Annotated in this window: 102 protein-coding genes (2 of these 102 running past the window's edge); 48 read left to right on the top strand and 54 right to left on the bottom strand. The window is 58.9% G+C overall.

Annotation, left to right across the window (positions count from 1 at the left end):
* A protein-coding gene (locus ACR0DJ_RS11905) for a helix-turn-helix domain-containing protein (protein WP_480685081.1) crosses the window boundary here: on the top strand, positions 1-308 show its 3' portion. 301 nt of this gene lie to the left of the window's left edge; only the last 308 of its 609 coding nucleotides appear in the window; its start codon lies off the left edge, out of view; the stop codon is at positions 306-308.
* Positions 309-361: 53 nt separating this feature from the next.
* On the opposite strand, the gene ACR0DJ_RS11900 is transcribed toward ACR0DJ_RS11905, so the two are convergent.
* Positions 362-1132, bottom strand: a complete 771-nt coding sequence (locus ACR0DJ_RS11900) for a transporter substrate-binding domain-containing protein (protein WP_170345137.1) — start codon at positions 1130-1132, stop codon at positions 362-364.
* 121 nt (positions 1133-1253) lie between these two features.
* Here ACR0DJ_RS11900 and ACR0DJ_RS11895 point away from each other — a divergent pair, with 121 nt between their 5' ends.
* The 4 genes from ACR0DJ_RS11895 to ACR0DJ_RS11880 are packed head-to-tail and all read left to right on the top strand — an operon-like array spanning position 1254 to position 4164.
* Complete coding sequence (locus ACR0DJ_RS11895; protein ID WP_480685080.1) at positions 1254-1994, top strand: amino acid ABC transporter ATP-binding protein; 741 nt, start codon at positions 1254-1256, stop codon at positions 1992-1994.
* 9 nt (positions 1995-2003) lie between these two features.
* Positions 2004-2762: an amino acid ABC transporter permease gene (locus ACR0DJ_RS11890; protein ID WP_171205884.1), complete on the top strand. Its 759-nt coding sequence runs from the start codon at positions 2004-2006 to the stop codon at positions 2760-2762.
* Positions 2763-2773: 11 nt separating this feature from the next.
* A complete protein-coding gene (locus ACR0DJ_RS11885) occupies positions 2774-3109 on the top strand; it encodes a carboxymuconolactone decarboxylase family protein (protein WP_170345140.1) in 336 nt (111 codons plus the stop codon).
* A gap of 5 nt (positions 3110-3114) precedes the next feature.
* Positions 3115-4164 carry an aromatic ring-hydroxylating dioxygenase subunit alpha gene (locus ACR0DJ_RS11880; RefSeq protein WP_480685079.1) on the top strand — a complete coding sequence of 350 codons (1050 nt, stop codon included), beginning with the start codon at positions 3115-3117 and terminating at the stop codon, positions 4162-4164.
* 3 nt (positions 4165-4167) lie between these two features.
* Here the strand turns inward: ACR0DJ_RS11880 and ACR0DJ_RS11875 are convergent, their stop codons facing one another.
* Positions 4168-5271 carry a hypothetical protein gene (locus tag ACR0DJ_RS11875; protein ID WP_480685078.1) on the bottom strand — a complete coding sequence of 368 codons (1104 nt, stop codon included), beginning with the start codon at positions 5269-5271 and terminating at the stop codon, positions 4168-4170.
* Positions 5272-5424: 153 nt separating this feature from the next.
* Between ACR0DJ_RS11875 and ACR0DJ_RS11870 the strand changes: the two genes are divergently transcribed.
* Positions 5425-6006, top strand: a complete 582-nt coding sequence (locus tag ACR0DJ_RS11870; protein ID WP_425079183.1) for a carboxymuconolactone decarboxylase family protein — start codon at positions 5425-5427, stop codon at positions 6004-6006.
* 51 nt (positions 6007-6057) lie between these two features.
* Here ACR0DJ_RS11870 and ACR0DJ_RS11865 read toward each other — a convergent pair whose 3' ends face one another.
* Entirely contained in the window at positions 6058-6990 is a 933-nt protein-coding gene (locus ACR0DJ_RS11865) for a hydrogen peroxide-inducible genes activator (protein WP_425079184.1), read from the bottom strand.
* Between the two features lie 107 nt (positions 6991-7097).
* On the opposite strand from ACR0DJ_RS11865, the gene katG reads away from it, so the two are divergent.
* Positions 7098-9278, top strand: a complete 2181-nt coding sequence (gene katG, locus ACR0DJ_RS11860; protein ID WP_480685076.1) for a catalase/peroxidase HPI — start codon at positions 7098-7100, stop codon at positions 9276-9278.
* Positions 9279-9364: 86 nt separating this feature from the next.
* Here katG and ACR0DJ_RS11855 read toward each other — a convergent pair whose 3' ends face one another.
* From ACR0DJ_RS11855 to ACR0DJ_RS11755, 21 genes are all read right to left on the bottom strand, one after another.
* Positions 9365-10879: a malonate--CoA ligase gene (locus ACR0DJ_RS11855; protein ID WP_480685075.1), complete on the bottom strand. Its 1515-nt coding sequence runs from the start codon at positions 10877-10879 to the stop codon at positions 9365-9367.
* Positions 10880-10884: 5 nt separating this feature from the next.
* Positions 10885-11118 carry a hypothetical protein gene (locus ACR0DJ_RS11850; RefSeq protein WP_170345147.1) on the bottom strand — a complete coding sequence of 78 codons (234 nt, stop codon included), beginning with the start codon at positions 11116-11118 and terminating at the stop codon, positions 10885-10887.
* A gap of 93 nt (positions 11119-11211) precedes the next feature.
* Positions 11212-12726 carry an aldehyde dehydrogenase (NADP(+)) gene (locus tag ACR0DJ_RS11845; RefSeq protein WP_480685073.1) on the bottom strand — a complete coding sequence of 505 codons (1515 nt, stop codon included), beginning with the start codon at positions 12724-12726 and terminating at the stop codon, positions 11212-11214.
* 72 nt (positions 12727-12798) lie between these two features.
* The gene (locus ACR0DJ_RS11840; protein ID WP_480685071.1) at positions 12799-13479 is read right to left on the bottom strand and encodes a GntR family transcriptional regulator; all 681 of its coding nucleotides are present in this window, start codon (positions 13477-13479) and stop codon (positions 12799-12801) included.
* A 189-nt stretch (positions 13480-13668) separates the two neighbouring features.
* On the bottom strand, positions 13669-14694 hold the full coding sequence (locus ACR0DJ_RS11835) for a trans-3-hydroxy-L-proline dehydratase (protein WP_480685069.1): 1026 nt from the start codon (positions 14692-14694) through the stop codon (positions 13669-13671).
* Positions 14695-14701: 7 nt separating this feature from the next.
* Positions 14702-15805 carry a cis-3-hydroxy-L-proline dehydratase gene (locus tag ACR0DJ_RS11830; protein WP_425079190.1) on the bottom strand — a complete coding sequence of 368 codons (1104 nt, stop codon included), beginning with the start codon at positions 15803-15805 and terminating at the stop codon, positions 14702-14704.
* Positions 15806-15820: 15 nt separating this feature from the next.
* A complete protein-coding gene (locus ACR0DJ_RS11825; RefSeq protein ID WP_480685068.1) occupies positions 15821-17071 on the bottom strand; it encodes an NAD(P)/FAD-dependent oxidoreductase in 1251 nt (416 codons plus the stop codon).
* Positions 17072-17137: 66 nt separating this feature from the next.
* The gene (locus ACR0DJ_RS11820) at positions 17138-18070 is read right to left on the bottom strand and encodes a 4-hydroxyproline epimerase (protein WP_480685067.1); all 933 of its coding nucleotides are present in this window, start codon (positions 18068-18070) and stop codon (positions 17138-17140) included.
* Complete coding sequence (locus tag ACR0DJ_RS11815) at positions 18061-19020, bottom strand: dihydrodipicolinate synthase family protein (protein WP_170345154.1); 960 nt, start codon at positions 19018-19020, stop codon at positions 18061-18063. Before ACR0DJ_RS11815 ends, ACR0DJ_RS11820 begins: the two co-directional genes overlap by 10 nt.
* Before the next feature lie 39 nt (positions 19021-19059).
* Positions 19060-19782 (bottom strand): amino acid ABC transporter ATP-binding protein, encoded by a 723-nt coding sequence (locus ACR0DJ_RS11810; RefSeq protein ID WP_170345155.1) that lies wholly within the window; start codon positions 19780-19782, stop codon positions 19060-19062.
* The gene (locus ACR0DJ_RS11805) at positions 19779-20441 is read right to left on the bottom strand and encodes an amino acid ABC transporter permease (RefSeq protein ID WP_152460596.1); all 663 of its coding nucleotides are present in this window, start codon (positions 20439-20441) and stop codon (positions 19779-19781) included. Before ACR0DJ_RS11805 ends, ACR0DJ_RS11810 begins: the two co-directional genes overlap by 4 nt.
* Before the next feature lie 11 nt (positions 20442-20452).
* Positions 20453-21115: an amino acid ABC transporter permease gene (locus ACR0DJ_RS11800; RefSeq protein ID WP_425079193.1), complete on the bottom strand. Its 663-nt coding sequence runs from the start codon at positions 21113-21115 to the stop codon at positions 20453-20455.
* A 69-nt stretch (positions 21116-21184) separates the two neighbouring features.
* Positions 21185-21985 carry a transporter substrate-binding domain-containing protein gene (locus tag ACR0DJ_RS11795; RefSeq protein ID WP_170345158.1) on the bottom strand — a complete coding sequence of 267 codons (801 nt, stop codon included), beginning with the start codon at positions 21983-21985 and terminating at the stop codon, positions 21185-21187.
* Positions 21986-22000: 15 nt separating this feature from the next.
* Positions 22001-22162 (bottom strand): hypothetical protein, encoded by a 162-nt coding sequence (locus ACR0DJ_RS11790; protein ID WP_480686263.1) that lies wholly within the window; start codon positions 22160-22162, stop codon positions 22001-22003.
* 252 nt (positions 22163-22414) lie between these two features.
* Positions 22415-23650, bottom strand: a complete 1236-nt coding sequence (locus tag ACR0DJ_RS11785; RefSeq protein ID WP_480685064.1) for a Tm-1-like ATP-binding domain-containing protein — start codon at positions 23648-23650, stop codon at positions 22415-22417.
* 13 nt (positions 23651-23663) lie between these two features.
* The gene (locus tag ACR0DJ_RS11780; protein WP_480685063.1) at positions 23664-24605 is read right to left on the bottom strand and encodes a phosphotransferase enzyme family protein; all 942 of its coding nucleotides are present in this window, start codon (positions 24603-24605) and stop codon (positions 23664-23666) included.
* On the bottom strand, positions 24602-25897 hold the full coding sequence (locus ACR0DJ_RS11775) for an aspartate aminotransferase family protein (protein ID WP_480685062.1): 1296 nt from the start codon (positions 25895-25897) through the stop codon (positions 24602-24604). The genes ACR0DJ_RS11780 and ACR0DJ_RS11775 overlap by 4 nt, the downstream gene beginning before the upstream one ends.
* A 15-nt stretch (positions 25898-25912) precedes the next feature.
* Positions 25913-27397, bottom strand: coding sequence for an aldehyde dehydrogenase (locus ACR0DJ_RS11770; RefSeq protein WP_480685061.1), 1485 nt, complete (start codon positions 27395-27397; stop codon positions 25913-25915).
* Between the two features lie 5 nt (positions 27398-27402).
* Positions 27403-28923, bottom strand: a complete 1521-nt coding sequence (locus ACR0DJ_RS11765) for a tripartite tricarboxylate transporter permease (RefSeq protein ID WP_425079200.1) — start codon at positions 28921-28923, stop codon at positions 27403-27405.
* Between the two features lie 7 nt (positions 28924-28930).
* Positions 28931-29467 (bottom strand): tripartite tricarboxylate transporter TctB family protein, encoded by a 537-nt coding sequence (locus ACR0DJ_RS11760; protein WP_480685060.1) that lies wholly within the window; start codon positions 29465-29467, stop codon positions 28931-28933.
* A 62-nt stretch (positions 29468-29529) separates the two neighbouring features.
* Positions 29530-30459 carry a tripartite tricarboxylate transporter substrate binding protein gene (locus ACR0DJ_RS11755; RefSeq protein ID WP_480685058.1) on the bottom strand — a complete coding sequence of 310 codons (930 nt, stop codon included), beginning with the start codon at positions 30457-30459 and terminating at the stop codon, positions 29530-29532.
* A 108-nt stretch (positions 30460-30567) separates the two neighbouring features.
* On the opposite strand from ACR0DJ_RS11755, the gene ACR0DJ_RS11750 reads away from it, so the two are divergent.
* Both ACR0DJ_RS11750 and ACR0DJ_RS11745 read left to right on the top strand, forming a co-directional pair.
* Positions 30568-31347, top strand: coding sequence for an IclR family transcriptional regulator (locus tag ACR0DJ_RS11750; RefSeq protein WP_480685057.1), 780 nt, complete (start codon positions 30568-30570; stop codon positions 31345-31347).
* 34 nt (positions 31348-31381) lie between these two features.
* Positions 31382-32734: an aminotransferase class III-fold pyridoxal phosphate-dependent enzyme gene (locus ACR0DJ_RS11745; protein ID WP_480685056.1), complete on the top strand. Its 1353-nt coding sequence runs from the start codon at positions 31382-31384 to the stop codon at positions 32732-32734.
* A gap of 33 nt (positions 32735-32767) precedes the next feature.
* On the opposite strand, the gene hpaR is transcribed toward ACR0DJ_RS11745, so the two are convergent.
* Complete coding sequence (gene hpaR / locus ACR0DJ_RS11740) at positions 32768-33208, bottom strand: homoprotocatechuate degradation operon regulator HpaR (protein WP_224856382.1); 441 nt, start codon at positions 33206-33208, stop codon at positions 32768-32770.
* Between the two features lie 105 nt (positions 33209-33313).
* Between hpaR and ACR0DJ_RS11735 the strand changes: the two genes are divergently transcribed.
* Genes ACR0DJ_RS11735 through ACR0DJ_RS11705 form a run of 7 tightly spaced genes read left to right on the top strand, consistent with a single transcriptional unit; the run spans position 33314 to position 40292 of the window.
* Positions 33314-33712 (top strand): 5-carboxymethyl-2-hydroxymuconate Delta-isomerase, encoded by a 399-nt coding sequence (locus ACR0DJ_RS11735; RefSeq protein ID WP_425079204.1) that lies wholly within the window; start codon positions 33314-33316, stop codon positions 33710-33712.
* Between the two features lie 3 nt (positions 33713-33715).
* Positions 33716-35224: a 5-carboxymethyl-2-hydroxymuconate semialdehyde dehydrogenase gene (hpaE, locus tag ACR0DJ_RS11730; RefSeq protein ID WP_480685055.1), complete on the top strand. Its 1509-nt coding sequence runs from the start codon at positions 33716-33718 to the stop codon at positions 35222-35224.
* A 54-nt stretch (positions 35225-35278) separates the two neighbouring features.
* Positions 35279-36121 (top strand): 3,4-dihydroxyphenylacetate 2,3-dioxygenase, encoded by an 843-nt coding sequence (hpaD, locus tag ACR0DJ_RS11725; RefSeq protein ID WP_480685054.1) that lies wholly within the window; start codon positions 35279-35281, stop codon positions 36119-36121.
* 58 nt (positions 36122-36179) lie between these two features.
* Positions 36180-37577, top strand: coding sequence for a pyridoxal phosphate-dependent decarboxylase family protein (locus ACR0DJ_RS11720; RefSeq protein ID WP_480685053.1), 1398 nt, complete (start codon positions 36180-36182; stop codon positions 37575-37577).
* Positions 37574-38428 carry a fumarylacetoacetate hydrolase family protein gene (locus ACR0DJ_RS11715; protein WP_480685052.1) on the top strand — a complete coding sequence of 285 codons (855 nt, stop codon included), beginning with the start codon at positions 37574-37576 and terminating at the stop codon, positions 38426-38428. The genes ACR0DJ_RS11720 and ACR0DJ_RS11715 overlap by 4 nt, the downstream gene beginning before the upstream one ends.
* On the top strand, positions 38425-39225 hold the full coding sequence (gene hpaH / locus ACR0DJ_RS11710; RefSeq protein ID WP_480685051.1) for a 2-oxo-hept-4-ene-1,7-dioate hydratase: 801 nt from the start codon (positions 38425-38427) through the stop codon (positions 39223-39225). Before ACR0DJ_RS11715 ends, hpaH begins: the two co-directional genes overlap by 4 nt.
* An 11-nt stretch (positions 39226-39236) precedes the next feature.
* Positions 39237-40292, top strand: coding sequence for an aldolase/citrate lyase family protein (locus ACR0DJ_RS11705; RefSeq protein WP_480685050.1), 1056 nt, complete (start codon positions 39237-39239; stop codon positions 40290-40292).
* A 99-nt stretch (positions 40293-40391) separates the two neighbouring features.
* Here the strand turns inward: ACR0DJ_RS11705 and ACR0DJ_RS11700 are convergent, their stop codons facing one another.
* Genes ACR0DJ_RS11700 through paaG form a run of 4 tightly spaced genes read right to left on the bottom strand, consistent with a single transcriptional unit; the run spans position 40392 to position 43540 of the window.
* Positions 40392-40988, bottom strand: coding sequence for a TetR/AcrR family transcriptional regulator (locus ACR0DJ_RS11700; protein WP_480685049.1), 597 nt, complete (start codon positions 40986-40988; stop codon positions 40392-40394).
* Positions 40989-40991: 3 nt separating this feature from the next.
* Entirely contained in the window at positions 40992-42302 is a 1311-nt protein-coding gene (paaK, locus tag ACR0DJ_RS11695) for a phenylacetate--CoA ligase PaaK (RefSeq protein ID WP_480685048.1), read from the bottom strand.
* A 24-nt stretch (positions 42303-42326) separates the two neighbouring features.
* On the bottom strand, positions 42327-42752 hold the full coding sequence (gene paaI / locus ACR0DJ_RS11690) for a hydroxyphenylacetyl-CoA thioesterase PaaI (RefSeq protein ID WP_480685237.1): 426 nt from the start codon (positions 42750-42752) through the stop codon (positions 42327-42329).
* Between the two features lie 2 nt (positions 42753-42754).
* Positions 42755-43540 (bottom strand): 2-(1,2-epoxy-1,2-dihydrophenyl)acetyl-CoA isomerase PaaG, encoded by a 786-nt coding sequence (gene paaG, locus ACR0DJ_RS11685; protein WP_480685046.1) that lies wholly within the window; start codon positions 43538-43540, stop codon positions 42755-42757.
* A 121-nt stretch (positions 43541-43661) separates the two neighbouring features.
* Between paaG and ACR0DJ_RS11680 the strand changes: the two genes are divergently transcribed.
* From ACR0DJ_RS11680 to paaZ, 6 genes are all read left to right on the top strand, one after another.
* Positions 43662-45677 (top strand): FAD-dependent oxidoreductase, encoded by a 2016-nt coding sequence (locus ACR0DJ_RS11680; protein ID WP_480686262.1) that lies wholly within the window; start codon positions 43662-43664, stop codon positions 45675-45677.
* Between the two features lie 70 nt (positions 45678-45747).
* On the top strand, positions 45748-46767 hold the full coding sequence (locus ACR0DJ_RS11675; protein WP_480685044.1) for a TRAP transporter substrate-binding protein: 1020 nt from the start codon (positions 45748-45750) through the stop codon (positions 46765-46767).
* Positions 46768-46824: 57 nt separating this feature from the next.
* On the top strand, positions 46825-47328 hold the full coding sequence (locus tag ACR0DJ_RS11670; protein WP_170345182.1) for a TRAP transporter small permease: 504 nt from the start codon (positions 46825-46827) through the stop codon (positions 47326-47328).
* Positions 47328-48680: a TRAP transporter large permease gene (locus ACR0DJ_RS11665; RefSeq protein WP_425079215.1), complete on the top strand. Its 1353-nt coding sequence runs from the start codon at positions 47328-47330 to the stop codon at positions 48678-48680. The genes ACR0DJ_RS11670 and ACR0DJ_RS11665 overlap by 1 nt, the downstream gene beginning before the upstream one ends.
* Entirely contained in the window at positions 48680-49867 is a 1188-nt protein-coding gene (locus tag ACR0DJ_RS11660) for a cytochrome P450 (RefSeq protein WP_480685042.1), read from the top strand. Before ACR0DJ_RS11665 ends, ACR0DJ_RS11660 begins: the two co-directional genes overlap by 1 nt.
* Before the next feature lie 119 nt (positions 49868-49986).
* The gene (paaZ, locus tag ACR0DJ_RS11655) at positions 49987-52017 is read left to right on the top strand and encodes a phenylacetic acid degradation bifunctional protein PaaZ (protein ID WP_480685041.1); all 2031 of its coding nucleotides are present in this window, start codon (positions 49987-49989) and stop codon (positions 52015-52017) included.
* 128 nt (positions 52018-52145) lie between these two features.
* Here paaZ and ACR0DJ_RS11650 read toward each other — a convergent pair whose 3' ends face one another.
* The gene (locus ACR0DJ_RS11650; protein WP_480685040.1) at positions 52146-52598 is read right to left on the bottom strand and encodes an Lrp/AsnC family transcriptional regulator; all 453 of its coding nucleotides are present in this window, start codon (positions 52596-52598) and stop codon (positions 52146-52148) included.
* 115 nt (positions 52599-52713) lie between these two features.
* Here ACR0DJ_RS11650 and ACR0DJ_RS11645 point away from each other — a divergent pair, with 115 nt between their 5' ends.
* The 10 genes from ACR0DJ_RS11645 to ACR0DJ_RS11600 all read left to right on the top strand — a co-directional run bounded on the left by ACR0DJ_RS11645 (position 52714) and on the right by ACR0DJ_RS11600 (position 67803).
* Positions 52714-53913 (top strand): methionine gamma-lyase, encoded by a 1200-nt coding sequence (locus ACR0DJ_RS11645; RefSeq protein ID WP_480685039.1) that lies wholly within the window; start codon positions 52714-52716, stop codon positions 53911-53913.
* A gap of 14 nt (positions 53914-53927) precedes the next feature.
* Entirely contained in the window at positions 53928-56309 is a 2382-nt protein-coding gene (locus tag ACR0DJ_RS11640; RefSeq protein ID WP_480685038.1) for a 1-deoxy-D-xylulose-5-phosphate synthase N-terminal domain-containing protein, read from the top strand.
* A 388-nt stretch (positions 56310-56697) separates the two neighbouring features.
* Positions 56698-58674, top strand: a complete 1977-nt coding sequence (locus ACR0DJ_RS11635) for a DEAD/DEAH box helicase (protein ID WP_480685037.1) — start codon at positions 56698-56700, stop codon at positions 58672-58674.
* 185 nt (positions 58675-58859) lie between these two features.
* Positions 58860-60917 carry an adenylate/guanylate cyclase domain-containing protein gene (locus ACR0DJ_RS11630; RefSeq protein WP_480685036.1) on the top strand — a complete coding sequence of 686 codons (2058 nt, stop codon included), beginning with the start codon at positions 58860-58862 and terminating at the stop codon, positions 60915-60917.
* Between the two features lie 298 nt (positions 60918-61215).
* Positions 61216-62799, top strand: coding sequence for an ABC transporter substrate-binding protein (locus ACR0DJ_RS11625; RefSeq protein WP_425079222.1), 1584 nt, complete (start codon positions 61216-61218; stop codon positions 62797-62799).
* A gap of 68 nt (positions 62800-62867) precedes the next feature.
* Complete coding sequence (locus ACR0DJ_RS11620; protein WP_480685034.1) at positions 62868-63962, top strand: M24 family metallopeptidase; 1095 nt, start codon at positions 62868-62870, stop codon at positions 63960-63962.
* Complete coding sequence (locus tag ACR0DJ_RS11615; protein ID WP_170345192.1) at positions 63962-64969, top strand: ABC transporter permease subunit; 1008 nt, start codon at positions 63962-63964, stop codon at positions 64967-64969. The genes ACR0DJ_RS11620 and ACR0DJ_RS11615 overlap by 1 nt, the downstream gene beginning before the upstream one ends.
* Entirely contained in the window at positions 64969-65871 is a 903-nt protein-coding gene (locus tag ACR0DJ_RS11610) for an ABC transporter permease subunit (protein ID WP_480685033.1), read from the top strand. The genes ACR0DJ_RS11615 and ACR0DJ_RS11610 overlap by 1 nt, the downstream gene beginning before the upstream one ends.
* A gap of 4 nt (positions 65872-65875) precedes the next feature.
* Positions 65876-66853, top strand: coding sequence for an ABC transporter ATP-binding protein (locus tag ACR0DJ_RS11605; RefSeq protein WP_257601119.1), 978 nt, complete (start codon positions 65876-65878; stop codon positions 66851-66853).
* Complete coding sequence (locus ACR0DJ_RS11600) at positions 66850-67803, top strand: ABC transporter ATP-binding protein (protein ID WP_480685032.1); 954 nt, start codon at positions 66850-66852, stop codon at positions 67801-67803. The genes ACR0DJ_RS11605 and ACR0DJ_RS11600 overlap by 4 nt, the downstream gene beginning before the upstream one ends.
* Before the next feature lie 308 nt (positions 67804-68111).
* Here the strand turns inward: ACR0DJ_RS11600 and ACR0DJ_RS11595 are convergent, their stop codons facing one another.
* Both ACR0DJ_RS11595 and ACR0DJ_RS11590 read right to left on the bottom strand, forming a co-directional pair.
* Positions 68112-69896: an ABC transporter ATP-binding protein gene (locus ACR0DJ_RS11595; RefSeq protein ID WP_257601117.1), complete on the bottom strand. Its 1785-nt coding sequence runs from the start codon at positions 69894-69896 to the stop codon at positions 68112-68114.
* 445 nt (positions 69897-70341) lie between these two features.
* Positions 70342-71280, bottom strand: coding sequence for a c-type cytochrome (locus tag ACR0DJ_RS11590; RefSeq protein WP_480685030.1), 939 nt, complete (start codon positions 71278-71280; stop codon positions 70342-70344).
* A gap of 18 nt (positions 71281-71298) precedes the next feature.
* Here ACR0DJ_RS11590 and ACR0DJ_RS11585 point away from each other — a divergent pair, with 18 nt between their 5' ends.
* Genes ACR0DJ_RS11585 through ACR0DJ_RS11575 form a run of 3 tightly spaced genes read left to right on the top strand, consistent with a single transcriptional unit; the run spans position 71299 to position 73762 of the window.
* Complete coding sequence (locus ACR0DJ_RS11585) at positions 71299-71901, top strand: RNA polymerase sigma factor (protein ID WP_480686261.1); 603 nt, start codon at positions 71299-71301, stop codon at positions 71899-71901.
* A complete protein-coding gene (locus ACR0DJ_RS11580) occupies positions 71898-72635 on the top strand; it encodes a hypothetical protein (RefSeq protein WP_425079229.1) in 738 nt (245 codons plus the stop codon). Before ACR0DJ_RS11585 ends, ACR0DJ_RS11580 begins: the two co-directional genes overlap by 4 nt.
* A gap of 38 nt (positions 72636-72673) precedes the next feature.
* Complete coding sequence (locus tag ACR0DJ_RS11575; protein WP_480685028.1) at positions 72674-73762, top strand: helix-turn-helix domain-containing protein; 1089 nt, start codon at positions 72674-72676, stop codon at positions 73760-73762.
* On the opposite strand, the gene ACR0DJ_RS11570 is transcribed toward ACR0DJ_RS11575, so the two are convergent.
* The gene (locus ACR0DJ_RS11570; RefSeq protein WP_425079231.1) at positions 73735-74625 is read right to left on the bottom strand and encodes a LysR substrate-binding domain-containing protein; all 891 of its coding nucleotides are present in this window, start codon (positions 74623-74625) and stop codon (positions 73735-73737) included. The genes ACR0DJ_RS11575 and ACR0DJ_RS11570 overlap by 28 nt on opposite strands.
* Before the next feature lie 107 nt (positions 74626-74732).
* On the opposite strand from ACR0DJ_RS11570, the gene ACR0DJ_RS11565 reads away from it, so the two are divergent.
* Positions 74733-75734 (top strand): sterol desaturase family protein, encoded by a 1002-nt coding sequence (locus ACR0DJ_RS11565; RefSeq protein ID WP_425079232.1) that lies wholly within the window; start codon positions 74733-74735, stop codon positions 75732-75734.
* A 72-nt stretch (positions 75735-75806) separates the two neighbouring features.
* On the opposite strand, the gene ACR0DJ_RS11560 is transcribed toward ACR0DJ_RS11565, so the two are convergent.
* Together ACR0DJ_RS11560 and ACR0DJ_RS11555 are read right to left on the bottom strand one after the other, a co-directional pair.
* Positions 75807-77111: a UDP-glucose dehydrogenase family protein gene (locus ACR0DJ_RS11560; protein WP_170345202.1), complete on the bottom strand. Its 1305-nt coding sequence runs from the start codon at positions 77109-77111 to the stop codon at positions 75807-75809.
* Between the two features lie 383 nt (positions 77112-77494).
* Positions 77495-78382 carry a LysR substrate-binding domain-containing protein gene (locus ACR0DJ_RS11555; protein WP_480685026.1) on the bottom strand — a complete coding sequence of 296 codons (888 nt, stop codon included), beginning with the start codon at positions 78380-78382 and terminating at the stop codon, positions 77495-77497.
* Between the two features lie 229 nt (positions 78383-78611).
* On the opposite strand from ACR0DJ_RS11555, the gene ACR0DJ_RS11550 reads away from it, so the two are divergent.
* Positions 78612-79967 (top strand): MmgE/PrpD family protein, encoded by a 1356-nt coding sequence (locus tag ACR0DJ_RS11550; RefSeq protein WP_480685024.1) that lies wholly within the window; start codon positions 78612-78614, stop codon positions 79965-79967.
* Between the two features lie 191 nt (positions 79968-80158).
* Here ACR0DJ_RS11550 and ACR0DJ_RS11545 read toward each other — a convergent pair whose 3' ends face one another.
* The 8 genes from ACR0DJ_RS11545 to xdhA form a co-directional block, all read right to left on the bottom strand.
* Complete coding sequence (locus ACR0DJ_RS11545) at positions 80159-80896, bottom strand: maleate cis-trans isomerase family protein (RefSeq protein ID WP_480685023.1); 738 nt, start codon at positions 80894-80896, stop codon at positions 80159-80161.
* Entirely contained in the window at positions 80893-81960 is a 1068-nt protein-coding gene (locus ACR0DJ_RS11540; protein ID WP_480685022.1) for a pyridoxal phosphate-dependent aminotransferase, read from the bottom strand. The genes ACR0DJ_RS11545 and ACR0DJ_RS11540 overlap by 4 nt, the downstream gene beginning before the upstream one ends.
* Positions 81957-83609 carry a hydantoinase B/oxoprolinase family protein gene (locus ACR0DJ_RS11535; RefSeq protein ID WP_480685021.1) on the bottom strand — a complete coding sequence of 551 codons (1653 nt, stop codon included), beginning with the start codon at positions 83607-83609 and terminating at the stop codon, positions 81957-81959. The genes ACR0DJ_RS11540 and ACR0DJ_RS11535 overlap by 4 nt, the downstream gene beginning before the upstream one ends.
* Positions 83609-85705 carry a hydantoinase/oxoprolinase family protein gene (locus tag ACR0DJ_RS11530; RefSeq protein ID WP_480685020.1) on the bottom strand — a complete coding sequence of 699 codons (2097 nt, stop codon included), beginning with the start codon at positions 85703-85705 and terminating at the stop codon, positions 83609-83611. The genes ACR0DJ_RS11535 and ACR0DJ_RS11530 overlap by 1 nt, the downstream gene beginning before the upstream one ends.
* Positions 85706-86232: 527 nt before the next feature.
* A complete protein-coding gene (locus tag ACR0DJ_RS11525) occupies positions 86233-87834 on the bottom strand; it encodes a xanthine/uracil/vitamin C permease (RefSeq protein WP_170345209.1) in 1602 nt (533 codons plus the stop codon).
* A 43-nt stretch (positions 87835-87877) separates the two neighbouring features.
* Positions 87878-88759 carry a xanthine dehydrogenase accessory protein XdhC gene (gene xdhC, locus ACR0DJ_RS11520; protein WP_480685019.1) on the bottom strand — a complete coding sequence of 294 codons (882 nt, stop codon included), beginning with the start codon at positions 88757-88759 and terminating at the stop codon, positions 87878-87880.
* Positions 88760-88762: 3 nt separating this feature from the next.
* The gene (xdhB, locus tag ACR0DJ_RS11515; RefSeq protein WP_480685018.1) at positions 88763-91081 is read right to left on the bottom strand and encodes a xanthine dehydrogenase molybdopterin binding subunit; all 2319 of its coding nucleotides are present in this window, start codon (positions 91079-91081) and stop codon (positions 88763-88765) included.
* Positions 91082-91096: 15 nt separating this feature from the next.
* Positions 91097-92560 carry a xanthine dehydrogenase small subunit gene (xdhA, locus tag ACR0DJ_RS11510; protein ID WP_480685017.1) on the bottom strand — a complete coding sequence of 488 codons (1464 nt, stop codon included), beginning with the start codon at positions 92558-92560 and terminating at the stop codon, positions 91097-91099.
* A 153-nt stretch (positions 92561-92713) separates the two neighbouring features.
* Here xdhA and ACR0DJ_RS11505 point away from each other — a divergent pair, with 153 nt between their 5' ends.
* Complete coding sequence (locus tag ACR0DJ_RS11505) at positions 92714-93616, top strand: LysR family transcriptional regulator (RefSeq protein WP_480685016.1); 903 nt, start codon at positions 92714-92716, stop codon at positions 93614-93616.
* Positions 93617-93670: 54 nt separating this feature from the next.
* On the opposite strand, the gene ACR0DJ_RS11500 is transcribed toward ACR0DJ_RS11505, so the two are convergent.
* Positions 93671-94903, bottom strand: coding sequence for a urate hydroxylase PuuD (locus ACR0DJ_RS11500; RefSeq protein WP_480685015.1), 1233 nt, complete (start codon positions 94901-94903; stop codon positions 93671-93673).
* Between the two features lie 101 nt (positions 94904-95004).
* Between ACR0DJ_RS11500 and ACR0DJ_RS11495 the strand changes: the two genes are divergently transcribed.
* Entirely contained in the window at positions 95005-95925 is a 921-nt protein-coding gene (locus ACR0DJ_RS11495; RefSeq protein ID WP_170345215.1) for a LysR family transcriptional regulator, read from the top strand.
* Positions 95926-95930: 5 nt separating this feature from the next.
* Here the strand turns inward: ACR0DJ_RS11495 and uraH are convergent, their stop codons facing one another.
* A complete protein-coding gene (gene uraH, locus ACR0DJ_RS11490; protein ID WP_480685013.1) occupies positions 95931-96284 on the bottom strand; it encodes a hydroxyisourate hydrolase in 354 nt (117 codons plus the stop codon).
* Between the two features lie 146 nt (positions 96285-96430).
* Here uraH and puuE point away from each other — a divergent pair, with 146 nt between their 5' ends.
* From puuE to ACR0DJ_RS11475, 3 genes are read left to right on the top strand one after another with little or no spacing between them, the layout of a single operon-like run.
* Complete coding sequence (gene puuE / locus ACR0DJ_RS11485) at positions 96431-97843, top strand: allantoinase PuuE (RefSeq protein ID WP_480685012.1); 1413 nt, start codon at positions 96431-96433, stop codon at positions 97841-97843.
* Positions 97840-98325, top strand: a complete 486-nt coding sequence (locus tag ACR0DJ_RS11480) for an ureidoglycolate lyase (RefSeq protein WP_257601096.1) — start codon at positions 97840-97842, stop codon at positions 98323-98325. The genes puuE and ACR0DJ_RS11480 overlap by 4 nt, the downstream gene beginning before the upstream one ends.
* A 53-nt stretch (positions 98326-98378) precedes the next feature.
* Positions 98379-99803, top strand: coding sequence for a uracil-xanthine permease family protein (locus ACR0DJ_RS11475; protein WP_480685011.1), 1425 nt, complete (start codon positions 98379-98381; stop codon positions 99801-99803).
* 165 nt (positions 99804-99968) lie between these two features.
* On the opposite strand, the gene bhcD is transcribed toward ACR0DJ_RS11475, so the two are convergent.
* From bhcD to bhcA, 4 genes are all read right to left on the bottom strand, one after another.
* Positions 99969-100934, bottom strand: coding sequence for an iminosuccinate reductase BhcD (gene bhcD / locus ACR0DJ_RS11470; protein WP_480685010.1), 966 nt, complete (start codon positions 100932-100934; stop codon positions 99969-99971).
* A gap of 116 nt (positions 100935-101050) precedes the next feature.
* Entirely contained in the window at positions 101051-102214 is a 1164-nt protein-coding gene (bhcC, locus tag ACR0DJ_RS11465) for a 3-hydroxy-D-aspartate aldolase BhcC (RefSeq protein ID WP_480685009.1), read from the bottom strand.
* Positions 102215-102241: 27 nt separating this feature from the next.
* Positions 102242-103210 (bottom strand): beta-hydroxyaspartate dehydratase BhcB, encoded by a 969-nt coding sequence (gene bhcB, locus ACR0DJ_RS11460; RefSeq protein WP_480685008.1) that lies wholly within the window; start codon positions 103208-103210, stop codon positions 102242-102244.
* Positions 103210-104400, bottom strand: a complete 1191-nt coding sequence (gene bhcA, locus ACR0DJ_RS11455) for an L-aspartate--glyoxylate aminotransferase BhcA (RefSeq protein ID WP_257601092.1) — start codon at positions 104398-104400, stop codon at positions 103210-103212. The genes bhcB and bhcA overlap by 1 nt, the downstream gene beginning before the upstream one ends.
* A gap of 169 nt (positions 104401-104569) precedes the next feature.
* On the opposite strand from bhcA, the gene bhcR reads away from it, so the two are divergent.
* Positions 104570-105418: an HTH-type transcriptional regulator BhcR gene (gene bhcR / locus ACR0DJ_RS11450; RefSeq protein WP_480685006.1), complete on the top strand. Its 849-nt coding sequence runs from the start codon at positions 104570-104572 to the stop codon at positions 105416-105418.
* Here the strand turns inward: bhcR and ACR0DJ_RS11445 are convergent.
* The 5 genes from ACR0DJ_RS11445 to ACR0DJ_RS11425 form a co-directional block, all read right to left on the bottom strand.
* Positions 105396-106268, bottom strand: a complete 873-nt coding sequence (locus ACR0DJ_RS11445) for a bifunctional allantoicase/(S)-ureidoglycine aminohydrolase (protein WP_170345223.1) — start codon at positions 106266-106268, stop codon at positions 105396-105398. The two genes, bhcR and ACR0DJ_RS11445, sit on opposite strands and share 23 nt — an antisense overlap.
* A gap of 181 nt (positions 106269-106449) precedes the next feature.
* Positions 106450-107583, bottom strand: a complete 1134-nt coding sequence (nagA, locus tag ACR0DJ_RS11440; protein ID WP_480685004.1) for an N-acetylglucosamine-6-phosphate deacetylase — start codon at positions 107581-107583, stop codon at positions 106450-106452.
* Positions 107580-108608, bottom strand: a complete 1029-nt coding sequence (locus ACR0DJ_RS11435) for an SIS domain-containing protein (RefSeq protein WP_170345225.1) — start codon at positions 108606-108608, stop codon at positions 107580-107582. Before ACR0DJ_RS11435 ends, nagA begins: the two co-directional genes overlap by 4 nt.
* 12 nt (positions 108609-108620) lie before the next feature.
* Positions 108621-109376 carry a GntR family transcriptional regulator gene (locus ACR0DJ_RS11430; protein ID WP_170345226.1) on the bottom strand — a complete coding sequence of 252 codons (756 nt, stop codon included), beginning with the start codon at positions 109374-109376 and terminating at the stop codon, positions 108621-108623.
* Positions 109363-110250, bottom strand: a complete 888-nt coding sequence (locus tag ACR0DJ_RS11425; protein WP_425079252.1) for a glucosamine kinase nucleotide-binding domain-containing protein — start codon at positions 110248-110250, stop codon at positions 109363-109365. Before ACR0DJ_RS11425 ends, ACR0DJ_RS11430 begins: the two co-directional genes overlap by 14 nt.
* Positions 110251-110408: 158 nt before the next feature.
* On the opposite strand from ACR0DJ_RS11425, the gene ACR0DJ_RS11420 reads away from it, so the two are divergent.
* The 5 genes from ACR0DJ_RS11420 to ACR0DJ_RS11400 all read left to right on the top strand — a co-directional run.
* Positions 110409-111332 carry an N-acetylmuramic acid 6-phosphate etherase gene (locus tag ACR0DJ_RS11420; protein WP_425079253.1) on the top strand — a complete coding sequence of 308 codons (924 nt, stop codon included), beginning with the start codon at positions 110409-110411 and terminating at the stop codon, positions 111330-111332.
* On the top strand, positions 111329-112579 hold the full coding sequence (locus tag ACR0DJ_RS11415; RefSeq protein WP_170345229.1) for an ABC transporter substrate-binding protein: 1251 nt from the start codon (positions 111329-111331) through the stop codon (positions 112577-112579). The genes ACR0DJ_RS11420 and ACR0DJ_RS11415 overlap by 4 nt, the downstream gene beginning before the upstream one ends.
* Positions 112580-112646: 67 nt before the next feature.
* Positions 112647-113561: a carbohydrate ABC transporter permease gene (locus tag ACR0DJ_RS11410; protein WP_171640900.1), complete on the top strand. Its 915-nt coding sequence runs from the start codon at positions 112647-112649 to the stop codon at positions 113559-113561.
* A gap of 10 nt (positions 113562-113571) precedes the next feature.
* On the top strand, positions 113572-114411 hold the full coding sequence (locus ACR0DJ_RS11405; RefSeq protein WP_170345231.1) for a carbohydrate ABC transporter permease: 840 nt from the start codon (positions 113572-113574) through the stop codon (positions 114409-114411).
* Positions 114408-115343, top strand: partial view of a Gfo/Idh/MocA family protein gene (locus ACR0DJ_RS11400; RefSeq protein WP_480685001.1) — the 5' portion only. Its footprint extends 99 nt past the window's final position; 936 of the gene's 1035 nt are visible here — the first part of the coding sequence; the start codon lies at positions 114408-114410; its stop codon lies off the right edge, out of view. Before ACR0DJ_RS11405 ends, ACR0DJ_RS11400 begins: the two co-directional genes overlap by 4 nt.

The following is a 115343-nucleotide window of genomic DNA, read 5'->3' as shown; positions in this document are numbered from 1 at the left end:
GCACCGGTTTCGGGCACAGTTACAAGCTGATCGGTCGGGCCGAAGCGAAACATGTCAGTTTCGAGAGTTTCAGCGTTACTTTGGAAGGTCCCTTGGACGAACGCCCGCTTTACCAACATCAGGGTGTCGAATTCATCCACGTCACCGCCGGCGAGATGGTCTATGGCTGCGGTGAAGCCGCTTATCACATGCGGCCGGGCGACAGTCTGAGTTTTGATTCAAACGCCACTCATGGGCCGTTGGAGTTGAAAACTGACACGGTCAGCTTTGTCACCGTGGTTGCCAAAGCCGTTTCGGGCGACAATTGAAAACGCCCGGCGACCGGGCCGGGCGTTTGGGAATCAAGGTGATCCGAGACGAGTCAGAGACCCCATTTCTTGCGGTTTTCCTCGAAGAACCCTTGCGCCTTTTTGACTTCGATCCAGTTGTTCACGTAGTTGATCCAAACCTGATCGGCCTGTGGCAGGATCATCGCGATAGGTGACGGCGAACGCGGGCCTGCATTCTTCACGCGTACCACCGGAAACTTCGCCTCGAGGGTTGAGCCTTCGATGTTCGACGTGATGAAGACATCCGCGCGTCCTGCGATTACTTCCTGAAAACCGCGGGCCGGGGCCTCGACCACTTTGATATCTGCGTTCGGGAACCATTCGCGGACGCGTTTTTCGAACGTTGTGCCCAGGGTGGTCGCGACTTTTACTCCGGGCTGGTTGATCGAGTCATAACCGTCGAATTTGTCGGCCTTGTCCTTGGTGGTATAGGGGAAGAGCTCCACCGAAATATAGCTGTCGGAAAAGCCCGCGACCTTCATGCGCGGCGGTGAAATCGATGCCGATCCGGTCAGGTGATACTTGCCTGCCACCACACCGTTGACCAGTGTTTTCCAGTCGGTGGGGACATATTCGACCTCGACCCCCAGATCGGCGGCCAGCTCGTTCATGATGTCGATATCATACCCTTTGTAGCTGTTGGTCGCTGGGTCGCGGAGCGACATGGGGTTCCAATCGCCCGTGGTGCCAACCTTGAGCACGCCGGAATCCAGCACCTCGTTCAGTGCAGATTGCGCCTGCGCTGCGCCTGACAATACAAGCCCAAGCGCAGCGGCTGCCGCAGCTTTCCAAAAAGTGTTCATAGGTTTCTCCCGTTGGTGGCGTTTCGACCTTGTGGCCGTATTCTTCATTGATTTAAGCCCAAAGGGAAAGATAACCTCAAGAAAATATTATACTGGGACTAAAACAGGGGCAGTTCATCTTATGCCAGACGCCGCAATCGAACTTGTGGGCGTGAACAAGTGGTTCGACACGTTTCACGTTCTCAAGGACATCAATCTGACGGTCGACAGCGGCGAAAAGGTGGTGATTTGCGGGCCTTCCGGGTCAGGAAAATCCACTGTTGTGCGATGTATCAACCAGTTAGAGAAGCACCAGAAAGGCACCATCCGCGTAGATGGGATCGAGTTGACGGATGACGCAAAATCCGTGGCCAGGATCCGATCCGAGGTCGGCATGGTGTTTCAGCAGTTCAACCTGTTCCCGCATCTGACCGTGTTGGAGAACCTGACTTTGGGCCCGGTCAAGGCCCGCGGTCTCGGCCGCAAAGAGGCAGAGGAAAAAGCGCGTCACTATCTGGATCGGGTGCACATTCCCGATCAGGCCGACAAAAAGCCCATTCAGTTGTCGGGCGGTCAGCAGCAACGCGTCGCCATAGCGCGATCCCTGTGCATGGAGCCGCGCGTTCTGCTGTTTGACGAACCCACTTCGGCACTGGACCCCGAGATGATTTCGGAAGTGTTGGACGTGATGGTCGAACTGGCGAATGAGGGCATGACCATGGTGGTCGTCACGCACGAGATGGGATTTGCCCGCAAGGTGGCGGACAAGATGATCTTCATGGATGCAGGCGAAATTGTCGAGGAAGGCAACCCCGAACATTTCTTCACCGCACCTCAATCCGAACGGTGTCGCCAATTCCTCAGCCAGATTTTGCAGCACTGAGCGGAGCCGATGAAAAAACTTCTTCTCATATTGCCTCTTCTTCTGCTGGCAGGTTGTTCGTCGTCGCAGACCTGGGGCTGGTACGTTATCGATCCGACCACGGCCACGGGTTGGACCAATGTTAAATTCCTGATCTCGGGGATGGGTGCCACGATCCAGATTTCCCTGATCGCCGCCGTCCTGTCGATCGTCATCGGGCTGCTGGTCGCCTTGCCGGGGTTGTCCGAGAAACGCGGCTGGCGGATGCTTAACCGGATTTACGTGGAGTTCATCCGCGCCATCCCTCTGCTGCCGATGTTGTTTTGGGTGTTTTATGGCTTGCCGATCGTGTTTCAGTCAATGGGGATGAACATCCCCATTGACCCCTTTTGGGGTGCGATCCTTACGTTGGCGATTTCTGACAGTGCCTTTACTGCCGAAATCTACCGCGCGGGGATTCAGTCCATTGCCCGAGGCCAGCGCGAGGCGGCGCAAACCATTGGGCTGAACTATGTGCAGACCATGCGCTATGTGATCCTGCCACAGGCGATCCGGCGCATTCTGCCGCCGCTGGCGAACCAGTTCATCTACATCGTCAAGATGAGCGCCTTTGCCAGCGTCATCGGAATGCAGGAACTGACCCGCCGCGCGAATGAACTGGTGGTGACGGAATACCGCCCGCTGGAAATCTATACCCTGCTGATTTTCGAATACCTGATCCTGGTTTTGATCATCTCAGCCGGGGTGCGCTGGCTGGAGCGTCGCATGGGCGCGGACGAGCGCGGATAAGGAGTGAAAAAATGAACTGGAAAGATTTCATGGCCGAAACCGAGGCCAATATCGGGGCCTTTTCAAAGGAGGTGCCGGAAACCGTGCGCGGCTTTGGCATCATGGGCAAGGCGGCCAAGACTGATGGGGCGCTGAGCGAGAAGACCAAAGAGTTCATGGCGCTCGGCATTGCGATCGCGACACGCTGCGACAGCTGCATCGGATTCCACGTGCGTTCGCTGGTTCGGCTGGGCGCCACCCGCGCTCAGATGTGCGAGGCGTTGGCCATGGCCACCTATATGGGCGGCGGGCCGTCCTATGCCTATAGCGCCAAGGCGCTCAGGGCTTTTGACGAGTTTTCGGAGTAAGAAACATGCGTCCTGATCTGGCCGGAGCAGAGGGGTTCATTCGCAACAGCTGGTACGTCGCCGGACGGTCCGAGGATTTTGGCCGCAGCCTGAACGCCGTGCAAATGCTGGGCGAGGACATCGTGGTCTATCGTGACACAGCGGGCAAAGCGATCGCGTTGGAGGACGCTTGCCCGCATAGAAAGCTGCCGCTGTCTCGGGGCACCATTGAAGGGGACCATGTGGTTTGCGGCTATCACGGTCTGACATTCGGCTGCGGCGGTGAATGTGTCAGCGCCCCGACGCAGTTGGACAATCCTCCGCGCCGCGCCGCCGTGCATGCGTACCCGGCCGAAGACCGCTGGGGGTTTCTGTGGCTGTGGACGGGGGACCCGGACAAAGCCAGCACGGACGATATCATCGACATCCCCAATTTCGACAACCCGTCCTGGGGCAAGACCCGGACCGGCGCGATGGAGATGGCGTGCCACTACCTTTACATTATCGACAACCTGCTGGATCCAAGCCATGTGGCCTGGGTGCATCTGACCTCGTTTGCCGGGGCAGGGACCGACACCCGCCCGCTGGATATCGAAGAAACAGAAACAGGCGTCATTGTTTCGCGCTGGATCGCGGACGAACCCGCGCCGCCCTACTATGCGCCGATCCTGCCGTTTGGGCCAAGTTGCGACCGCAAGCAACATTACGAATGCCGTCTGCCATCCACTGCGATCAACATGTCCGTTTACACTCCGGCCGGAGAAGGCGGGGCGGATCGGCCGATGTCGCCCAATGCCTTTGTCAATATTTCGTACAACTTCATCACGCCGGTCGATGCGGAAATTTCTCGGTATTTCTGGTTCCAGCACCGCAACATGCACGCGGATGACGCAGCCATGTCGCAGCGCATGTTCGAAGGCGCGGTCATGGCTTTCAACGAGGACAAAGAGGTTCTGGAACACGTTCAAACCGGCATGGCGCGGCGCAAGACCGGCTATATCAACCTCGGGCTGGACGCGGGCGCGATGCGGTTCCGCGCGCGGGTTGCAAAGCTGATCGCGCAGCAGGCCGGCTGATCATCAGGCCGACAAGCGCCCGTTCGCGCCCTGGCCCACGTGTCGGGCCGGGTCGTCGAACACCGCTTTGATGCAGGGATACCGGTCGAGAATTTCGGCCCCACCGGGCAACAGATCGGCCCGGAGCACGCCGGCATCCCAGATCGCGACATCATCCACCCGGATCGTGGGATCCAGCACGTTCAGCGAAATCTCACCCGGCGCATAATGTCCGCAAGTGTGAAAGTGCAGCAGGCGCGGATTGCCAAAGGCAGATCCGCTCCAACGTTCGAAGTTGCTTCGGGCCGGGGTGGTGTAGGCGCAGCCCGGATGGATGCCTGCGTGCCAGGAATGCATGGTCAGGGGATCAAGACCGAACATCCGACCGACCTTTTCGTAATGCATCTGCGCGCAATGCACATCCATGGGATGGCCGTCAAAACCGGTCAGGCGGTTGTTTTCGAACCGGATGATCAGCGGTTCTCGCAGGTCACAGCCGTATGGTTCATAGAACTTCGATCCGGTGCCGACCAGAAACCCGTCCTGAACCAGCACACCGGAAAATCCCTGCGCGGGAACCGGGGCAAAGACCGACATCGGAAAACGCGTGATGCTGACATCCGTGGCACCTGATGGGGGGAAGGCGGCGCCCGGTCCACTAAAGTCGGTGCCAAGCGGGCAGGTTACGTGGATGCGCCCGGCATTGGCCAACAGCCGGTTGACCGCGTTTTTCAGTTCAACGAACCCGGTGTAGTTGGCGCGCCCGAAACCCGAGGCCAGCATTCCGGCGTCCAGCGCATACGACATGATGGTCCGAACGTCCCTCATTCCTGCGTCGAACCGTATCTGATCGCCGGTGCGGGACAGAAACAGGGTGCAGTCCGCCGACTTCATCGCCGATTTCAGCTCTTCAGGTACCAAGGGACCCATAGGATCGAATGGGAGAGTTCGAACTGCGGTTTTGATCCGGTTCTGTCGGGCACAGTCGACGATAGCCCCTGTGATCTCGGCATCGTAATAACCGTTGGGCGCATCTTCGCAGACCACAAGCAACTGGTCGCCCGCCGTCAGACCACCACATCTGAACAACAGGTTTTCAGCGCCCGCCATGAGCTCTGGACTGTGCATTTCCGCTGATCCTCAACAAATCCCCCGCGTTGGCATTTTACATCTTTCACGTTTCCGTGATCCAGAAAAAATTTCACCTTAAGAAAAAAATTAACTGACACGCCTGTGGGCTTTGTTCATAAGCTGAGCCCGAACAGGACAGGAGACACAGCAATGAGTGCTTGGATCGAGATGATCTCGGACGACAAGGCCGACGGCCGCCTGAAAGAGCTGCTGGACAAGGCCCGCACCCCTCATGGCACCGTAGACACGGTCATGCGTGTGCATTCATTGCGCCCCGAAACGATGAACGGGCATGTGACGCTGTACCGTTCGGTCCTGCATTCCGATGACAACCAGTTGCCGTTTTGGTTTCTCGAGGTTGTCGCCAGCTATACCTCGATCCTGAACGATTGCACCTATTCCCTGACCCATCACTTCATGAACGTGCGCAACCTGCTGAAGGACCAGCCGCGCAGCGACCGGATTTTCGTCGCGCTCAAGGCGCATCGGCCCGAGGACGAATTCGAAGGCAGGGAACTGGCGCTGCTGCGCTATGCCGCCAAGCTGACGACGGATGTCGGCAAAATGGTCAAGTCCGACTTCGAAGCGCTCAAGATTGCAGGCTGTGAGGATGGCGAGATCCTGGAGGTCAATCAGGTCTGCGCCTATTTCAATTATTCAAACCGGTTGCTGAACGGGTTGGGGGCAACGACCGAGAATGATGTGATCGGCTATTACACCGGTGACGCCTGACGGGTTGCGCCGGGTCTGGCCCCCGTGCCGTGGAACATCGTTTCAGGTGGGTCAGCCGGTTTTTTCGGGCTGTGGCGGCTTCACGCCCCACGTGTTTTCTTCGGCCGTTTTGCGGATGATCGCGCCGATCTTCAATAGGTTTTCGCTGAGCGGGTTGGTCTTTCGCCAGATCAGACCAATCGTCCGTGTCGGCGGCGTGTCCTGAAACCGGGCAATGGACACATCCGCGGATCGGGTTTCCAGCCCGACCGCCATTTCCGGTATCAGGGTCACACCGATGCCGGCGCCGACCATCTGAACCAGTGTGGAAAGCGAACTGCCCTCCATGATGTGCTGCGGTTCGATATTGCGGATCGAACAGAAGGACAGGGCCTGATCCCTGAAACAATGCCCCTCTTCCAGCAACAGCAGGCGCATGGTTCTGAGCTGCGAGGAACTTGGCATCGGCAGGTTGGCATCCTGCGCCGGGCGAACCAGCAGAAAATCTTCGTTGAACAGCGAGAACTCTCGGAGGTTGGGTTCCGAGACGGGCAGGGCAACGACGCCGAAATCCAGTTTCGAATCCAGAATTTCACCGATCAACGTCTTGGTTATCGTTTCCTTGGGTTCAATGGTCAGTTGTGGGAATCGCTGCGACAACGCTTTGATGATCGAGGGCAGCAGATAAGGTGCAACCGTGGGAATGACCCCGATTCTGATGCGGCCCGACAGGGGGCCTGAGGGGGATTGCACCAATTTCCCCAAATCCTCGACCCGGGTCAGGATTTCGCGGCCATGTTTCAGCACGTCCTCGCCAAGTGCTGTCAGGCGGGTTTGCCGGGCCGCGCGTTCGACCAGCGGCCCACCCATGATTGCTTCCAGCTCTTTGATTTGTATGGAAAGCGCGGGCTGCGATATCGCACTGGCCGCAGCCGCTTTGCCAAAGTGGCCATGCGTGGCGAGCGCCTCGAAATAGCGCAGGTGTTTGAGGGTCAGTGTTTTCATATGAAAAACTAATCGCAACGATAGTAATTACAAATTTCCAATTATCGAAGCTGTGCGGTACGAGTCAAGATATCTGAACCCCTAGGTAAATACTCAGGAGATTTACAATGGACGGTACCCCCCACAATCATCAATCCGGCGGCTGCCCCGTCATGCATGGCGGCAATACTGGAACGGGCAATTCCGTCACCAAGTGGTGGCCGGACTCGCTGAACCTGGACATTCTGAGCCAGCACGACACGCGCACCAACCCGATGGATGCGGATTACAATCACCGAGAAGCGGTCAAGGGCCTGGACTTCAAGGCGGTTCGTGCCGATGTCGAGGCGCTGCTGACCGACAGTCAGGACTGGTGGCCGGCAGACTGGGGTCACTACGGTGGGCTGATGATCCGTCTGGCGTGGCACTCGGCCGGGTCTTACCGTCTGGGGGATGGTCGAGGTGGCGCCGGTTCGGGCAACATCCGGTTTGCGCCGCTGAATTCATGGCCGGACAATGCAAGCCTGGACAAAGCCCGGCGTCTGTTGTGGCCGGTGAAAAAGAAATACGGCAACGCGCTGTCCTGGGCTGACCTGATCGTTCTGTCGGGCACGGTGGCCTATGAAGCCATGGGGCTGAAGACCTTTGGCTTTGGGTTTGGTCGCGAAGATATCTGGGGGCCCGAGAAAGATGTTTACTGGGGGTCGGAAAACCAGTGGCTGGCCCCGTCCGAGAATCGCTATGGCGATCTGGAAACCCCCGGCACGCTGGAAAACCCTCTGGGTGCGGTGCATATGGGCCTGATCTATGTGAACCCCGAAGGCGTGAACGGCAATCCGGATCCGGCCAAAACCGCGCTGCATATCCGTGAGACCTTTGCCCGTATGGCGATGGATGACGAAGAGACCGCGGCGTTGACCTGCGGTGGTCATACGGTCGGCAAGGCCCATGGTGCGATGCCAGGCGACAATATCGGCGCCGAGCCCGAAGCCTGCCCCGTGTCCAGCCAGGGTCTGGGATGGGAGAACCCTGATCAGAACGGTAAAGCGGCCAATGCCTTTACCTCGGGGATTGAAGGGGCGTGGACGAAAGAGCCCCTGAAATTTGACATGGGCTATTTCGACTATCTGTTCGGCTATGAATGGGAGCTGGGCAAATCACCCGCCGGTGCCCATCAGTGGCAGCCCGTCAACATGCCCGAAGACGAAAAGCCGATCGACCCGACCGACCCCACTGTTCGTCGCATGCCGATGATGACCGATGCGGACATGGCGATGAAGGTCGACCCGACCTACAACGCGATCTGTCAGAAATTCATGGCGGATCCGGATTATTTTGCCGATACATTCGCACGTGCCTGGTTCAAGTTGACTCACCGCGACATGGGTCCGCGCGTCAACTATTATGGCCCGGATGTGCCGTCAGAAGACCTGATCTGGCAGGATCCGATCCCGGCTGGTTCGACAGATTATGACATTGATGCCGTCAAGGCCAAGATCGCAGACAGCGGCCTGACCGCGGTCGAGATGATCACCACCGCCTGGGACAGTGCCCGCACCTTCCGTGGCTCGGACAAGCGCGGTGGCGCAAATGGCGCGCGCATCCGACTGGCGCCGCAAAAGGACTGGGCAGGCAACGAGCCAGAGCGTCTGGCAAAAGTGCTGGGTGTGCTGGAACCGATCGCGGCTGAAACCGGTGCCTCGATTGCCGACGTGATCGTTCTGGCGGGCAATGTCGGGCTGGAGCAGGCGATCAAGGCCGCAGGCTTTGACGTGGCGGTTCCGTTCTCGGCCGGTCGCGGCGACGCGTCGGACGAGCAGACCGATGTGGACAGTTTCTCGGTACTTGAGCCGCTGGCGGACGGGTTCCGCAACTGGCAGCTGAAGGAATACGCGGTCTCGCCAGAGGCAATGATGCTGGATCGTGCGCAACTGCTGGGTCTGACCGCGGCCGAGATGACCGTTCTGGTCGGTGGTCTGCGTGTGCTGGGTGCCAACCATGGCGGATCGCCGCATGGTGTCTTCACTGACCGGGTGGGCCAGCTGACAACCGACTTTTTCGTCAACCTGACGGATATGTCGCTGAGCTGGCATCCGGTTGACGGAGGCACCTATGAGCTGCGCGACCGCGCCTCGGGTGAGGTCAAGTTCACCGCAACCAGCGCAGATCTGGTCTTCGGTTCGAACTCGATCCTGCGCAGCTATGCTGAGGTCTACGCTCAGGACGACAATGCCGAGAAGTTCGTGCGCGACTTTGTGGCGGCATGGACCAAGATCATGAACAACGACCGGTTCGATCTGGTTGCCTGACTCATGAATAAATCAGGCGGGGACACCCTCGCCTGGTTTTCTTTTCAGGGGCTGCATCCGCTGATCCCCGCTGTGCCGAGACCCACTCATACGGTCATGAAGAGGTCTTTGTATCGGTCACGCAGAATGTTCTTTTGAACCTTGCCCATCGTGTTGCGGGGCAGCTCATCCAGAACGATCAGCTTGCGCGGATGCTTGAACCGGGCCAGACTTTCGTGGACCGCGCCCGTTATCGCATCCGGATCAGGGGTCTGGCCGGGCTCTGCCACGATGACACCAACAACCGTTTCACCGAAATCGGGATGCGGCACGCCGATCACGGCGCTTTCCAGAACACCGGGTTGATCATCGAGAACCAGCTCGATCTCTTTTGGGTAGATGTTGTAACCGCCCGAGATGATCAGATCCTTGTTGCGACCAACGATATGGACGTAGCCATCCTCGTCGATGCGGCCCAGATCACCGGTGATGAAAAAGCCGTTGTCGCGCAGTTCGGCAGCGGTTTTTTCAGGCATCTGCCAATACCCTTTGAAGACGTTGGGCCCGCGCACTTCAATTGTGCCGATCTCGCCCGCAGGCAGGGTATTGCCGTCTGAATCACAGATCTTCAGTTCGACCCCGGGCAGCGGGTGCCCGACCGTTCCGGCGCGCCGCTCGCCGTCATACGGGTTTGACGTGTTCATGTTGGTTTCAGTCATGCCATAGCGTTCAAGGATGCGATGCCCCGTTCGTTTTTCGAACTGCACATGGGTTTCCGCCCGCAGCGGTGCCGATCCCGATACGAACAGGCGCATATGGGTGGCCAGTTCCCTGGTAAAACGCGGGTCGTCCAACAGGCGCGTATAGAAGGTTGGGACGCCCATCATCGACGTGGCACAAGGCAAATTGTCGATGATCTGGTCCAGATCGAACTTGGGCAGCCAGATCATGCATCCACCCGCGGCCAGCATGATATTGGTCGCGACGAACAGCCCGTGGGTGTGGAAGATCGGCAGGGCATGCAGCAGTACATCCTGCGAGTTGAAGCGCCATTCCCTGACCAGTGTCCGGGCGTTCGACAGCAGATTGTTCTGGGTCAGCATGGCCCCCTTGGACCGGCCTGTGGTTCCCGATGTATAGAGGAACGCAGCCAGGTCCTCGCCATCGCGGGGGACGGTTTCGAAACGTGTCGGCATGGTCGCGGCCAGATCTGACAGAGACCCGCTGCCATCCGCGTTCAGCGTCTCTACCCGGGCGCCCAGCTGCGCGCCGACAGGGGTGAGTTTTTCCTCACTTTCGGTGTCGCATATAATCAGCGCGGCCCCGCTGTTTTCAATGAAATAGGTCAATTCATCGACCGTGTAGGCGGTATTCAGGGGCAGGAACACCAGGCCGGCTTGGGCGCAGGCAGCATAAAGCGCCAGCGCCTCGGGTGACTTCTCAACCTGCGCCGCAACACGATCACCGGGATTCAGGCCCAGATGCTTGGCCACATGTGCAATCTGCGCCGCTTTGCCTAGAAAGTCCTGATGGGAAATCGTTGTCCCGCCCAGCAGCCGCAAAAAAGGTGTGCCTTTGCCAGCATGAATGCCGAACAGGCCGTCATAGAGGGGGTTGGCCATCAGGTTTACCTTTCTTGAAGTATGGCGAGAGAGGTGGATGCAGCGAGGAAATGGATCTCGAATGAGGCGATCATCTCATGGGTATTGGCGAATTGTTCATGGTATTGGGCAACACGGGTCAATTCATACAGGTAGTTGACCATGGTGCCAACGGATCGGGCCGTGATTGCGTTGCCATGAACCGATTGATCAAAAGCACTGTTACCCAAATGAAACTGTGCAATTGGATCCGGGGGCATGTGCCTCCGTCCCCTGTCGCTTGGCAGTTACAACCGCCGACACCCTGCTGCGCATCGTGCTTTCAGAGTATCGGCGGGTGTCGACTGATTTCCCTATGAGAAGTGTTCCGGCAGCAAGGCATCCGGCAGGTTCTGATAGCAGACAGGACGCAGGAAACGTCGGATCGACAATGTGCCCACGGATGTTGCGCCGAAATTGGTCGAAGCCGGGTAGGGGCCGCCATGGACCATGCTGTCACATACCTCGACCCCCGTGGGGAAGCCGTTGGCCAACACGCGTCCGGCCTTGCGTTCAAGGATCGGCAGCAGGGATCGCGCCATGCCCATGTCGGCCTCGTCCATATGCAGGGTGCAGGTCAGCTGCCCGTGCAATCCGCGCGCGACGTCGTGCATTTCGTCGGGTGTCTCGGCGGTAACGATGATGCCCAGCGGGCCAAACACCTCTTCCGCGAGGGTTTCGTTGGCCAGCCATGTCGCGGCGCTTGTTTGGTAAAGGAAGGGGGTTGCGTTGCGCTGATCGCATGTCGAAGCCAAAACCTCGTGAACGCCAGCGGTTTCAGCAACACGGGCCTGACCGTTGCGATAGGCGTCGGCGATGCCGTCGGTCAGCATGGTCTGCGCCGGTACTTCGGTCAATGCGGCCTGTGCGATCTCGGCGAAACGGTCCGTTGCTTCACCTGCCGCCATCACGACGACGCCCGGGTTGGTGCAGAACTGACCTGCGCCCATCGTCAGCGAGCCGGCCCAGCCTTTGGCGATGTCTTCACCCCGGTTTGCCAGTGCCGCATCCAGAATGAACATGGGGTTGACCGATCCAAGCTCACCAAAAAACGGAATCGGTTCGGCGCGTGCGGCGCACAGATCGAACAGGGCGCGACCGCCCGCAAGCGATCCGGTGAACCCGACCGCCTTGATCAGAGGGTGTTGCACCAAGGCTGAACCCACAGCCGGGCCGCCGTCCTGGATCAGGCTGAAAACACCGGGATGAATGTTGCACCGGCGGGTGGCTGCGAGGATTGCTTCGGCGATGATTTCGCCGGTGCCCGGGTGGGCGCCGTGGCCTTTGACGACAACCGGGCAGCCGGCAGCCAATGCGGCGGCGGTGTCCCCCCCGGCGGTGGAAAATGCCAGCGGGAAATTTGATGCGCCGAACACCGCGACCGGGCCGATCGGGCGCTGGATCATCTTCAGATCGGGCCGGGGCAGGGGCGCACGGTTCGGCAGCGCGCTGTCGTGGCGCCGGTCCAGATAATCGCCGCTGAGGATATGCGTTGCAAACAGCCTCAGCTGCCCCGACGTGCGGCCCCGCTCACCTTGCAGCCGAGCCTCGGGCAGGCCGGTTTCCTGAGTGCCAATCTCGGTGATTGCATCGGCGCGCGCTTCGATCTCGTCGGCAATGGCGTTCAGAAAGGCGGCGCGTTCTTCCCGAGAGGAATAACCATAACTCCAAAACGCCTCTTCTGCGGCCTGCGCAGCGGCGTCGACGTCTGAAATCCGACCTTTCGAAAAGTCATGCGATGGCCCATGTGCGGGTTGTGACGCAAAGAAATCGTCACCAGCAAGCCAGTTGCCGGCGATCAGGTGCTTGCCATGCGGAGTAAAGGTCATTTGGGCCTCGTATTTCGGGATGTCCAGATTTATGGATAATGTATCCAAAATAACGGGACATGCAAGACCGCCCTAGGGTTCGTCTGTCCCGCGCTTCGAGGCGATCATTTCCAGAAGCTGTTCCTTGGTCCGGCGAATATGCTGCGTCAAGACCTCGCAGGCTTTGTCCACATTGCCTTCCTGCGCCAGCCGCAACAGATCACGATGTTCCTTTTTTGCGGGTTCGCGCTGTTTCATCACGCTCAGGTGCATCCTTACATAACGATCCGATTGCAGGTTGACGCGGTCCAGCAATTCATTGGTCAGCTTCCGCTGTGACGCCGCATAAAGCGCCGAGTGATATTGATAGTTCAATATCCCCCACTTGCCGACGTCATTTTCGTCATATGACGCTTCCATCTGGCTGAGAATCTCGTCGCAACGCGCAAATTCCCTCGGGCCCATATTCGGGATGGCCCGGCGAAACAGATCCACTTCGATCAGGATGCGAAGATCGAAAATTTCACCGATTTCGTCGAGGGAGTGCTTGGTCACCGAGCCGCCGCGATTGTTAGCCCATTGCACCAGACCTTCGGCATTCAGGCGCTTCAGCGCCTCGCGGATCGGCATGCGCGAGACATCATATTCCTCGGCCAGAGCTTCCTGCCGGATCGTCTCACCTTCGGCAAGTTCGCCGCTCAGGATACGTTCACGCAGATCATTTGCGATGACGTCCGGTAGGCTTTGTTTCGTGATCGCGCGTTTCCCTGCCATGTCCAATATCCCGCCACGGTTTTTTGGATACAATTACCCGTAATCATCGACTTTTCCAAGCCGAACTTGGATTTCGACCCATGTTCGACCCATGCCCGAGATCTGGAAAAGCCTGAATCTGCTTATGAATCCGTAACCAGCCCGCGTATCTTCAGACTTTTCCGTCTCTGAATAATGTGTTTCCCGACATCAAACACCCCAGGTGTCAGACAGGCGATACCCACCGGGCCACGGGTCGTCAGGGTCCAGCATGTGCTGATGTATTCCGGTGATCCAACCGCGACCGCTGATTTCAGGAACGATTGCCGGGCGGCCACCTATCTGCACAGTGTCAAGGATCCGACCGGTAAATCGTGATCCGATGATCGAAACCGCGTCGAAGGTCTGGCCGGGTTTCATCACCCCCTTGGCCGCCATCAGCGCCATGCGGGCAGACACCGCGGTACCCGTTGGTGAACGGTCAACCTTACCCGGCTGGATCGCCACGGCGGACTTGCCGCTTAGAGCGGTTTCCGTCTCGCTCAGCGGGCCGCAAAAGGCGCAGAACGATATATGATCCCAGTCCGGGTTCTCGGGATGAGAGAACCCAAGCTGTTCATTGGCGGCGTTTGTGATCTTTACCCCCAACCGGGCTATGTCGCGGGCCTCATTATCGACGATTGCAAACCCAAGCGTCTGCGCATCGACGACCACGAAGCTGTCGCCGCCATAAGCGGTATCTACCGTGATCGTGCCCAGTCCGGATACCTCAAGCGGGACCGACAGCTTGTCGGCAAAGCTGGGCAGGTTCTGGACGAAGATGCGCCGCGCCTTGCCATCGCGGCATTCCGCACGCACCCGGACCAGCCCGCCCGGTGCCTCAAGCACCATATGAGTTTCCGGCTCTTTCATCGGAATGATCCCGCCATCCAGCAACACGGTTGAGACACAGATCGAGTTGGACCCCGACATGGGCGGCGTGTCTTCGGGTTCCATGATGATCCAGGCGGCGTCCGCCTCGGGGTGTTTTGGCGGAACCAGAAGGTTGACATGCCGGAACACACCGCCGCGCGGCTCGTTGAGAACAAAGTTGCGCAGTGTCTGGTCCTGCGCAATGAAGCTTCGCTGATCCCAGAGAGTGTCGCCCGGCGGTGGGGCGACACCTCCGACGATGACATCTCCAACCTCACCTTCGGCATGGGCCGAGATCACATGTATGGTTTTGCTGCTGCGCATGTTTACCTCAGCCGTACTGCGCGACAGGAGCACCCAGCGCGTCGAAGATCGGTGTCACGCCCAGACCGGGACGATCTGCTGCGGTCATCCGGCCATTGATACGCTTCGGTGCGCCTTCGGCGATGTCCACGGTACCATAGGAATTGAAATCGGTGGCCGAGAACGTGAACTCGGACGGTGTTGACCGTGCCAGATGGGCGATGGTGGCTGTGGTGATGTCGCCGCCCCATGTGTCCTCGATGGTCATGGGAATACCGTGCGCCACGCACAGATCCCGCATCAGTTTTGCCTTGGTCAGACCTCCTACCTTGGAGATTTTCAGATTGATCACGTCCATGGCGTCATCGGCGATGCCGCGGACCAATGTGTTGGGCGTGTCGATGACCTCATCCATCACGAAGGGCAGCGCGGTGCGGCGGCGGATCGACACGCATTCCTCATAGGTCAAACAGGGTTGTTCCACATAGACATCCAGACCCGAGACCGCGCCCACGACACGGGCGGCCTCGTGCCGGGTCCAGCCGGTGTTGGCATCTGCCACCAGCAGGTCGGTCTTTTTCAGAACCGCGCGGGTGGCATGAATGCGGTCGATGTCGTCATTGGCTTCACCGCCCACCTTGAGTTGGAACTTCGTGTAGCCTTCGGCCGCATAGCCTTCGATCTTTTGCGCCATGATGTCCGGCGCTTCCTGGCTGATCGCGCGATACAGCACCACGTCCTTTTGTGCCGCGCCGCCCAACAGGGTGTAAAGGGGTTGCCCGGTCGCCTTGCCCAGCAGATCCCAGCAGGCGATATCGACAGGCGCCTTGGCATAGGGGTGGCCACGCAGGGCAGCATCCATGGTGCGATTGATCTGGCCGATATTCAGCGGATCCTGCCCGATCAGATGTGGCGACAATTCGGCCAGCCCGGCCCTGACGCCAAGGGCGAAGGACGGAAGATAAGCTGATCCCAGCGGGCAGCATTCGGCATACCCCTTCAGACCTTCATCCGTGATGATCTCGAGAACGGTGCTGTCGAAGACTTCGACATAGTTGCCATTGGACCAGCTGTAGCGGCCTTCCTTCAGCGGAAGATCCACCTGATATACGTTCAGTGCGGTGATTTTCATGAGGTGTTCTCCTGATCAGAAGCGTGTGGATGCGTAAGGCTTCATGTCGAGCGCGGGCTTGGCGTTCGTGACCAGATCCGCGACCAGTTCCGCCGTGCCTGCGGATTGCGTCAAGCCCAGATGGCCATGTCCGAAGGCGTAGAACACCTGTGACGCACGGGCCGAGCGGTCGATCACCGGCAAACTGTCGGGAAGCGATGGCCGGAAGCCCATCCATTGCGTGCCGCCTTCCAAATTCAGGCCAGGCATGAAGCGACCCGCCTTTGCCAGCAACGTGTCGGCGCGTTTGTAATTGGGTGGCAGTTCCAGCCCGCCCAACTCGACCGCGCCTCCGATGCGCACGCCGCCGTTGATCCGAGTCACCACGAACCCATGTCCCCCGAATGTCAGATGGGTGCGCAGGTCAAAGGCCCCTTCGGGCAGGGTGGTGTTGTATCCGCGCTCGGTTTCCAGAGGGATGCGATCACCCAGGGTTTTCGCCAGGTGATGAGACCAGGCCCCGGCGGCCACGATCACCTGTCTTGCTTCAATTTCACCGATCGAAGTCGTCAGGCGAACGGCTGAATCCATCGGTGTGAGCGCATTGATTGCCGCGATTTCAACCTGGCCGCCGCGGGCGGTGAACCGGGTGGCCAAATGTCTTGCCCAGCTGGCCGGATCGACCGTGTTCATCCAGGTGGGCGTAAAACCCGCATGGGTAAATCGTCGGTCAAGCCCGGGCTGGATTTCCGCAATCGCGTCGGGGCTGTCCAGCAGGTCAAAGGGGATGCCGTGATCCTTGCGCATATCCCATGTGGGAAGACTGGCGCGGAATTCGCCTTCACTTTCGAACAACTGCAACTGGCCTTCGCGTTGCATCAGCGCTTCGCCGTCGACATCCGCGATCTGGCGTTCCAGCGCCGCGCGGCTGTGATCCATCAAAGCAGCCTGTGCAGACAAGGCCGCAGCATAGCGATCCTGCCAACTGGCCCGCCAGAACCGCAGCATCCACGGTGCGATGTTCAAAGCGTAAGAGGGGGGGATTGAAAGCGGACCCAATGGATCAAACAGCCATTTCGGAGCTTTGCGCATGATCCCGGGGGTGGCCAACGGCACGATGTCGGTAAAGGCAAAAGCTCCGGCATTCCCTTTCGAGGCACCGGCTCCTACGCCTTCGCGATCCAAAACCAGAACCCGTTTGCCGCGCTTTTGCAATTCCAGTGCCGTGCTGATCCCAATGATACCGGCACCGATCACAACAATATCCGTCGGGTTGTCTTGCAGCATGGCCAGATCTTTTCAAACTGTGGTTCGGTACCGGGGGCCGGATTGCGCCAGTCCCCGATGGTTTTGTCAAAGAAGGATCCCGCCGCGGAACGGATCGTTTTGCGCGAAAATCAATGTGCCCTCGGCCATGATATGCGCCTGCCCGGTCAGGGTTGGAATGACGCCGCCATTGGGGCCGGGCTGATAGCTCAGCCGGTAGGAACTGCCGATCACGCTTTCCTGCACGATCTCAACCCCCGGAGCCAGAACCCCATCCGCCGCCAGACAGGCCAGACGCGCCGAACTGCCGGTCCCGCACGGGGATCGGTCATATTGATCGTCCGGGCACAGGACGAAATTCCGGCTGTGAACGTCTTTGTCCGGGGATTTGTCCTGCAAGATCACGTGGTCCACCGGTTCCCCGTTTTCACCACGCACATTCTGGTCGGTGCAGGCTTTGCGAATTGCAATGGTCAGATCGGTGAGGGCACGGATGTTGCCGGGATTCACGTCCATCGGACTGGGATCGACAATGAAGAACCAGTTACCACCATAGGCCAGATCGCCGGTCACTTTTCCATGGCCTTCGACCTCAACCGACACCGAAGCCCTGACCCGGCGGCTTTCGATATTGGTGACGCGCACCGTATTGGCGTCCAACAGCTCAACCGAGATGACGCCGGCCGGCGTTTCGACCCTGTGCGTTCCCGGACCGATCCGGCCCAGATGCGCCAGAGTAACCCCAAGGCCGATGGTGCCGTGACCGCACATGCCCAGAACGGCGTCGGCATCGAAATAAATCACGCCGGTTTCGCAGCCAGACGTTTCCGGGGCGACCAGAAGCGCCCCGACCATGCCGGGTTGGCCTCGCGGCTCCAGAAGGACCGATTTGTAGAAAGCCTTGTGCTCGGTGGCCAGACGTTGTGCGCGCTCGGCCAGCGGGCCCGACCCCAGATCGGGGCCGCCGTTCAGGATGACCCGCGTGGGCATGCCTCCGGTATGGCTGTCGATCACATGCATTCAGCGATGACTCCGCCCTGGCTGGACCAGTCGGCAAACCATGTGCGGAACAGTCTGTATTGCTGTTCGCAGTAGTTGCGCTGGGCATCCGTCAGTTCGTCGGTTTCGTTGAAGTGCAAGCGGTATTCCTCTTCACCGTTCAGAACCAGCAGGTGCTTATAATACAGCACCAGATCGGTGCCTTCGTCAAAGCTGGCCAGCACGCCAAAGGCTTCTTCAAGCTCGCGCGCGCGCAGGCGCGCTTCGGCATGGCCCGCCGCCGCTTTCTGGCACAGGGCGGCCAGCAGCAGTGCCTCTTTGGGCAAGGCAGTACCAATACCGGTAATAGATCCGGTAGCGCCGCAGTTGACGAAGCCATGGTAAACCTCGGTATCCACACCAACCATCAGTGTCACCTGATCATCTTTCGAGGTGATGTGTTCCGCGGCGTAGCGCAGGTCGCTTTTGCCGCCGAATTCCTTGAACCCAACCAGGTTCGGATGATCTGCACGCAATTCCAGGAACAAATCGGCGCGGGTGGCGAAGCCGTAAACGGGGCTGTTGTAAATGATGGCCGGGATATCCGGCGCGGCTGACAGGATTGCCTTGAAGTGGTTGCGCTGTGCCGGGATGGACGATCCGCGCGACAGCACACGTGGGATGACCATAAGCCCTGCCGCTCCGACCTTTTGCGCATGTGCAGCCAGCGCCACGGCAGATTTCGAGTTTATCGCACCGGTGCCGACGACGACGGGCAGGCCTGCCTCGATCAGGCGTTCGACACCTTGCATGCGTTCGGCATCCGACAGCAACGGCCAGTCGCCCATCGAACCGCAATACACCACGGCCGACATGCCTGCCTGGATCATTTCCTTGCCCTTTTTGACCAGAGCATCGAAATCCGGTGTCCGGTCGGTTTTGCAGGGGGTCATCAGGGCTGGCATGGTGCCGGTGAAGATATTCTTGGACATGAAGGTGATCTTCCTCGTTGTTTCAGGGGGCCGGCGCACTCAGCGCACGTTGGCCAGGAATTTACGGGTGTTTTCGGATTGCGCATCACCGAATATCTGCCCGGGCGGGCCGATCTCTTCCATCATGCCCTGATGGAAATAAGCAACCCGGTCCGACACATCGCGTGCGAAACCCATCTCGTGCGTGACACAGATCATGGTCATCCCTTCTTCGGCCAAAAGGCGCATCGTGTCGAGAACCTCGCCCACCAGTTCGGGGTCCAGCGCTGACGTCGCCTCATCAAACAGCATGTATTCCGGTTCCATCGCCAGCGCGCGGGCGATGGCCAGACGCTGTTGCTGGCCACCCGAAAGGGCCGAGGGGTAGACGCCCAGCTTTTCGCCCAGGCCAACATGGGTCAGTTGGCGGGCGGCGATATCGCGGGCTTCTGATTTTGACAGTCCCTTGACGATCTTGGGGGCGAGCGCGACGTTTTCCAGCGCTGTCAGATGGGGAAAGCTGTTCCATTGCTGAAATACCATCCCCAGCTTCGTGCGCAGCTTGTTGATATCGGTGCCTTTGGCATGAACATCGGTGCCATCGACCCTGACCGAGCCTTGCTGGATCGGCTCCAGCCCGTTGATGCAATACAGCAGGGTCGATTTGCCGGAGCCCGATGCGCCGATCACCGACAGGACCTCTCCTTTCTGCACATCCAGATCGATGCCTTTCAGCACATGCAGGGCGCCGAAATACTTGTGCAGGTCGCGAATTTCGATCATTGGGCCCACCTTTTTTCAAGAGACGCGGAATAGCGCGAAATCGGATAGCTGAGCGCGAAATAGAACGCGCCCGCGATTGTCAGGATCAGGAAAGGTTCCTGCGTGCGGGTGATCAGGATCTGGCTGGCCTTGAGCAGTTCGACATAGCCCAGCACCGAAACCAACGCGCTGTCCTTCATCACTCCCAGTGCGACACCGACCCAGGCGGGGAACACCGCGCGTCCGCCGATTGGGAAGACGACATAGCGCAGGTCCTGCCAATAGGTCATGCCCAGGCTGCGTGCCGCACGGCGCATCGGCGCACCGACGGCCTCGATCCCGCCGCGCGCGACATTTGCAACCAAAGCGGCCGTGTAGATCGACAGGATCACCACGCCCGAGGCGAACGGGTCCAGATTGAGCCCGACAATGGGCGCAAAGTTGTAGAACAGCACCAGTTGGATGATCAGCGGGACGGACCGGAAAACATCCAGAAACGGGGCCACTGTCAGGGCGGCGGCCAGCTTGCCCTCGTACAGGATCCACCCGCACACCACGCCAAGAAGTGTTCCGATGGATATCGACAGAACCGAAATCCAGAGTGTCCGCAGGGCCGCTTCGCCCAGAAACCACAGATCATTGATGGTGAAGCCGCTGAAAAAGCTGACAGTGGGTTCCATCCGAGCGTCCTTCAGTAGCGAAAGAGCCGGGTCGCCAGCAGGCGTGAGGCTCCGAGAATGATTTTGACGATCACGTAGTAGATGACCGCTGTGACGGCGAAATATTCAAAGATGCGGAAGGTGCGCGAGGCAAAGAACTGCGTTTCACCTGACAGTTCCCGGAAGCCGACCAGCATGCCCAGCGAGGACATGAGCACGGCCCAGACCATCTGATTGGTGATCGGGTGATAGACGATGCGAAACACCTGCGGGATCACCACGCGTGTGTAAGCCTGCCACGCGGTCATGCCCAGGGAACGAGAGGCCCGCAACTGCGTCTCGGGGACGGCCTGAAAACCTCCGCGAAAGTTTTCGGCCAGATAACCGGCGCAATTGAAGGTCAAACCCGCCAGCACGATGAAGTAAGGCGACAGGTGCAGGCCGAACGCGCCAAGCCCGAAGCCGAAAAAGAACAGCTGAAACAGGGCGGGCGTGTTTCGGGCCAGTTCAACCCAGGCTGAGGCGAACCAGTACAGCGGCCCCTTCAGGTGCAGCCGCGTCAGCGCAAGACACAGGCCGATGATGATGCCCAGGATCATCGCCAGAACCGCGACTTGCAAGGTCAGCAGTGATGCCTCAAGCAAGTCCGGCAGGCTTTTCATGACCGGTCGCCAGTGGAAGTTGTAATCGAACACAGGTTTTTTCCGAATTGACCGGCTCTTTCGCCAGGCCGAAACCCGACGAAAGAGCACTGGGGAGTGAAATCAGTACATCACGCCGGGGATGCGCAGCTCGGGTGCTTCGCCTCCGACATATTTGCCCCACAGTTCCTGATACCGGCCCGAACGCACCTGATGCGTGACAAACAGGTTCAGGAAGTTCAGCCAGGTGACGTCCTGTCTTTTGCCCACGACCGAGGTGTAGTCGGTGGTCCAGGGCATACGCGGACCGGCCAGCACGGTTTCATATTGCTGGGTGATCGGCAGAACGGCGGTGTTGGTGGTGATGCCGATATCGGCCTTGCCCTGCGCGACCGCCAGAAACACCTCGTTTTCCGACTGATAGCCCTGATAATTGCCTTCCTCACCCCATTCGGCGGCAATCTTCAGCCATTCCTGTTCCGGCACGGTGCCAATCGCGGCGGCGACGCGTTTGCCGCGGATGTCTTCGAAGGTTTCGATCCCGCTGTCCGCGTTCACGACGCCCTGCGCATAGTAGATCGCATAAGGAATGGTAAAGCCCACGGTCCGCGCCCGTTCAAGGCTGTCCGAGGTCGCGCCGAACACGACATCTGCGCGCCCGGTTACGATGACCGGCAGGCGCTCGGCCCAGGTCAAAGGCAGGATTTCCGCCTCAACTTCAAGCGCCGCAGCCAGATCATTGCAGTATTCCACGTCAAATCCCGCCGGTTCGTTGTTGGCGTCGCGATACCCGATCGGCGGAAAGTCCAGAACAACGCCACAGCGAAGAGTGCCGCGATCCACGACATCGTCGAGCGTGTCCGCCATCGCAGGACCTGTTGTGAACGTGGTGAGGGCCGCCAAAGCGACGAGTTTCTTGAGCATGTGATCCTCCCTGAATCAAAAGATGCGGTCACGAATAACGGATATTGGATACAACATCCACATAAATTTGCCATCGGCAACCGACACGCGCCCGTATCCGGCTTCCGGGTGGATCAAATGTTCAAGAAACGCCCTTCGCTGATTGATCGTCTTGGGGGTGGGGGGCAGGCCGATCATCAAAACGTAGGGGAAACGCTTTTTGCGCAACATCCCAAGAAGAACCGGTCATTCTGACCCGGTCCGCGTGGTGCAGCCTGCACCGGGCCGGGATGGACCAAGACAACACCAACACGTTCTGGAACCGTCCGTCTGAAGACTGGGTGCCCGAGGTTTACGGAACCGACCCGCACAAATCCGGCCAGGTGCCACAATTCGCTGTCAGACAACGCGCAGGGTTGTTTTGCCCTTTCCCACTCCTTCCAATGGCGTTCAGTCTGTACTGATGACGCCGGTTTCCACCCACGTGTCAAATCGTGACAGAACAGCCTGACAGAAAGCCGCGTCGTTGATGTGAACATCCAGCTCGGTCATCGGCACCCGGCCGGGCATGACCTTGCGCGCCTCGTCCACCATTTCGGCCAGAGCCTCTGGATCATGCGCCTCTTCGCCTTCCCTGTCCCAGGCCTCGACACCCTGAACGGGCAAAAAGAAATGCACGGGCCCGGTTGCGGCTTCCAGACGGTTGGCGAGTTCCCGAATCCACGCGCGCCGTTCAGCCCCGTTGAAGACCGAGCTTTTGATCAGGCGGTTGTGTTCGTGGAACGGGCGATCGGCATATTGCTCGGGGATGTCCTGCCAACCCGCGAAATCCAATAGGTCCAACGCACCGGGGGCCACCATCTGTGGCGTTCCAACGCGCCCGGCATTGGTGACCCGGTCATCGCCGCTGGAGACAACGGAACCCGCCATCAGGTTGCCGAATTCCTGCATGCAGAAGTCCATCACGCAGGCAAACGCGCCTTCGCCCGCCAGTTTTTCATAAGCCATGCCGCCCATGCCGGTAGAGTGGAACACGGCCACTTCAAACCCGCGGTCTTCCAGTGCCGGTTTCAGAATTTTCATGTAACGCAGGCAGGACGAACCAAGGCTGGTCATCCCGATCAGAGGTTTGCTGCGATCGGGGGCGGTCGCTGCCCTGGCTGCGCCCACGACGGCCCCGGCAGCCTGGCTGAGCGACGATTTGCAGATCGAATTCATGCCATACAGGCCGCCGGCCCAGAGGATCATCTGAACATCCGGCGCCAACCGGTGCGGAGGGATCAGAGGCGAGAAGCTGACCGTTGACACGATGTATTTGGGAACGCCCATCGGCAGCGCCTGCGCACAATCCAGCGCAAGGTCCGTGCCCATGGTCCCGCCCGTGGCCAGCATCCCGTCAAACCGACCTTCTGAATAAGCCTTTGCAACGGTTTTTGCGGCACCTGCCGACATTATGCGAAAGGCCTTGTTCTCGTCTCCTTGCGCGATGACTTCTTCAATGGTCATGCCAACGGCTGCGGCCACGTCGTGCTTTGAGATATCAGTCGGATCGGACGCATCACCCAGAACCGAGACATCCATGGTCAGCACGTCAGCGCCCTGCGCTCTGACTGCCTTTTCGATGAACCGCATTTCGGGCTCTTTGGTGTCATACGTACCAATCAGCAGGATTGTCTTTTTGGCCATTGGTGCCTCCTGTCTAAGTGTGCTGTTGAAGGTATTTGGTCATCAACCCTCGGGCGGTTTCAATGAACCGCACGTTGCGTATGTCCGATCCATCTTCGTTCAGGCGGGATGCAACCCATCCCACGTAGGTTACGGCGCGCAGTGCCATGAACAGGTCGAGTTGCGTGGTGCAGATCGGTCGTTCCGATCGGTACCCCGCCAGCAAAGCACCGCGCAGCCGGTTGAAATCCGGTTCGTGCAGGTTCTTGAGAAGTGTTGTTGCGATATCAAACAGGCGAAAACCGAACCCGGCATCGTCGAAGTCGATCAGCCACAGTTTGTCACCATCAACCATGACGTTTTCGCGGACAAGATCGGCGTGGATCAGCCCGTAATCTAACTGATTTTCGACGCGCCGAAGGTCACGATCTGCGATATCCCGGAACGTCAGGAAAAGGGCCCGGTCCGTTTCTCGAAGCGTTGGGTTTTCCCAGAAACGCCCCCAGAGAGGGGTGTCTCCAAGCAGCCCGCCCCGGTCCCATGACCAACGCGCGAAGTCGTGCGGACGAGTCCATTGGTCACTGATGTCATGCAGTCGCGCCATTTCCTGGCCAATTGTGTGGAAGACGCCGGTCCTGTCGCGCTGCTCCAAGGCTGATCCGGTCGCACCCAACGGCCGGCCCGGCAACCAGTTGAGCATGTCGACCTGAATGCCGTCCACCAGATGCAGATAGCGTCCATCTGCGGCCGGGACAGGCGTTGGAACCCGGACCCCGTTTTTGCCGAGAACGGCCATCCATTGTAGCTCTGAACGGAGTTCGGCATCGGTTCGCAAGCCTTTGCGATGCAGTCGCAGAGCATAGGCGGTCTGGCCGGCCTGAACGCGATAGACGCGGTTTTCCCGAGCAGCCACAAGAGACCATTCGCTATCGACCAGTTCCCAAAGGGTCAGCGCCTGTTCCACGATCTGCTTCATGCGACCAGTGGCGTTTCCGCCAACACGTCGTCCAGCGTGTCGAAAAGAAGATCCGCGTTTTCGACAGAGAATGGCATGGGAGGGCGAATTTTCAGAGTGTTCTTATGGCGTCCAAGCTTGGAGTGAATGATCCCGCGCTGGCGCATGGTGTTGATGATACGGTCGGTGAATTCACTGGCGGGTTCCTTGCTGTCGCGATCAAGGACCATTTCGGCCCCGAATATCAGCCCCGAGCCGCGTATGTCTCCGATGACGGTATACTTTTCTTTCAAAAGCTTCAGTCGTTTTCGCGCGTGGTCGCCTACGGATCTGGCATGTGCGACCAGGCTGTGGTCTTCGATCTCTTGCAAAACCGCCATTGCGGCAGCACAGGAAACAGGGTTTCCGCCAAACGTGTTGAAGTACCGATATCCCCTGCGGAACGCCGAAATGATCTCGGAACGTGTGACCACGCCGCCCACCGGATGGCCGTTGGCCATGGGTTTGCCCAAGGTCATGACATCCGGCACAACGCCCATCTTCTGATGTGCCCACATATGGGTCCCGGTTCGGCCAAAGCCTGATTGCACCTCGTCGCAGATCAACAGGCCGCCGGCCTGGCGTACGACCTTGGCCGTGGGTGCCAGCCAACCGTCCGGATTGTCGGGAAACCCCTCGTTCAGAAAATAAGGGCAGAGGATCAATGCGGCAAAACCGGTGCCGGCCTTTTCGTGCTCGGCAATCTGTTCCGCCACGGCATCGGCGAATTTTGACCCGTCCGGGTCGGGATCGCGATAGCTGTCGGGCGCGCTGACAAAGCGGCAATACTGGCTCAGCCCGAAGCCGACTGTCGGGATGTTCGATCTGCTCAACTGGCTGACCAGCGCGGTATTTCCGTGATAGGTGGCGTCAGTGGCAATGATCCCTCGTTTTCCGGTCATCGCCTCGGCCATTCGCAAAGCAATGTCATTTGCCTCGGAACCGGTGCAGGTGAGGATGGCCGTATCCAGCGCTGCATCCATCGTCCCGGTCAGTTTTTCCACATAGTCCAGAATCCCGTCGTGCAGATACCGGGTGTGCGTGTTGAGCGTGCGCGCCTGACGGCAGATCGCCTCGACCACGCGCGGGTTGCAATGCCCTACATGTGGCACGTTGTTGTAGCAGTCCAGATACTTGCGCCCGTCTGCATCCCACAGCCAGACGCCTTCACCTTTCACGAAATGAACCGGCTCGTCGTAGAACGTCGACACGTTAGGGCCCAATAGCTTGGCCCGGCGCTCAATGAGTTCAACTGATTTCGCTGGAAGAGTCATGAGGGCGGCCTTTTCTCAGAGTTTTATCCATGCGGTTTTCAGATCGAAGTATTTCTCGATCGCGTGCAGCGATTTGTCGTGCCCGTTGCCGGATTGGCGAACCCCGCCCAGCGGAACGGTCAGGTCGGCACCGCCATAGGTATTGACATGCACAACGCCAGCGCGAATGCCGGCGACCATGCGATGCGCGCGGCCGAGGTTCGAGGTCCAGACACCACCGGCCAGCCCATAGACCGTGGCATTGGCAAGGCGGATCGCTTCGTCTTCGTCCGCAAAGGGCGTGACGGCCAGAACAGGGCCGAAGACTTCGTTCTGGAACAGGGTGTCGGTCTCTTTCACGTTGGCCATGACGGTCGGCGCCATGTAATAGCCGCCGGTCTCTGTCAGGATGCGGTTTCCGCCGGTCCGGCGCTCGGCGCCTTCGGCCTCGGCCTTGGTGACGAATTCCAGATTGGCCTGAAGTTCCGGCAGGTTGTGGACCGCACCGATCTGGCTGCTCAGATCCAGCGGGTCGCCGACGCGAAAGCCTTCGGCGTGGCGGCTGATCTCGGTCACGAAGTCTTCGTAAATCTCGTGCTGGACCAGCAGGCGCGAACCGGCGACACAGACCTGACCAGAGTTGCGGAAGATGCCAGCGGCGGAAACCTTGGCCGCTTCGGCCAGATCAGGGGCGTCGGCAAAAACGATGTTCGGGGACTTGCCCCCCAGTTCCAGATAGCAGCGTTTCAGGTTCGACCGCGCGGAATACTCCAGCAGCCGCCGCCCGGTTGTGCCCGACCCGGTAAACACCATGATGTCGACATCCATCGACAGGGCCAGCGCCTCACCCACGACCGAGCCACGCCCGGTCACGACGTTGAACACCCCATCGGGCACTCCGGCTTCCGCAGCAAGCTCGGCTATCTTGAGCAGGCTGAGTGAGGCGCTTTCGGCAGGTTTCAGCACGACGGAATTGCCTGCGGCCAGTGCCGGTGCAATTTTCCAGCTGCCGATCATCAGTGGAAAGTTCCAGGGCACGATGGCCCCGACAACCCCGACCGGAGCGTGATGCACAAGACCCAGGACGTCATCGCTTGTCGGGGCGATTTGTCCGTAAATCTTGTCGATCGCCTCGGCATAATACCGGAAAGTGGCCGCCGCCGAGAGTGCCTCGGCCTTGTAAGCCATGGTGATCTCGGTTCCGTTGTCGCGCACGCCCAGCACGGCCAGTTCAAGCGCCCGTGCTTCGATCAGGTCAGCCAGTTTCAGCAGCACTTTCTTGCGGCCGGCAGGGGCCATGCGCGACCATCGCCCATCCTCGAACGCGAGGCGCGCCGCACGCACGGCCATGTCGACATCGGCCGGCGTGCCCTCGGCAATCAGCGCCAGAGGTTGGCCGTTGATCGGAGACAGAACCTGATGCCGGGCCCCGGTTTCGCCATCCTGAACGCGTCCGTTTATGAAATGCCCGCGCGGAGCAATGTCCTGCGCACGCAGCGCATCAATCGAGGATTGGTCCATGGGGGTTATCCTTGCTGAGTTGTGTCTTCGTCGAGAACCGGCTGCGGTGTGATGCGTTCCTTGTGTTCCTTGATCAGCGAGCGAACGTGGAGCAGAATGATCCCAAGGATCATGATGAATAGTATTGCGGCAATCGGCCGGTCGATGAAATCAAGTGGCGTCTTCACCCGCGCCATGGCGCTGCGCAGTTTGACTTCCATGATCCCGCCCAGAACCATGCCCAGAATGATCGGAACTATGGGCAGGTTCAGGCGCTTCAGGATCAGCCCGAACACACCGAACCCGGCGGCAATGGCACAGTCCGTGACTGAGTTGCGCAGGCTGAATACACCGACAAAGGACAGCGTCAGGATCATGATCCCCAGAAAGCGCGTCGGGATCTGAATGATCTTCAGCAACAGGTTGGTCGAGAACAAAAGAAAGACCAGAACGATCACATTGAGCAGGATCAGCGACATGTACAGGGCCATGACAAAATCCATCTGATCGGCGAAAAGCTGCGGCCCGGGGATCACGTTGTGAACATAGAAGACGGACAGCATCATCGCGGTCAGCGCCTCGCCCGGAATACCCAGCGCCAGCAGTGGAATCATCGCAGCCCCGGGAACGGCATTGTTGGCCGCCTCGGACGCCACCAGACCTTCTGGTGACCCATCGCCGAACTTGTCGGGGTCTTCAGAGGTTTTCTGAGCGTATGTGTATGACAGGAACTGTGATGTGAATTCTCCTGTGCCCGGTACCATGCCCATGAGCACACCCAGCGATGACGACACCGTTGCGATGCGTTTCACGCCCAGCAGCTCTTTGAGGCCCGCGAAGATGCTGCCGCGCACATGGGCTTCGCCCGGCGCGTGTTCCTTGTCGACCAGCAACAGCAGCGCCTGACTGATGGCGAACAGCCCAAGAACCACCACGATCAGATCGACACCTGACGAAAGCCAGGTTTGGTCAAAGGTGAAACGTTTGGTGTATTTGACGGGTTCCAGACCAACGGTGCTGAGGAAGATGCCGAAGAACGCCAGCATCGCGGCCGAAAAGGTCTGTCCGCGATGGGCCAGGATCACCAGAAGGATGCCCATGAGTGCGGCCAGAAATATCTCGCGGCTGCCGAAATGCGGGGCAACCCAGGCCAATACGGGTGACAGGATGATCAGACAGAGAATCGAGAAGATGCCGCCGAAAAACGACGCAGAATAGGCCAGCGACAGGGCCCGGTGGCCCTCGCCGCGCTTGGTCATGGGATAGCCGTCATAGGTGGTCAGTGCGTTGACGGCCGTGCCGGGCGTGTTGATCAGGATGGCGGGGATTGCGCCGCCATACATGGACGACCCGTAGATGCCCAACAGAAGGGTCAGGCCGACGATGGGCTCGAACGCGAAGGTGGCGGGCAACAGGATGGCAATTGCCACAGCAGCGCCGACGCCGGGCAACGCACCGATGATGACGCCGCCCACCGATCCGATGATCAGTGCGACGACGACCTGCCACTGCGCCAGAATTGCAAAGCCGGAAATCAGATTGTCCATCTTGGCCTCACAGGTAGGTCAGCGCAAAGGCGCGCAGCCCGTCGGGCAGGTATTCGTATATCCGACCGGCCGGAATGTTCACCTGAAGCAACGCGCGGAAAACGACGGCCACGACCGCGCCGAAGGCAAGTGCAACGCAAAAAGCCCCAGGCAATCGAAATCCCAATCGTATCGTCAGCAGGGCTGCAAAAAGCATGGTGGAGGGCAGATACCCAAGCCACGGAACCGCCACGACATAGATCAGGAAGTAGGCAACATATTCGAGGGACATCAACCAGAACGTCACCTCTCGCAAACGTCCGGGAATGCGTGGGGACAGGAAAGAGCCCAGCAAGTGGAGGCCGCTGAACAAAACCATGCCCCAGATCGCGATCTTGGGCCAAAGGGCGGGCTGCGCAAACCACTTGGTTCGTTTGACGATCTGAGTCTCAGTGCCGATCTGGCTGAGGAGGAACAGGGAGAAACCGAAGAAAAGGAAGGCAAAGACAATATCGCCCGGACGTCGATACCGTCGGAACATGTCTTGCAGCGTCTTTGCGATCATTTTGGCCTCCTGTTTGAATGAAAAAGGCCCGGGTTGTTTGGCCTTGCCGGGCCTCTTTCGGATTATTCGGCCAGAATCTCTTCGATCTTGGCGAAAGAGGCTTTGTCCTGCTCGATCTGAGCTTTGGACGCGTCCGGGTCCTGCCAGTAGATCAGGGCGCCGGTTTCCTCAGCCAGCTTCTTGGCTTTGTCCGAGGACAACGCTTTCTGCGCGGCAGCCGTGATCTTTTCACGCGCGTCGGCGGGCGTGTCCTTGTGCACGAACAGCCCGTTCCAAAGGGCCAATGGCAGGTCCGGATTGAGCTCCACGATCGTCGGCGTATCCGGAACCAGTGAAATCCGCTCGCCGCCGATGCTGGCAAGGACGTTCACCTGATCAAGGCAGGGAAGGATAAGCTGTAGCGTCGTATTGATGACATCCACGTCGCCTGAGGCCAGCGTGTTGCAATCCAGTGCGTCGAAGGCCGCTTCGCTGGCAAAGTCGAACCCGCTGCTGACCGCAGCTGCAAAGGTGACCTGTGTGGGGGGCAGAACCGATCCGAAATGGCCAAGCGCAACGTCGTTTTCCTTGCCGTGTTCGGCCAGTTCTTCCCAGCTTGAAAACGGCGCGTCTTTGCTGGCTGCGATGACGAAGGGATAGGTCAGGAAGATGCCAATTGGATCAAAAGGATTCGGGTTGAGTTCGGGAATTCCGATTTCGGGACCGATGACAGGTACGCCGATGACGAATGAGCCGATGGTGTAGCCATCCGCAGGGGCGGTTGCCACCTCGACAGCGCCGGGGAACGGGCCGCCTCCGCCGCCGGGTTTGTTCACGACAGCGGCAGGCACACCGTACATGGCCTGGAATTCGTCGGCGATCATCCGGGTAAGGACATCTTCCAGATCACCCGGAGGCCAGGGGACGACAAAACTTACCGGCTTTTCAGGGTATTCAGCCAGTGCGGCAGTGGCCGAAGCCGCAAAAGCGGCGGCTGTTAGAAATTTCTTCATTGACACCTCCCGTTAGTGGTTCAATATTTGAACCGCGTTAACAATAATAATGTTGCTTTGTTAAGTTAGTTCTGTCAAGTATTACCTGAGCAAGAGGACCACACGCACATGGGTACAGCCCTTAACGCCCTAAAAATGCTGGACTACTTTTCCAATGCCCGCCCTGAGATCGGGCTGAGTCACCTGGCGCGGTTGTCCGGGCTGAACAAAGCAACGGCGTTGCGGCACCTGCGCGCGCTTGAGGAGTTCGGGTTGATCGAACAGAACCCGATGACGAAATCCTATGCGATCGGGCCGGCGGCTTTGCGTTTGGCCGCGCTGCGAGAGATCGCCAGACCCGGCATTGAGGACGCGCGTCAAAAAATGCAGGCCGCTATGCAGGTGGTCGGTGAATCCCTGCATCTGTCTTTGCTGGAGAAAACGGGGTTGCAGACGGCGCTTGTGGTGGAAACAACGCAGCACAGTGTTCGTGTCAGTCTTGATCCCAGCGAGATGCTTCCGCTCAATGCGACGGCTTCCGGTCTGTGCATGCTCAGTTTCGGGCCGGCTTACCTTTTGGAGCAGTTGGATCAGGACGTGCAGGCACAGTTTACACAAGCCACGCTTACTGATCCGAAGCTTATCAAGGAACGAGTCGCAAAGATCAGAGTTTCAGGCTGGGCCGACAGCCGTGGCAGTTACGAAGAAGGCGTTTTTGGATATGCCGCGCCGATCTTCGGCATCGATCAAATCGCATTGGGAACCATCGCGATAGCTGTCCCGGAAACCCGGGCAACCAGCGACCGCCTTCCGGCAATACTGTCAACTTTGCATTCACTTTCGGCTGATCTGACTGCCGGGTTTGGCGGCCAGTTGCCCGACTCCTTTCCAACCGGATTCCACCCGTGACCCGGGGTGGATTCAACATTCGGAGACCCGCGACATGAAAGACTCCAACTTTCTGAAGGAAAACAACGCCCGGTTCTTCTGGCACCCGATGGCGCATCCCGCCGACAGCCGGAAGAACCCGCCGACCATTCTCAGCGGTGGTGAGGGGGTCAACATCACTGATGTCGATGGTCACACGGCGCTGGACGCCGTAGGGGGGTTGTGGAACGTCAATCTGGGCTATTCCTGTGAACCGGTGAAACAGGCCATAGCGGATCAGCTGAACGCGCTGCCCTATTACTCGACCTTTCGCGGCACCAGCAACGACAAGGCGATCGAGCTGTCCTATGAGCTGGCCCAGTTCTTCGAGGCCGACGGGCTGACCCGTTCATTCTTTACGTCGGGGGGGTCGGATTCGGTCGAAATAGCTCTGAAACTTGCGCGTCAATATCACAAGGTCCGGGGTGAAGCAGGGCGCACCAAGTTCATCAGCCTGAAGCAGGGTTATCACGGCACCCATTTTGCTGCCGCCTCTGTCAACGGCAACCAGAAATTCCGCGCGGTGTATGAGCCGATGATGCCCGGCTGTTTCCACGTGCCCGCACCGTGGACTTATCGCAACCCGTTTGACGAAACCGACCCCGAGCGTCTGGCGCAGCTTTGCGTCAAGGCGCTTGAGGCCGAGATCGCTTTTCAGGGTGCAAACACTGTTGCCGCCTTCATCATGGAGCCGGTGCTGGGGGCCGGGGGTGTGATCCCGCCACACAAGAGCTTCATGCCCATGGTGCGCGAGGTCTGTTCCAGGCACGGCATCCTGCTGATCTCGGACGAGATCATCACCGCTTTTGGTCGCACCGGCAGCGAGAGCGGTGCGCGGCACTGGGGCGTCCAGCCGGATATCATGACGACGGCCAAGGCGATCACCAACGGGTATTTCCCTTTTGGCGCGGCCATGATTTCCGGTGCGGTCGCAGAGGTTTTTGAAAGTGACACCACGGGTCTGGCATCCGTCGATCAGGGGTATACCTATTCCGGCCATCCGGTCGGGGCGGCCGCAGCTTTGGCCGCCCTGTCCGAGATCAACCGCCTGCGGATCTGGGAAAATGCTGCCGCGCGCGGGGACGAGTTGTTTGCCGGCTTGCAAAAGCTGACCGACAAGCATGACGCGATCGGGGACGTGCGGGGCGGCGAGGGGCTGATGTGTGCATTGGAACTGGTTTCGGACCGGGCGACCAAGGCGCCTGTCGCAAAACACCTGCCGCTTCAGGTTCAGAAAGCCGCATACGAAGATGGCGTGATGGTGCGTGTGTCTGGCAACAACATCATTCTGTCGCCGCCGCTGATCGTCACTTCGGAAGATGTGGCAAAAATTCTGTCGGCGCTGGATACCGGTCTTGCCACTTTGTAGGCGGCCAACCGACCCCGTCGGAACCTGGCGGGGTCAGACTTTGATGGCTTGCAGCTCCTCGAGCAGGTCCAGCAGCTGATCCAGTTTCTCCTTGCCCATCTGCGCTTCGATATTGCTGGAGATGGCGAGTGATGTAGCCAGGTTTTCCCTGAGGATGGTGCGGCCTGCTTCGGTGATCTTGACCATGGTGCGGCGCTTGTCGTCGCTGTCCTGACGGCGGGTGATCTGGCCGTCGGCCTCCATCGTGCGCAAAATGCGGGTCACGCTGGGCAGCAGCAGGCATGCCTCGTGCGCGATGGTGCTTTGCTCCACTTCGCCCAGCTCGTCCAGAACACGCAGGATGCGCCATTTCTGCTCGGTCAGTTGGATCCCTTGCAGCATGTCCCGGATCGGAGCCATGACGGTTTCGCGGGCACGCAGCAACGCGATCGGAAGGGACCGGGCGGTGCTTTTGGAATGGCTTTGAGTGTTCATGCGGCCTTCTAGAACGCCGTTCCGGGAATTGCAAAGATTAACAAAGCAATCTCTTGACAGGGGGCGCATTAAAAACTAAACATGTTAACTAATAAAGGAGAGATCATGCCTCACTTCCACGTCGAATATTCCGGAAATCTGGAAGAAACGATCGACATGGGTGGCCTGTGCGAGTGCATTCGGGCAACGGCGGCCGGGATCGAGACCTTTCCGATGCCGGGCATTCGTGTGCGGGCGACGCGGGTCGATCATTACGCCATAGCGGACGGCAACCCGGCGCATGGATTCATTGATATCTCGATCCGCCTGCGGGCGGGCCGATCCGCGGATGTCAAAGAAGATGCGACACAGCGCATATTCGAGGCGGTCAAAACATATCTGGCGCCGGCTTTTTCACGGCATTCCATCGCGCTCTCGCTTGAGATGCGTGACATCGACCCCAAGCTGTCGCCCAAGGCCGGTACGATCCGCGACCACCTGTCGGCGACCACGCAGGAGACCTGACGCATGAGCGCACTGGACACAAACATCGAAAAGCTGAACGGCTTTCTGGACCGGTTCCGGGAAACGGGCATCCGCAATCGTATCGCGGGTGAAGACCGGGACGGATCTGCCGGGGTGTTTCAGTCGGTCTCGCCCGTCGATAAATCCGTGATCTGTGATGTTGCCCATGGCACGGCTGATGACGTCGACGCGGCGGCCCAGGCCGCCGACGCAGCCTTTGCCGAATGGCGAGACATGCCCGCCACCCAACGCCGTCGCATCTTGTTGAATGTGGCTGATGCTATTGAAGCGCGCGCCGAGGAAATTGCACTGTGCGAGTGCTGGGACACGGGGCAGACCCTGCGTTTCATGTCAAAGGCAGCTTTGCGCGGGGCAGAGAACTTCCGGTATTTCGCGGATCAGGTGATACAGGCGCGGGATGGGCAGCACCTGAAGTCTCCGACGCTGATGAATGTGACGACCCGTGTGCCAATTGGCCCGGTCGGCGTGATCACCCCGTGGAACACGCCGTTCATGCTGTCGACCTGGAAGATCGCGCCGGCCCTTGCTGCGGGTTGCACGGTGGTTCACAAACCCGCCGAGGATTCCCCTCTGACGGCCCGCCTTCTGGTGGAAATCGCCGAACAGGCAGGGTTGCCCGAAGGTGTGCTGAACACGGTCAACGGATTTGGCCCCGACGCTGGCAAGGCTTTGTGCGAGCATGCGCTGATCAAGGCCATTGCCTTTGTGGGCGAAAGCCGTACCGGCAGTCTGATCGTCAAGCAAGGCGCAGACACCCATAAGCGCAACCATCTGGAACTGGGTGGAAAAAACCCGGTTGTCGTGTTTGATGATGCGGATCTGGACCGCGCGTTGGATGCCGTGATCTTCATGATCTATTCGATCAATGGCGAGCGCTGCACCTCGTCTTCGCGGCTTTTGGTGCAGGACACGATCAAGGAAGACTTCGAAGCCAGACTGATTGAACGCGTCAACAACATCAAGGTAGGTCACCCCTTGGACCCCGAGACCGAGATCGGGCCGTTGGTGACCGAAGAACATTACAACAAGGTCACGAGTTATTTCGACATTGCCAAGGAAGATGGCGCAACTGTCGCCGCTGGTGGCGTCAAGGTGGGGGATGTGGGCTATTTCGTCCGGCCGACCCTGTTCACCAATGCCACCAACCAGATGCGCATCGCCCGGGAAGAGATTTTTGGCCCTGTCCTGACCTCTATCCCGTTCTCGACCGAGGATGAGGCGCTGGAGATCGCCAACGACACGCCCTATGGCCTGACCGGTTATGTCTGGACCAATGATCTGACCCGCGCGCTTCGGTTTACAGACAGGCTGGAGGCTGGAATGATCTGGGTGAATTCCGAGAACGTGCGTCACTTGCCAACGCCGTTCGGTGGGGTCAAGGCGTCCGGCATCGGCCGGGATGGCGGCGACTGGAGCTTTGAATTCTATATGGAACAGAAACACATCGGCTTTGCCACCGGTCAGCACAAGATCATGCAGTTGGGTAAGTAGATCCCATAGGCCGACCCCGGCTGGGGCAAGCCCATTTCACGAGGAGGAATTGCCATGGGAAAGATAGTACAGGCCGCAAAGATTACGCATGTGCCCAGCATCTGGATGTCCCACACGATGCCAAAATACAAGGGCATCCGGCAATCCGCCATTGATGGGTATGCACGCCTGCGTCAGGACGCGATTGACCGCGGGGTCAAGACGTTCATCGTGTTCGACACCCATTGGATCACCAATCAAGGGTTTCACCTGAACACGAAGGAACATCACAAGGGCCGGTTCATAAGTCACGAACTGCCGCATATGTTGGCGGATATGGAATTCGACTATCGCGGCGATCATGAACTTGGGGAAACCATCCTTGACGTTCTGCGCGAGCGGGGAGAGCGGGCGCTGGGCCATTCGCACCCCGACATGGGCATGGAATACGGCACCCTGCTGCCGATGCATTTCATCAACGACGGTGTGAATGCCCGGGTATTGCCGGTGGCAGTCAATCAATTCTCGTCGATTGCGGAAAACCGGGCCTGGGGCGAGGCCATTGCCGAAGGCATCCGACGTTCGGACCGCAATGTATCCATTCTGGCGTCCGGCTCGCTCAGCCACGACTTCACACCGAATGAACGCTCGGTCGACGGGCTGAACGCCGTGAACGGCGAGTTCAACCGCCAGATGGACATGCGCGTTCTGGAGCTGTGGCAGCAGGGCCGATTTGAAGAGTTTCTTGAGATGCTGCCGGACTATGCAAAGAAATGCACTGGCGAATGCGCCATGAATGACACTGCCTTGCTGTTTGGTGCATTGGGTTGGGGAAGTTACAAGGGCGAGATTGACATCTATACCCCGTATTTCGGCAGCTCTGGCACCGGTCAGGCAAATGTCAGCTTTTCGGTGTGAAGCACGCAACGGAACAAAAGGATTTGGCGGTGATCCCGTCACAAAGGAAAATCAGTAGATGAACTGGGACACGTTTTCGTATTGGGGTCAGCACATCTCGAAATGGGCGGCGGATTATCACAAGACACTTGCTGAACGTCCTGTGCGGGCGCAGACCGCGCCGGGGGAAATCGTGGCCCAGCTTGTGCCGGTGCCACCCGAGACAGGAGAGCCGATGGACGCCATCATGGCCGATTTCGAACGGATCGTGATGCCGGGCATCACCCATTGGCAGCATCCACGCTTTTTTGCCTATTTCCCGGCCAATGCCGCGCCCCCGTCCATGTTGGCCGAGATGCTTGTGACGACAATCGCGGCCCAATGCATGTTGTGGCAGACCTCGCCTGCCGCGACCGAGGTCGAGGGCGTCATGGTCGACTGGCTGCGGCAGGCTCTTGGATTGCCCGAGGGCATGACCGGCGTCATTCAGGACAGCGCCTCTTCAGCGACTTTATCAGCGGTGCTGACCATGCGGGAACGGGCCACCGGCTTTACCGGCAACCGTGAAGGCCTGAACGCCAAGGGGGCATTGCGGATCTATTGTTCGGACCAGGTGCATTCGTCGATCGACCGGGCCTGCTGGGTTGCCGGGATCGGTCAGGACAATCTGGTCAAGTTGCCCACGCAGGGGCCGAATTTCGGGATTGTTCCCTCGGCGCTCGAGGCCGCCATTCAGAATGACATTGCCGCCGGGCATATTCCGGCCGGGATCGTTGCCATTACCGGCGGCACAGGAGTGGGGGCCTGCGACGACCTTATGGCCGTGGCTGACATTGCGCAAAAACACGACCTCTACACCCATCTCGACGCCGCCTGGGCAGGATCGGCCATGATCTGCCCGGAATTTCGCAAGGCTTTGTGGCAGGGGGCCGGTCGCTATGACAGCATTGTCTTCAACCCGCATAAATGGATGGGCGCGCAATTCGATTGTGCCATCCAGTTCTTGCGAGACGCCACGCCCCAGCTCGATACGCTGAAAATCGAACCGGAATACCTCAAGACGACTGGAGCGGAAGTGACGAATTACTCTGAGTGGACCATCCCTCTGGGCCGCAGGTTCCGGGCGTTGAAAATCTGGTTCCTGTTGCGGTCATACGGGTTGGAGGGATTGCGCGTACGCATCCGCAACCATGTGGCATGGGCCGGCGAACTGGCGGAAAAGATTGGTGCGATCGAGGGGTTCGAGATCACAACCGGCCCAATCCTCAGCCTGTTTTCCTTCCGCTGTCCCGGGGACGATGCACAGCAGCAGCGTCTGGTGGACGCGCTGAATGACGATGGCCGGATTTACCTGACGCAGGGCATGTTCGACGGCCGCAAGATTATCCGCTTTCAGGTCGGGCAGTTCGATACCACCCGCGACGACGTGTTGATGGCTGCGGACGTGATCCGGGACGTGTGGGAGGCCATGAAATGAAGTTTGCAACTTTCGTTTCGGACGAAGAACGTTTCTTCGGGGCAATCACCGACGGTGGTGCAATTGCTTTGAATCCGGAATTCCCCGAACACGCCAGCCTCTACGAGGTGATCGCGGCCGGTGCATTTGATCAACTGGCGGAAGCCGCCGAGGGCAAACCGGTCACCCATTCCGAGTTTACCTATGACATGGTGATGCCGGATGCCCGACGTATCCTTTGTGTCGGGGTGAACTTTCCCGACCGGAACGCGGAATACAAGGATGGCAGCGCGCAGCCGAAATACATGTCTCTGTTCCCGCGTTTCGCCAGTGGATTTACCGGCCATGACCGGCCTTTGATCCGCCCGCCGGAAAACCACACGCTGGATTACGAAGGCGAAGTGGCCATCGTGATTGGCAAGGCTGGCCGCCGCATTCCGCAGCAGGACGCGTATGATCACATCGCCGCGCTGACGCTGTGCAATGAAGGAACCATTCGCGACTGGGTTCGGCACGCCAAGTTCAATGTCACCCAAGGCAAGAACTGGGACCGCTCGGGGGCCATCGGCCCGTGGCTGGTTCCCTTCACGGATGCGGCCCAGTTGGATGACGCTCGTATTCAGACACATGTGAATGGCGAGCTGCGGCAGGATGATACGCTGAACCGCATGATGTTCCCGATCCGGCGCGAGATTGAATATATCTCGACTTTCATGACGCTTCAGCCCGGCGATATCATTGTGACCGGTACACCGACCGGGGCGGGCGCGCGGTTCGATCCGCCAAAGTACCTGGTGCCGGGCGACGTGGTCGAAGTTTCCGTCGAAGGTATCGGGACCCTGCGCAATACCATCGAGGACGAGCAAGCATGACGCCCGAAGATCACGCGCGCGCCGCTGCGGATCTGTTGCAGGCTGAAAGCTCTCGCGAACAGATCGGATTGCTGACCCTGCGCCATCCCGAGATGGGCATGGATGATGCCTATGAAGTACAGAACGCCATCTGTCGCCTGAAACTGGCCGAAGGGCGCAAGGTGATTGGGTGGAAGATCGGACTGACTTCGAAGGCCATGCAATACGCGTTGAACATCGACATTCCCGACAGTGGAATTCTGTTCGACGACATGGTGTTTGAACACGGAGCCACCGTTCCGGCCGGGCGATTCATTCAGCCCCGGATCGAGGCCGAAATTGCCTTTGTCATGAAGTCTGCCATTGGCGGGGAAAACGTGTCCCGCGCAGATATCATCGCGGCGACGGAATGCGTCGCGCCGTCCATCGAGATTCTGGATACCCGGATTGAACGCGTGGATCCCGAAACCGGCAAGGCGCGCACGGTCTTTGACACGATCAGTGACAATGCCGCCAATGCCGGTATCGTTTTGGGCAACGACCGCCACAGGGTGGATGCCTTTGATCTGCGCTGGATCGGGGCACTCACCTTCCGCAATGGCGAGATCGAGGAAACCGGTCTGGGCGCGGGGGTGCTGAACGATCCGGTCGAAAGCGTCGTCTGGCTGGCGCGTCGCATGGCGCAATACGGCCAGAGCATCGAACCCGGACAGGTCATTCTATCCGGCAGCTTTATCCGCCCGGTCGAATGCCCCTCGGGAACGGAAATCCAAGCGGATTTCGGGCCGTTCGGCTCGGTCGATATCAGTTTCGCCTGAAAGGAACGCCAATGCCCGCGCCAAGCAATACGTTCAAGGCCGCGCTGAAGTCGGGAACCCCTTTGATCGGGTGCTGGGTCGGCTTGGCCAATGCCTACACCGCCGAGATCGCCGCAACGGCGCAGTTTGACTGGCTGCTGGTCGACGGAGAGCATGCACCAAACGATCTGCGCTCGATCCTCGAGCAGGTGAGGGTGATTGAAGGATCTGGCAGTACCCCCGTCGCACGCCTGCCGATTGGCGAAACCTGGATGATCAAGCAATATCTCGATGCCGGTGTGCAGAACATACTGGTGCCGATGGTGGAAAGCGGCGATCAGGCGCGCGAACTGGTGCGGGCCGTGCAGTATCCGCCTCGTGGCGTTCGGGGCGTAGGTTCCGCTTTGGCGCGGGCCTCGCGTTTTGCGGCTATCCCGGATTATCTGAAAACGGCGGACGAGCAGATCTGTCTTTTGGTGCAGGTCGAAAACAGGCTTGGGCTGGAGGCGCTGGACGATATTCTGGCGACCGAAGTCGATGGGGTTTTCGTCGGCCCGTCGGATTTGGCCGCAGATATGGGCCATATCGGCGATGCCGGGCATCCGGACGTGATCGAGGCCGTGCTTGATGCGATCCAGCGCATCGTTGCGGCAGGCAAGCCGGCAGGGATACTGTCGCTGGACCCGGTCATGCAGCGAAAATGCCTGGATCTGGGGGCAACATTCGTGGCCACGGACATCGATGTGACCCTGTTCGCCAAGGCAATCCGGGCCGCTGCCGCTGATGGGCTCAGCCTGCTGCCCGATCAGGTGGCTTCGGGAAACGCGCAGACAAGCGCGGCATCGAAATACCTGCAACAGCTTTGCAAACACTGGTCCCACAAGGCGCAGGTAACATTCGATGACACGCGGGGCAGCGTGAGCTTTCCGGACGGGAACCGCGTCACCCTTTCGGCAAGCGACACCAGCCTGACCGTAACCGCCGCCACCCGGGCGCGCGGTGATCTGGCCCGATGGCAACAGGTCATCGAGGCTCATCTGGCGCGTTTTGCGTTTCGGGAAGAGTTCCGCATTGATTGGTCAGGATGAGGAAAACGCGTTGCGGCCCTGAAGATGGCTCTGTGGCAGCGGGACAAAGGCAGGCATACCTGCGTTGGATTTCGAACGGTTTTGCCCGAAAGGCCTCAGCTAGAGCTTGTGGATACCATGGACGGTCAGAGTGCTGACCAGATCAGCATAGTCTTCGCGGGCCCTGGGCCCTGCTCCGCTGTTCCACATGTAATACCAGTTCAGCATCCCAAAAACTGACATCGTGGCGCCGCGCAGCTTGTCCTTGTCATCGTTGAAGGCTGTCGGGGCCAGCTCTTTCAGGATGTCGCGCACAAAATTCACCAATTCCAGCTGATACCCGCGCAGAAGTCTCTGCTGTTCCTCGGTCAATGCGCTCATGCCGCTGATCTGCACCCGGTGTTCGTCATCTGCGCCTTGGTAGGCAAACAGGATTTCGCGTACCGCTTTCCGCAGCTTCTGTTCAGACGTGAGACCGTTCAGATCCACATTGCAGATACGGTCGCGCAGCTCGCGCAGGTAGGTTTCAAGGATGTCATACAAGATGGCATCCTTGCTGTCGTAATAGTGGTAGATGTTTGCCTTGGAAATCCCGCACTCTTTTGCCAACAGGGTCATCGAGGCGCGATCGAACCCTTGGTCGGCGAACACTTTGGCTGCCGTCTTCAGGATCTGCTTCCGCTTCTGGTCGTGATCTTTGGCGATTGTACGGGCCACGGTTTATTCCTTATCGCGATTGTCGACGACGCGCTTCGCCTTGCCCTGAGAGCGTTCGACGTCGCCGGGGTCACCTACAACAATTTCCGTTGAGACGCCAACGACGTCCTTGATCCGCTTGGTCAGCATCCGTGCCGCGGCTGTCTTGGACAGTTCGTCGGTGGAATCCGGGGACGATTCAACAAAAACCCGCATGGCGTCCATGCGGCCGGATTTGTACAGCTCGATCTGATAATAAGGGGCAAGGCCCCCCGTCGCCATGACCTGTTCTTCGATCTGGCTGGGAAAGACGTTGACGCCGCGCAGGATCATCATGTCGTCGCTGCGACCGGTGATCTTGGCCATCCGGCGCATGGACCGTGCAGTCCCCGGCAGCAGGCAGGTCAGGTCGCGGGTGCGATAGCGGATCATCGGCAACCCTTCCTTGGTCAGGGTCGTGAACACCAACTCGCCGGTTTCGCCATCGGGCAGGACCTCTCCGGTTGCGGGATCAATGATTTCAGGCAGGAAGTGATCTTCCCAGATCACCGGGCCGTCCTTTGTTTCAACGCATTCATTGGCCACCCCGGGCCCCATGATTTCGGACAGGCCGTAGATGTCGACCGCGTGCATATCAAACGCTTCTTCGACTTCGGCGCGCATGGCGTCAGTCCAGGGCTCAGCGCCGAACACGCCAACCTTCAGCGAGCTTTCACGCGGGTCGAGCCCGGCCTTGTGGAACTGTTCAAGGATATTGAGCATATAGGACGGCGTCACCATGATCCCGTCGGGCCGGAAGTCGTTGATCAGGTTGACTTGCTTTTCGGTCTGCCCGCCGGACATTGGGACGACGGTCGCGCCAAGCCGCTCGATCCCGTAATGTGCGCCAAGACCGCCGGTGAACAACCCGTAACCATAGGCATTGTGCACCATGTCTCCCTTGCGCAACCCCGATGCGCGCAGGGACCTTGCGCCCAGATCCGCCCAATTGTCGATGTCGTTTTTCGTATAGCCCACCACCGTCGGCTTGCCCGTCGTACCGGACGAGGCGTGCAGACGAATGATCTGGCTGCGGGGAACGGCGAACAGGCCGAACGGATAGTTGTCACGCAGATCATTTTTGCACGTGAACGGAAACTTCGCCAGATCCGAGAGCTGCTGAAGATCGTCAGGATGCACACCGGATTCGTCAAACCGTTGCTTGTACATCGGAACGTTCTCATAGGCGTGGCGAACGGACCATTTGAGGCGTTCAAGCTGCGTCGCACGGATTTCGTCGATCGAGGCGATCTCGATCGGGTCCAGATCCGCTTTGTTTGGGGAAAGGTCTTCCATCGCGTCACTCCTCCAGTCGCGAAGCTATTCCTGAAAATTCTGCCCGCCGACCGCGCGGGACATTCCGCGAAACTCGGCGATCAGGGTGTTGTCTTGATTGGTGACGCGGACGTCATAGATGCCACTGCGGCCGGTGACCGCAACCTCTGTCGCGGTTGCGGTCAGAAGGTCCCCCTTTTTTCCGGGCGCGAGATAGCTCATCATCGTATGCTGGCCGACGGTTGACACGTTGCGACTGTTGCAGGCGAAGGCAAAGGCGCTGTCGGCCAGGGCATGAGTGACGCCCCCGTGGCAAATGCCGTGCCCGTTGCAGTGATGGTCCCCGACTGTCAGGGTCAGGACTGCACGGCCTTCGTCGACGTCGACCAGATCCATCCCGAACCATTTGCTGGCTTGGTCATTCGCCCACATCGCTTCAGCGGATCTCGTGGCACGTTCCTTGGGTGTCATCATCAGCGTCCCTGGAAATTCGGTGCCCGCTTTTCAAGAAAACTGGATACGCCTTCGGCGTAATCCGCGCTTTCCCCGCAGGTCTTCATTGCGTCCGCTTCGATCTCGAGCTGATCCGAGAGGGACGTGGTGGCAGCAGTTTGAATGCACTGTTTGGTCAGCCCGAGCCCGAGGGTGGGGCCGTTTGCCAATTGCGCGGCAAGAGCGCGCGCTTCGGTCATCAATTGATCGTCGGCCACGGCCTTCCAGATCAGCCCCCAATCTTCGGCTTGTTTGGCCGGAAGGGGTTGGGCTGTCAGGGCCAGCCCCTTGGCGCGCGCCTCGCCCAACAGGCGCGGCAAGTGCCAGCTGCCGCCCGTGTCGGGAATCAGGCCCACCTTGGAAAAGCTCTGAATGAATTTCGCACGTTCCGCGGCCAGAACCATATCACAGGCCAGCGCCAGATTTGCACCTGCCCCGGCGGCTACTCCGTTCACGGCGCAGATCACCGGGATATTCATCGACCGGATCAAACGGACAAGAGGGGCATAGAACGTGCGTACCGTCTTGCTTAAATCCGGTGGGCCATCCATCTTCGACGGGTCGCGATCACCGAGGTCCTGACCGGCACAAAAGCCACGCCCGGCACCGGTCAGCAATATCGCGCGAGCCCCGTCGTCGCGCGCGGCTTTCAGCGCATTCTGTAGCGCCAGGTGCATTTCTTCGTTGAACGAGTTCAGCTTGTCCGGGCGGTTCAGGGTGATTTCGACCCAGTTCCCGTTGTCTTGTACAAGAATCGTATCGCTCATGACTGTCTCATCTGGTCTCGTTTCAACTTAATCATTGCATTAACCGAACGGTTGGTCAATATATAAACCCGAACCGAATCTGAACCGATCAAAGGGATTGCAAATGTCGCAGTCGTCGCTGGTGAGCGTTGAATTTAAAGGCGACGTGGCGTGGGTCACAATTGACAACCCGCCGGTAAACGCGACGTCGACAGGTGTTCGGCAAGGGCTGTCTGACGCGGTTGATGCGGTCAAGGGCGCGCGCGTGGCGGTGCTGTGTTGTGCTGGAAAGACCTTTGTTGCGGGCGGCGACATGTCCGAATTCGATGCACCGCCGGTCGAGCCACATTTGCCTGACGTGGTTCAGAAAATCGAAGACAGCGAGGTTCCGTTCATAGCCTGCATGCATGGCAACGTGCTGGGTGGCGGGTTCGAGATCGCCATGGCCTGTGCGTGGCGGATCGCAGCGCCGGGAACGGGTTTTGGCCTGCCGGAAGTCAATGTTGGCTTGATCCCCGGGGCAGGGGGCACTCAACGATTGCCGCGTCTGGTCGGGATGCAGGCTGCAATTGACATGGCCTGTTCGGGCAAAATTCTCAGGGCAGAGACACTGGCCGAGCTTGGCGGTGTCGACCTTGTCGCCGAAGACCCCAAGGCTGCTGTTCTGGACTTGGTAACGGATCTGCCCGAACGCCCAATACCTGTCAGCCAGCGTGCTGTGGCGGAATTTGCGCCGGATCTGTTGGAGGCGAGCCGCCAGGCTTTGAAGAAACGCGCCAGGGGGCAGAAATCGCCGCTGGAAAACCTGACGGCGCTTGGTTGGTCGGTTGAGCCATTTGCCACCGCACAACCGAAAGAGCGCGCGCGCCATCTGGAGTTGCGCCAGAGCCCGGAAAGCCGCGCTTTGCGTTACGCGTTTTTTGCTGAACGTACCGTGTCCAAACCTTCGTTGATCAAAGACGTGGCCGCCCGAGACATAACACGGATCGCCGTTGTCGGAGGGGGATTGATGGGGGCGGGGATCGCAACTGCGGCCCTGAACGGCGGGCTGTCCGTGACGTTGATCGAGCGTGACGCGGACGCCGCGGCCGCAGCACACAATCGGGTCGAGGGTCTGCTGCAAGGCGCAGTCACCAGGGGCAAGATGTCCGAGGCGCAGCTTCGGGATCGCCTTGCCGCGTTTCGTGCGGTGAACAGCTATGCTGACGCTGCGGATGCTGAACTGGCGATCGAGGCTGTTTTTGAAGACCTGTCCGTCAAGCAGCAGGTCTTTGACGAGCTGGCCAGGCATATGAACAGCGACGCGATTTTGGCCACCAATACGTCCTATCTGGATCCGCGCGAGATTTTCGCGGGCATCGGCAATCAGGCCCGATGCATCGGGTTGCATTTCTTTAGTCCGGCACATGTCATGAAGCTGCTCGAGGTCGTGCGTACTCCGCAAACGTCTCCCGAGGTTGTCGCAACCGGCTTCGCGCTTGGCAAAAAGCTTCGCAAGGTTTCGGTGCTGTCGGGTATCTGCGATGGGTTCATTGGCAACCGCATGTTGGCAGCCTATCGGCGCGCGGCCGATTATCTGCTGGCAGATGGGGCGCTTCCCTATCAAGTGGACCATGCAATGCGGGCGTTCGGGATGCCCATGGGGCCTTATGAGCTTCAGGACCTGACCGGTCTTCAAATTGCCTGGGCGAACCGCAAACGCAATGCAGCAAACCGCGACCCGAACGAACGCTATGTCACCATCGCAGACCAGCTGTGTGAGATGGAGCGTTTCGGCCAGCGTACCGGCAAAGGGTGGTATCGCTACGAAGAAGGCAGTCGCGCCCCGGTTCGGGATTCCGAAGTTGAGGCATTGATCGAAGCCTATTCTGACCAGCAGGGCATCACCCGGCGGGCTTTTTCGGACGAGGATATCTCTTCAAGACTGCTGGCGGTTCTGGCCAACGAGGGCGCTTTGATCATTGAAGAAGGGATCGCGGAAAACGCAGAAGCCGTCGATATGGTTCAAATCCATGGATACGGCTTTCCCCGCTGGAGAGGAGGTCCGATGAACTATTGCAACGAAATCGGCGTCAGCCGGTGCGCCGCAAATATGCTAACCGTAGCGAAAGAAAGCCCCGGTTCGTGGCGTGTCGCGGACCGATCCGAAAACTATTAACATGTTGATGGTTACAAAAGTGACCATTAACGCATTCTCGAGTCATGTTTCACAGGGAGGAGACAAAACCATGAAGTTCACCAAGTTGAGCACTCTTTTGGCCTCGGCCGCGCTGGCCGTTTCGGGCACAGTGGCGCTGGCGGCGGATTATACGCTGACGATTTCCAGCTGGGCACCGCCGACCCACGGCATCAACGCGAAGATGTGGCCGAAATTCGTGGAAATGGTCGAAGAGGCCACCGACGGCAAAGTCACTGCTGAACTGAAGCTGGGAATTGCCCCGCCGCCGGCGCAGATGGACCTGATCATGGATGGCGCAGCCGATGCGTCGATCATCTTTCATGGATACCAGCCCGGTCGTTTCGTCACCACCAAGATGATCGAGCTGCCTGGATATGAGGGCTCGGCCGAAGCGGCCTCGGTCGCGTATTGGCGTACATACGACAAGTATCTCAAGGCGGCGGACGAACATCGCGGTGTGAAGGTGATCGCCCTGCACACCCATGGCCCGGCGCAGCTTCACTCCAGCAGCCCCGTGACCAAGCTTGACGAGGTGTCGGGCCTCAAAGTCCGTATCCCGGGTGGTGTCGGCGGAGATGTAGGCACGGCGCTGGGCGCAACTGGAATCCAGGTGCCTGCGCCGAAAGTATACGAGACACTCGCGTCGAAAGCTGCTGATGGTGTCGTCATGCCGTTTGAATCCCGCAAGGGTTTCAAGCTGACCGAAGTTGCGCAAAACGTGTATGAAGTTCCGGGTGGCCTGTATCGCGGATCATTTGCGTTCATCATGAACGAAGACACGTTTGCGGATCTTCCCGCCGATGTGCAGGCCGCTTTGGAAGAAAAGGTGTTCGGTGAACCGCTGAGCCGCGAAATCGGTAAAATCTGGGATGAGATCGACGCGATCGGCCGTGAGGCGACCGAACAGACCGAAGGCAACGCGATCAATGCAGCCTCTGCTGAAGATCTGGAAAAGTTCAATGCGATCGCTGCCGATGTGCGCACCAAGGTCATCGAAGAGGTCAATGGCACCGGTGTCGATGCGCAGGCCGCTTATGACATGATCGTAAACGAAATGGCTGCTCAGTAACGCAGCCCGGCTGGCGGGGTTGAACCGCCAGCCATCTACACCCGTTGGGGGCCAATCATGCAATCTATCGTGACCTTCGCGCGTCGCGTCAGTATCATTCCGACGGTGCTGGCCTGTGTGGCGCTGTTCATCCTGATGGTGATGACCTTTTTTGACGTCATCCTGCGCTCAGTCTTCAATGCTCCGATCGAGGCGGCAACCGAACTGACGCGGATTCTGATGGCGATCCTTGTGTTCTCGGTCCTGCCGATGATCTCGGCAGGGAAGGGGCAAATCGCGGTTGACCTGACCGATGGAATTTTTTCCCGCCTGCGGCTGAGCAGGGCGCGCGATGCGATTGTCTATCTGGTGTCCGGCATCATGCTGATCTGGCCGATTCAGCGCGTCTGGGTTCTGGCTGAACGTGCACGGGATTACGGCGACGTCACCGAATACCTGTCGATCCCTGTCTTCTATGTGGGTTGGTTCATCGCCGCCTTCACTGCGATCACGGCCGTTGCGATGTTCATCACCGGTCTTTTGTACATTTTTGCCCCCCAAACCTTGTCGGAGCACGCCTGATGACTGCCGCACTGATCGGTTTCGCCCTTGTCCTGGTTCTTGTGTTGGTACGCTTGCCCATCGTGTTTGCGATGGGCCTCGTGGGGACGCTTGGGTTCGCATATGAGCGCGGTGGCAGCATCCTGTCCGAGCGCGGACTGAAGGCCGCCATGTCAATGGTGGGGCGCCAGATTACGGACACGGCACAGGACTACGGCCTTTCGGTCGTGCCACTGTTCATCCTCATGGGCCTGTTCGTGAACAAGGGCGGGCTCGCGCGCGAATTATACGCGGTTTCAAACGCCTTTTTGGGCCACTTCCGAGGCGGTATCGCCATGGCGACGGTCGCCGCGTGCGGCGGCTTTTCGGCCATTTGCGGTTCCTCGCTGGCAACGGCTGCGACCATGTCCAAAGTCGCGATGCCGGAAATGCGCCGCTATGGGTACGCGGATGAGCTGTCAACAGCGTCGATTGCCGCCGGCGGCACGCTGGGTATCCTGATCCCACCGTCGGTCATTTTGGTGATCTACGGCCTGCTGACCGAAACATCGATCGGCAAACTTTTCGTTGCTGGCATCATCCCCGGTGTACTTGGTATCCTCTTCTATCTGTTCGCCGTGCGCTGGACTGTTTGGCGCAGGCCAGAATCCGGCCCCGCTGGTGAACGCCACGGCTGGGGCGAACGCCTGTCGGCCCTGCGCTCGGTCTGGGCCGTATTGCTGTTGTTCTTCCTGGTGATCGGCGGTTTGTACGGAGTGTTCGATTTCTATCCACTGAACCTGACCTTCAGCCCGACCGAGGCTGCCGGTATGGGTGCCATGGGCGCATTCCTGATTGCTCTGTCGCGCGGTGGGCTGACCCTTGGTTCGACCTTTGAAGTGCTGAAGGAAACCAGTTTCACCGCGGCGGCGCTGTTCTCGGTTCTGATCGGGGCGCAGATCTTCTCGAATTTCATCAACCTGGCTGGTCTGCCCGAAGCGCTGATCGCCCTGGTCACCGCATATGAGGTGGAACCCTTCGTCGTGATCCTGATGATCCTCGGGATCTACATCATTCTGGGATGCGTCTTTGAATCGCTGTCGATGCTGTTGCTGACGGTGCCGATCTTTTTCCCGTTGGTCACCTCATTGGGATATGATCCGATCTGGTTCGGCATCGTCGTCGTCGTCGTGACCGAGATCAGTTTGATCACGCCGCCCGTGGGTCTGAACGTGTTCATTCTGAAAGGCGTGGTCGGGGACGTATCGACCGGAACAATCTTCAAAGGAGTCACACCGTTCTGGGTGGCAGACATCTTCCGTCTGGCCTTGATCGTTCTGGTGCCGTGGCTGGTTCTGGTCCTTCCCGAACAAATGGGAGCGATGGGTCACTGATGTTCTCTCTGACTGCGCTTCCGGACGGGTTTCATGCGGATCCCTATCCAACCTACGCCGTGTTGCGCGAAGACACGCCCGTCTGCTGGCAGCCCGACGGGTCGGTGATCCTGTCGCGGTACGACGACCTGGACCTGGTGTACCGGGATACGGAGCGTTTCATATCGGACAAAAAGGCGGTTTTCGGCCCCAAATTCGGTATCGACAGCCCGCTTTACGAACACCATACCACCAGCCTTGTGTTCAACGATCCGCCCCTGCATACCCGCGTCCGCAAGGTCATGGTTGGCGCGATGAACCCACGGGCGCTGGCGCAGATGGAACCGGGCCTGATTCAACTTGTCGATGGGCTGCTGGACGAGATGCAGGCCAAGGGCTCGGTAGAGTTGATCGAGGATTTCGCCGGGGCCATCCCGATCGAGATCATCGGCAACCTGCTTGGCATTCCCCGATCAGAGCGCGGGCCTTTGCGGGATTGGTCTCTGGCCATACTGGGCGCATTGGAGCCTCAGTTGACGCCCGAGCAGGAAGAGTGGGGCAAACGTTCGGTTTCTGATTTCAAGGACTATCTTCGGCATGTCATCGAAGATCGCCGGGCCAACCCCGGAGATCCTGCGACGGATGTCTTGACGCGGTTGATGCAGGATGACACCGATGGTGGCCTGACCGAGGTCGAGCTGTACCAGAACTGCATCTTCATCCTGAATGCGGGGCACGAGACCACCACCAACCTGATCGGCAACGCGTTGGAACTGTTGGAACGGCACCGCGACAAACGGGCCGAACTGCTGGCCAATCCGGATCTGATCAACACGGCAGTGGACGAGTTTCTGCGGCTGGAAAGCCCAAATCAGTTTGGCAATCGTCTGACCACCGAAGATGTGAAGTTCCATGGTCAGACCATTCCGGCAGGTACAGACGTTCACCTGTGCATCGGCGCGGCGAATCGCGATCTGCGGCAGTTTGAACAACCTGATGAGGTTGTATTGGATCGACGTCCCAACAAGCATCATGCGTTTGCCGGAGGCCCCCACACCTGCGTTGGCCTGACGCTGGCGCGTATGGAGGGTCGCGTGGCCGTCGGACGGTTTCTGGCGCGATTCCCGACCTATCGCATCACCGACGGTGCTGAACGGGGCGGACGCATTCGGTTTCGGGGTTTCGCGCGACTGCCAGCGCAAGTCTGAGATGTACGGTTCGGGTTGCCAATTCGCCAATTTATTGACCGACCGTACGGTTTATATTATGGTTTCGTGAGACGGGCATACGGCTGCGCGAAGATCACACAACAGATGAGGAGACGCTCATGACAATCCAACAGATTTCCAGCTTCGCGGCCGGTGAATGGGTTTCGCCCGGTGCGGGTGCCCGCAATATTGCAAGCGCGGTCACCGGCGAGGTAATCGCCTCGGCCGGCAATAGCGCGTTGGATGTGCAGGGGATGTTGGACTATGCGCGCAATGTCGGTGGGCCGGCGCTGCGGAAGATGACGTTTCATGAGCGGGCCAAGATGCTCAAGGCGTTGTCCATTCATTTGGGTCAGCACAAACAGGCAATGTATGACCTGTCTTTCAGCACGGGTGCCACCCAGTCCGACCACTTGATCGACATTGACGGCGGCATCGGCACGATGTTCGTCTTCGCTTCGAAGGGTCGGCGCGAGATGCCGGACGGACATGTCTACCTGGACGGTGAGGTCGAGCAGCTGTCCCGCAACGGCACCTTCCTGGGGCAGCACATCTGCACCCCGTTGCACGGTGTGGCGGTTCACATCAATGCGTTCAACTTTCCTGTCTGGGGGATGCTGGAAAAGCTGGCTCCAACCCTTCTGGCGGGCGTTCCGGCCATCGTAAAGCCGGCAACGAACTCGTGCTACGTCACCGAACTATGCGTCCGGCTGATGCTTGACTCCGGCATTTTGCCTGCGGGCGCGTTGCAGCTGGTTTCGGGTGGTCTGGGTGATATGCTGGACCGTCTGACCATGCAGGACGTGGTCAGTTTCACCGGATCTGCTGACACGGCGTCAAAACTGCGTTCCAACCCGGTGATCCTGGAGAATTCAGTTCGTTTCGTGGCCGAGCAGGACAGTCTGAACTGCTCGATACTGGGCCCTGATGCCGAGCCCGGAACGCCGGAATTCGACCTTTTCGTCAAGGAAGTCCAGCGCGAGATGACCACGAAAGCTGGGCAGAAATGTACCGCAATCCGCCGGATCATGGCCCCAGAGCCTCTGGTGCAGGCGGTGATCGAAGCCCTGTCCGCGAGGCTGGCCAAAACGGTCATCGGTGACCCACGGCTGGAAACCACACGCATGGGCGCGCTGGTTTCGAACGGTCAGAAACGCGATGTTCTGGAAAAGGCGGCAATCATCGGGCAGGAAGCTGAACGCGTTTTCGGCAACCCTGACGATTTTGTGGTTAATGGGGCGGATGCCGAGAAAGGCGCGTTCCTGCCGCCGATGTTGTACCATTGTGCCAATCCGGATGCGGCCCGGCGTGTCCACGACACCGAGGCTTTTGGCCCTGTCAGCACGGTGATGGGCTATCGCGATCTCGACCATGCGATCGAACTGGCAAATCGCGGACAGGGGTCGCTGGTGGCATCGGTCATAACCCGTGACGCCGATGTGGCACGGCACGTTGCCCTGGGGGCAGGAGCGTATCATGGGCGCCTGTACTTCAACAATCGCGACTCGATGAAGGAATCCACCGGCCACGGCTCTCCGCTGCCGCATATGGTTCACGGCGGACCGGGACGCGCTGGTGGCGGCGAAGAGATGGGCGGCGTGCGTGGCGTCAAGCATTACATGCAGAGAACAGCCATTCAGGGGTCGCCTGATCTGCTGACCGCAATCGGGAACACATGGGTTCCCGGCGCGACCGAGGTCGAAGGGCCGGCCCATCCGTTCACGCGTCGGTTCCACGACCTGGCGATTGGCGAGACCATCCACACGGCGCCCCGTACAATCACGATGGAAGACATCGAACACTTTGCCAATTTCACCGGCGATACGTTCTACGCGCATATGGATCAGGCAGCGGCGGAACGGAACCCGTTCTTCCCGGGCCGTGTGGCCCATGGGTACCTGCTTTTGTCATTTGCAGCCGGATTGTTTGTTGAACCCAACGAAGGCCCGGTTCTGGCAAACACGGGTCTTGACGGGTTGCGATTCATGAAGCCTGTCGAGGCGGGTGACACCATCAAGGTGCGGTTGACGGTCAAGGCCAAGACCAAGCGGAACGAAGAATACGGCGAAGTCCGCTGGCATGTCACCCTGACCCAGCAGGATGATGAAATGGTTGCGGAATACGAGCTGTTGACGATGGTCGCCTACTAGGCTTGGTGCCTATTGAACTCGGCAGGTCAGCGTGTTCACAGGTCGAAAAACGATCTGTGAACCCTGATCCCAGCGCCCGTTGAACATGCACCTCAACCTGAGTTCGCAGATTGGCCGGGCGCGTTCCATCAGGGCGGAAAAACTGCGGTCTTCTTTACCGTTCCATAAACAAAGCTTGTGTCGATCGATGCAATCCCACCGATCGGGTGAATTCTGTTTCGAATGAACTCCTCATATGACTCGAGATCCGATACCAGCACCCGCAACTGGTAGTCCATCGCCCCGGTCAGCACGTGGCATTCAAGAACTTCGTCGATCATCCGAACGCGTTTTTCGAAATTCTGAACGTCCGTTTCATTGTGCCGCTCCAACCGGATCCGCACAAAAACGGTAATGCCTATGCCGTATGCCGCAGCGTCCACATCTGCGCTGTAACCCTTTATGACCCCGCGCGCTTCGAGGTTCTTGACCCGGCGCAGACACGGCGACGGAGACAGGTTCACCTCGTCGGCAAGATCCTGGTTCGTCATGCGCCCGTCCTTTTGCAGCGCCCGAATGATCTGTCTGTCTTTATCGTCCATTTCAACCTCAACCTTGGCAGAATCTGCCAATATGGATCGCACTCTTGGTACTATTTGCAAGCAAAAGCCCAAAGTAAAGGCGTAAACTGGCGTCAGCTTGAAACAGGAGCTTGCAATGACTCGTTCAACCGGATTTGCCACCCGCGCCATTCACCACGCTTACAACCCTTTGGAAAATGACGGCGCCCTTACCCCACCGCTGCATTTGACGTCCACGTTTGCCTTCGAATCCGCAGAGGCTGGTGGAGAGATGTTCGCCGGTGAACGCGCAGGTCATATCTACAGCCGAATTTCGAACCCCACATGTGACCTTCTGGAACAACGCATTGCGGTGCTTGAAGGGGCCGAGGCCGGACTGGCCCTGTCCAGCGGCATGGGGGCGATAACGGCAGTGCTTTGGACTCTGCTGTCGCCAGGGGACGAAGTCATCGTGGACAAAACACTCTATGGCTGCACCTTCGCCTTCATGCGCCACGGTCTGGCGAAATGGGGGGTCACGATCACCCATGTTGACATGACGGACCCCGAGAACCTGAAAGCGGCGCTTTCTGACAAAACCCGCGTTGTCTATTTCGAAACTCCGGCCAACCCGAACATGCGCCTTGTGGACATCGCCGCCAGCGCCGAGATCGCGCATTCGGTCGGTGCAACGGTTGTCGTCGACAACACCTACGCCAGCCCCTATCTGACCCGCCCGATCGAGCACGGCGCGGATATCGTTCTGCATTCCGCCACCAAATATCTCGGCGGACATGGCGATGTGGTCGCCGGTCTGGTTGTTGGCACCGCCGAACAGATTGCTGAAATCCGCCTGGTCGGAATGAAGGATATGACCGGTGCGGTCATGGCCCCTTTCAACGCGATGCTGATCCTGCGCGGACTGAAAACACTGAACCTGCGTCTGGATCGTCACTGTGCCTCCGCCAGGGTCGTTGCAGATTTCCTCGAGGCCCATCCGGCCGTCGGCGAGGTTTATTTCCCTGGGCTTGAGAGTTTCGCCCAGCATGACGTCGCGCAGCGCCAGATGTCCCAACCCGGCGCCATGATAGCGTTTGAAGTCAAGTCCGGCCTGTCCGGTGGGATTGAATTCATGAACCGCCTCAACATGATCCAGCGCGCGGTGTCCTTGGGCGATGCCGAAACGCTGATCCAGCACCCCGCATCCATGACTCATTCGACCTATACTCCGGAGGAACGCGCCGAGCATGGGATCAGCGATGGTTTGATCCGTTTGTCCGTCGGGCTTGAGGATGTCGAAGATATCCTCGCAGACCTGGAGCAAGCTCTGCCCTATCCTGCCCGCAGCGCCGCCTGAATCCGGAGACCGCCATGCACATTGATCCCACCCAGTTGAAGATCGTTGAACAACGCCTGCTATGGTTGTCGCATTGGATGATCCACCATGCCAACCACGTCCGGCCAAAGGTGGATGGGATCAAGGTTGGTGGCCATCAGGCATCGTCTGCTTCGATGGTGTCGATCATGACGGCGCTCTATTTTTCAGCCCTGCGCCCTGAAGACCGCGTAGCAGTCAAACCCCATGCCTCGCCGGTTTTTCATGCGATGCAGTATCTCATGGGCAATCAAACGCGCGAGAAGATGGAGAATTTCCGTGGTTTTGGCGGTGTGCAGAGCTATCCCAGCCGGACCAAGGATATCGACGACGTTGATTTCTCCACCGGCTCGGTGGGATTGGGTGTCGCGATCACCTCGTTTGCCTCGATCATTCAGGATTACATCAAGGCCAAAAGCTGGGGCTCGGATGCTCCGATGGGGCGGATGGTGGCCCTTGTTGGCGACGCCGAACTGGACGAAGGCAATGTGTACGAGGCTTTGCAGGAAGGCTGGAAGAACGACCTGCGCAACACGTGGTGGATCATAGACTACAACCGGCAATCTCTGGACGGTATCGTCCGTGAAGGGCTGTTCGAACGGATCGAGAAAATCTTCGATGCGTTCGGTTGGGATGTCGTGCGCGTGAAATATGGGGTTCTGCAACGCGCGGCCTTTGAAGAACCGGGTGGCGACCGCCTGCGCGACTGGATCGATGCGTGCCCCAACCAGGACTACTCGGCGTTGACTTTCATGGGTGGTGCGAACTGGCGGCAGCGTCTCATGGACGATCTGGGGGATCAGGGGGATGTGACCGCCCTGATCGAACGGCGGACGGATGCGGAGCTGGCTGCGCTGATGGAAAACCTTGGCGGCAACTGCGTCGAGACCATGGCCCGAACATTTGCCGCCATCGATCACGATCGCCCGACCTGTTTCCTGGCCTACACCGTCAAAGGATGGGGCACCCCCATCGCAGGTCACAAGGACAATCACGGCGGGCTGATGAACAACAGCCAGTTCGCCGCGTGGCAGTCGCATATGGGCGTGCCTGAAGGCGAAGAATGGGAGCCGCTTGCGACAGTGCAGGACCAAGACGCATTCAAGGATTTTCTGGCCAAGGCACCGTTCTTTGCCAAGGGTCCGCGCCGCTATTTCGATGACAAGCTGGATGTGCCACGGATCGAGGTCGACACCAGCCGTGAAATCTCGACCCAGATGGCGTTTGGCAAGATCCTTGACGATTTGTCAAAAGGTGATGGCCCGTTGGCAGAACGCATCGTGACAACCTCTCCGGATGTCACCGGCACGACGAACCTGGGGCCTTGGGTGAACAGGCGCAAGCTGTTTGCCCGATCCACGCAAGCCGACGCCTTCATCGAACACCGTATCCCTTCGACGGCGAAATGGGAATTCACGCCGGAAGGGCAGCATATCGAGCTTGGGATCGCCGAAATGAACCTGATGCTGCTTCTGGGTGCGGCGGGTCTGTCGCATTCCCTGTTCGGCAAGCGATTGATCCCGATCGGCACCGTATATGATCCCTTTGTCAGTCGCGGCCTCGATGCGCTGAACTATGCCTGCTATCAGGATGCACGCTTCATTCTCGTTGGTACGCCGTCGGGCGTCACGCTGGCGCCTGAAGGCGGCGCGCATCAATCCGTTGGTACCCCCCTGATCGGGATGAGCCAGGACGGGCTGGCCGCCTTTGAGCCCGCCTTTGCTGATGAACTGGCGGTGATCACGGAATGGGCCTTCGACTATCTGCAACGCGACGGTGAAGGACAACCGGACGAGCGCACATGGCTGCGCGATGAAACCGGCGGTTCCGTCTATCTGCGTCTGACGACCAACCCGATTGAACAGCCGGGCAAACGCGTGGATGACGAGTTTCGCCAGGGTGCTATAGACGGCGCCTATTGGTTGCGGAAACCGGGGCCGAATTGCGAAGTTGTAATCGCCTATCAGGGCGCCGTCGCGCCCGAGGCAATCAAGGCCGCCGGTATCATCGGCGAGGGCCGTCGCGATATCGGTGTTTTGGCCGTGACGTCTGCGGATCGGCTGAATGCCGGTTGGACGGCTGCACAACGCGCGCGGTCGCGCGGCAACCCCGCCGCACTTTCCCACATCGAGACCCTGATGTCTGGCCTGCCGGCGCATTGCAATCTGGTCACCGTGATTGACGGGCATCCTGCAACATTGTCGTGGCTGGGCGCTGTACGTGGACATCAGACCATTCCGATGGGCGTCGAACATTTTGGCCAGACAGGAACGATCGGTGATCTCTATCGCCACCACTGTATCGATGCCGATGCCATCGTCGAAAAGGTGAATGGCTTGACCCGGGGCAGAGTTCTTCTTCGGGCAGCAGGGGCTTGAGATTGGGTCAACAAGATCAGGAACGAACCCGCTCGGGCTCTGGTTTGACCCATGTCGCATCAACGACGGCCACGTCATCGAAATGATCGGCGCGATTGTGCGTGTCCGGGGCGGGTCTCCGACGTTCAAAGGCAGGTATCTGCCGGCAAAATGGTGAATTTTGTTCCCGCGCCGACCCAGGTTTGATGCGGCCCGGCCCTGGAGGTTGCCGTCAGGGTCTGACCTGTCAGGGTGTTCCGTTGCGGGAAGCTTTTCGGCGAAAATGCCCGTTTTCCCGTCTATACAACGGGGATGGCAACCGGTATGGGGCTGTCTTTACCCTTGGATGATCCGCTGATCGCAATTCCGCACAGCGCCTATCACCTGGCCGATACAAAGAACCACCACCGTGAAACAAACCATTGCAGATGCTCTAGCGCGCAAGGGCTATGATACTTTGACCCAAGTTCAGCGAGCCGTCACCCAACCCGAGCTGGAAGGGCGCGACATGCTGGTATCGGCCCAGACCGGGTCAGGGAAGACCATTGGGTTTGGTCTTGCGATTGCGCACAGGGTGCTGGGCGACGAAGAAACGCTTGGCAAGCCCGAAGCGCCGTTGGCGCTGGTTGTCGCGCCGACCCGGGAACTGGCACTTCAGGTGAAGCGGGAACTTGGCTGGTTGTATTCCGGGGCAGGTGCGTTTCTGGCCTCGTGCGTCGGGGGTATGGACATTCGGGATGAGCGTCGCGCGCTGGCCAGAGGCGCCCATATCGTTGTGGCCACTCCTGGGCGGCTTCGCGACCATATCAATCGGGGTTCAATCGATCTGACAGCTATCCGCGCGGTTGTCCTGGACGAAGCGGATGAAATGCTGGATCTGGGGTTCCGCGAGGATCTTGAGTTCATTCTTGATGAAACTCCCGCAGATCGTCAGACCTTGTTGTTTTCCGCCACCGTGCCACGCGCAATTGCCAATTTGGCCAAGCGGTATCAGCGCGACGCGGTGCGTGTGAGCACGGTCGGCGAACAGACACAGCACGCGGATATCGAGTATCGCGCCATGACGGTGGCCCCGCGCGATGGTGAAAACGCGATTATCAATGTGCTGCGATATTACGAGGCCCCCAATGCCATCGTTTTCTGCAACACCCGCGCGATGGTTTCACGCCTGACCGCGCGCCTGTCAAACCGGGGCTTTTCAGTCGTGGCCCTGTCCGGTGAGCTGACCCAGAGCGAACGATCCAACGCGTTGCAGGCCATGCGCGATGGACGGGCCCGCGTCTGCGTGGCAACCGATGTTGCGGCCCGCGGAATCGATCTGCCCAACCTTGATCTGGTTGTCCATGCCGAGCTGCCCAACAGCCATGAAACGCTGCTGCACCGGTCTGGCCGCACAGGTCGCGCCGGGCGCAAGGGCGTCAGTGCCCTGATCGTCGCGCCATCATCGCGAAAAAAGGCAGAGCGCATTCTGAAATTTGCCAAGCTGACAGCGGATTGGGGATCGGCCCCGTCCGCCGAAGAGGTGAGCGAGCGTGATCAGGCGCGGATGCTGGCGTCAGAAGACTGGCAGGTCGAGATCACGGAAAGCGAACGCCCATCGGTTGAGAAACTGATTGAGAGTTTTACGCCCGAACAAATCGCAGCCGCGTATCTCAGGCAATACAAACTGCGCCATTCCGCCCCGGAAGAGCTGTCGGTGGTCGATCAGACCGCCCCAAAACCCCGCGCATCTTTTGGGCCCAGCGTCTGGTTTTCTGTGTCCGAAGGGCGCAATCAGAATGCATCCCCACGTCATATGCTGCCGATGATCTGCAAGGCGGGCAATCTCACGAAAGACGACATCGGTGCCATCCGGATTGCAGAGGACGTAACTTATTTCGAAATCAGTAAAGCCAGTGTCGACCGCTTTCTGACCTCCATTGGCCCAGAGATGAAAATAGAAGAAACCAAGGACCTTGTACGGTTGGACAAGGCACCAGACCTGTCGTCAACCGGTCGGCCCGGTCTTGATCGCAAGTTCAAAGGCAGGCCTTCGGGCCAGAAAAGGGATGCCGCTCCGGCTGAGCGGAAAGCCCCTCGCCGCCAGCCCAAGCCCGAGGCCCAGTCGGCAAAGACCGTGCGCACAACAGAATCCCTCGGAACGTCGGACGACGAGACAAAAAGCAAGTTCAAGGCTTCGGGCGCAAAACCGAAAAAGCGCAAGGCCGGGAGCGTAGAGCAAAAGAGTGGTCGCTCCAAGCCAGACGGTGATGCGCCGAAAGGCCCACCGCCGCCGAAGGGCAAGCCTAGCAGCAAGAAAAACCGTGCACGCGCTGCGGCCACAAAGTCCGCCAAAGGTGGCAACGCAGTCCCCAAACGTCGCAAACCCGGACCAAAGGTCAGTTGATTTCCGCCACGGGCAAGGTCTGTCCGCTGGGCATTGGCAAGTGACCAGGTGCTGGGGATTTCTGTCGCGGCATACACATGTGCTTAACAGTTGCGTGATTTTTCGGGGTTGAAGCAAACTAAGCTTTGCTCTTCTTGCGATCTCAACCGAATACTGTGGTACAGGACATTCTTTTCGGGGTTTTCATGCGGTTCAGTGTCGGCATTGCTGTATCCATGCTGGTCGCCGTATCCATCGGCGTGTCGACCTTTGTTGTTCATTCGCTGTGGTGGACGACCGCGCGTGACAACAGCCGCATGCTTGCCGCTGAGATCAACAGCCAGATTGCAAACGCGGTCCGCATCGAAGTCGGGGCAACTCTCAGATCCGCCGAAGCCGCATGGTCGGCGGTGCGCACGATCTTTGTACAGAATGTCATCGCAACACGGCAGGCCGATAAGCGAGAGTTCGTTTTTCTGTCCCAGTTGCAGGCGCAGCCGAATATTTCCTGGATTTTCTTCGGTTGGCCGGACGGCAATTTTTTCGCGTCGCACCGTTTGGGCGACAGCGGGCTTGAGATGATGGAGATCGACAAGGACATCCGCGACCGAAACCTGCGGACCGATCGATACATTTTTATTCCCGGCGATATTCAGTTCGAAGAAAGGAAATTTGTTCCGACCTCCTATGATCCTCGCGATCATGCCTGGTTCAACAATTTTATGTCTCTGAACTCGATGGGATGGATCGAAGCACGCGATCTTCCGGGCAGTGACAAGACCGTATACGCATTTGCGGGGCCGATCGATGTCAACCGGGCACGGCAGGGTGTTCTTGCGGTCGCAATCGAAACCGACCGTTTGTCACGCTTTCTGGCGACGCTCGAGCCCGGTGAATTCGGAGCCGCCTTCATTCTGGATGCCGATGGCAAAGTAATTGCTGTTCCCGACGCAAAAGCGGATGAAGTTACACCGGCGCGCATGGGCGAAGGTGAGCTGTACGAGGTTGCCAAGATCTCGGGGGAAAAACTGTTGGGCGACCCGGATGGCAAAACTGCTGGCAACTCGACGAAACGCGTGGTGATCGATGGCGTTCCTTATGCGGTGGCCCTGACGCCTTTGGGTTTTTACGGGTGGCGCGTCGCTACGGTCATTCCGGAATCGGCCTTCTTGTCGGGTATCAATGCAACTTTGATAGACCTGATCTATATCCTGATCGGGGTCGTGATCGTCTCGACCGCTCTGGCGATCTGGTTGATCCGTAGAATTGTGGCCAACCCATTGGCGCGCATCGCAGAAGACCTGAGCAAAATCGAACGCTTTGATGTCGAACACATTTCACGCAGGCCTTCCAACCTGTCCGAGCTGGCCAATCTGTCAGCAGCCACTGCCAGCATGGCCGCAGGGTTGTCCGCGTTCCGAAAATACGTGCCGACCGATCTTGTGAAGATGCTGGTCGCCGAGGGTATCAAGACACAGCCGGGCGGCGACATAAAACAGGTCTCCGTGTTGTTTTGCGATGTGACCGGATTCACCGGGTTGTCGGAAAAACTGGGCCCCAAGATCATCCAGTTGATGGAGCCTTTTTTCTCTGCGGCCGCAGCAGCCGTCGCGCGCCATGACGGGACGATCGACAAATTCATGGGTGACGCGGTCATGGCAATCTGGGGGGCTCCGCGCAAGGATGCGCTCCATGCCGAGAATGCCTGCCGCGCGGCACTGGATCTTGTCGCGACCGTGGAAGATGCGGGCATCGAGGACGAGGCCGGAAATTCCCTGCGTGTCAGGATCGGGTTGAACAGTGGGGAAGCTCTGGTTGGCAACATTGGGTCAGAGCAGCGGTTGAACTATACGGCAATCGGCGACGTCGTGAATGTGGCCAGCCGATTGGAAGGGGCCAACAAGGAGTATGGCACGCGTATTCTGATCGGCCCCGAGACCCGGCGCGAAGCCGCCGACGCAATTGTCGTCCGAGAGCTGGACACGCTTGCGGTCTTTGGCCGGACCGAGGAACTGGTGGTCTATGAGCTGATTGCGATGGTCGACAGTTTTGAGGGATCATTTGATTGGATCGAGACATACGAACAAGGTCTTGCGCATTATCGTTCCGGCCGGTTCGAGCAGGCGATAGCTGCGTTTGAAGCCGCGGACAAAATGCGGGGTGGGGATCCTGTGTCCGTAGTCATGAAGTTGCGCGCAACGAAGCTTTTGACCAACCCTCCCGCACGGGATTGGCGTGCGGTCACGCATACGGACAAGACGTGAGGGTACAGGCCATGAGAGCATGCAATCCGCACCCATGAACAGAAAGGTCTGAGTGCGCGGTAGAGCGTTTCGGGGCGTCGTATCGTTTTCGCGGCGAAGATGAGAATGAGACCCTGAAATCAGGGTGCAAAGGCAGAAACGGTCGTCAGAGACATCCGCAGAAAGACACTGTTGACTTTAGATTTTGTATTTTGGATACATTGGGCAGAGGGATCGCGACGACCTGTGCTGTCACTGAATGCTCTGACGACAAAGAGCCATGCGATTGTCTTTTAAAGTCCTTTTCTGGGAGAAAATCATGAAACTCAAACTTCTGGCCGCAACCACTGCGATCGCCCTGACGGGTGCCGTGGCGCAGGCAAATACACTTGTATATTGTTCCGAAGGGTCGCCTGAAGGCTTCGATCCTGCGCTGTACACCGCAGGGACGACCTTTGATGCCTCTTCACATCCGATCTACAATCGGTTGCTTGAATTTGAAACGGGCACGACCAATGTGGTCCCCGGCCTGGCCGAAAGTGTCGAGGCCAGCGATGATGGTCTGGAATACACTTTCAAGTTGCGCCAGGGTGTCAAGTTCCACTCGAACGACGCGTTCACGCCGACCCGCGACTTCAACGCGGATGACGTGATTTTTTCGTTCATGCGTCAGAAAGACGAAAACCACCCTTATCATCAAGTGTCAGGCGGAACCTGGGAATATTTCCAGGGTATGGGGATGCCTGATCTGGTCGAGTCCATCGAAAAGATCGACGACTACACGGTGAAATTTACCCTGTCCAAGCCCGAAGCGCCGTTTGTCGCCAATATGGCGATGGACTTTGCCTCGATCGTATCGGCGGAATATGCCGAGGCAATGATGGAGGCCGGAACGCCGGAAAAACTGAATACGGCACCCATCGGCACCGGGCCTTTCTCGTTCGTGGCCTATCAAAAAGACGCGGTGATCCGTTACGCGGCCAATGATGCGTATTGGAAAGACCCGGCGCAGGTCGAAAACCTGATCTTTGCCATCACACCGGATGCGTCTGTGCGCTACCAAAAGCTGAAAGCCGGCGAATGTCACGTGATGCCCTATCCGAACCCTGCCGACATTCAGGCCATGAAGGATGATCCGGACATCAACATGCTGGAACAAGAGGGCCTGAACGTTGGTTATCTGGCCTACAACACCACCATGGCGCCATTCGACAATCCGAAGGTGCGCAAAGCGCTGAACATGGCGATCGACAAGCAGGCGATCATCGACGTGGTCTTCCAGGGCTCGGGTCAGGTGGCCAAGAACCCGATCCCGCCTACCATGTGGGGTTACAATGACGCCATCGTGGACGATCCCTATGATCCGGAAGCGGCCAAGGCGATGCTCGAGGCCGAAGGTGTTTCGGACCTGTCGATGAAAATCTGGGCCATGCCCGTCCAGCGCCCCTACAACCCCAATGCCCGCCGTATGGCCGAGTTGATCCAGGCGGATTTCGCCAAGATCGGTGTGGGCGTCGAAATCGTCTCGTACGAATGGGGTGAATACCTGTCTCGCTCGAAAGAGTTGAACCGGGACGGTGCCGTTCTGCTGGGCTGGACCGGGGATAACGGTGATCCGGACAACTTCCTGGCGGTTTTGCTGGGCTGTGACGGGGTCGAAGCATCGAACCGCGCACAATGGTGTCATCAGCCCTTCGAAGACCTGATCCTGAAGGCCAAGCAAAGCACGGATCAGGCCGAGCGGACCAAACTGTATGAAGAAGCGCAGGTCGTGTTCAAAGAGCAGGCTCCGTGGGCGACCATCGCGCATTCGGTCGTTTACATGCCGATGAGCAACAAGGTGCAAGGCTACAAAGTGCACCCGCTGGGCGGTCACATCTTCTATGGTGTGAGCGTCGAATAAACCACCACTCACAAACCGGAGCCGCCAGATTGGTGGCTCCGGCTTTCTTATTGAGGAGGTCGGGCAGAATGCCGGATTTGTCCGAATACCGCCAATTGGCAATGGATATGTCAGTGGACGCAGTGGCCCTGGTGCCCGGTCCGAATTTCACCCGCGCATTGGGCAAATCCTTCATGAGCCACGAGCGCCCTTTTGTCGTGGTGATTCCGGCCCAAGGGGACCCGGCGGCGATCGTGCCCAACCTGGAGCTCGCCTCATGGGATCTGGTCGGATTTGAGGGTGCCGTGTTCGACTGGCGCGATCAGACCGGCTATGACGGCGCCTTTTCCGCGCTGGCAGAACATATTCCGATCAGATCGCTGGCTGTCGAAGGTCAGGTGATGCGGTTTTTCGTGTCAGACGCGTTTACCCGCGCAATTCCGGATCTGCGGATTGTGGACGGTGAACGCGAAATCTCGGGCCTTCGTGCCATCAAAACTGACGACGATATCGCCGCGTTGCAAGCGGCCATCGATATCTCGGAACGCGCGTTGGAGCGTGTGATTGCTGATGTACGTGCAGGTCAGACCGAAAAACAGGTCGAGCAGGCGCTGATACAGGCCCTCTTCGCAGAAGGAGCGGAGTCGCTGGCCTTTTCCCCCATCGTGGCTGCGGGGGACAATTCAGCGCGACCGCACGGAAAGGCGCGTGCCGACTACCGGATCAGGGCAGGCGACGCGATGTTGTTCGACTTCGGCGCTCGAAAACATGGTTTTGCGGCCGACATCACGCGAACTTTTTTCGTTCAGGACGTCCCGGACGAAGGCAGGGATGTCTACGACACGGTTTTGCGCGCCAACAAAGCCGGGTTCGAAGCCTGCCGCCCCGGCGTGACGGCACACGACATCGACGACGCGGTGACAAGCGTGCTTGAGGCCTCGCCTTTTGTTGATCGTATCCGGACCAAGACAGGTCACGGTCTGGGCCGGGATGTGCATGAGGCGCCGTATATCATGCGTGGTAACAGTCAGATAATCCTGCCGGGCATGGTCTGGACCAACGAACCCGGTCTGTATGAATTGGACAAGTTCGGCGTTCGCATCGAAGATGACGTTCTTGTCACCGGGGATGGCTGTCGGTCGCTGACCCGCTTTCCCAAAGAACTTACGATCATAGGTCGCTGATGCTTGGCTATTTCCTCACCCGTCTTGGCCTGTTTGTTCCGACATTTCTGGGCGTGACGCTGATTTCGTTCATGTTCATCCGGGTGCTGCCCGGCGATCCGATCATCGTGATGGCCGGTGAACGCGGCATGACGGAAGAACGTTATCAGGAAATGGTCGAAAAGCTGGGTTTCGACAAACCGGTGTTGCAGCAGTATTGGGATTACCTCACCGGAGTGCTTCAAGGTGATCTGGGCGAAAGCTTTGTCACCAGGAAACCTGTATGGGACGAGTTCTTTTCGCTGTTCCCCGCAACGCTGGAGTTGTCCTTGTGCGCCATGATCTTTGCCATTGCGCTGGGTCTGCCCGCAGGTGTGATCGCGGCGGTGAACCGAGGGAAGTTCTTTGACCGGGCGCTGATGTCCTCGGCGCTGGTCGGATACTCGATGCCCATCTTCTGGTGGGCGCTGCTGTTGATCATCATATTCTCGGGCAATCTGGGCTGGACGCCGGTCTCGGGACGGATCGACCTGTTGTATTACTTTCCCAGCGTCACCGGCTTCATGCTGATCGACAGCCTGTTGTCGGGTCAGGAAGGAGCATTCGGATCAGCCGTGCGCCATCTGATCCTGCCGACGATTGTGCTGGGAACGATTCCGCTGGCGGTCATCGCACGCCAGACCCGGTCGGCGATGCTGGAAGTTCTGGGCGAAGACTACATCCGCACCGCGCGTGCCAAGGGTTTGTCGCCAACGCGGATCAACGGGGTGCACGCGCTGCGTAACGCGCTGATTCCGGTTGTCACGGTGATCGGCCTGTCGGTGGGCACGTTGCTGGCAGGAGCCATCCTGACCGAAACCATCTTCAGCTGGCCGGGCATAGGCAAGTGGATGGTCGACAGCATTTTCCGCCGAGATTACCCGGTTGTTCAGGGCGGATTGCTGATGATCGCGGTGATCGTGATGCTGGTGAACCTGCTGGTCGATGTCCTTTACGGCATCATCAACCCCAAAATTCGGAGGCGGTAATGGCCGAACTATCCGCAACCCCGCCCAAAACGGAAGACCGCCCCAGCGCCCTGCGCGAGTTCTGGTACTACTTCAGCGAAAACCGCGGTGCTGTCATCGGGCTGTGGGTTTTTGCCGCCTTTGTATTCTGCGCCACTTTTGCGCCCCTTCTGGCCCCTTACGACCCGACGGAACAGTTCCGCGACCATATCCTGCAACCGCCTGCATGGCAGGAGGGCGGAAGCTGGGCTTTCCCGTTGGGTACCGATCCGCTGGGTCGGGACATGCTGTCGCGCCTGATCATGGGCTCGCGCTATTCCTTCTTTGTCGGAATCGTCGTCGTCTGTGTGGCCGTGTCGGGCGGCGTGATGATTGGCCTGCTGTCGGGCTTTGCCCCCAAATGGATCGATACGCTGATCATGCGGGTGATGGATATCGTTCTGGCCTTTCCGTCGCTGCTGTTGGCACTGGTGCTGGTGGCCATCCTTGGCCCGTCGCTGACCAACGCGATGATTGCCATCGCCATCGTTTTCCAGCCCCACTACGTGCGCCTGACCCGCGCGTCGGTTCTGGCGGAACGCCAGAAAGACTATGTCACTTCGGCGCGCGTGGCCGGTGCTGGCCGGTCACGCCTGATGTTCATCACCGTGCTGCCCAATTGCCTGGCACCCATCATCGTACAAGCGGCGCTGTCCTTCTCGACAGCGATTCTGGACGCAGCCGCCTTGGGCTTTCTGGGCATGGGCGCGCAGCCGCCCACGCCGGAATGGGGCACCATGCTGGCCGAAGCGCGCGAATTCATACTGCGCGCCTGGTGGGTGGTTACCTTCCCCGGTCTGGCAATCCTTGTCACCGTACTTGCCATCAACCTGATGGGCGACGGCCTGCGCGATGCGCTGGACCCGAAACTGAAACGGAGCTGATCGCATGAGCCTTTTGCAGATCCGCAACCTGACTGTTGAATTCGCCACAGCCTCGGGCAGGTTCCGCGCCGTGGATGGCGTAGATCTGTCGGTGGACAAGGGGGAGTTGCTGGCCATCGTGGGTGAAAGCGGCTCGGGCAAATCGGTGTCGATGTTGGCGCTGATGGGGTTGTTGCCCTGGACCGCGACGATCACCGCTGACGAGATGCGCTTTGAGGGGCTCGATCTTGCCGGCCTTTCGGCCCGTGAACGCCGCAGGATCATCGGCAAGGACATGGCGATGATCTTTCAGGAGCCGATGTCGTCGCTGAACCCCTGTTTCACGGTGGGATTCCAGATCAAAGAGGCCCTGCGCATCCATCTGGGATTGAACCGCAAGGACCGCCACCAGCGCGCGATTGAGCTGTTCGACCAGGTTGGCATCCCGGCCCCGGAAAGCCGCCTGAGCACCTTTCCACACCAGATGTCAGGGGGCATGAACCAGCGCGTCATGATCGCGATGGCCATCGCCTGCAAGCCCAAGCTGCTGATTGCAGACGAACCTACCACTGCGCTGGACGTCACCATTCAGGCGCAGATACTCGACCTGCTGGTTCGATTGCGGGACGAACACGATATGGGCCTCGTGCTGATCACCCATGACATGGGGGTGGTGGCCGAAACCGCCGAACGGGTTCAGGTGCAATACGCCGGACAAAAAGTCGAAGAGCAGCCCGTGCGTGATTTGTTCCGCACGCCGCGTCATCCCTATACATCGGCCCTGCTGAGCGCCTTGCCCGAGCGCGCGACCTCCAAGATCCTGCCGACGATTCCCGGCGTTGTGCCGGGCCAATTCGATCGCCCCGCAGGGTGCCTGTTCAGCCCGCGATGCCGGTTTGCTGATGCAACTTGCGCTGAAATACCACCGACCCCCCATGCCGAAGCCTTCGGCAAGGCACGTTGCCACCACGTAGAAAAAATCGCGGCCGGAGAATTGGCATGACCGACCCCATCGTTCAGGCGAAAGATCTGACCAGGTTTTACACGGTGAAGGGCGGGTTGCTGTCCAAGTCAGCGACGGTAAAAGCCCTTTCGGGGGTGGATTTCGAGCTGAAACCGGGAAAGACTCTGGCCATCGTCGGAGAGTCCGGCTGTGGCAAGTCAACACTGGCGCGATTGGTCACGATGATTGAAGAGCCGACGTCGGGAAGGCTGACGATTGACGGTGTCGACATTACCCCGTCGCAATGGAGCAAGATGCGGGAAACGGTGCAAATCGTGTTCCAGGATCCGTATGGATCGCTGAATCCACGTCAGCGCATCGGCCAGATCTTGCAGGAGCCGCTGATCATCAATCGTCCGGACATGTCCGCCGCAGACCGCGAAACACAAGCGCGCGACATGATCGAGATGGTCGGCTTGCGCCCCGAGCATTTTGACCGCTATCCACATATGTTCTCTGGCGGGCAGCGTCAGCGGATCGCCATTGCACGCGCGCTTATGTTGAATCCTAGGGTCCTTGTTCTGGATGAGCCGGTTTCGGCACTGGACGTCTCGATCCAGTCGCAGATCCTGAACCTGCTTGTGGATTTGCAGGAACGGCTTGACCTCGCCTATCTGTTCATTTCGCACGATCTTTCGGTGGTTCGGCATTTTGCCGACGACGTGATCGTCATGTATCTGGGGCGCGCTGTTGAAAAGGCGCCCAAAGAACAGCTGTTCGCCGCGCCGCGTCACCCCTATTCCAAGGCGTTGCTGTCCACGACGCCCCGGGCCGACCCCACGGCCCGAAAAGAACGGATCAAGCTTGAGGGCGAACTGCCGTCGCCAATGAATATTCCAAAAGGTTGCGCCTTTGCGCAACGATGCTGGCTGGCAACCGAAAAGTGCAGGGCAACAATGCCTGAACTGGCCGGAGAAACGCATCAGGTCGCGTGTCTGTACCCTTTGTAAAGCAGGGGGATTCCGTGTTGGTATGAGGCGGTGGCAAGCAGGGCGGTCTCGACAAAAGCGACGGTAACTTCTTGTGGGCGACCAAGCCACATGTTTGAGTGGCTACCGACCAAGATCGCCATCTGCGAAGCCGCGCGCAAGACAGGACCGTTCATTTCCCCAGATGCGGCCCAAGCGGCCCGTATCCCTTGGGCGGCTTGGGCCTGACGGTTTCGTTGCGCGGGCGCGCGAAACCAAGACAAACCACCCCTCTTTCGATCAGGTTTCCCCCCATGGAAGGGAGGTGCGTGCCAGACCGAATGCAGGGGTTACTCGGCCACTTCCGCCGAGGGTTCGTGTTTTTTGAATTGCTGATCGAACAGGTTGCGGAAGCTTCCGTTCTTTTTCATCAACTCGTCCAGATTTCCCTGTTCCACGATCGAGCCATCCTGAACCACGATAATCTTGTCCGCTTCCAGAACAGTTGACAGCCGGTGCGCAATGACAACGACGGTCACATCCTTCGTCAGGGTGTCCAGCGCCTTTTTGACCAGCGATTCCGATTCAGCGTCCAGCGCGCTTGTGGCCTCATCCAAAAGCAGGATCTCGGACTTTCTCAGAATAGCGCGCGCAATCGCAATTCGCTGTTTCTGACCACCTGACAGGAAGGTTCCGTTTTCACCGACTTGCGTTTCGTACCCTTCCGGCAGTTCCATGATGAACTCGTGCGCATGTGCGGCTTTGGCGGCAGCAATGACCTCTTCCTCGGTTGCGTCAGGGGCCGAGCAGCGCAGGTTGTCCATGATCGACGTCGAAAACAGGAACGTATCCTGACCGACATAAGAGATTTTTTTTCGCAGGGACGCAAAGCTGACCTCGCGCAGATCCTGGCCATCGATCTCGACGCTGCCCCCATCTGGATCGTAGAACCGCATGATCAGCCCGAACAACGTAGACTTGCCACCGCCGGACTGACCGACGAGCGCCGTGGTCTTGCCGGCCTCGAACGTGACATTCATGTTTTCGATCACAGGTACGGCACCCTGATAGCCGAAAGTCAAATCGCGCAGCGTGATCTGGCCGGGGCCTTCGATCAGGTCATGGGCTTCGGGGCTTTCCACCATCGTGTCGTCCTGATCCAGCAGGCCAAACAACATGCCGACACCAACCATGCAGGTTTCGATCTGAACACGCATTTTCGACAGCCGCTTGGCCGGTTCATAGGCCATCAGCAACGCCGTGATAAAGGACATCAATTGGCCTGCGCTGGGTTGTTCGGTGCCTGCGATGCCCATCGTGCTGACCACAAGCACACCTGCCACGGCGAGCCCGGCCAGAAACTCCATGAGAGGGCTGGCAATGGACTGCAACTTGGCGATGTCATTCGACCGCTGTTCAACTTTTCGGATGGCCGTGTCCATACGGTTGATCATCCGGTCTTCGAGCGAGAACACCTTGATGACCTTGATCCCTGCCGAGGTCTCTTGCAGCACCCGAATGATTTCCGCCAGCGACTTGAACTCGGCCTGCATGATCGTGCGCACGCTCTTCAATAGATAGCGAACACCCAACAGGGCAATCGGACCTACGACAAAGAACAAGACGGACAAAACGGGTTGTTGATACACCATGACCGCAACCAGCCCGACCAGAGTCAGGGAGTCGCGCACAAACCCGGTGACCAGCACATCGATCAGGGTTCTGGCCGCCTGCGCGCCATGGGTGGTGCGCATCAGAAGGTCCGATGATTCATTGTTCGAAAAGAACGCGACCCCATGTCTGAGCAGTTTTCGGTAAACCTTGTCCTGCTGTTCCGCCACGATCCGATTGCCTGCGCGGGCAAGGTAGATTGCCTGAATATAGGATGCGACCGCCTTGACCAGAAACAGAAGGACAACCCCCAGCGCAATGACATGTGCCCAACCCTGCAACTCGGGGCTGGTCATGGCATCGACGATGTATTCCATCATATATGCGGAGCCGGCCGTAGTGACCGCCACGGCAATCATTGCCAGAACCGCAATACCATACAGCTTGCCTTGCGCGTAAAAGCTTTCACCTACAAGGCGGCCCATATAGCCTGATCGCCACTTGTTCCAGGCGCGCTTTATCATTGCGTTCTCCAAATCGTGAAACTGTGCGCACGCTCAGTTAACCTATATTTTGTCGGGCCTAAAGGACAGATGCCAAGCTGCGGCAGAGCGGCCCATCCCGACCGTCTGAGCTGTACGCCCGCTAAATAATGGCTCGTTTACGATCGGACAAGAGTTGGAAAGCGCGCGGACAACCGCGATCTGCCCCTTTGTACAGGTGCAGGCAGGGTTGGTGGCGTGGCAGGATCAATAAAAAAACGCCGCAAAATTCGGGCTGCCTGGCCACAGACGAGTCGTATGTCCGGCATGAACCCGCCGACAGAGGGCAGTATTTCCTGACTGTGAACAGGTGTTGATCCGAAACCAGACAGGGGACGGGCACAAGCGTCGTATCCGATCCTGTCCGGCGGCCCGTTTGCGTGAAATCGAAATTCAGCGCAGCGGCCAAGTCTCTTGGGTGGTGCCGTTACCCCTCTTCCTGCAAATACGCGAGAAGGTTAACAATATCCTCGTTCTTTTTCAGGCCGCGAAACTGCATTCGATTGCCCTGAAGAAACCCTTTGGGATTCGTCAGGAACGCGCTCAGGGTCTCATGCGTCCAGACGATGCCGGAACCTTTCAGCGCCGTCGAGTAATTGAATCCCTCTGCCTGACCGGCCCTTGTGCCGAGAATGCCGTGCAGGGACGGGCCAACACCATGGCTGCCTTCTTTCAATTTGTGGCAGGCGCTGCATTTGCGAAACACCTTTTTACCGGCCGTCGCGTCACCCTGAACAGGTGCGGCAGCAACAACCTCTGTGGCTTCCGATGCCGCCGATGCCTGCTCTTCATCCGTGTGAAAGATCAGCCGGGCCGTAATCGGTACCGTTCGGGTGATGCCGGGCAGGCTTGCCAATTCCATAAGCTTGTCCACGCCGGCGTCGACACCGGCGTCTTCCGTGCTGAGAAAAACCATGTCGTTTGTTGAAACAAGCACTGACGTCTCGGACAAGCGCGCAACGAACATTTCCGCGTCAAACTCAACGTCCGCGCCGGCCAGCGAAAGCACGGATGCAGCATCCAGAGTGGTGGTTTCACCAACGGCCAGCCCTGAAACCTTTGCCATGTCGAATTTGGCCGTCAGGCGCGCAGTGGGTGCTTGGCGGAAAACAAACTCGATCATCCTTTCGTTGCGAATATCTATGTTGGTCTCGACCGAGGACAGATCGATTTCGATTTCGGCCATGCCCTCCTGGGTCACGTGTCCGCTCAGATTGGTGAAACTGTTGACCTCGCCCACCGCGTTTTTCTTGATCGTTCCATAGGCCAGATGCGAGCGATCGGAATCCAGTGTCCACCCTGCGGCCCAAATGGGTGTTGCAACAATTGCCGACGCAAACGTGACTGCCTTCAACAGAAGTTTCATTTCTTTCCTCCGCGGTGTATGTCAGTTTTGGCCCTGCGGGCCGGGTCCGTTACTGACAAACACACACAGGTCGCGTTTTATTCGATGAGTGCCGAGATGACTTCCGAACAGGCCGTTCGTGACGCCGTACAGATGCACTCAAGACGCGTCTGGCGGTTTGCTCTGGCGTTGTCGGGGGCATCGGATGTGGCGGACGATCTGGTGCAGGCCACATGCCTGCGTGCGCTCGAGCGGCATCATCAAGTGACGTCGCATGATCGTCTGGACAGTTGGCTGATGACGATCTGCCGGTCAATCTGGTTGAACGAGGTGCGGTCTCGTTCCGTCCGGCGGGCACAGGCGCTGTCGGTGACCCCGGAAGCGGAACTGGTCGCAATCGGGCCGGATTCAGAAACGAATATTTTTGCGGCTGAAGTGTTTACTCAAGTGATGCGGCTGCCAGAAGCGCAGCGGGAAACGGTCTTGCTTGTGTTCGTCGAAGGGTACAGCTACCGCGAAGCCGCTGCATTGCTGGACGTTCCCATCGGCACAATCATGAGCCGGCTATCGAATGCCCGGCAGAAACTGAAAACCGTGATGCAGTTTGATGCGGCGGACGCCGCGCGACGGAGTGGCAAATGACGTTTTCCGACGAGACGCTGTTGGCGTATCTGGAAGGCACGCTGGATGAGGTTCAGAGCCGCGCCATCGAGGCCGCGGTTGAGGATGATGCCGAGCTTGAAAGCCGCCTGATGGCGCTGGATCCGTTCGCGCCTGTCGTTCAGGACGTTTTTGAGAAACTGCCCACCGAGGCGCCGAAGGTCGATTTGCCGGAACCCGTGGCGCATCACGCCAATGGCGGATTTCTGCGCCTTCTGGCCGTGGCCGCGGGCGTTGGGGTCGCAGCCGTCGCGCTGACGTTCTGGGCAACGCGCCCGGCAGAACTGGGCTGGGCGCAGCAAGCAGCGATCTATCAGTCGCTTTATGTGCCCGAGACGATAGTCTCGCTGGACAGTTCCGAGGCATCGCTGGACAAACAATTCGCGATGGCCGAGGCAGCACTTGGCAGGTCTCTGAACCGTGAAACGCTGGACTCCTTGCCAGGGCTGGAGTTGAAGCGAGCACAGGTTCTGTCGTTCAAAGGAAAGCCCTTGGTTCAGGTCGTTTTCGCCGATGAGCAGGGTCAACCCTTTGCCTTCTGTGTTATCCGCCAGGGGCCGAACGCCCCGAAGGCAGAGGTCAAGCGGGCCGTTCTGAGTGGTTTGGCAACAGCGACCTGGGCGCAGGATGGTTACGGTTACATGCTGCTGGGCAGCTCTCCGCAGACCGATTTGAGCAGCAAACTGGATGTTCTGACCCGAACCTTTGCGGGCTGACGGAATACCCCTTGTGAACCAACGGGAATGTCCGAAGAATGCGGGGTATGACGTCGAAGAAACCCTTGCCCCTTCCTGAAGACGAGGCCGAAGATCTTGGCCCCGCCAGCATCTATGACGGCGATCCGTCCGAAGAGGACGACCTGTGGTTCTTGCCGCCGGATGAAGTCGAGGAAGACGAGGGTTTTTTCATGCCCGGGCCGCGACGCGAGCAGCGCCTGCTGTTCGATCCGCGCGATTGGCGGGCTGCGCAATCCGACCTTTCTGCGGAACTTGCGGATCTGGCCCTGACTTTTGGTGCGCTGGACGAACGGTTGCGAGCGGGCCCCGAGGGCTGGACGCACCGCTTGGCATTGATGGAGACGTCCGATCTGGGGTGGTGGACCGGAGACCGGATCAGCGTGGATCGATTGGCTTTGTGGACCGGCTTGCGCATCGGCGCGACTCATGATGACGTGCAGGCCCTGTTTCGGGCCGGATGGGCCGTGCGACGCCTGAGTTCGGGCGCGCCGCCTGCCGCCGGCGGTTGGGAACGGGGTCTGACCGCGTTTCTTGACCGGTTGGCTCAGGGGGCCGACGCGACCCCGGAATCCATCATTGATCTGGCCGAGGTCATGCAAAATGCCGAAGGGTTGCATCCTGTCACGCAGTCGGCAATTGCGTTTCATGCGTGGCGGGCGGTGTCACAAGGCATCGGGCAGGACACGGAAGCCGCCGTCATCGCCGCGCGTCATGCGGCCTCCATGGGGCGTGGCGGTGCGCTGTTCATGCCCTTGGCCTTGTCCGGGCCGCGCGCGCTGCGCGGCTCGGGAGATCCTTCGGAGAAACTGAGCGCATGGATCGGCGGCGCAGGGCAGGCTGCCCTTGCGGCGTTGCTGCATCTGGATCGGATCAGCGCGTGGGAGGCGAAAGCCAAAGACGTCACGCAGGATCTGAGCGGCCGCACCCCGCCGCGGCTGATCAATGCATTGACGGCCTGGCCCATGGTATCCGCGCCTTTGGCCGAAGACCTGACCAAGGCTTCCCGCGCGGCGGTACAGCGCAATTTCGACCTGTTCGCGCAGCGGGGCCTGGTTCGCGAGGTCACCGGGCAGGGGCGTTACCGCGTCTGGACGGCGGCGCTGTAATCCATCAGCCAATCGCGAAACGTACGCGCGGCCGGGCGCAGCGCCGTTCGGGAAGGGTAGACCAGATGATAGGCTTCCTGCCCCGGACATGAGATGTCTGGCAGGCAGGGAACCAAACCCGACAGCTTCATAATCCGATCTGACGCGGGCGCGCGCGCCAAGGCAATGCCGCATCCGCTGGCGCAGAGCTCGGCCGCCATCACCGAATTGTCGGCAAAAAAGTACCGTGCCCGGCCCGCTGGCAGCCGCTGGTGTTCGAACCAATGCGGCCAGCTTGCCCGATGGGTCGAAACTTCGATCAAGGTGAAGTCGAACAAGTCTTTTGCCGTCTCGACCCGTGCAGCAATCGCGGGTGGGGCGATGGGATAGAGATGTTCGCGCATCAACTCGTCACTTTCCGAGCCAAACAGCGCGGGGTTTCCGAAAACGATCTGAAGGTCAGTGAACCGATTGGCAAAATCCGACACGACATTGCCGGTCGCAAGCGAAAGGTTGATCTGAGGATGCGCTTCCTGAAATCCGGGAACACCCCCGGCCAGAATGCCATGTGCAAACAGCAGCACCGACTGCACGTAAAGCCTTTGCTCGCGGGTTTCACCAAACAGACCCGCGGTTGCCGTTTCCAGCATGAGCAAGGATTGCTGTACCGACGGCAGATAGGCGCGCCCGGTCTCGGTCAAAGTGACCGCATGCGCGTGGCGGTGGAACAAGGGTGTGCCCAGCCGTGTTTCCAACGCTTTGACCTGCTGGCTGACGGCGGCAGGCGTCATGTTCAACTGGGTCGCGGCACGGGCAAAGCTTTCGGTTCGGGCCGCAGCCTCGAATACGCGCAGCCAGTTGAGGGAAGGAACACGGGTGTTCATTCCAGCAGGCTAAGCAGAACTTAGCCTCACCGGCAAGACAATTGGGTCTGAGCTTTTGATCCCCGGCCTTAGGCTTGTGGTCAGTGAACAGATGAAATGAGACCACTATGTCAGACCCCGCCCTGCCGCCACGAACCAAGCGCAAGATCTGGAACTACACGCCCCAGCTGCCGATTCAGACCGCGCCCTACTGGGATTGGCCGATGAAACCTCTGGCCGCGTTGAAATACCTGTTGCAAAGCTGGAACCCACTTGCATTGCGGGCGCTGCTGCTGGTCTTTGCGGTCATCACCTGGACCTGTCTGACGCCTTCATTGAGCAGGATCGAGACCTTCGGCTGGGATTGGGTCGCGGAAATCTGGTTCCGCAATTTCTGTATCCTGATGGTGGTTGCAGGCGGCTTGCACCTGGCCCTTTGGAGGTTCCGTACGCAGCAGGACGAATACCGGTATGACATGCGCCCGATGATGAAGGGCGCCAAGGTGTTCACTTTCAAAAATCAGGTCTGGGACAACATGTTCTGGACCTTGGGCCCGGCGTTGACGTTTTGGACGTTCTGGGAATGTCTGATCTTGTATTCCTATGCCAATGGCTGGATCACGATGATCACATTTGACGGCAACCCGATCTGGTTCATCGCCATGACCGTCTTTGTGCCGATCTGGGCCGGGTTCCATTTCTACTGGCTGCACAGGCTGCTGCATGTGGGTGTGCTTTATACAAAAGTCCACGCTTGGCATCACCGCAACATCAACACTGGCCCTTGGTCGGGGCTTGCGATGCATCCGGTCGAGAGCTTTTTCCTGATGTTCGATACGATGATCTTTTTTCTGCTGCCGTCGCATCCGATCCACGCCGTTTTCCTGCTGTTCCATCACGGCATCGGCGCTCCGACCTCTCATGCCGGGTTCGAGCACGTGAAGGTCGGCAACAAGGCCAAGTTTCAGGTCGGGGATTTCTTTCATCAGCTGCATCATCGGTTTTTCGACTGCAACTACGGCACTTGGGAAACCCCTTGGGATGAATGGTTCAACACGTTCCACGACGGCACCGATGAAGGCAATGACATGGTCAAGGAACGCCGCCGCAAGATCTGGGCCACCGAATAGCCCGTGAAGGCAGATCACTGCCGGACCCAAGCGGGTCCGGTGGGCGCGTCTGATCCAACAGGTGGTGTGCGTTCAGCGTCCAACACCGACATAGGTTTCAAAGCCGGATTTCAGCGCCTGTGACTTTGAATAGATATTGCGCAGATCCACCATTCGGGCAGAGTTCATGGAACCGGCCAGCTCGGTCAGGTTCAATGCGCGGAACTCGTTCCACTCTGTCAGCAACACCACAACGTCAGCCCCTTGAACCGCTGCATAGGGGTCGTCGCACCATTCGACTCCGGGCAACAGTGCATCGCCTTCCGCTTTGCCCTGCGGATCGACGACGCGCACTTTGGCTCCTCCGCCGATCAAGGCGGGAATGATGGACAGTGATGGCGCGTCGCGCATGTCGTCGGTGTTGGGTTTGAAGGTGACACCCAGAACCGCCACCGTCTTGCCATTGAGGCGGTCGTCGCAGGCGTCGCGGATTTTCTCGATCATCCGCTTCTTGACCTCGTCATTCACCCGAATGACGGTTTCCGTGATCTGCATCGGATAGGCATGATCCTGCCCGATCCGCGCCAGCGCGGCGGTATCCTTGGGAAAACAAGAGCCACCATAGCCCGGCCCCGCGTGCAGGAATTTGTTGCCAATTCGCCCGTCCAGACCGATGCCGCGTGAAACTTCCTTGACATCCGCGCCGACCTTTTCACACAGGCCTGCGATTTCATTGATGAAGGTGATCTTGGTCGCCAGAAACGCGTTGGCGGCGTATTTGATCATCTCGGCGCTTTCCAGATCGGTGGTCAGGATCGGGAAGTCACGCAGATAAAGCGGTCGGTAAATCTCGGCCATCACTTCGGCGGCGCGATCGTTTTCCACACCCACCACGACGCGATCGGGGCGCATGAAGTCATCGATCGCAGCGCCTTCGCGCAGAAATTCAGGGTTCGAGGCGACGTCGAATTCGGCTGTGGGGTTGGCTGCCGCAACGACCTCCTGAACTTTTCTGTTTGTTCCCACCGGCACGGTCGATTTGGTGACGATGACCGTGTATCCGGTTATGGCCTGGGCGATTTCCTCTGCCGCCGCCATCACATAGGTCAAATCCGCGTGGCCGTCCCCTCGCCGGGTCGGGGTTCCGACCGCGATGAAAACCGCATCGGCACCATCAACTGCCGTCTTCAGATCGGTTGAAAAACTCAGACGACCGGCAGCAACGTTTTTTGCCATCAGCACATCCAGGCCCGGTTCATAGATCGGCACGTCCCCGGCCTTGAGCATGTCGATCTTTTGCTCAGCCTTGTCGACGCAAATCACGTCATGACCGAAGTCCGAAAAGCACACACCGGACACCAAGCCGACATAACCGGTGCCGATCATTGCAATACGCATCCAAAAATCCTTCTTACCAATTACCACGGACGGCGTGGGCACAATCAAAGAAACTGACGCCGGTTTCAATGGCTGCCAGCATTTGCGTGATGCATCCCATAGATTCTTGCGGATTTTGAGGCAATAAGAACGCAGACGGTGTTAAGCCCTTCGAAATCGTGATCATGTCCGCTTTGTTCAGTAGAACCGAGGACCACGAAGAACCGGTTGGTGTCGAAATTCGATTGAACAGAGGGTGCCGTTGATGGCTGGAACAGCCCCTGCCGCTGCTTTCGTTTTTTAGTACTGAGGAGGCGCGGGATGATCGCGTGTTCTCGCCACCGACATGCTGGCGTAAGGGATAAAAGGGGCTGCGTGACATGGCCCGGCAAATCACCGGTCGATCAGCCGTCCATTTCAGCGGCGGCTTGCAACAGCCAGTTCTGAAACAGCCGGACCGGTGGCGAAACGGGTTTTTCCTTGAGGCGCATGAAATAGGTCCAGGGGCAGTTTAGATCAAACCGGAACGGCTCGATCAGCAGCCCCCGCTCGACATAGGACCGGGCCAGCGACCGGGGTAGGGCGACGCATCCCAGTGACTTGGCTGCCATTTCCATCGCCAGATTCGAGGCATTCGTCCGCAACCCGCCCTTCTGGCTCAGGTCGGACAACCCGAAATGCCGCGCCGCGTGCTCCCAATAGGAGGGGCGGCCCAGGATATGGATCAGCGGTGCATTCTGCAATTGCTTGGGGTCGGTCAGCGGCGCGCCTTCGACCAGAAAACCGGGCGCACAGACCAAGGCCAGCTTTTCGACCCACAAACGTTGGGCGTCTGGCGAAACATCGTCGACATGGTTGATCGTCAGCGAGATATCCGAAACATTTGGTTCGACATCAGCCCAGACAGTGCCATGAACCGTCAGATCTATGTCGGGATGCACCGCGTTGAAACCACGGATCACATCCGGCAACCAGTTCTCGGCCAGACTGACCGGGCAGGATACCACCACCTTGCGGGTATGCGACCGCACGATGACCGATTGGGTGGCGGCGTTGATTTCCTGTAGGGCATGGCGCACTGACGGCAGATAGGCTTCTCCTACATCTGTCAGCGACAGGGACCGGGGATGGCGCACGAACAGGGGGCGCTGCAAAAACTCTTCCAACGAGCGGACATGGTTGCTGACGGCAGATTGGGTGCAGTTCAACTCTTCGGCCGCAGCGGTGAAGCTCAGGTGCCGAGCCGCCGCTTCGAACGAACGCAGAAAGGTCAGGTGTGGAAGATTCATCATGACGGAGGTTTCTCAGGCAGGGCACATCGTAAAGAACTAAAAAGCCCAGGGCTTGCTGTCTTGCCCATGAGCGACTCACAAGAATGGTTCTGACTCGAAATGTGATCTGGTCATAGTCACAAATAATCCGGGGCCAATGCCCCATGATTGTTTTCGTGCCGCTTTGCGCAAACTCACATAGGCTTTTTCCTGTAACCGGAACCCGAAAGAAAAACCTCGACTGGACACCGTGACAGATACCTTTCAGACCGTTGCAGATTTTGCGTTGAAGCGTGCCGCGCAGGATTTTCCCGACACCGCGCGCAAGGCAGCGGCGTTGATGCTGCTGGATACGCTGGGGATCACCATAGGATCGGGGCCGATGCAGGCCGGGCGGATTGCGCGCGAGAGTGCGGCAGCGCTGTTTGGCGCGGGTGACCCGGGGCTGAGCGCGCGCATGCTTTTCGACGGCCGTCGCGTCAGCGTCGCGGGCGCGGCCTATGCAGCAGCCACACAGACCGACAATCTGGACGGCCATGATGGATACAATCCAACCAAAGGCCACATCGGGGTTGTTGTCGTTCCCGCACTGGCGGCACTGGCTGAAACCGTTCAAGACTTCTCGGGCCCCGAAGCGCTGGCGGCGGTGATCATCGGATACGAGGTCGCGGGACGCGCGGGAATTTCTTTGCATGACACTGTCAGCGATTATCACACATCCGGAGCTTGGAACGCGCTTGGCGTGGTGGCCGTGGCGGCGCGCTTGCGCGGTTTGACGGCCGAACAGATGCGGCAGGCCATGGGGATCGCCGAATATCACGGTCCACGCAGCCAGATGATGCGCGAGATCGCCAATCCCACCATGCTGCATGATGGTTCGGGCTGGGGCGCGTTGGTTGGCATTTCTTCAGCGGTTTTGGCCGAGAAAGGCTTTACCGGGGCGCCGGCCATCACCATCGAAGCGGCAGACGTGGCCCCGCATTGGCAAGATCTGGGCCATTTCTGGCAGATGGAACATCAATATGTGAAACCCTACCCGATTTGCCGCTGGGCTCATGCGGCGATTGACGCCACCCGGGCGCTGATGCGTGAAAACGACCTGACGCACCAGGAAATTGCGGCGATCCAGATAAACACGTTTCGGGAAAGCGCCTGCCTCTTTCAAGCCATGCCGGACGATACGTCCAAGGCGCAGTATTCGCTGCCATTTGCCGTCGCAACAATGGTTGCGCATGGCCGGATCGGGGTCGAGAACATCACCGGTGCGGGCCTGGCCGACCCGCTGGTCGCCTCGATCGTCGAGCGTATCTCGGTTGCAGAGGCCGCACGCCATTCCGACCGGTTCCCCAAAAGCCGGTTTGCCGATGTCAGCATCACCCTGACCGATGGGCGGATACTTGAGTCGGGCGACGTACACGCACGCGGCGGACCCGAGGCACCAATGGATGAGTCAGAAGTGATCGACAAATTCATGGAATTTGCGACGCCATCACTGGGTGCATCCCGTGCTGGCGCCATTCGTGATGCGGTTCTGGGGCTGGGCGCGCCAGGCTCGAAATTCTCAGACCTTGGCGCGTTGATCTACGCCCCCGCCGACCAGCCGTAAAACCTGCTGAAGATGCCGTTGAAACGCATTCCGACCAGCGCGTCGACACCCTTGATCCTGTTGGCGGCGATGACGCCGGTCTTGCTGCCCGCTGCACAGGTTGAATTGGAGCTGCGAACAAGTCTGGGTGATCCAAGACCCGTTCGAGGTGACCTTTCTTTTTTACATTGTCGCCTTGCGCCCTGATCCGGTCAGAGCAGGTCGAACAATCGCCCCGGCAGCGCGTCATGACGCGGCAGGTTCAGCGCCCGCATAAGGCAGAACATCATCGCTTGATTCGAGGTGACCACCGGCTTGCCCAACGTTGCTTCTATCCGGTCGATCGCCTCGACCGCGCGCATGTCGGTACAGCTGAGAACTATGGCCTGCGCCTGCGGGTGATCGGCCTGACAGGCCAGATCATAGACTTCATCCGGGGTCAGCTCGCCCTGACCGTAATTGCCCAGTTTGCGGCCCACATCGGCGCATCGAACGGTCTCGATTCCGTTCTGGGCCATGAAATCCATCGCCTGTACGTTTATTTCGCCCAGATAGGGCGAGGAAAAGCCGACCTTTGTGGCCTCCAGCGTTTTGATTGCGGCGATCAATGATCCGGCCGCGGTCAGCGACAGCGCACCGGATTCCGATTTGATCTGTTGCGCCAGCTCAGCGTCGAAAGACGGCCCATGGGTCAGGGTGGCCGAGGTGCAGCCGTACAGTACCACATCGGGCCGCACCCCCGAGATCATCCGCAGATCGTGGGAGATATCCGAAGCGCCCAAACCTGCCATTTGATCCGAGCCGGGAATTTCATCCACGTCATAACCGCCGATGCGCTGGAAATGGATGGTGGTGTTTGGCGGTCGCAGCATCTCCATATCCGGTTCCAGATTGGTGTTGGTGAAGGGCACCAGAACACCGATCTTTGCGGCTGTGCGGGTCTCGGTCATGTCAGCGTTCCTTTCAAGACGTCGCGGGCCTTGTCCATCACCTCGGGCGCACAGATCGTGGCGCGCAAACAGTCCGACAAACCATAGCCGCCCATGCCGCGCATCATCAGGCCCTCCGCCCGCAGGGCCGTGTCGGCGCGCTGTGCCTGCGCGGTCGAAGCAAAGCGGATCAGCACGAAATTGGTGTGGCTTTCCGGCACGCTCAGGCCCAGTTCGCGGCATTCCTGCGCAAACCGGTCCCGAATTTCGGCTGTCTGTGCGACCACGTTGCACATATGGGCCTGATCGCGCATCGCCGCCGCCGCCGCTGCCTGCGAGGCAATCGAGATATTGTTGGGATTCAAAAGCTTGCGGACCTCGCCCGAGATTTCGCTTGGGAAACAGCCCCAGCCGGCCCGCGCCCCAGCCAGCCCGTAGGCTTTGGAAAATGTACGCGTGATCACCGTGTCGCCCCGATCCACCAGCGCAAAGATTTGCGCGGGATCGTTCGTGGCATCGGCAAATTCCGCATAGGCCTGGTCCACTACCAGCAGTGTCTCGCCGGGCAGATCTGATCGGAAGCGGACAATTTCGTCGTTCGGGATCAGCGTGCCGGTGGGGTTGCCCGGATTGCAGACGAACACGATGCGGGTGGCAGGTGTGACAGCGGCCAGAAGCGCGTCGACCGATACGGTCAAATCGACCTCGGGCGCCATCACATATTCGGCCTGCGCCTGTGCTGTAGCCGAGGCAACAAAGGCATAGCCATATTGTGTGCCCAGCACCTGATCGCCCGGCCCGGCAAAGGCGCGGATCAAACAGCCAATCAGTTCCATAGAGCCTGCGCCACATAATATGCGCGCCGGGTCAAGCTTGTGCACCTCGGCAATGGCCGAGCGCATTTCGGACCATTCCGGATCGGGATAAAGGGCCAGATCCGCCAGTGCCGCCTGCCCAACCGCAACGGCGGCGGGGCTTGCGGGAAAGGCGCTTTCGTTCTGCGCCAGTGAAATCGTGCCTGCGCCGCTCGGATCAGCCAGCGCATAAGCGCCCATGGCGTGAACGTAAGGAACCGGTCGGATCATGCGTCACCTCTGTAAATCCTGGCGCCTTGCGCACTTACCAACTCGCGTTTGATGTCCAGCGCCAGCGCATCCGGGTCGCGTTCGGTGGGGTCGCCAAAGCCGCCACCACCCGGCGTATCGACGATCAGGTAATCACCTGGTTCAACCCGCAATTCGCCCTTGCCCGGAATATCGCTTGCACCGTCCCTGAACCGGATGCGACCGGGCGCGCCGGGTTTGCCGCCCATACGGCCAAGCGCCGGGTATTTCAGCCGTTCGACCGACAGGAAAACGATAAAGGGTGCACCGTTGGACGAGGTCATCTCGATCCTTTGCCCCAGACCGCCGCGATACTTGCCCGCGCCGCCGGAATCGGGGCGCAGTTCGCGCCGCCAGATCGTCACAGGTGCGACGCTTTCGGTGATTTCGACCTGACTGCCGAACACGCCGGACGGGTAGGCCGTGGCCGACAGGCCGTCGGCATGAGGTCGCGCGCCGGTTCCGCCATTGTGCACGGGTTCCACAGCGAATTCGCGACCGCCATCACGAGCCACTTCGGGAGCATGGCGCATGGGCAGGTCGAACATGCAGCTTGCGCCTTCGGCCGGGACCGCATCCGGCAGGGCCTGATGCAGACAGCCCAGAACCAGATCGGGCGTGACCTGACCCAGCGTGTGCCGCATCGCAACTGGCACCGGGCGCTGCGCATTCAGGATGCAGCCTTTGGGCCCGTCAACGGTAAATGGCTCCAGTGATCCGGCATTGTTGGGAATGTCCGCGCCGACAATGCAGCGCAAAGCAAACACCGTGTAGGCGGTGGCATAGTTCAGCGGCACGTTGATGCCCTTGCGTGAACAGCCCGAGGTGCCCGAGAAATCCACATGCATGCCATCCTTCCTGACGGTCAGGGTGGAGTGCAATTCCAGCTCATTCTCATAGCCGTCCATCTTCAGAACATTCTTGTAGACACCTTCGGGCACGTCGGCGATGGCCTCCAGTGTACCGCGGCGCGACGTGTCGATGATGTAGGCGCCGAGCGTGTCCAGATCGTCGAGGCCAAATTCCTCCATCATCGACAGCAGTCTTGCAACCCCGGCTTCGCAGCAGGCGATCAGCGCATAGATGTCGCCATCATTGGCGATGGGTTCGCGGCTGTTGGCGCGGATGATGTCCAGCAGCAAAGCGTTGGGAGTGCCCTCTTCAACCAGCTTGCAGGGCGGGATCAGCAGGCCCTCGTCATAAATGTCGGATCCTTCGGGACCCATGCCCAACCCACCCAGATCAACGAGATGCGAGGTGCAGGAGGTGAAGCCCACCACCTTGCCATCCTTGAACGCGGGCATCATCAGCAGAAAATCGTTCAGGTGCCCCGAGGCAAGCCATGGGTCGTTCGTCATGTAGATGTCGCCCGGCTTCATGGTCTGAACCGGGAAAGCCCGGCGCAGGTGCTGCACCGCCTCGGCCATGGTGTTGATGTGCCCCGGCGTGCCGGTCACGGCCTGCGCCAGCATCCGGCCATCGGCATCAAAAATCCCGGCAGAGATGTCACCACATTCGCGGACAATCGGACTGAAGGCGGCGCGGATCAGGGTTTGGCCCTGTTCTTCGACCACGGCCAGCAGACGATTCCACATCACTTGCATTCGGGCGGGCGAAAGATCGGACGACATCATGCGCCTCCTTTCTGATCCTGAACGAGGACGAGGTTTCCAAGGGCATCCACATGCGCCGAGAAGTCGGCGGACACGAGTGTGGTTGTCTGCGGCTCGGTGATCAATGCGGGGCCGTGAAGGTGGTCGCCGGGCTTCAGATCCGACCGGGCAACGAAGGCCGCTTGCTTTGATACTCCGTCCACGTCACACGTGATCGGACGGGTTTCCGGCACCGAGATTGTCTTCAACCGGGGCGTTTCAGGAACCGCCGGCACGAAGCTGTCACAGGTCGCGACACGCACCGCCCAGTTGAGAATCTCGATCTGCATTCCCGGCACCGGGCGCGAGAATTGCTTGCGGTATTCCTGTTCGAATGCAGCGGTCAGCGGCACGATATCTTCGGCGGTCAGGGGGCGGTCAGGAAGGGAGATCTCGATCTCGTGTCCCTGTCCGAGGTAGCGCATGAAGGCAGTGCGCAGCGTCTGGGTCGGGACATCGCCGGCCCCTTGCAAGACGACCTCTCTTGCCTCGGAAATCATGGCTTCGAACAGCGTGTTGATCCCGTTCAGCTCCATGCTGCCCAGCAACGAATAGCGCGAGCGGACGATCTCGAAAGACACCGGAGCGAACAGGAAACCGACAGCCGAGCCGACGCCGGGATCGGGTGGGATCACGATGCGGCTGACCCCAGAGGATCGCGCCACCCGGCTGGCGTGCAATGGCCCGTTGCCCCCAAACGCAATCATTGTTCGTGGGCCAAGGTCCTTGCCGGATTCCACCGCGTGCATCCGACCCGCGCTGGCCATGCTTTCGCCGACGATACGGCTGACGCCATCGGCGGCGCCTACGGCATCAAGCTCCAGCTTCGACCCGATCAACCGGCTCAGCGCCCGTTTCGAAGCTTCGGGATCAAGCTGAATATGCCCCTCGGCAAACGTGTCCGGTACGATATAGCCCAGTGTAATATCACTGTCTGTCACCGTGGGTCCGGTTCCACCGCGCATGAAGGCGACGGGGCCGGGCTCGGATCCCGCTGATTGTGGCCCTACGGTCAGCCGTCCCAACCGATCAACCCCGGCAATCGAACCGCCTCCGGCGCCGATCTCGATCATTTCGATGACCGGTATACGTACCGGCATTCCGGACCCTTTGATGAACCGGGCGGCGCGGGCAATCTCGAACTGGCGTGAGGTCTGCGGATGGGCGTTGTCGATCAGGCACAGCTTGGCGGTGGTGCCGCCGACGTCAAAGGACAGTACCTGATCCAGACCGGCGCGGGCGGCGACGCGGGCGGCCAGAATGGCACCGCCGGCAGGGCCGGATTCCACCAGCCGGATCGGAAACCGCGCGGCGGTGTGCAGGGTGCACATTCCGCCACCTGCCGTCATCATCAGGATCGGACAGGTGACGCCCCGGGCCTCGAATTGTTCGACAAACCGGGCCAGATACGTCTCCATCAGAGGCTGGATATAGGCGTTGGCGACTGTCGTGCAGAGCCGGTCGAATTCGCGCGCCTCGGGGCTGACGTCCGACGAAATCGAGACGGCCAGATCGGGGCGCCTGTCCGCCAGTCTATCGCGCAGCCTGCGTTCGTGCGCGGGGTTTGCATAAGCATGCATCAGGCAGATGGCGATGGCTTCCGCTCCGCTGGCTTCGATGTCCTTCAACAACGCGTCGATGGCTGTGTCTTCCAGCGGAATCAATACCTTGCCATCAACCGAAACGCGTTCACGGACCGTCAGCGCGCGCTCACGCGGCACCAGCAGATCAGGTTTTTCCAGATTGATGTCGTATTGCGAGTAGCGCCGCTCGTAGGCGATTTCCAGAATGTCCCTGAACCCTTCGGTGGTCACGGTTGCCACGACCGCACCGCGTTTTTCGATCAGCGCGTTGGTGGCCAGCGTGGTGCCGTGAATGAAACCGGTGACTTCGCTCAGATGGTGACCTGTCTGCTGCATTACGCGCGCTGCGCCCTGCATGGCGCCGTCGGCGGGGTTGTGATGCGTGGTCAGGGTTTTGGTCGAGGCAAGAATCGTCTCTTCCCCAGAGACAAGAACCGTATCCGTGAACGTGCCGCCAATATCGATGGCCAGGCGCAGCGCTTGAGTTGTCATGAGGTTATCCGAATATCCGTAGTCACAGCGTAAAGCACATGGGCCAGGGGCCCTGAGATCAGGCTGGGATCACAAGGTCACAGCCGGTGGCACGGCGGTCCATAGGATTTGGAAAACAACTCTTCATAAGCAGGTATTCTTGTTCACACCAGCATGCCGCAACAAGCCAGAAAGCGACAAAAATGCCTGCAAACGACAAAATACGTAACGCCTGATTGGTTGACGGCCGATTGCGGGGCTTGCGGGTGAGGGTCTTGACCGCTCGCACATCACCTGTGGTCGTCTATTTAGTGTAACCCCAGCCGATGCTGCGACCGTATTCGTGATGGAGGATGCCCAGGCGGCGCAGCCGCGGGGTTCGCAAGGGTGATCCGCTGCAAGACCCTTGCGAACCACATGCCGTCACCGGGAGATAGGCGAGAGAAAGATCAGCAAGCGGTCGCAGAGCAAACTTTGCCTCTTGAACGACCACGACTGAACGGGAAGGGAAGGTTTTCGGGGCAGCCATGCGACTGCCCCGCTGTCGATCAGGCCTGTTGGGCGGGTGAATCGTCATCGATGAGATCGGGTTCGTCCGGTACGATGATACGATGTTCGAGATCCTCTTTCGGGGCGAACATCGGGTAGACATAGAGGAACGCGCCGATGATCAGATAGCCGATGGTTATCCCGTCGAACTGAGGCATCTGTAGCGTGTAGGAATGGATGATGCCGATCGAAGACATCAGCCCACCTGCGACAGCAAACGCGCCGGCCATCCGGAAACGTCCGTCAATAACATCGGCCACGATGGCGCCCCAGACCAGTCCGGTGATGATCGCCCCCTGGCTCAGGGCAAGGTGCCCCTCGTAATGGGCCCCCTCCATGAGAAGGGCCGAGGTCAGATTGGGATCTCCCAAGGATGGCAGCCCTTCGACACCGCTGCTGCGCAGCGCGTTCATCAAAGATCCCCATTTGACCATCAGGAAGGCCGAGATATGGGGCAGGATCGCGAAGGATACCGCAGCCATGTGCATCGGCTTCACAGCCCATGCCGTGTTGGTGATCAGGCTGACCGAGACAAAGACCAGTACCGGTGCGGCTGCGGCGATCGGGATCAGGCCAGCAAGGAATGACAGGAACCCAAGGAAGGCGGCGGCAGCAATTACAACGGCCACACCGACAATATACCCCGCATGCGCATCAAGCCGTTTATAGGCCGGATGGCCGATGTACACGGTTGTCGGGAATGGCGAACCAAAAAGTGCGCCCAGCATCGTGCCCGCGCCGTCCGTGACCTGGCACAGCCCAACCGGGTAGTGATCCCCCGCGGCCTCGGCCGATTCCACGTTGTTCATGGTTTCGATGAAGTTGTAGATCTGCACGGGGATCAGCACCAGGAACAGCTCGGGGTTGGCAAAAAGGTACTGCACGCCGGCAATAAGGTCCCCGATGTAAGGGATTGGCGGATAGAACCCGATGCCGCTGACATCAATCCTTGACTCACCAAGGATGATGGCAATCACCGTACCAGCGGCAATTGCAACCAGACCGGCCGGAACGTTGCCGGGAAGACGGAAGCGCCCGATCAGGCCCCAAAGGATAAACAGCAGCGACGTAAAGCCGATGACGGGGTTCTCGAACACTTCGGCCAGAGGGACGGAGCCGATGAAAACCAGAGCGATCCCGCAAAGCGTGCCCAGCATTCCTGCGCGGGGCGTGATCTTCTTGAGGTATGGCCCCACGATTGCGCCCAACGCCGCAACAATGCCGCCCATGAATCCGGCTCCGATTCCGACTTGCCAAGCCAGCATCGGGTCGTTGGTCGCCCAATAGATGGGACCGATCACACCGAACAGGTAGACGAACATAACCGGGGTCGAGATGCCGTAGGGCAACGCTGTAACGTCTTTGCCCTGAGCGTTCGCCGCCCATTTGGCGAGGTATGTGTAGACAGCGACACCGGCCAAAATCGCAATGGCGGCACCGGGTACGATGCGGCCAAAGACGATTTCCGCTGGCATTTGGAACACGAACTGGCAGACCCCGGACAGGATCAGCAGGTTTACAAGGTTGTCCGTGAACAGCGCCCAGAAAGCGCTGAAGTCGCTGCGGGTAAACAGCTTGTATTCATAGGTCCTCCCGTCCATGACGGTCTCCTCCTCTGATGTGACCGGGCTGGCCCGACGGGTGTCAGGCCGATCTCCCTTTCCGGTCGTGATGGTGGCCCCCCCGCAGGGGCGCCTGGTTTGCCCCGGTCAAGGCGGTCGCGGCAGTTTCAGAGGTCAATTCAGCCATCACTTCGGCCGCCACGAAGGCGGCGATGACGCTGGGCCGCTTGTCGCGGCTACCGCTGGCCCCAATGGGGCATTTCAAGTGTTCGATAGACTGTCCGTCACAGTATTTGTGCGCCCAGTTTCTGAGTTTAACCCGCTTGGTAGCGGATCCGATCATCCCTACGTAAGCCGCGTCCTGACGTTCCAGCGCTGCGGATGTCAGCAGGAAGTCCAGCCCGTGATCATGGGTCAGAACGATAAAGGCGCTGCCTTCGGGTGCGCTCCAGATTTCGGCTTCGGGAATCGCGCTGACCCTTGTTTCGACATTTGCGGCGCAAAGCGCGATCTCTTCCGGCCGGGTGTCGACGAGGATGCAGCGCACCGGCAGATGCTGAAACAGATTGGCCAAGGCACGCCCCACGTGTCCCGCGCCCATGACATAGACATGAGGCAAAACGTCTTCGCGCTGGGCGGCGCGCTCTTTTGCTGCCCATTTGTCTGACGCACGCATGCGGGTCAGGTTCAGTTCGACCCTGCCGCCGCAGCATTGCCCGATTTCCGGGCCCAGAGGCACATCCATGTCCTGATGCAACGCTCCATCACGCAGCATGTCCCGCGCGGCGTTGATGGCGAGGAATTCCAACTGTCCACCGCCAATGGTTCCCCACAACGATCCGGGTGCCACGAACATCTCTGTTCCCTCATTGCGCGGCGAAGACCCGCGGACACGCGTCAACGCAACGCGGATCACGCAATGCTGCGCGGACAGAAATTCGTTCAGGGAACCCGGGGCAACCATGGCTCAGGGCCCGGCTTGCAGCCGCGCGACCGCCATCAGGACACGTTCGGGCGTGGCCGGGGCGTCGAGGCGCGGGCATTCCCGGTAATCCGCGACCGAGGCCACGGCCATCGACAGGGCCTCGAACACCGAAATTCCCAGCATGAACGGCGGCTCGCCAACAGCCTTGGAGCGTTTGATGGTCAGTTCCCGGTTTTCCGACCAATCGGCTAGGTTCACATTGAAGATGCGCGGGCGGTCTGACGCGAGTGGGATTTTGTATGTTGATGGGGCATGGGTACGCAGGCGGCCGGTATCGTCCCACCAAAGCTCTTCAGTGGTCAGCCATCCCATGCCCTGAATAAAGGCGCCTTCGACCTGACCTTTGTCCAACATTGGGTTCAACGAACGCCCGACGTCATGCAGAACATCCGTGCGATCCACGCGGTATTCACCGGTCAGTGTGTCAATCGTGACTTCTGAACAGGACGCGCCATAGGCGAAGTAATAGAACGGGCGGCCTTGCCCCTTGGCCCGGTCCCAGTGGATTTTTGGTGTCTTGTAGAACCCTGCCGCCGACAGCTGTACGCGCGCCAGATAGGCCTGTTTGATGAATGCATCGAAGGCCAGAACGTCTTGGCCGATATGAACCTGATTGGCGTGGAAGGTCACTTCCTCTGGCGAGACGCTCCAGGTCTCGGCTGCGAACTTCACCAGACGTTCCTTGATCTGATCGACCGCGTTCAAGGCCGCCATGCCATTCAGGTCGGTCCCGCTGGACGCAGCAGTGGCCGAGGTGTTGGGAACTTTTTCAGTCGTCGTCTTGGTGATCTTGATCCGGTTGAAATCGACCTGGAAGGCCTCGGCCACGACCTGAGCAACCTTGGTATTCAGGCCCTGGCCCATTTCAGTGCCACCGTGGTTCAGGTGGATCGACCCGTCATTGTAGACATGCACCAGCGCGCCGGCCTGATTGTACCAGGTCGCGGTGAAGGAAATGCCGAACTTGACCGGCGTCAGCGCAATGCCTTTTTTCAGGATCGGTGATGTCTTGTTGAACGCGATGATGTCCTGTCGGCGCTGGCGGTATTCCGAGGTCTCTTCCAGCTCTCCGACCAGCCGGTCGAGAATGCTGTCTTCGACTTCCTGGTGGTACGGGGTCACGTTGCGGTCCGTGGTGCCGTAGAAATTCGCCTTGCGCACATCCAACGGGTCCTGCCTCGTGGCATAGGCGATCTCTTCGATCATCCGTTCCGCCGCGATCACGCCCTGCGGGCCGCCGAACCCGCGAAACGCGGTATTCGACACGGTGTTGGTTTTCATCGGGTGGCTGTTCAGGCGCACATTCGGATAGAAATAGGCGTTGTCGGCGTGAAATAGCGCCCGGTCGGTGACTGGGCCCGACAGGTCTGCCGAAAAGCCACAGCGCGCGGCAAAGCTGCCTTCCACCGCCTGAATGCGGCCCTCGTCGTCAAATGCGACATCATAGTCGATCACGAAGTCATGGCGTTTGCCGGTTGCCGTCATGTCCTGATCCCGGTCGGGGCGGATTTTGACGGCGCGGTTCCACTTTTTGGCAGCCATGGCCGCGACTGCGCAGAACAGGTTCATCTGGCTTTCCTTGCCGCCAAACCCCCCACCCATGCGACGGACGTTGACCACGACGGCATTGGACGGCACCCCAAGGACATGCGCCACCATGTGCTGCGCCTCGGACGGGTGCTGGGTCGAGCAATGCACCACCACATCGTCGTCTTCGCCCGGAATCGCAAAGGCGATGTGACCTTCAAGGTACATGTGATCCTGACCGCCAACGCTCATGCGGCCTTTGATCCGGTTGGGCGCGGCCGCCTGCGCTGGGGCGACATCTCCGCGCTCCAGCTTGAGGGGCGCTGTGACATGCGGGTATCCTGCTTTCTGCGCGGCAATCGGATCCAGCGCATGGGGCAGGGTTTCGTAGTCGATCTTTGCCCGTTCCGCAGCGCGGCGCGCGATGTCGCGGGTTTCGGCGATCACGGCAAACAACGGCTGGCCGTGGAATTGAATGGCGTCGGTCGGGAAAACAGGTTCATCGTTCAGGTGGGTCGGGCTGATATCATTGGCGCCCGGCACGTCATCAGCGGTCAGCACGCCGACCACGCCGGGCATTGCCAGAACGTCGCTGAAATCGATACCCAGAAGCTTGGCGTGTGCGACGTCTGACACGCCGAGATACGCGTGCAGCGCGCCTTCCGGTAACGCAATGTCGTCGGTGTAGTCGGCCTGCCCGGTGACGTGCTTGACCGCGCTGTCGTGGTTTACGTTGGTATGGGCCGATCCAATGATGGAAACGTTGTCTTTCATGTTGTCGTCTCCTGATCAGGCACAAGCCAGTTGAACGGGGGTGTCGGTTTCGCGGTCGTTTTCAAGAAAGAACCGGCGCAGCAGGTTTTGGGCGGTCAGCATCCGATAGTCCGACGATGCGCGCCAATCTGTGAGAGGCGAGAAGTCTTCGGCCAGCGCTTCAGCGGCGGCTTCGAAACTTTCGCGTGCCCATGGCTGACCGTTAAGTGCCGCCTCGGCCGTCGATGCGCGCTTTGGCGTGGCGGCCATGCCGCCGAACGCGATGCGCACATTGCTGATGATCCCGTCTGTGACGCTCATGTGCAGCCCGGCGGCCACGGAAGAGATATCCTCGTCACGGCGCTTGGAAATCTTGTAGGCCGCGTCCAGATCATTGGGTCCGGGCAGGGGCACGCGGATGCTTTCGACGAATTCGTCTGGCCGGCGGTCCTGCTTGCCATAATCGATGAAGAAGTCAGCCAGAGGCAGCGTTCGGCTTTCGGAACCGCGCCGCAGAGTGATTTCCGCGCCAAGCGCAATAAGAACCGGTGGCGTGTCCCCGATGGGAGAGCCATTGGCGATATTCCCACCGACGGTTCCCATATTCCGCACCTGCCACCCTGCGATGCGATCCCAGTAGGAGGACAGGTGTGGCAGGTGTTCAGACAGGAGGTCCTGGCAATCGGTGTAGCTGGCGCCGGCACCGATCAGGAGGAGAGACCCCTGTCTTTCGACTGTTTTCAGGTCTTCGAGATGACCGGTGAAGATGGCGGGGCCAATGTCGCGCAGGAACTTGGTGACCCAAAGGCCAACATCGGTGGCCCCCGCCACGATCGTTGCGTTTGGATAAGCTTGCAGGCATTCGGCAAGATCATCGACGCTGGACGGGAGAATGCTCAGGTTGTTGTTGGGTCCGGACACCACGCGCCGCCCGTCCTTCAGGGCCGCCAGGCGCGCGGTCATGGTTTCGCGTTCGATGTTCAGATGATCAGATGCCGGGGTGCAGTAGCGGCTGACGGCAATGGCCGCTCGGATGATCGGCTCATACCCTGTGCAGCGGCACAGATTCCCCTGCAATGCGGTTTCAACCTGAACCTCGGTCGGTTCCGGAGTTTGCATCCAAAGCGCATAGAGGGCCATGACGAAGCCGGGTGTGCAGAACCCGCACTGGCTGCCATGGTGATCGACCATGGCTTGCTGAACCGGGTGCAGCCGGCCTTGAGGCCCGGACAAATGTTCAACCGTCACGACATGACAGCCGTCAACAGAGGCAAGAAACCGGATGCAGGCATTGACCGGAGCATAGCGCAGGCCCGTGCGCCCAAGCCGTCCGACAAGCACGGTGCACGCGCCGCAGTCGCCTTCGGCGCAGCCTTCCTTCGTTCCTGTCAGTCGACGTTCCAGGCGCAGGAAATCAAGAAGTGTCTGGCTTGCCGACACGTCTGGGACGGAGACATCCTTGCCATTGAGGACAAATTGGATGTGGGTGCGATGCGTCATGGAATTCTCCCTCTGCCCTGCCTTCCGGAGGGTGGTCAGTGGAACCATAGGTGTAAAGATTGAGTCAGAAAATCGCCGCAAACGGCAAATACTTTCAACAGATCGTTGAAAAAGTTGAGGCCATACCGCATTCTTTCGCTACCGGGAGGATCCATGTCTTACATCGAAAGTCTGCGTGTTTTTGTCCGAGTGATGGAGCTGGGCAGCATCACCTCTGGCGGGCGTGATCTTCGGCTGACCCCGGCGGTGGCCAGCAAACGGTTGAAAGAGCTTGAAAACCATCTGGGTGTACGGCTGTTCAACAGGACGACCCGGTCGATGACGCCAACCGAAGTGGGGACGGTCTTCTATGATGAAGCCAAGGCGGTCCTGCTGGCGCTTGATCACGCCGAAGCGCGTGTCGCCAGCTTTTCCGACGCGCCTCGGGGGGCGATCCGCATCACCGCGCCTTTGGGTGTCGGGCGCAGAATCGTTGCGCCGCTGGTGCCGGAGTTTTCTGATCGCTACCCGGAAACAGAGATTCGCATGCGTCTGTCCGATCGCAAGGTGGACATTCTGGCCGACGGTCTGGATATCGCCTTTTTCATTGGTGAACCCGGCGATTCAACAATGAAACTGCGGAAGTTCGCGGATTGTGATCGTGTTCTGTGCGCCTCACCTGATTACCTGTCGCAGTTTGGGACGCCCAAAACACCGGATGATTTGTTGCACATGCCCCATAACTGCCTGTTGCTGCGCTATCCAAGGTCTCCGGAATACTATTGGACTCTTCGCACTGACATGGGTCCGCGAAAGCTTGAAGTTCGCGGCAAATACGACGCGGATGATGGAGATGTACTGACCGACTGGGCCTTGGCCGGTCGTGGGATCGTCAACAAGCCGCGCTTTGACGTGCGGGAGTTTCTCGAGGATGGACGACTGGTCGAGGTCCTGCCCGAGACGCCCCCGTTGCCAACGATTTTCGGGTGTCTTTATCCGCACAAAAAGCTGCAAGACCCCAAGGTGCGCCTGTTTGTCGAACACGTCGCGCAGCACAGCAAACGCTTTTTCGCATAAAGAAAAACCGGGCATCACGACCCGGTTAACTATCTTCGTTTTGCGCGCAGGCGTCTATTGGTCTCTGACTTCACGCACCCACGCGATGATGGTTTGGCGTGCTTCTTCATCCATTTGCACTGCTGATGGTGGTGGCATAGCGTGGCTGATGCCGGCTTGCAGATAGATCTGGTCGACGTTGCGGGCGACATCGCCGGGTGTCTCAAGATAAACCTTTTTCGGGGCCCATTTCATGGTGCCGTACACCGGCTCGCGGGCGTGGCACATCGAGCAATTGCCCAGGACCGTGTCATAGGCGTCTTCGAAGCCCGCGGCTGAGGCATATTTCTGCTCGTATGGCGTCAGGTCGCGCGCTTCGGCGTCCTCCCATGTCTCGGTGTTTCTCACCGAAGACAACCAGGCGATCACGACCATTAGCAGAACCGTCACGCCCCATGTCCAGTGCGGGCCTTTCCCAGTTGCATGCATCGTGTTGAAGTAGTGGCGGATGGTGACACCGGTCAGAAAGATCAGGCTGGCGATGATCCAGGAATACTGGGTGCCGAAAGCAAGCGGATAATGGTTCGACAACATCAGGAACACGACCGGCAAAGTCAGATAGTTGTTATGCGTGGATCGTACCTTGGCGATCTTGCCGTATTTGGCATCGGGCGTCCGACCGGCCTTGAGGTCTTCTACCACGATCCGTTGGTTCGGCATGATCTGGAAGAACACGTTGGCCGTCATGATCGTCGCAGTGAAGGCGCCAAGATGCAAAAGCGCGGCACGACCGGTGAAGATCTGGTTGTAACCCCAGGACATGATCACGAGGATCACGAACAACAGCAGCATCAGAACGGTCGGGTGATCGCTCAGCTTCGATTTGCACATCTGGTCGTAGAGCAACCAACCAATGGTCAGCGATCCGCCGGAAATCAGAATCCCCTGCCACAGCGCCAGGTCCACTTTGGTCGGATCAAGCAGGAACAATTCGCCCCCGACCCAGTATATGATCATGAGCAACGCCGCGCCCGACAGCCAGGTCGTATAACTCTGCCATTTGTGCCAGGTCAGGTGCTCGGGCATGCGCGAGGGCGCAACCAGATACTTGACGGTGTGGTAGAAACCGCCTCCGTGTACTTCCCATTCTTCGCCGTAGGCCCCGTCCGGCAAGGCAGGGTTTGGCTTTAACATGAGATCCAGCGCGATAAAGTAGAATGACGCCCCAATCCACGCCATCGCGGTGATCACATGCAGCCAGCGGACGGAAAAGGCGATCCACTCCCACATTACGGCCAAGTCATACATGGCTTTGCTCCTAAGATTCTTTGCTTCCGGTTACTCTATGCGAGTGTGTTTTGTTCTGGTATTGCTGGTAAAGACCAAGCAGTATCAAAAAATGCAAAAAAATGTCCTACCTTGATAACATCAGAACCTTTGTCCGGGTCTACGAACTGGGCAGCATGTCTGCTGCGGGCCGTGATCTGAGGGTTTCGCCAGCTGTTACGTCGGCGCGTATATCGCAATTGGAAGAGCATCTTGGCGTGCGCTTGTTCCAACGCACGACACGCAGCCTGACGCCCACCGAGCAGGGAAAGTCTTTCTATCGTGGTGCGGCAGAGATCCTTGAAGCAGTCGAAAGTGCCGAAGCTCAGATCGTCAATCTTACCGAGAACCTGAAAGGGTCACTCTATGTCGCTGCACCCTTGGGGGTTGGGCGTCGGTTGATAGCGCCGCAGGTCCCGAAGTTTCTTGCCGAGTACCCCGAGGTGAACGTCAGGCTGAGGCTGACGGACCGAAAGGTTGATCTGACAACCGAAGGTCTGGACCTGGCCTTTTTTCTTGGTCAGCCAGAAGACAGCAACCTGCGTATACGCAAGATCGCGGATGTCGAAAGAGTCCTTTGTGCGTCTCCGACATACATCAAAAAACGTGGGATGCCCGAAAGCGGGGACGCGTTGATCGCTGATGAGCACGAGTGTCTCAATTTGCGGTTCCCGGGCGCGACCGAGTTTCAATGGCTTTTGAGAACCGATACGGGGCCCAAACGGTTCCGGGTTTCCGGGCGCTACGAGTCAGACGATGGCGACGTGCTGACAGACTGGGCCCTTGGCGGACATGGCATCGCGTTGAAACCTATTTTTGAGATCGCTCAGCATCTCAAGGCCGGAACTCTGGTTCCGGTGGCAGAAAAGACGCCGCCAGAACCGATTCAGATGGCATGTCTGTTTACGCACCGCCGCATGCAGGACCCCAAAACGCGGCTTTTCATGGAATTCATAATCGAACGCATCGGGTCGTCGATTGCGGCGGCGAATACGGCCCGATAGGTCGCTCAGCTGCCGCGATAGGTCGAGTACCCGAAGGGCGAAAGCAGCAGAGGCACGTGGTAATGCGAATGCTCGGACATTCCAAAGCGGATCGGGATGACGTTCAGAAAGCGTGGGTTTTCAGGTGGTGTGCCGGAGGCATCAAGGTAATCTCCGGCGTGGAAGATCAGTTCGTATTCCCCTGTTGAAAACTCTGCTTCGGGCAGAATTTGTTCGTTGGTCCGGCCGTCGTCATTGGTGACCAGAGTTTTCAGCAACTGGCGGTTTGCACCTTCAATGCGGAACAGTTCGATCTTCAATCCTTCGGCGGGACACCCCCGCGCCGTATCCAGAACATGTGTTGTAAGGTAACCGGTCATTTGCGCTACTCCTCAAGTTATACAGTTACTAGTCTGTTTTCGCATCCAGGGGCAAAGGCAGTCTGTGGGAAGCTGCTTTCTGCATTTTTTGAAAAACATCTTTGATTATCTGGGGTATTGATCAATTCAAGAAGAAGGAAATCGATGTGAAGCCTTATCCACGAGACATGACCGGTTACGGTGGGCAAGTTCCCAAAGCAAACTGGCCGAACGACGCCAAAATCGCAATTCAGATCGTGCTGAATTACGAAGAGGGCGGTGAAAACAATGTTCTGCACGGCGATGCCGCATCCGAAGCGTTTCTGTCCGAGATCACCGGAGCCGCCCCTTGGCCGGGGCAACGGCACTGGAACATGGAATCGATCTATGAATACGGCAGCCGCGCGGGGTTCTGGCGCGTGCATCATCTTCTGCAAGATCTGCCTGTTACAGTCTATGGCGTTGCAACCGCCTTGGCCCGTGCACCTGCACAGGTCGCGGCGATGAAGCATGCCGGATGGGAGATCGCCAGCCACGGTTTGAAGTGGATTGAACACAAGGACATGGGCGCAGAAGAAGAGCGCGCCCAGATCCGCGAAGCAATCCGCCTGCACACAGAGGTTACGGGTCAGCCACCACGGGGTTGGTATACGGGCCGCTGTTCGATGAATACGGTCGAACTGGCCGCCAAGGAAGGCGACTTTGCCTATATCGCCGACAGTTATGCCGACGATCTGCCATACTGGACCAAGGCAGGAGGCAAGGATCAGCTGATCATGCCCTATACACTAGATTGCAACGATATGCGCTTTGCAATCCAGGCTGGGTTCACCAATGGGGAACAATTCGAAAGCTATCTGAAAGACAGCTTTGACATGCTCTATGCCGAGGGTGAGGCGGGCGCGCCCAAGATGCTCTCGATCGGGCTGCACTGCCGTCTGATCGGTCGCCCGGGTCGTGCCATGGCGCTGAAACGCGCCCTTGATTACTTTAGGAAACACGATGGTGTCTGGTTCGCAACGCGCGAGCAGATTGCAGATCACTGGGCCAGGGAACACCCGCCGGTGCAAGGTCTGACCCCGTCCGAAATGGATCGACCAACCTTTGTGTCGGAATTCGGCGGCGTGTTCGAGCACAGCCCGTGGATTGCAGAAGGTGCGTATGAACTGGAACTGGGCCCGACGCATGACAATGCCGCTGGCGTCCACAACGCGCTGGCGCGTGTATTCCGTTCCGCCTCGCCCGAGCAGCGCCTCGGCGTTCTGACAGCCCACCCGGACCTGGCGGGCAAGCTGGCCGCCGCCGGCCGCCTGACCAAGGAAAGCACTGCGGAACAGGCCGGTGCGGGTCTGGACATGCTGACCGATGAAGAACGCGCAACGTTCACGGCGTTGAACGAAGCCTACACGACCAAGTTCGGCTTTCCTTTCATCATTGCCGTCAAAGACAACACCAAGGCCAGCATTCTGGAAGCCTTTCGCCGTCGCATCGACAATGACCGCGACAGCGAATTCGCCGAAGCCTGCCGTCAGGTTGAGCGTATTGCCGAATTGCGCCTGATCGAGAAGTTCGCACAATGACGGCTGCCTTGAAGCTCCGCCCCTTGACGTCAGAGGCATTTGCACCTTTCGGCGATGTCATCGAGGCGACGGGCCAGGTGGACAAGCTTATCAATCAGGGTAAATGCGCGCGCTATCACGACCGGGCCGTGTTGGATTTCCACGATGGGCGCGCGGGTATCAGCGTGTTTCAGTCCGAAGCCTTCAGTCTGCCGATCAAATTGGAAATGGTTGAACGCCATCCTGATGGCAGCCAGGCCTTTTTGCCTTTGTCGGACAAACCATTTGTCGTGGTTGTGGCCCCGGATGAGAACGGCACGCCGGGACAGCCCATCGCCTTCAAAACAGCGCCCGGACAGGGTGTGAATTACCATCGCAACACCTGGCATGGCGTTCTGACCCCGCTTCATGCGCCCGGGCTTTTTGCGGTGGTCGACCGAATTGGAGCCGGGCCCAACCTCGAAGAGCATTGGTTCGAGGAGGCTTTTGAAATCACAGAATGAGGCGCGTTGCCGGAAGAGGAGCCGGCTGCGAACCTCAAGGGAGGAAAAACAAAATGTCAGATGCATCCATCGGAACGCCGGAGCAACTCCGCGATCCGAATTACACTCCGCCGCTGCTGAAGGCGGTGCCGCTGGGAATTCAGCATGTGCTGGCGATGTTCGTGTCCAACGTCACGCCAGCCATTATCGTTTGCGGCGCGGCTGGTTTCGGCTTTGGCTCGAACAGCCCCGATTTCCCGCAGATGATCTATATGATCCAGATGTCGATGTTCTTTGCGGGCGTCGCCACGTTGTTTCAGTCTATTGGTGTGGGGCCTGTTGGTGCCCGGTTGCCCATCGTGCAGGGAACATCGTTTGCCTTCATCCCGATCATGATTCCGCTGGTGGTTGGAAAGGGCGTTGACGCCATTGCCGTCCTGATGGGCGGTGTTGTTGTCGGTGGCTTGTTCCACGCATTCCTCGGGTTGTTCATAGGGCGCATTCGCTTTGCTCTTCCGCCGCTGGTTACGGGCCTTGTGGTAACCATGATCGGCCTGGCACTAGTAAAAGTCGGCATTCAATATGCCGCCGGCGGTGTGCCTGCCATAGGTACCGAGGAATATGGCTCAGGTCTGAACTGGTTCATGGCGGGAACCGTTATCGTGGTCACGCTTGGCCTGAAATTCTTTGCACGGGGCATGCTGTCCGTGTCGGCTGTTCTGATCGGTCTGCTGGTCGGATACGCCGTGGCCTTTCTGCTTGGCCAGGTGAACTTAAGCAATGTCGGCAACGCGACATCCTTCGCGCTGCCGAACCCCCTGCATTTTGGCCTTGAATTCTCGGTCGCGGCCATCATCGGTTTCTGTGCAATGTCCTTTGTTTCCGCTGTTGAAACCGTTGGGGACGTATCCGGTATCACCAAAGGCGGCGCTGGCCGCGAAGCCACCGACAGGGAAATACAGGGCGCGACATTTGCCGATGGTCTTGGTACTGCGATCTCTGGCCTGTTTGGAGCCTTGCCGAACACGTCATTCAGCCAGAATGTCGGGTTGATTGCCATGACCGGAGTCATGAGCCGCATGGTCGTGACCATCGGCGCGGTTTTCCTGATCGTTTGCGGGCTTATTCCCAAGATCGGGGCGATAATCTCGTCCATTCCGATTGAGGTTCTTGGCGGCGGCGTGATCGTGATGTTCGGCATGGTTGTTGCGGCAGGGGTCTCGATGCTGTCGGACGTGAACTGGAACCGGCGCAACATGGTGATCTTTGCAATCGCCCTGAGTCTTGGGCTGGGTTTGCAACTGGAACCCAACGCGTTGCAATACTTACCCGGCACGTTGAAGGTTCTGGCGACATCAGGAATCCTGCCTGCCGCCGTCATCGCCATCTTATTGAATCTGTTGCTTCCCGAAGAGCTTTCGGACGAAGCGACGGAAGAGGTCTCGGGCGGCATGGCCGGTCATGGCCTTGGCTCCATCGAGCAAGACGACCACGTCTGATGCGTTTGACCAGATAGACTGATCGTCCTGGGAAAAACGAAAGCGGCGTGCCTTGGCGCGCCGCTTTTCATTGTTTTCTCACTATTCAAATGGAGATCTGCTGTCAAAAGCTCTCCGCCCAAAAGAACCACCGACGACAACGCCCAGGGGTATTGCCGTCTGTTTTCAGAAATCGACCTCGATCGCGACCCCGTTCCGAACGGCGAGGTCAACCACGGACGCGGCGACCGCAAGATCTTGCAGGCCCACCCCCGTGCCATCGAACAGCGTGATCTGGTTGTCCGATATCCGGCCCGGATCGGTGCCGTTGATGACCGCGCCAAGCTGCGCCACATCGCCTTCTTGGATCAGGCCTTCGGCCACCGCGTGCTGCGCTTCGCCGATGCTGACGGATTGCGCGACTTCGTCCGTGAACACGCTCGCCTTGGCCAGAAGGGACGCTTCAACTTCCTGTTTACCTTTTGTGTCCGTGCCCATGCAGGCGATATGAGTTCCGGGGCTGACATGGTTCGCCATCAGCGAGGGCGCAAAGGCCGACGTGATCGAAATAATCACATCCGCGTCAGTCATTTCGTCAAGCTCGACCGCCTGGAACGGAACGCCGGCTTCATTGGCGACTTTTTCGATATTCGGCAGCATTTCCGGGTGATAGTTCCAGCCTATGACCTTTTCAAAATCGCGTTGCTCCAATGCCGCGCGAAGCTGAAAGGCTGCCTGGTGGCCAGCGCCTATCATGCCTATGACCCTGGCGTCGCTACGTGCGAGATGCTTGATCGATACCGAAGATGCTGCCGCCGTTCGAAGGGCCGTCAGAAGGTTGCCACCGACCATCGCAGATGGCTTGCCAGTGTCGGGGTCAAAAAGAAAAACGGTGGACTGGTGGTTGATCAGCCCGCGTTTTTCCAGATTGTTTGGCCAATAGCCGCCCGCCTTCAGTCCAAGCGTCAGGCCGGCGCGGTCAAATCCGCCCTTGAACCCATAAAGTGCATCTTCATGCCCGATGGCTTCACGCACGACAGGGAAGTTGTAGGCGTCACCGGACGCCATTGCAGCAAAGACCTGTTCGACCGCGTCAAAAGCCGCTTGTCGGGTCATAAGGTCAGCGATCTCACGCTCGGGTACGATCAGCATTTCATTCTCCAATCAAACATTCGTGCGCCCGCGTGCCACTGCCGGAAGGAGAGCATACACGCGGGCGGCTGTCTGGCTGCTTCCGAGCCAGCCCTCCCAAACAGAGCAAGTTCAGATCAATAAGCGCGTCCGCGGGCGGATACGGGCCAGACGGTCTCGACCTTGCCGTTGCGAACACCGACATACCAATCGTGTACATTTGCGGTTGGGTCGCAGTGCCCCGGAACCAGCCTGAGCTTGTCGTTGACCTTCAGCACGCCGTTCGGGTCCATGACGATGCCGTGTTCGTCCGAACATTTGATGTACTCGACATCATCTCGACCGAAGATAACGGGCAGGCCGCTGTCGACCGATTGCGCCTTGAGGCCCGCATCGACGATCGCCTTGTCCGCCTTGGCGTGGCTCATGACGCTGGTCAGGATGAAGAAGGCGTTTTCCCACTCGCCCTGATCGATCCGGTTGCCGTCCTTGTCCAGAATCCGGCCGTAATCGGCATCCATGAAGGCGTAGGACCCGCATTGCAGTTCGTTGTACACGCCCGAGTTGGATTCGAAGTAATATGAGCCGGTGCCGCCGCCCGAAACCAATTCGCATTCGATGCCTTCGGCTTTGAGGCCTTCAACCGCGTCCCTTACCATCGCAATTGCGGTGTCGAGCTTTTCCTTGCGCGCCTCATAGCTGTCGAGGTGCTGCATTGCGCCCTGATAGGCCTGTATGCCGGTGAATTTCAGGTTCTCGGCTGCTTCGACCGCTTTGGCGATTTCGATCACGTCGGGTGTTGTCGTCACACCGCACCGGCCAGCGCCGCAGTCGATTTCGACGAAGACCTCCAACTGTGTTCCGTGATCCACCGCCGCGCCAGAAAGATCCGCGACATTGTCCAGATCATCGACACAAACGATGATGCGGCTGCCCAGCTTTGGCAGGCTGGCAAGACGGTCGATCTTGGCGGGGTCACGCACCTGGTTCGACACCAGAACGTCCTTGATGCCGCCGCGCACGAACACTTCGGCCTCAGAAACTTTCTGGCAGCAGACGCCAACGGCGCCTCCGATTTTCTCCTGCAACTTGGCCACGTCTACAGATTTGTGCATTTTTCCATGCACGCGGTGGCGCATGCCGTGCGCCTTGGCATAGTCGCCCATCTTCTTGATGTTGCGTTCAAGCGCGTCGAGATCCAGCACAAGGCAGGGGGTCTGGATATCTGCTTCATCCATTCCGGGCTTGGCCGGAATGTCAAAGCCTACTTCGAATTCGTCGAGATTGGTCATATCTTTCATTTACGTATTCCTATGTCGGGATTGATGTCACGCGTTCAGCCAGGGCAGCCTGTCCAGATCGACATTGCCCCCGGTTATGATCAGGCCGACACGCTTGCCTTTGAATGCGTCCGGGTTCTTCAGGATCGTGGCCAGCGGAACGGCCGAAGATGGTTCCATCACGATCCGAAGGTGTTTCCACGTCAGTTTCATCGCGTCGATGATCTCTTGCTCGGAAGCCGTGTAGATCGCGGAGACATGGTTCGACACGAAATGCCAGGTCAGCTCCTTCAGCGGAACCAGCAGCCCGTCGGCAATCGTCTTGGGTGCGTCATCCGCGATGATGTGGCCGGCCTTGAAGCTGCGATAGGCATCGTCGGCCTGTTCCGGTTCCGCCGCGATGATCGCGGTTTCCGGGGCGAGCGTCGACAGGGTCAGACAGGTGCCTGACACCATTCCACCGCCACCGATGGGTGCGACAACCGCATCCAGACCGTCGGTCTGCTCGATGAACTCGCGCGAACAGGTGCCTTGCCCGGCAATCACCCGCGGATCGTTGTAGGGGTGGACGAAATCCCCGCCCGTGGAGGCCTGAACCTCGGCAAAGGTCGCTTCGCGCGACGAGGTGGAGGGCTCACATTCCGTGATCTTCCCACCATAGCGACGCACCGTGTCTTTCTTGGCCTGCGGCGCTGTGCGCGGCATGACGACGTTGCACGGTATGCCCCGCTTCATCGCCGCATAGGACAGGCACGAGGCGTGGTTGCCCGAAGAATGGGTTGCAACGCCTTTCCTGGCCTGTTCGTCGTCAAGGCCAAACACGGCGTTTGCTGCCCCGCGCACCTTGAAGGCACCCGGTTCCTGAAAGTTCTCACATTTGAAGAACAGCTGTGCACCGCTCAGCTCGTTCAGATAGTCTGATGTGCGGACCGGGGTGCGGCGGATAAAGGGCTCGATCCGATCATGTGCCGCCAGCATGTCCTCGTAGGTCGGGATGTACATGTTGCAGTCCTTCATCATGCGGCGTCCTTCTGAACGGCGCCCGAATGACCGCGATAATATTCCTGCGCTGCCGCCACGCCCGAGCCCAGACGGATGTTCAGGCCCAGGTCGACCATGCACATTTCAGCGGTGGCAATCCCGGACAGGGCCATGACATCCGTCAGGCTTCCCAGATGTCCGATGCGGAATACCTTGCCCGCGACTTCGCCAAGGCCGACACCGAAGGCAACGCCGTATTTTTCGGCCGCGTGTGTTACAATGTCGGTGGCGTTGAAATCGTTTGGCGTGCGGATCGCGCTGACGGTGTCAGAATATACCGACGGGTTCGCTGCGCAAAGCTCCAGACCCCACGCGCCCACCGCGGCACGTACTCCTTCGGCAATACGGTGATGCCGGGCAAAGACGTTTTCCAAACCTTCACTCAGCAACATATCACAGGCCTGGTTGAGGCCATTCATCAAGCCAACAGCAGGGGTATAAGGATAGGCGTTGTTGGCATAACCCTTCGCCATGTCGTGCACGTCAAAGAAGGTGCGGGGCAGGGTGCCTGTGCTGGTCGCGCCCATTGCCCGCTGGCTGAACCCGACGATGGCAAGGCCCGCAGGCAACATGAACCCTTTCTGCGAGCCCGTGACGGCCACATCAACACCCCATTCGTCAAAACGGAAATCCATGGACCCGATCGATGAAACACCATCGACGAACAGCATGGCAGGGTGACGGGCGGCATTCAGCGCCTTGCGTATAGCGGCAATGTCCGATTTCACACCGGTTGCCGTTTCGTTGTGCGTGGCAAGAACAGCCTTGATTTCGTGGCTTGTGTCGGCGGTCAGAATCTCTTCGAAACGATCGGCTGGCAGCCCGTCGCCCCAAGGGGTTTCGACGATCTCGACATTCAGACCGTGACGCTGGCACATATCGATCCAGCGATGGCTGAACATGCCGTTGCGCGCCGCCAGAACCTTGTCACCAGCCGACAGGGTGTTGGTCAGCGCGGTCTCCCAGCCTCCTGTTCCGGTCGACGGAAAGATGAAGACTTCGGCGCTGTTGCTTTTCAGGACTTTCTGAACACCCGCGCGCGCGGGGTGCAGGATTTGCCCGAACAGCGGCGAGCGATGGTCGATGGTGGGCATGTCGCAAGCCTTGCGCAGGCTTTCCGGGATGTTGGTCGGGCCCGGGATGAAAACGGGGTTTTGAAAGCTCATGGATGGTCTCCTTCCGTCGTTGACCACACAATAAGCGTCCCTCGCTCAGCCCGATATATTTTTGAAAATGCTTTTCAAAATTCGGTTATTTAGATTTAATATATAATTGTCAGTGCCTTATATTTTTCATATGATGAATTAGGCTTTCACGAATGATCAAAGGGTTTTTATGGATTCTCAAGACAATACTCGCAAAGTCCGCAGAAGAGCCCGTGGAAGACCACGGGGATGGGACGACAAGACAGCGCAAAACACGATCAAATCTCTCGACCGTGCGATGGAAGTTTTTGAGTATCTGAGTGAAGCGCAGGGCAAGGCGTTGACCGCGCTGTCCGACGAAATGGGCCAATCGCCCGCCACAGTTTACCGAATTCTCGTTACACTAGAGGGCAGGGGCCTTGTCGAGTTCGATCATGACGAGCAGGTCTGGCACATCGGTCCTCGTGCGTTTGTGATCGGCTCGCGCTTCCTGCGTCGCACCAGCCTTGTGGACCGGGCCCGACCCGTAATGCGAAAGCTGATGGAGGCCACCGGCGAGACCGCAAACCTTGGGGTCGAGAAAGAAGGAATGGTGTTGTTCCTGAGCCAGGTCGAAACCCATGCTAGCATCCGGGCGTTTTTCCCTCCGGGCACGCTGTCTCCGATGCACGCATCGGGCATCGGGAAAGCTCTGCTGGCATATATGGATGAAGATCGGCTGGACCGGCTGTTGGCCAAGACGGAACTGCGGGCCTTCACGGACCGGTCGATTACAAGCCCGACCGCGCTGAAAGAAGATCTTGCCATGGTCAGGGCACAAGGCTTCTCGATAGACAATGAAGAAAAGAATGCGGGAATGCGCTGTATCGCTGCGCCGGTTTTCGATACCAACCGAGAGGCGGTTGCCGGGATTTCGGTATCCGGACCGACAAGCCGCGTCAGCGAAGCCGAAATCGTGCGCCTAAGCCGCCCCGTCATCGAGGCGGCACATCAGTTGACACTGGCCATCGGCGGGACTATTTCTGCGCCGCTGTCCTGAGGCGCCGGTGTTGCGGATAAGCCGCTGGCCCCGGCCGCAATGCCATATGTCGGTTCACGTCTTTGTACAGCAGGTAACGGAACTTACCCGGCCCGCCTGCATAGCAGGCCTGCGGGCAGAATGCGCGCAACCACATGTAATCGCCGGCCTCGACCTCTACCCAATCATTGTTCAGCCTGTAGACGGCCTTTCCCTCAAGAACATACAGACCATGTTCCATCACATGTGTTTCAAGGAAAGGAATGACGGCGCCGGGCTCGAAAGTCACCACGGTCACGTGCATATCGTGCCGCAAGTCACTTGGATCGACAAAGCGCGTCGTGGCCCATTTTCCGTCGGTTCCGGGCATCGGCGTCGGCGTGATCTCATTTTCGTTGAGAACCAGAACGTCCGGGCGGTCAAGCCCTTCCACCGCTTCATAAGCCTTTCGAATCCAATGGAAGCGCAGGGTCTCACCGCCTCGGTTTCGTAAGGTCCAGTTGCATTCAGCGGGCAGGTAGGCATAGCCGCCGGGCGTCAGCTCATAGGTCGTGCCGTCGGCCGTCAAGGTCGCTGTACCTTCGACCACGAACAAAACGCCTTCGGCTTCGGGATCGGTCTCGGGCCGGTCAGAGCCACCGCCGGGCTGAACTTCCATGATGTATTGCGAAAAGGTTTCGGCAAAGCCGCTTAGAGGGCGTGATATCACCCATAAGCGGGTGTCGTCCCAAAACGGCAGAAAACTGGTCACGATATCCCGCATCGTTCCCTTTGGGATCACTGCATACGCGTCAGTAAAAACGGCGCGGTCAGTCAGCAATTGCTCCTGACCAGGATGCCCACCGTGTGGCGAATAATACTTGGCGGTCATGCATGCTCCTGAAAAATGTCATATGCCTGAAATATGCGCCGAAGGATCGGTGCGGACCACCCGCAAAAAGGTGACAGCTCTATTCGCGAAGATTTGAAAAATCAGAATTTGGCCGCCAGAAAACGCACGCAGCGTTGTCATCGCTCGCGCTGCGCAGCCAGTCGGATCAACGAGGTTTGGGTCAGGGTTGCACCGGTCTGACCCGGGACAGATCCGGGGCAATCCGTATCATCTGCGACAGGTCTGGTTTCAGTCCTTTGCTTTTCCCGGAAATCATCCCGAGCGGAACGCTTGTTGCTGCGGCGAGTGCATCCTGAAAGGGGATTTCCGCTTGTTCCGTCAGAACCCGCACCGCGTTTGTCAGGCACAAGTCGGCCCCGGCCAGAGTGCCATCCTCTAACGTCAGCCTGCCGTTTTCCCGCCGGATGCGACGTCCTTCCAACTGAAATTCCGTCAGTGACGTGCCGGCGACCGCCATCGCATCGCTGACAAGGAAAATCCGCCCTGGTCCGCGCTTGGCAGCCCAGGCAATCCGCATCGTATCGGGATGAACGTGGATACCATCCGCGATCAAACCCGCCGATAGCGATCCGCAGGATAGCGCCGCGCCGACCAGTCCCGGTTCACGGCTGCCAAGCTGGCTCATCGCATTGAACAAATGCGTTGCGCACTGCGCCCCGGCCTTTGAGAACGCCAGGCAGGTCTCAAAAGGCGCGTCCGTATGCCCCAGAGAAACAATCACCCCCGCGCGCTTCAGTGCTTCAACCTGTTGCAGGGTTGTGCTTTCGGGGGCCAGCGTGACCATCAAAGCAGGTAGGTGTTTTGCAGCGTCGATCAGAATTTCCAGATCGGTTTGCTGCATCGGGCGGATCAACGCAGCATCATGTGCGCCCTTGCGCCGCTCAGACAGGTGCGGACCTTCCAGATGCAGGCCCGCAATACCGGAAACACCCGTCTGAACGGCCTTGATGGCGGCATCAATCGCGGCCCGGGTTTTCTCGGCCGTGTCCGTGATCAGGGTTGGCAGGATGCGAGTGGCACCCAGCGCGCGATGAGCACGGGCGATTTGGGTCAGCGTGTGAACCGATGGATCATCGTTGAACATCACGCCCCCGCCGCCGTTCACCTGCAAATCAGCATAGCCGGGGCTGAGGATGTCGCCATGCAGGTCCTCGATCTGGTCGTCCTGCGCGATCTGATCCAAGGGGACCAACGCATCCAGCACACCGTTTCTGAACCGTGCGGCATATCCGTCACGCAATTCAGTGCCATCGAAGATCGGGCCGCCGGCAAAGGTGATGGTGGAACTGGTCATACCGTTTCCGTCACTTTTTTCAGATGGCGTGGTGTGTCCGGGTCGATCCCGCGTTGTGTGGCCACCTTCTCCACCATTCCGTAAAACGCGGCGATTGTCGGTATCGGGTCCGTCATCCAATGGGACGTCCGGACATGCGGCAGTTCTGTGGCGTGTTTCACACGGCCAGTTGTGGCGAAAACCACAGCGCCTTTGGACGCAAGTGCGTCTGCAACTTCGGCCAGATTGTCCTCTGCTGCATCCCCGGACGACAGGGCAAGCACGGGAAAGCCCTGATCCACGATGGAAACCGGGCCGTGCAGAACCTCGGCCGCCGAATAGCTTTCCGCGTGGATCTGGCAGGTTTCCTTGAATTTCAACGCGGCCTCGTTGGAAATGGCCAAAGACAGGCCGCGCCCCAAAGTAAACAAAGAGCGACCATCAACCGCGTCCGCCACGGCGCTCCAGTCGCAGGCGATTGCGGTCGACAAGCTTTCGGGCAGACCATGGATTGCGCGTAGCAGGTGATCATCGCGCTTCACCTGCGCAATCAGCCACAACCCGGCGACCAGAGACGTCACGAATGTCTTTGTCGCCGCCACGCTCAGTTCGGGGCCCGCGTGAATGGGCAGTGTTGCGGCAGCCGCCTCGGCCAGGGCAGAGGCAGGGTTGTTCGTGATCGCAACCGAGTAAGCTCCGCCGGATGTGAGCGACTGCGTGAGTTGCACGATATCGGGGCTCTGACCGGATTGTGAGACAGAGATGCAGATGGCATCCTCGCAGCGCATGTCGACACCGTAGATGGATTTTACCGACGGTCCGACCGAAGCCATCGGCAAACCAAGCAGAAGTTCCGAGGCGTATTTCAAGAAGCTGCATGCATGATCCGAGGATCCGCGCGCAACCGAAATCAGGAACCGCGGGTCACGGGCCCGGATCTCGGTGGCGGTTTGCGCGATCAATTCCGCGCCCTCGGTCAGAAGGCGGTCGACGGCGTCGGGAATCTCGTCGATCTCGCGCCGCATTTGAGTGGTTGTGTCAGACATTTTCCCAGGCTTTCAATTTGACAGGCGCAGCTCAGCCACGAAGTCATAGGCATCACCGCGGTAGATCGAGCGGGTCAATTCAGCGACCCGCCCGCTTTGCAGATACGAGGTGCGTTGAATCCGAAGCCCGGCCGTACCTTCCGCAACATCCAGAAGCTCTGCCTCGGGCGGTTCGAGGTTGATGGCCGAGATTTTCTGGATCGCGCGCACTGGTCGCAGGCCAGATTGTTCAAGAACAGAGTAAAGCGACCCCGTCACTTCGGTGGGGTTCGGCAGGATATCCAGCGGAAGGGCCGCTTTTTCCAACGCCATCGGGCGTCCTCCTGCCTCTCGCAGGCGGTAGATACGTGCGACCTGTTCATTTGCCGACAAGCCCAATGCCATCATTTCTTCCGGAGATGGCAGGAACACCCCACGTTCCAGCCAAGTCGAGGTCGTCTTGAGCCCGCGCCGCTCCATGTCTTCGGTGAAAGACGTCAGATGGGACAGCGACTGTTCAACTTTCGCCACGGGTTCGCGAACAAAAGACCCAGACCCCTGCCGTTGTTCGATTGCACCTTTGCGCACCAATTCATGAATGGCCTTGCGCACAGTCACACGCGACAGGTCGGTGATCTCGGCGATTTCTCTTTCGGGGGGCAGCGAACTGTTGGGGGGCAGGATACCGTCCTTGATCCCTTGTTCGAGGCGCTGACGGAGCTGTACATAGCGCGGGCCCGAGCTTTGCCCCAACCATCCTTCGGGCCGCAGGAAATCAGCTATGTTCATGTTCGATTTCCTCCAGATAGGCCTGTGCCAATGCAAGTGCGCCGGACAGTGGATCGCCCGCAGGCTGGACCAGAGCGGATTGCATGTCCGCAGGCAGGTATGGCGCATAAAGAGGGCCGATGCCCCCGGTCAGACAAACGGGCAGGTCAACGTTCCAGCCCATTTTCTTCATCACGTCGATCAGATAGTCCGCACCGTCCCGAAGGATGGTTCTGGCCAAGTCGTCCCCGCGATTGGAAAGCTCGGTCACAAGCGGGGCGAGGGCGCCAAAGTCAGATGGCGTCATGTCAGCGGCGGCCCGTACAATTCCTGCGGCATCGTCGAATCGAGACAGCAGATCCTGCGCCAATGCTGAAGGGCCGGTCATACCATCCGTGTGTTCCAGCGTCTTGGCCAGCGCCCGTTTGCCAACCCATTGCGCGGAAGCCTGATCGCCCAGAACAGGGCCCCATCCGCCGGCAAACTTCATCGTGCCACCCCTTTGCATTGCAACAAAGGAACCGGTGCCGCAATGTGCGACAAACCCGTCATTGCCCCCCAATGCGCCGCGCAAAGCTGCTGCGCGATCATCTTCGATCCGGACGTGCCGAAATGGCAATGCCGCCGCAAGCTTCCGGGCAATCGCATCACCTGTTATCCCGGCCAGGCCCAGATAGGTCGGCGCTTGCGCAAGCTCCTCGGGCGAACGGCCCGTCTGAACGGCCAGAGCTTCCAGGCCGTGCCGCAGTTCGATGCAGGCGGCCTCGAAATCCGTGGACACGTTTGCCGCGCCGACTTCGACCCGGTGTGTTTCGCCATCAACAAAAGCGGCGACGCGGCAGCGCGTTCCACCCCCGTCGGCGGCCAGGAACATGGGTTTTGATGACTTTACCATATAAATACCTTTATAATACCTTTTATGCGTTTTGAAGTCCTAATTGTGACCAAAGTGGCGAATATTATGCTATAATGGCCAAAATTATGAGAAAAAATAAATGGTAGACTAATGGTATTTAAAAGGTATGATATCGAAAGTTCTTGGGGGAGAATCACTTGATTACGCCGGCGACAGAACAATTGCATCAGGATGCGCATGGGCTTGATACCCGTCCGCTGGCAGAGGTGGCCGGCCTGCTGGCGCGGTCGCAGGTATCAGCGGCGACGGCAGTGCTTGATGCGCTTGGCCCGATTTGCAGCGGGGCGACGGCCATGGCCCAAACGATCCGGTCGGGCGGCACACTTCGGTATCTTGCGGCGGGGTCTTCCGGCCTCATGGCGGCCTCGGACGCGCTGGAGCTTGGCGGAACGTTCTCAATTCCGGCGCAGCAGATCCGCATTCATATGGCGGGTGGAATGCCGACCAAAGCAGACATGCCAGGGGATGTAGAAGACGCTGTTGATGGGCTGGCGCAAGAGGTGTCGGATATGGTTGCCAATGATACGCTCATTGCGGTCTCGGCCAGCGGCACCACGCCATATACCGTTGCCGCCGCAAAACTGGCGCGCGACAGAGGGACGCCCGTGATCGGGATTGCAAACAACGCGGGCTCGCAATTGTTGCAACTGGCGGACCATGCCGTTCTGCTTGCGACGCCTCCGGAGTTGATCTCGGGCTCCACCCGGATGGGGGCCGGCACTGCGCAGAAAATAGCCCTCAATACGTTGTCGACGCTGATGGCCATCGAGCTTGGGCATATTCAGGACGGCATGATGATCAATCTGCGGGCGGACAATGACAAATTGCGCGCGCGCGCCAACGGAATCGTTTGCCAGCTGACCGGCGTATCACCTGAACGTGCCGATGATGCCCTGAGGGCCGCGGATGGGAACCTGAAATGCGCGGCACTTGTCGCCGCAGGTGCCGTATCGGCAGAGGATGCACAAAAGCGACTGGCTGAAACGAATGGCCGTCTGCGTCATGCGATGAACCGGCTGAATGAAGAAAACGAACATAGCAACCTGGGAGAAACCAAATGAAACGCAAAGTTCTGAGCCTGGCTCTGATGAGCACGGCGCTGGTCACAAGTGCCTATGCGCAAGATGCTACGCTGACAATCGAAAGCTGGCGCAACGATGACCTCGCTCTCTGGCAGGAAAAGATCATCCCTGCATTCGAGGCGGCCAATCCAGGTATCAAAGTTGTTTTCTCGCCTTCAGCCCCGGCGGAGTACAATGCGGTTCTGAACTCGAAGCTGGAAGCCGGATCCGCCGGTGATCTGATCACCTGCCGCCCGTTTGATGCTTCTCTGGCGCTTTACGAAGCGGGCCATCTGACCGACCTGTCCGATCTGGATGCGATGAACAACTTCTCGGACGTTGCCAAATCCGCGTGGCAGACAGACGACGGGTCGGCCAGCTTTTGTGTTCCGATGGCATCGGTGATCCACGGTTTCATCTACAACAAGGATGCGTTCAACGAATTGGGTCTGGAGGTTCCGACCACCGAGGCGGAATTCTTTGAAGTGTTGGACAAGATCAAGGAAGACGGCACCTATATACCGATGGCGATGGGCACCAATGACCAGTGGGAAGCCGCAACGATGGGTTACAACAACATCGGCCCGAACTACTGGAAAGGTGAAGAAGGCCGCCTGGCTCTGATCAAAGGCGAACAGAAACTGACCGACCCTCAGTGGGTCGCGCCCTTTGCCACTTTGGCGAAATGGGCCGATTATCTGGGTGACGGATACGAGGCGCAGACCTATCCCGACAGCCAGAACCTGTTCACATTGGGCCGCGCTGCAATTTACCCGGCGGGCAGCTGGGAGATTGCAGGTTTCAACACGCAGGCTGATTTTGAGATGGGCGCCTTCAAGCCGCCGGTCCAGAATGCCGGTGACACCTGCTATATCTCGGACCATACCGATATCGGCATCGGCTTGAACGCCGCCAGCGAAAACCAGGAGGCTGCCCGTACGTTCCTGGCCTGGGTTGCAAGCCCGGAATTCGCCAGCATCTTCGGCAATGCGGTTCCCGGTTTCTTCCCTCTTTCCAACACTCCGGTTGAATTGGAAGATCCCCTTGCCAAGGAAATCGTCGGGTGGCGGGATGAGTGCGAGAGCACCATCCGTTCGACCTATCAGATCCTGTCACGCGGCACACCCAATCTTGAAAACGAGACCTGGGGTGCATCCGTTGCAGCCATCAAGGGCACCGAAAGCCCCGAGGCTTTGGGCAAGAAACTGCAAGATGGTTTGGCCAGCTGGTACGCACCGCATCAGTAACACCTGAACCACTCACTCCGGGTGCGGCCCATCGCGCCGCGCCCGGCACTTTTCCCCGGAGAATCCCATGCAGACGCGCCGCATACGCTGGCACATCGCTGTTTTCCTTGCACCTGCGGTGCTGGTCTACACGGCGGTGATGATCCTGCCCTTGTTCAACACGCTCCGCCTTGCGCTGTTCACCGAAGTCGATCAGGCGCGTGTGTATGTGGGGTTGGAGAATTTCCGAACCTTGTTCTTTGATCCGCTGTGGTCCGAGCAATTCTGGAATGCGCTGGGCAACAACTTCTGGTTCTTCCTGATCCACATGCTGGTGCAGAACCCCATCGGAATCGCCCTGGCCGCGATCCTGTCACACCCGAGGCTGCGCTTTGCCGCACTGTACCGGTCGGCCATTTTCATTCCGACGATCCTGAGCTTCGTGATTGTGGGTTTTGCCTGGAAACTGATCCTGTCTCCGCTTTGGGGGATTGCGCCCTCGATGCTGGACGCTGTTGGCCTGAAATCCCTGTTTGCTCCGTGGCTGGGCAAGGAAGAATACGCGCTGACGACTCTGGCGCTTGTCTCGGTCTGGCAATTCGTCGGCATCCCGATGATGCTGATCTATGCGGCCCTGCTGTCGATCCCTGAAGAAATTCTTGAAGCAGGCGAGATTGACGGGATCACAGGAGCTTCGGCTTTCTGGAAAATAAAACTGCCGCTGATCCTGCCCTCGATCGGGATCATCTCGATCCTCACATTCGTGGGCAATTTCAACGCATTCGATCTGATCTATGTCTCTCAGGGCGCGCTGGCGGGACCGGATTTTTCGACCGACATCCTGGGCACTTTCATGTACCGCACATTCTTCGGCTTCCAACTGCAATTGGGTGATCCGTACATGGGGTCCGCCATTGCCGGTGCGATGTTCGCCATCATCCTTGTAGGTGTTTGCATTTACCTTTTCGGCATCCAGACTCGGATGCGCCGGTATCAGCTGTGAGGGCTCTGCAATGAACAAAGCGCGCACGAATCCGCTGAATACCGCCGCAATGCATGGAGCGTTGATCCTTTACACTCTGATCGCCCTGTTCCCGGTTTTCGTGATCATCATCAACAGCTTCAAAACGCGCCGTGCCATCTTTCGCGAACCGCTTGCCTTGCCTGATGCCGAAAGCTTTTCCCTGATCGGCTACCAGACGGTGATGAAGCAGGGGGATTTCTTTCTCTACTTTCAGAACTCGCTGATCGTCACCGTGGTTTCACTGACCTTTATCCTGCTGTTCGGTGCCATGGCGGCTTTTGCCCTCAGCGAATACCGGTTCAAGGGCAACATGTTGATGGGGCTCTATCTGGCACTTGGGATCATGATCCCGATCCGCATCGGCACAGTGGCGATCCTGGAGATGATGGTCGCCACGGGACTTGTGAACACGCTTTGGGCCCTGATCTTCGTCTACACGGCTCAGGGCTTGCCGTTGGCCGTGTTCATCCTGTCCGAGTTCATGCGCCAGGTCAGTGATGACCTGAAGAATGCGGGGCGCATCGATGGGCTTTCGGAATACACGATCTTTTTTCGGTTGGTGCTGCCTCTGGTCCGGCCCGCCATGGCGACCGTCGCCGTGTTCAACATGATCCCGATCTGGAACGATCTCTGGTTCCCGCTGATCTTGGCGCCCGCGGAAGAGACCAAAACCCTGACGCTGGGCAGTCAGGTCTTCATCGGCCAGTTTGTGACCGATTGGAACGCGGTTCTGTCCGCGCTCAGCATGGCGATCCTGCCGGTTCTGGTGCTCTACGTGATCTTCTCGCGCCAGCTGATCCGCGGTATCACCTCAGGAGCTGTCAAATGACCCGGGTTCTGATCGCTGGTCTTGGCAACATGGGTCTGAGCCATGCCTTGGCCCATCATCGCCACCCCGACGCACGGATCGTGGGACTGGTCAACCGATCTGGTCGAGTGGACCATCCCGATCTGTCAGGCTATCCGGCCTATACGGATTTTCAGGCGGCACTGGCCGAGACAAACCCCGATCTGGTCGTCGTCGCAACCTATTCCGACAGCCACGCAGACTTCGCCTGCGCCGCAATGGAAGCAGGTGCGCATGTCTTTGTTGAAAAACCACTGGCCACGACGGTTGCGGACGCCAGACGCGTGGTCGCAAAAGCAGTGGAAACCGGCCGGAAACTGGTGATCGGATATATTCTGCGGCACCACCCGTCATGGATGCGCCTGATCGCGGAGGCGCGCGAACTCGGCGGGCCGTATGTCTTCCGTCTGAACCTGAACCAGCAAAGCAGCGGGGCCGAATGGGAAACGCACAAGGCCTTGATGCAGACGACGTCCCCTATCGTCGATTGCGGTGTGCATTACGTCGATGTGATGTGCCAGATCACCGATTCCGATCCCGTCCGCGTGCATGGCATGGGCCTGCGCCTGAGTGATGAGATTGCCGAAGACATGTATAACTACGGCCAGTTCCAGGTGATCTTCGAAGACGGCTCGATCGGTTGGTACGAGGCCGGCTGGGGCCCGATGATGTCCGAAACCGCGTTCTTCGTGAAAGATATCATCTCACCCAACGGCTCGGTCTCGATCACTGATGGGAACAAGGGCGCATCGGCCGATATCGACGGTCACACAAAGGTCGGCGGTCTTCTGGTTCACCGCCCCGAAGCTGATCAGACGATCGACCTGCCCGATGAACCCGGCCATCAGCAACTCTGCGACGCCGAGCAAGCCTATATGCTGCGCGCCATCGCCGAAGATATCGATCTGTCCCGC

This window comes from Ruegeria sp. BF10 (genome assembly GCF_056538725.1).
The sequence above is the reverse complement of the archived record's forward strand: the minus strand, read 5'-3'. Positions and strand labels throughout refer to the sequence as shown.

Bases quoted from the DNA above. Each gene is read 5' to 3' on its own strand.
- ACR0DJ_RS11900 (WP_170345137.1), bottom strand. From the start codon at position 1,132: ATGAACACTTTTTGGAAAGCTGCGGCAGCCGCTGCGCTTGGGCTTGTA.
- ACR0DJ_RS11895 (WP_480685080.1), top strand. From the start codon at position 1,254: ATGCCAGACGCCGCAATCGAACTTGTGGGCGTGAACAAGTGGTTCGAC.
- ACR0DJ_RS11890 (WP_171205884.1), top strand. From the start codon at position 2,004: ATGAAAAAACTTCTTCTCATATTGCCTCTTCTTCTGCTGGCAGGTTGT.
- ACR0DJ_RS11885 (WP_170345140.1), top strand. From the start codon at position 2,774: ATGAACTGGAAAGATTTCATGGCCGAAACCGAGGCCAATATCGGGGCC.
- ACR0DJ_RS11880 (WP_480685079.1), top strand. From the start codon at position 3,115: ATGCGTCCTGATCTGGCCGGAGCAGAGGGGTTCATTCGCAACAGCTGG.
- ACR0DJ_RS11875 (WP_480685078.1), bottom strand. From the start codon at position 5,271: ATGCACAGTCCAGAGCTCATGGCGGGCGCTGAAAACCTGTTGTTCAGA.
- ACR0DJ_RS11870 (WP_425079183.1), top strand. From the start codon at position 5,425: ATGAGTGCTTGGATCGAGATGATCTCGGACGACAAGGCCGACGGCCGC.
- ACR0DJ_RS11865 (WP_425079184.1), bottom strand. From the start codon at position 6,990: ATGAAAACACTGACCCTCAAACACCTGCGCTATTTCGAGGCGCTCGCC.
- katG (WP_480685076.1), top strand. From the start codon at position 7,098: ATGGACGGTACCCCCCACAATCATCAATCCGGCGGCTGCCCCGTCATG.
- ACR0DJ_RS11855 (WP_480685075.1), bottom strand. From the start codon at position 10,879: ATGGCCAACCCCCTCTATGACGGCCTGTTCGGCATTCATGCTGGCAAA.
- ACR0DJ_RS11850 (WP_170345147.1), bottom strand. From the start codon at position 11,118: ATGCCCCCGGATCCAATTGCACAGTTTCATTTGGGTAACAGTGCTTTT.
- ACR0DJ_RS11845 (WP_480685073.1), bottom strand. From the start codon at position 12,726: ATGACCTTTACTCCGCATGGCAAGCACCTGATCGCCGGCAACTGGCTT.
- ACR0DJ_RS11840 (WP_480685071.1), bottom strand. From the start codon at position 13,479: ATGGCAGGGAAACGCGCGATCACGAAACAAAGCCTACCGGACGTCATC.
- ACR0DJ_RS11835 (WP_480685069.1), bottom strand. From the start codon at position 14,694: ATGCGCAGCAGCAAAACCATACATGTGATCTCGGCCCATGCCGAAGGT.
- ACR0DJ_RS11830 (WP_425079190.1), bottom strand. From the start codon at position 15,805: ATGAAAATCACCGCACTGAACGTATATCAGGTGGATCTTCCGCTGAAG.
- ACR0DJ_RS11825 (WP_480685068.1), bottom strand. From the start codon at position 17,071: ATGCTGCAAGACAACCCGACGGATATTGTTGTGATCGGTGCCGGTATC.
- ACR0DJ_RS11820 (WP_480685067.1), bottom strand. From the start codon at position 18,070: ATGCATGTGATCGACAGCCATACCGGAGGCATGCCCACGCGGGTCATC.
- ACR0DJ_RS11815 (WP_170345154.1), bottom strand. From the start codon at position 19,020: ATGTCCAAGAATATCTTCACCGGCACCATGCCAGCCCTGATGACCCCC.
- ACR0DJ_RS11810 (WP_170345155.1), bottom strand. From the start codon at position 19,782: ATGATCGAAATTCGCGACCTGCACAAGTATTTCGGCGCCCTGCATGTG.
- ACR0DJ_RS11805 (WP_152460596.1), bottom strand. From the start codon at position 20,441: ATGGAACCCACTGTCAGCTTTTTCAGCGGCTTCACCATCAATGATCTG.
- ACR0DJ_RS11795 (WP_170345158.1), bottom strand. From the start codon at position 21,985: ATGCTCAAGAAACTCGTCGCTTTGGCGGCCCTCACCACGTTCACAACA.
- ACR0DJ_RS11790 (WP_480686263.1), bottom strand. From the start codon at position 22,162: ATGATCGGCCTGCCCCCCACCCCCAAGACGATCAATCAGCGAAGGGCG.
- ACR0DJ_RS11785 (WP_480685064.1), bottom strand. From the start codon at position 23,650: ATGGCCAAAAAGACAATCCTGCTGATTGGTACGTATGACACCAAAGAG.
- ACR0DJ_RS11780 (WP_480685063.1), bottom strand. From the start codon at position 24,605: ATGAAGCAGATCGTGGAACAGGCGCTGACCCTTTGGGAACTGGTCGAT.
- ACR0DJ_RS11775 (WP_480685062.1), bottom strand. From the start codon at position 25,897: ATGACTCTTCCAGCGAAATCAGTTGAACTCATTGAGCGCCGGGCCAAG.
- ACR0DJ_RS11770 (WP_480685061.1), bottom strand. From the start codon at position 27,397: ATGGACCAATCCTCGATTGATGCGCTGCGTGCGCAGGACATTGCTCCG.
- ACR0DJ_RS11765 (WP_425079200.1), bottom strand. From the start codon at position 28,923: ATGGACAATCTGATTTCCGGCTTTGCAATTCTGGCGCAGTGGCAGGTC.
- ACR0DJ_RS11760 (WP_480685060.1), bottom strand. From the start codon at position 29,467: ATGATCGCAAAGACGCTGCAAGACATGTTCCGACGGTATCGACGTCCG.
- ACR0DJ_RS11755 (WP_480685058.1), bottom strand. From the start codon at position 30,459: ATGAAGAAATTTCTAACAGCCGCCGCTTTTGCGGCTTCGGCCACTGCC.
- ACR0DJ_RS11750 (WP_480685057.1), top strand. From the start codon at position 30,568: ATGGGTACAGCCCTTAACGCCCTAAAAATGCTGGACTACTTTTCCAAT.
- ACR0DJ_RS11745 (WP_480685056.1), top strand. From the start codon at position 31,382: ATGAAAGACTCCAACTTTCTGAAGGAAAACAACGCCCGGTTCTTCTGG.
- hpaR (WP_224856382.1), bottom strand. From the start codon at position 33,208: ATGAACACTCAAAGCCATTCCAAAAGCACCGCCCGGTCCCTTCCGATC.
- ACR0DJ_RS11735 (WP_425079204.1), top strand. From the start codon at position 33,314: ATGCCTCACTTCCACGTCGAATATTCCGGAAATCTGGAAGAAACGATC.
- hpaE (WP_480685055.1), top strand. From the start codon at position 33,716: ATGAGCGCACTGGACACAAACATCGAAAAGCTGAACGGCTTTCTGGAC.
- hpaD (WP_480685054.1), top strand. From the start codon at position 35,279: ATGGGAAAGATAGTACAGGCCGCAAAGATTACGCATGTGCCCAGCATC.
- ACR0DJ_RS11720 (WP_480685053.1), top strand. From the start codon at position 36,180: ATGAACTGGGACACGTTTTCGTATTGGGGTCAGCACATCTCGAAATGG.
- ACR0DJ_RS11715 (WP_480685052.1), top strand. From the start codon at position 37,574: ATGAAGTTTGCAACTTTCGTTTCGGACGAAGAACGTTTCTTCGGGGCA.
- hpaH (WP_480685051.1), top strand. From the start codon at position 38,425: ATGACGCCCGAAGATCACGCGCGCGCCGCTGCGGATCTGTTGCAGGCT.
- ACR0DJ_RS11705 (WP_480685050.1), top strand. From the start codon at position 39,237: ATGCCCGCGCCAAGCAATACGTTCAAGGCCGCGCTGAAGTCGGGAACC.
- paaK (WP_480685048.1), bottom strand. From the start codon at position 42,302: ATGGAAGACCTTTCCCCAAACAAAGCGGATCTGGACCCGATCGAGATC.
- paaI (WP_480685237.1), bottom strand. From the start codon at position 42,752: ATGACACCCAAGGAACGTGCCACGAGATCCGCTGAAGCGATGTGGGCG.
- paaG (WP_480685046.1), bottom strand. From the start codon at position 43,540: ATGAGCGATACGATTCTTGTACAAGACAACGGGAACTGGGTCGAAATC.
- ACR0DJ_RS11675 (WP_480685044.1), top strand. From the start codon at position 45,748: ATGAAGTTCACCAAGTTGAGCACTCTTTTGGCCTCGGCCGCGCTGGCC.
- ACR0DJ_RS11670 (WP_170345182.1), top strand. From the start codon at position 46,825: ATGCAATCTATCGTGACCTTCGCGCGTCGCGTCAGTATCATTCCGACG.
- ACR0DJ_RS11665 (WP_425079215.1), top strand. From the start codon at position 47,328: ATGACTGCCGCACTGATCGGTTTCGCCCTTGTCCTGGTTCTTGTGTTG.
- ACR0DJ_RS11660 (WP_480685042.1), top strand. From the start codon at position 48,680: ATGTTCTCTCTGACTGCGCTTCCGGACGGGTTTCATGCGGATCCCTAT.
- paaZ (WP_480685041.1), top strand. From the start codon at position 49,987: ATGACAATCCAACAGATTTCCAGCTTCGCGGCCGGTGAATGGGTTTCG.
- ACR0DJ_RS11650 (WP_480685040.1), bottom strand. From the start codon at position 52,598: ATGGACGATAAAGACAGACAGATCATTCGGGCGCTGCAAAAGGACGGG.
- ACR0DJ_RS11645 (WP_480685039.1), top strand. From the start codon at position 52,714: ATGACTCGTTCAACCGGATTTGCCACCCGCGCCATTCACCACGCTTAC.
- ACR0DJ_RS11640 (WP_480685038.1), top strand. From the start codon at position 53,928: ATGCACATTGATCCCACCCAGTTGAAGATCGTTGAACAACGCCTGCTA.
- ACR0DJ_RS11630 (WP_480685036.1), top strand. From the start codon at position 58,860: ATGCGGTTCAGTGTCGGCATTGCTGTATCCATGCTGGTCGCCGTATCC.
- ACR0DJ_RS11625 (WP_425079222.1), top strand. From the start codon at position 61,216: ATGAAACTCAAACTTCTGGCCGCAACCACTGCGATCGCCCTGACGGGT.
- ACR0DJ_RS11620 (WP_480685034.1), top strand. From the start codon at position 62,868: ATGCCGGATTTGTCCGAATACCGCCAATTGGCAATGGATATGTCAGTG.
- ACR0DJ_RS11615 (WP_170345192.1), top strand. From the start codon at position 63,962: ATGCTTGGCTATTTCCTCACCCGTCTTGGCCTGTTTGTTCCGACATTT.
- ACR0DJ_RS11610 (WP_480685033.1), top strand. From the start codon at position 64,969: ATGGCCGAACTATCCGCAACCCCGCCCAAAACGGAAGACCGCCCCAGC.
- ACR0DJ_RS11605 (WP_257601119.1), top strand. From the start codon at position 65,876: ATGAGCCTTTTGCAGATCCGCAACCTGACTGTTGAATTCGCCACAGCC.
- ACR0DJ_RS11600 (WP_480685032.1), top strand. From the start codon at position 66,850: ATGACCGACCCCATCGTTCAGGCGAAAGATCTGACCAGGTTTTACACG.
- ACR0DJ_RS11595 (WP_257601117.1), bottom strand. From the start codon at position 69,896: ATGATAAAGCGCGCCTGGAACAAGTGGCGATCAGGCTATATGGGCCGC.
- ACR0DJ_RS11590 (WP_480685030.1), bottom strand. From the start codon at position 71,280: ATGAAACTTCTGTTGAAGGCAGTCACGTTTGCGTCGGCAATTGTTGCA.
- ACR0DJ_RS11585 (WP_480686261.1), top strand. From the start codon at position 71,299: ATGTCAGTTTTGGCCCTGCGGGCCGGGTCCGTTACTGACAAACACACA.
- ACR0DJ_RS11580 (WP_425079229.1), top strand. From the start codon at position 71,898: ATGACGTTTTCCGACGAGACGCTGTTGGCGTATCTGGAAGGCACGCTG.
- ACR0DJ_RS11575 (WP_480685028.1), top strand. From the start codon at position 72,674: ATGCGGGGTATGACGTCGAAGAAACCCTTGCCCCTTCCTGAAGACGAG.
- ACR0DJ_RS11570 (WP_425079231.1), bottom strand. From the start codon at position 74,625: ATGAACACCCGTGTTCCTTCCCTCAACTGGCTGCGCGTATTCGAGGCT.
- ACR0DJ_RS11565 (WP_425079232.1), top strand. From the start codon at position 74,733: ATGTCAGACCCCGCCCTGCCGCCACGAACCAAGCGCAAGATCTGGAAC.
- ACR0DJ_RS11560 (WP_170345202.1), bottom strand. From the start codon at position 77,111: ATGCGTATTGCAATGATCGGCACCGGTTATGTCGGCTTGGTGTCCGGT.
- ACR0DJ_RS11555 (WP_480685026.1), bottom strand. From the start codon at position 78,382: ATGATGAATCTTCCACACCTGACCTTTCTGCGTTCGTTCGAAGCGGCG.
- ACR0DJ_RS11545 (WP_480685023.1), bottom strand. From the start codon at position 80,896: ATGACCGAGACCCGCACAGCCGCAAAGATCGGTGTTCTGGTGCCCTTC.
- ACR0DJ_RS11540 (WP_480685022.1), bottom strand. From the start codon at position 81,960: ATGATCCGACCGGTTCCTTACGTTCACGCCATGGGCGCTTATGCGCTG.
- ACR0DJ_RS11535 (WP_480685021.1), bottom strand. From the start codon at position 83,609: ATGTCGTCCGATCTTTCGCCCGCCCGAATGCAAGTGATGTGGAATCGT.
- ACR0DJ_RS11530 (WP_480685020.1), bottom strand. From the start codon at position 85,705: ATGACAACTCAAGCGCTGCGCCTGGCCATCGATATTGGCGGCACGTTC.
- ACR0DJ_RS11525 (WP_170345209.1), bottom strand. From the start codon at position 87,834: ATGGACGGGAGGACCTATGAATACAAGCTGTTTACCCGCAGCGACTTC.
- xdhC (WP_480685019.1), bottom strand. From the start codon at position 88,759: ATGGTTGCCCCGGGTTCCCTGAACGAATTTCTGTCCGCGCAGCATTGC.
- xdhB (WP_480685018.1), bottom strand. From the start codon at position 91,081: ATGAAAGACAACGTTTCCATCATTGGATCGGCCCATACCAACGTAAAC.
- xdhA (WP_480685017.1), bottom strand. From the start codon at position 92,560: ATGACGCATCGCACCCACATCCAATTTGTCCTCAATGGCAAGGATGTC.
- ACR0DJ_RS11505 (WP_480685016.1), top strand. From the start codon at position 92,714: ATGTCTTACATCGAAAGTCTGCGTGTTTTTGTCCGAGTGATGGAGCTG.
- ACR0DJ_RS11500 (WP_480685015.1), bottom strand. From the start codon at position 94,903: ATGTATGACTTGGCCGTAATGTGGGAGTGGATCGCCTTTTCCGTCCGC.
- ACR0DJ_RS11495 (WP_170345215.1), top strand. From the start codon at position 95,005: ATGTCCTACCTTGATAACATCAGAACCTTTGTCCGGGTCTACGAACTG.
- uraH (WP_480685013.1), bottom strand. From the start codon at position 96,284: ATGACCGGTTACCTTACAACACATGTTCTGGATACGGCGCGGGGGTGT.
- ACR0DJ_RS11480 (WP_257601096.1), top strand. From the start codon at position 97,840: ATGACGGCTGCCTTGAAGCTCCGCCCCTTGACGTCAGAGGCATTTGCA.
- ACR0DJ_RS11475 (WP_480685011.1), top strand. From the start codon at position 98,379: ATGTCAGATGCATCCATCGGAACGCCGGAGCAACTCCGCGATCCGAAT.
- bhcD (WP_480685010.1), bottom strand. From the start codon at position 100,934: ATGCTGATCGTACCCGAGCGTGAGATCGCTGACCTTATGACCCGACAA.
- bhcC (WP_480685009.1), bottom strand. From the start codon at position 102,214: ATGAAAGATATGACCAATCTCGACGAATTCGAAGTAGGCTTTGACATT.
- bhcB (WP_480685008.1), bottom strand. From the start codon at position 103,210: ATGAAGGACTGCAACATGTACATCCCGACCTACGAGGACATGCTGGCG.
- bhcA (WP_257601092.1), bottom strand. From the start codon at position 104,400: ATGAGCTTTCAAAACCCCGTTTTCATCCCGGGCCCGACCAACATCCCG.
- bhcR (WP_480685006.1), top strand. From the start codon at position 104,570: ATGGATTCTCAAGACAATACTCGCAAAGTCCGCAGAAGAGCCCGTGGA.
- ACR0DJ_RS11445 (WP_170345223.1), bottom strand. From the start codon at position 106,268: ATGACCGCCAAGTATTATTCGCCACACGGTGGGCATCCTGGTCAGGAG.
- nagA (WP_480685004.1), bottom strand. From the start codon at position 107,583: ATGACCAGTTCCACCATCACCTTTGCCGGCGGCCCGATCTTCGATGGC.
- ACR0DJ_RS11435 (WP_170345225.1), bottom strand. From the start codon at position 108,608: ATGTCTGACACAACCACTCAAATGCGGCGCGAGATCGACGAGATTCCC.
- ACR0DJ_RS11430 (WP_170345226.1), bottom strand. From the start codon at position 109,376: ATGAACATAGCTGATTTCCTGCGGCCCGAAGGATGGTTGGGGCAAAGC.
- ACR0DJ_RS11425 (WP_425079252.1), bottom strand. From the start codon at position 110,250: ATGGTAAAGTCATCAAAACCCATGTTCCTGGCCGCCGACGGGGGTGGA.
- ACR0DJ_RS11415 (WP_170345229.1), top strand. From the start codon at position 111,329: ATGAAACGCAAAGTTCTGAGCCTGGCTCTGATGAGCACGGCGCTGGTC.
- ACR0DJ_RS11410 (WP_171640900.1), top strand. From the start codon at position 112,647: ATGCAGACGCGCCGCATACGCTGGCACATCGCTGTTTTCCTTGCACCT.
- ACR0DJ_RS11405 (WP_170345231.1), top strand. From the start codon at position 113,572: ATGAACAAAGCGCGCACGAATCCGCTGAATACCGCCGCAATGCATGGA.